The sequence below is a fragment of the Rhizobium sullae genome (assembly GCF_025200715.1).
GTDB classification, from domain to species: Bacteria; Pseudomonadota; Alphaproteobacteria; order Rhizobiales; family Rhizobiaceae; genus Rhizobium; species Rhizobium sullae.
The window spans coordinates 1651081-1766423 of record NZ_CP104144.1; the positions used below are offsets into that span (position 1 = coordinate 1651081).

Consider the following 115343-nt stretch of genomic DNA (forward strand, 5'->3'; position numbering starts at 1 on the left):
AATGTGTGAAATCCAGAAATTACGCGACAAAAGGCCTGTTCTGTCCTTCAGGCAGGAACGGACTGCGTGCGGCCCTGTTGCCGCTGCGCCGGCTCGGTCTGCTGAATTGACGCTATAGGCGAAAGCCCATTCTCAACTGCCTTGCAGCTTGTCAGTTTTCGCCTTCGCCGCCGCGAAAAACTCGTCTTTGGACCTATTGCCCACGCCGCTTTTCAGGCCTTCATCAACAAAACGCGGCATCGCGTCAATCTTGCCATTCCGTTCCTGATCTTTGCGAATGAGGTCGCGCACGTAATCGCTCGCATTGGCGTAGCGGCCCGTCGTGGTTTGTGCCTCGACCCAGTCTTTCATCGGATCGGGTAAGGATACATTCATTGTCGCGATTACCGACCTCCATGTAACTATGATGACATGGATTGGCAAAGTTTGGCAAAAAAGCAGATCGTTCAGACGCTAGGCCCGCCGAACCAGAGCGTGTCGCTGCACCTCAGTCAGATTCAGTAGAGCCGGGCATAAAGCGGCAGCGTTGGCGATTTCGAAAGACGACGGTGTTGCTTGACGCACTAGCCGTGTCTGCGGCTCATTTTCCATGGGCTGACTGAGCGCTTGCTGCTCAAATCACCTCTGCGCGCGCCTGCTTCCAGGCCCTATAGCGCTCCAGTGTCTCGGCGTTGGGCGGGTAGACACCGAGCGTCGATTTGCCGGATTCAATCTCCGACTTCAGGAACTCTTCCTGTTCTTCCATCGCGACGGCTTCATCAGCGATTTCTTCCACATATTTTCTCGGAATGACGATGACAGCCTCACCGTCGCCGAAGATAATATCGTCCGGATAGACGGCGACACCACCGCAGGCGATCGGCTGGTTCATATCTGAAGCATGATGTGCCACTAGATTGGCCGGTGCCGCAGGCCCCATACAATAGGTCGGAAGACCAAGCTTGGCGATATCCGCCGTATCGCGAACGCCGCCGTCGAGAACCACGCCTGCAGCGTTCCGGTAGATAAGGCGCCGAGCCAGCATTGCACCGATACCAGCGACTTCGGCCATCGAGCGGCAGTCGAACACCAGAATGTGGCCGTCCGCAATCGTATCGATTGCCTTGCGCTGGTAATTCGACGGGTCTGAGCTATAGGTCGATCCATCAATATCTTCTCGGGCAGGAATGTAGCGCACCGTGACAGCCGGGCCGATCATTGGTTTGTTGACATTGGAAAGTGGCCGGACGCCGCGAACAGCCGTATTCCTCAGACCCCGCTTCAAAAGCAGCGTGCTGAGACTCGCTGAATTCGTCCGCAACAACTTTGCATAAACCAATGGTTCCAGCGCTGTCATCAATTCCTCCATTGTCTAGTGATCCAGAACTACCATACGGGATAAAAAGTTCAATAGGGACATCTCTTCTTCTTATTTGGAAATAGGATGAACACCGTTAATCGCCCTTGTCAGCATCGCAGCGCTGTCCAGGACCTCTCGCTTGATTGCCCGAGCGCGGTCTGGGGTCGCCTCCCCGATGAACGGCACGCTGATCGAAGCGACGAGGCGGCTTTCTGAATCGAATACCGGGGCTGAGAAAGCGCGCAGCCCCAGATTGGACTCCTGATTATCCTCCGCATATCCGTTGCGGCGAATCTCGACGAGCGCTTCCTTTAGCGCATCGGGATTCGTGATTGTATAGGGCGTCTTAGCTTCTAGCCCGGCTGCGCAATATGCCTCGATTTCACTATAATCTGAGTAGGCGAGCGCGAGCTTGCCGGCAGCGCCAACATGCTTGCGCGAGCGGCCACCGACTTTGATGAAAATCGAGTAGTCGCCGGGGCTTGGAGCGGCAAAAATCGTCATCATTTCACCCCCCTCCGGCGTGGCCAGCTTAAAGGATTCAAGGATCCGGTCTGCTGCCGCGGTCAGGATCGGCTTGGCCGCTTCGACAAGCATTGCTTTGTCGGCGCCGGGTGAAATACGCCGTGCGAGTTCGATGAACTTGGGGCCAAGCTCGTACGATGCCCCGCCGTTGACGCGGGCGACAAGACCGTGGGCCGCCAGTGAATTCAGGATGCGATAAACGGTCGAGCGCGGCACGCCTAGCCGGTCGACTAGATCTGCAAGAGAAATTCCCGTCTTGGCATCGGCGACGGCCTCGAGAAGATGCGCCGTCTTTTCCACGACTGGAGAGCCATGTTTAAGTTCATTCATGAACTATGCATTCCTTATATGAATTATTCTCTGTTGACATCGTGACCGCACCTAAGCATCCTCATGGAACAGGTGTCACATTTGACACTACGCAGTTGTTGGAGGAAGTAAAGCCACTTGCATGATGCTGCGACGGCAGCCTTGAAACGGGGGGCATTTACGAATGCGGCATTGCTCCGGATGCGATGTCAATGGCTGGAACGAGGAGGCACCCATGAACATGATATCCATCACCAAGGCCGCAAAGGTCGGTCTGGCGGCATTTTCACTCGCAGCGAACGTTTCAATCCCGGCGCACGCCACGTCGGACACGTTGACTGTCGTGGTAACCGATGAGCCAAAATCACTTGATCCCTGCGATACGGATCTCTCAGGCAATTCGCGCATCCTGCGCAACAATATCACGGAGACGCTCGTCAACCTGAGCCCGATTGACGGGACCGTGACGCCAAGTCTCGCCACCGACTGGCGGCAGGTCGATGATCTGACTTGGGAATTCAAGCTCCGTGAGAAAGTGACTTTCCATGACGGCAAGCCTTTTGACGCCAATGCTGTTGCAGCGGCGCTAAAGCGTGCGCAGGACCCTGCACTCGCCTGCGAAGTCGGACTCGCAACGCTCAAGGGCGTCAAATTGTCGCCCGAAGTGGTCAATCCAACAACGATCATCATCCGGACCGATGTCATAGAACCGATCCTTCCGAACAAGATGGCCGCGCTGGATATCGGTTCACCGGATATGCCGAACGATGCCAAAACGCGGGCGCCGGTCGGGACCGGGCCCTTCAAGCTTCTCGAATGGCTGCCAGGCCAATCAGTCGCTCTGCAGGCTTATGACGGATACTGGTCCGACAAGCCGTCGATCAAAAACGCAACCGTCATCTGGCGCGCCGAGTCAGCCGTCCGAGCCGCGATGGTCGAGACGGGAGAAGCCCAAATAGCCTATGAGATTGCTCCGCAGGACGGCACCAGCGATCACGATCATGCTTTCCCGAATGCGGAAACATCATTGCTGAGGATCGATCAGGACGTGGCGCCGCTGAATGACAGGCGCGTACGCGAGGCGCTCAACCTTGCAATAGACCGCGACGGCCTCATCGGCACGATCTTCCATGAGAATGCTGAAAAAGCGATGCAGGTCGTGACGCCGTCGGTGTTCGGATACAATCCCGACATTCCTGCCTGGACCTACGATCCGGAAAAGGCCAAGTCTCTCCTTGAGGCCGCGCGGGCGGATGGCGTCCCGGTCGACAAGGAAATCGTCATCTACGGGCGTATCGGCATCTATCCGAACTCATCCGAAAGTCTTGAAGCCATTCAAGCCATGCTGGCGGATGCAGGCTTCAACGCCCGCCTCGAGATGCTCGAAACAAGCCCCTGGCTGAAGAAGCTGCTCAAGCCTTGGGCCAAGGACCGTCAGCCTTCGATCCTGCAGACGCAGATCGACAATACCGAGGGCGATGCGGTGTTCACGCTGCCGAACCGTTTCACGAGCGATGGCAACACGTCGTCGATCGTCGATCCGAAGCTCGACACAATCATCTCAGACGCTTCCAAGGCCACAGGTGACGAACGCAAGCGCCTGTTCCAGGAGGCGTTCAAGTACATCGCTGTCGATGCGGTCAACATCGTACCTCTCTTTCATATGGTTACGATCGCCCGTGTCGCATCGGACGTGAATTACACGCCTGATGTCCAGGCCGGCAATGAGATCAAGCTGAAGTCGGTCAGCTATCGCTGAACGGCATTGACAGGTCCCCGGTTGAACCATCGCTTGAGGAGAGCCGATGTCCTTCACCTATCTCCTTCGACGCACTTTCTCCGCCGCGTTCGCACTTGCAGCGTTGATGATATCCGCGTTCTTCCTCGTCAGATTGACCGGCGATCCGGTCAATCTTTACCTGCCGTTCGATGCCTCGGACGCCACGCGCGAGGCGATGCGCGTCCGGCTTGGCCTCGACCGTTCCCTTGCAGCCCAGTTTATCGACTGGGCTGCAGACATCCTTCGTCTCGATTTCGGCGTGTCCCTCTGGCATAACCGTCCGGCGATGGAGGTAGTGCTGGAGGCCTTGCCGAACACGCTTGCGCTTGGCGCGATTGCCCTGACATTGGCCTTCCTGGCAGCGGTCATCATCGGATCGATCGCCGCCGTGAACCCCGGTGGCTGGATCGATCGCGGCTTCAATTTGCTTTCTCAGGCGGCGGCGAGCGTTCCCGACTTTTGGCTGGGTCTCATGGGTGTGCTGCTGTTTGCGGTGACATTCAAAATTCTGCCGACGTCCGGTTTCGGCGGACCGATTTATTGGATTTTGCCCGTTGCGTGTCTGTTTGCCAGACCGTTCGGAACGCTGGTACAGATTATCCGCGGGTCGATGATCGAGGCGCTCAATGCGACCTTCGTCCGCACCGCCCGGGCCAAGGGCGCTCATGCCGGCCGCGTCACCTTTGTCCATGCACTGCGTAACGCTCTGCTTCCTGCCATTACGGTCACCGGCGATCTCGCCGCCCAGTTTGCGGGTGGTGGTGGCGTCGTTGAAGTGGTCTTCGGCTTCCCCGGAATTGGCAAACTGTTGATCGACGGCATTTTGAAGCGGGATTTCGCCATCGTGCAGGCCTCCATCTTTGCCGTCTCCGTCGTGATCTTCATCATCAACATCTTGGTCGACATGCTTTACGCCTCTATCGATCCCCGAGTGAGGGTCGAATGACCGGCATGACGACGGAATTCACCCCCGCTCCCGAGCGCCGCCGGCGCATCCTATGGCTGTCGCGTGCGCTTGCGGGTGATCCGATGGCGGTTGCGGCGGCAATTTGGTTGTTGATCGTGATCCTGGCAATCGTAGCCGACGCGAGCTCCCTTCTCGGGAACAGCCGGATTTCGTTGAAAGCGCGCAATCTTCCGCCTTTCGATTTCAACCAGTCGTGGACGTTGTGGCTGGGGGCCGATGCGCTCGGCCGACCCCTCATGATGCGGCTTATCCAGGCGGCATCGACAACGGTCGGAATCGCGCTCGTAACGGTCGTGACAAGTCTCGTTGGGGGAACCCTGCTCGGCGTGATCGCCGGCTACTTCGGCGGTCTCGTTGGTAACATTATCATGCGGATCTCCGATATCATTTTAGGCTTTCCGACCCTGCTTGTTGCCCTGTTTGGTCTTTATCTGTTCGGTCCGAGCGTCACCAATCTCGTTCTTGTCCTCGCGATCACCCGGATGCCGGCCTATATCCGCGTCGCCAGAGCCGAAACGCTGGAGGTTCGCGAGCGCCTGTTCGTCGACGCTGCCCGCGTGTTCGGAGGCAGCTCGATATGGATCCTGCGCACACATATCCTGCCGAGCGTTGCGCCAACCATGCTGACGCTGGCGTCCGTCAATCTCGCCATGGTCATGCTGTTTGAATCCGGACTGAGCTATCTCGGTCTCGGCATCCAGCCGCCGGCGGTCAGCTGGGGACTTATGGTCGCCCAAGGGCAGGGATATCTTTCCTCCGCCTGGTGGCTCGGCTTCTTTCCCGGGTTGGCGGTGATGCTGACCACCATGTCTTTCAACCTGCTCGCCAACTGGTTCCGGATTGTCAACGACCCGTCGCAGCATTGGCGTCTCATCAGGCGGAGGCGATGATGGCTCTTCTGGAAGTCAAAGACCTGCAGGTTAGTTTCGATACCGCAGCCGGAAATATCTTGGCGCTTAACGGCGTGTCCTTTTCGCTGGAACGCGGCGAGGTTTTAGCGCTTCTCGGCGAAAGCGGATCCGGCAAGTCGGTGACGGCATCGGCGATCATGGATCTGGTTCCAGATCCGCCTGGCGCCATCAACGAAGGATCGATCTGCTTTGACGGCTTGGACCTGCTTCAGCTTTCCCGGACTGCCCGGCGCGATCTTTGCGGCGATCGAATTGCGCTCATTTTCCAAGACGCTCTTGCCGCACTCAATCCCGTTTATCCGGTCGGATGGCAGATCGCGGAGATGTTCCGAATTCACGGCCGCATGCCTGAGGGAGGCATTGAGCAAGCCGTCCTCGATCTTCTAACTGCTGTCGGCATTCCAGACCCTGCCGGCCGCAAAACGCAGTATCCGCACGAATTCTCCGGCGGCATGCGCCAGCGGATCATGATCGCCATGGCGGTGGCTCTCGAACCCGACATCATCATCGCCGACGAGCCGACGACGGCACTCGACGTCACCATTCAGGCTCAGATTGTCGATCTCCTCGAAAGAGTGCGCAAGCGAAGCGATGCTGCGATGATCTTTATTACGCATGATCTCGGCGTCGTTGCCGAAATCGCCGACCGGGTCGCTGTCATGTATGCCGGCAGGATCGTCGAGACTGCGAGCGTCTTCGAGTTATTCGAGGACGCTAGACATCCTTATAGCGTTGGACTTTTGGCCTCGCAGCCACGCATGAATAGCGACGAGAGCGAACTCGTCCCTATCCCCGGCTCTGGGCCGAACCCGGTCGCACTGCCCTCCGGCTGTACTTTCCGCACACGCTGTTCGCGCGCCCAGGATCTTTGCGCGAGAGTTGTCCCTGCCCTTCAACCCGTAGGGCCCGGCCGTCAGGTCGCCTGCCATTTCCCGGTAACGCCATGAACGAGCCTCTTCTTAAGGTCGAGAATCTCTCCCGGCATTTCGGCAATGCGACAGCCCCTGTACGCGCGGTCGAGGACGTCAGTTTCGAAATCGCCCGAGGCGAAACGCTCGGCCTGGTCGGGGAAAGCGGCTGTGGAAAGACGTCCCTCGTGCGAACATTGCTCAAGCTTGCGCCGGCGACCAGCGGCAGAGCGCTGCTGGACGGTGTGGATATTGCAAAAGCAAGCGGAAGGCAGTTGCACGAACTACGCCGGAAGATGCAGGTCGTCTTCCAGGACCCCTATCAATCGCTCAATCCGCGCATGCGGGTGGATCGCCTGATCTCGGAACCCTGGGCACTTCATCCCGGCGCGTTGCCCCGTCATCAATGGGCAGAGGAGACGGCAAACCTCCTGGAGGCGGTGGGCCTGAGGCGTGAGCACGCGATGCGTTATCCCTCCGAATTTTCAGGAGGGCAGCGGCAGCGACTCGGCATTGCGCGGGCGCTCGCGCTCAATCCAGCGCTCCTCATCTGCGATGAGCCGGTCTCTGCACTCGACGTGTCAATCCAGGCACAGGTCATCAATCTGCTTGCCAAACTGCGGCGCGAAAGGAACCTCGCCATGCTCTTCGTGGCACATGATCTTGCGGTCGTACGGCATGTGTCGGATCGCATCATGGTTATGTATCTCGGAAAGATCATCGAGACCGGCCCGAAAGCGTCGATCTTTACGGCACCAGCCCACCCTTATACGCAGGCCTTACTCTCTGCGGTCCCCACACCAGATCCGAGACTTCGTGGCGGGCGCAAGCGCATTGTCCTGCAGGGAGATCTGCCGAGCCCAGCAAATCCTCCAAGTGGGTGTCGCTTCCGAACCCGCTGCTGGAAGGCAACCTCCATATGCGCGGAACAGGAGCCGGCGCTTCTGGCAAGAACCACGTCCCCCGGCCTTCTGACCGCATGCCATCATGCGAAGGCCGACTAAACACCGGCGACCCCTAACTTCCGTGCTGCCAGCCTATTCCTCAAGGGCCCTGCTGACCTAGATATGATATTTTTTCTCGCCGAAGCAGCGGACGGGGAAGACGACTGCCGCGAGAGGAATAGTCTTGGTAGCCCGTCTCGAGCCGAGATATAATCAGACAAGGAACGCCGCCATGGATTCCGTGACCGCCAATCTTTTGAGCCTTTTTGCCATCGGCCTCGTCCAGTTGCTGGCGGTGATATCGCCCGGTCCAAGCTTCCTGATCACAGCCCAAACCGCGGCAGCGCGGTCGCGTTCCGATGGCCTCAAGGTCGCGATCGGTCTCGGCTCCGGTTCCGTCCTCTGGGCCGTGGCAGCGCTTCTTGGGTTGAACATGCTGTTCCAAGCCCTTCCGACACTCTTCTTCGTCATGAGGGTGCTCGGTGCACTCTTTATCCTCTGGGTCGCCTTCCAGGTATTCCGCCATGCCAAAGATCCTCTCGTCCTTGAGGGGCATGACGGCGCTGCCGGGCCATTCCTCAAGGGCTTGCTGACCCAGATATCAAACCCGAAGGTCGCCGTATTCTTCGGTTCGATCTTCGTCTCGATGCTCCCGGTGCAGGCACCGCTCTGGATGACGATCACACTGCTCGTCATCGTCTTCCTCAACGAGTTCTCCTGGTATTCGATCGTCGCCATGCTCTTCGGGTCGGGCCGGGTCCGGGAATTCTACATCGGCATGAAGGCCTGGATCGACCGCATCACCGGCCTCTTCCTCGGAGCGCTCGGCATCAGACTGTTGTGGAGCGCGAGAGAAACCGCATAGAACTCCATCGGTGCGGGCGTTCGGATGTGGCGCTGAGCGGACGGTGCGTCCAGCTCGATCTCAGAGTTTGAGTTTGCATGCACGCGACTTCATCGCCATTGTCCCCGTGCCAAAGCTAAGAAGAGTCCCATGCCGAAGGTCGTTGGAATTGGTGGTGTGTTTTTCAGGGCGGCGGACCCGGCCGGGCTCGCCGAATGGTACGAGACGCACCTTGGAATTGACGACCTGCACAAGTCCATATGGCGGCAAGAGGCAGGAACAACAATTTTTGGGCCGTTCTCTGAGAGTACCGACTATTTTGGACGTGCCGAACAGCAGTGGATGATCAACTTCCGGGTCGATGATCTCGATGGGCTCATGGCGAAACTAAGGGCAAGCGGGATCGCGGTGGAAACTAGAGCCGAGTGGAACTCGGAAGTGGGCCGTTTTGCCCGCATTCACGATCCCGAAGGCAATCCGGTCGAGCTCTGGGAACCTACGAAGGAGTGATGGCGAAGGGCTCTCCATTAGTGCCCGGATCGCGGAGCTGAGGTCCGATCTCGACCGTGGCCGTATCCCAAGCACAGATATGACAGTGGGTGCGCGTCCCGGACATGACGCGGAGACTCGACATACCTCAGACTTCGATGACAAGCGAATTGGGACTGGCTGGCTCGGGCGTGGCCTATAAATTCGGTCAGGGCTTTACTAGGATGGCCCCATGGATGTACAAACCAGCCGGGGGGGGAAATATTATGGGGCATCAGTATATTTCGCTCGGCGCAGCGTGCAATGCTGCGATGATGATCAAAAAGCTGGGCCTGAGAAAGACGTCCTATCCGTTTGATTGGCTACTTAATCTTGATAGCGGTCTCGCATCCGTCACCGAGATGATTCAGGATGACTTTCAGAAGGTATGCGCACCCGATTGCTACATGCCCGCAAGCCATTCGACCATCGCAACTGAGGTAGTCGCCTATCGGGATTATCCGACCGTACTGCACATCCACACCAATCCGATGTCGAAGACCGGCGAACATGATGAACTGGTCCGGCGGTTTGACCGCTTTCGCCGTACTCTGAGATCGAGAGATAAGCTGCACTTCGTGTACTATCGCAATCTCGCCGCCGCACGGCTGACCGATCCGTCCGCCACGGCGCAACAGGTACTAAGGCAGCTAATCGACGAGGCGAGTGTCTTTCTCGACACCATATCTGCGTGGCGCGGCGGCGACACCTCTCTGCTTCTTGTCTTGGAATCCGGCATTGACGACATCGAGCCGGCCTCGATCGCACTGGCGTCAGTGACAGTACCGGATCGCCGCATCCAATTCGGGCACGCTATCTCACGCTATGATGAGAACCCTGTGTTCAATGATGTCTGGAAACGGCAATGGACCGATCTGCTGCTGAACCGGACGGAGATGCCATTACACCTGACAGCCCGCGCTCTTGCCAATGTCTATTTCAGACGGCTGAAGAGCTTCATCAACGGCGACCGCCTGCCCCCCATTTCCTTGCCCTCGCCGCTCACTCATTGAGGAGCGATTGCGTTATAATTCACTCACCTTAAAGGCTGTTTACGCGGCGACAATCGCTCAAGGTGAGACTCGCGCTTGACGATGATGTTCGCGCAGAAGCTCAGGCCGGGGGGCCTCCAACCATAGCGCAGGTCCCGATCCGGCCGTGCCGGTGAACCGTCGCCTGCACGGCCCGCGTCCCGCCATTCCGCCCCGCTGACAAGACAAGAACCTCATATGTTTTCGGGCATGGCGCCGATCGGCGCATCTCGGCGCAGCCGCTATTCGCTCTGCCGGAAATTGCGGATCCGGTCGAACAGCACGGCAAGCACGATGGCGCCGCCGATGAAAGTGCCCTGCCAGAAGGCATTAATGCCGAGCAAGCCGAGACTGTTGCGGATCACCTCGATCAGAGCGGCTCCGACCAGAGCGCCGAAAGCCGTGCCGACGCCGCCTGCCAGATTGGCGCCGCCGATGACGGCGGCCGCGATGACCTGGAGTTCCATTCCCGCGCCGATATTGGTGGTGACGGCACCGAGCCAGCCGGTCTGAACGATGCCGGCGATCCCAGCCGACAAAGCGGAGATCATATAGACCGCAATCTTGATCCGGCGCACAGGAACGCCGGTCAGCGTTGCGGCGTGCTCATTGCCGCCGATTGCGAAAACATAACGGCCGAACCTGGTCCAGCGCAGTACAAAACCGGTCAGCAGCGCCAGGACGATCATGTAAAGAACGGGGTTGGCTATACCGAGAAACCATGCGCCGCCGCCCAGCGACAGAAGCGCCTCGTGGTCAGGACCGAATTGGAAGACGACGGTGTTGTTTGACGCGACCATCGCCAGGCTGCGCGCGATCGACAGCATGCCGAGCGTCACCACGAACGGCGGGAAGTTAAGATAGGCGATCAGCACGCCATTGAACGCTCCGATCACAAGCGCCGTGCCGATCGAGGCGGCAATGCCGATCTCGATGCTGTAGCCGGCATGCATGACCACCGCCAACACCATGCTGCACAGGCAAAGTACCGAGCCGACGGACAGGTCGATGCCGCCGGTGATGATCACCAGCGTCATGCCGAGCGCGATGATCGCAACGAACGTGACGTTGCGGGTGATGTTGTAGAGGTTTTTCGCCGTTGCGAACGAGTCAGTAGCGAAGGATAGAAAAAGGCAGGCGAGAATGACGGCGATCAGGACCCAGAACGTCTGGCCGCCCAGTATCCCCGCAAGCCAGTTCCGCTGCTTCTGTGCAATTGTCTGGTCAAGGGTAATTGCCATCGTCGACCTTCATTTCTGCCGATACCGGTAAGCAGCGCCATCACACCTGTTCGATGGCGCCGGTGATAAGACCTGTGACTTCCTCGGGCGAACTCGCCGCAATCGGCTTGTCGGCGACCTTCCTTCCCCGCCGCATCACGATGACACGATCGGCAACCGTAAAGACGTCAGGCATGCGATGACTGATCAAGACAACCGCAATACCGCGGTCGCGCAGCTCGCGGATCAGATTCAAAACCTCGGCCACCTGACGGACGGAAATCGCCGCAGTCGGCTCGTCCATCAGCACGATCTTCGCTTCCGACAGCATCGTGCGCGCGATCGCCACCGCCTGCCGCTGGCCGCCCGACATCTTCCTTACGAGATCTCGCGGGCGTGTCTCCGACTTCAGTTCCTTGAAAATCTCTCCGGCCCGTCCGTACATTGACTTGTGGTCCAGGACCTTCAGTGGGCCGATGCCGCGCCGCAGCTCGCGTCCGAGAAACACGTTCGCCGCAGCCGTCAGATTGTTGCAAAGTGCCAAGTCCTGGTGAACGATCTCGATGCCGTGCTGACGCGCCTCCACCGGACGGTGCATGACGATTTCCGCGCCATCGAGACGCATCGTCCCCTCGCTCGGACGGAAGTTGCCCGCGATCATCTTGACCAGCGTCGACTTGCCAGCACCGTTATCGCCCATCAGGCCGACGACCTGCCCCGCCTCCAGCGAAAGCGAAACGTCGTTGACTGCCCGGATGGCACCGAAATGTTTGGAGATGTTGGTGAGTTCGAGAACCGCCACCAGCCTGCTAACCTCCCCGATTCCGCGGACTGCCCGTCGCCGTCACTTATTCTTCCTGGGGCAGGCGCACCCTATCTCGCCTGTCCCATGTCCTCCCGGAACAAGCGATTAAATGCATTTACGCAAAACCTTGCAGGACCGTCAATCAATTGTCCGGAAAATCGGGGCGTCATCACAAAAATCTGTTTTGTATGACAAATTCCATTGACGCCGAAAGCGCGCGCATATTAGCTGTTTCTGGGAGAGAGAGCATGCTGATCCTTGTCACTGGCGCAACGGGCAAGGTCGGGCAGCGCTTCATTGCTGGGCTGCTTGACGATCCGAGATTTTCCAAAGCACGCATCCGCGCGCTGTGTCACAATCGTTTGCTCGAAGAGACCGACCGCGTCGAGGTGGCAAGGGGCTCCATTGCTGACCGCGATTGCGTTGTGGCCGCATTGGAAGGCGTTACCCACGTCCTGCATCTTGCGACCTGCAAGGAAACGCCTGCCGACATTATGGATGTAACGGTCAGGGGGCTCTTCTGGCTGCTTGAAGAATTTCGCGCGAGCGCCACCTCGCAACAATTCATCCTCATCGGAGGCGATGCCGGTGTCGGCCATTTCTACCATCGCCACGACGGACCGATCACCGAGCATGCGCCCCATCGTGCCTATCCGGGAGGCTACGCGCTTTCCAAGGTTCTCGAGGAGGTGATGCTGGAGCAATTCGGTATTCAGTACGGCACCAACGGCTGCTGCCTTCGCGCGCCGTGGATCATGGCAAAGGACGATTTCAAGTACACGCTGTCCTTCGGCAGCGACGTCTTCGGCGGTCCCGACTGGAAGACGCTGGTTCCGGAAGGCGACGCGAGGCGGTATGCGCAAACCGGTGCTGTGCCGCTGCTGCGCGACGCCGACGGGCGTCCGCTGAAGCGCAATTTCGTGCATGTCGACGATCTGGTCTCGGCAATATTGGCGGCAATCGACAATCCCCGCGCCAAGCGCCAGCTCTTCAACATCTGCATGGATAGCCCGGTCGACTATGGCGAGGTCGCCACCTACCTGGCGCGCACGCGGGGCCTTGCGGCTGTCGATATACCAAGCCAGTACCACTCGAACTGGATGGACAACAGCAAGGCCAAATACCTGCTGGGCTGGCAGCCCAGTTACGATCTGGAAAGGCTTATCGACTCGGCCTGGCAATACGAGCGTTCGGAGGATGACCCTCGCATTGTCTGGTACCCGGGTTGATCACGTATGGCGGTCGCGCCGCGCCCGTCTGTTTCAAGGGAGGAAACCATGAGGAAGGCATTATTACTTGCATTCACCGCTCTGGCGCTCACCGCCGGCCCGGCGCTTGCCAAGAAGCAGCTCGTCATCGTCGTGAAGGGCCTCGACAACCCGTTCTTCGAGGCGATCAACCAGGGTTGCCAGAAATGGAACAAGGAAAACCCAGACTCGGAATATGAGTGCTTCTACACAGGTCCGGCATCGACGTCCGATGAGGCCGGCGAGGCACAGATCGTCCAGGACATGCTGGGCAAGGCAGACACGGCTGCGATCGCCATCTCGCCGTCGAACGCCAAACTCATCGCCCAGACGCTCAAGACCGCCAATCCGAGCGTTCCGGTGATGACGCTCGACGCCGATCTCGCGGCAGAAGATGCAGCGCTCCGCAAGACATACCTCGGCACCGACAACTACCTGATGGGAGCGCGCATCGGCGAGTACATCAAGAAGGCCAAGCCAAACGGCGGCAAGATCTGCACGATCGAAGGCAATCCGGGAGCCGACAACATCCTGCGCCGCGCGCAAGGCATGCGCGATACGCTCACCGGCCAGAAGGACCTTGCCGCGCTGAAGGGCGAAGGCGGCTGGACGGAAGTCGCCGGCTGCCCGGTCTTCACCAATGACGATGGCGCCAAGGGCGTTCAGGCGATGACCGACATCCTTGCCGCCAACCCGGACCTCGACGCATTCGGCATCATGGGAGGCTGGCCGCTTTTCGGCGCGCCGCAACCCTATCGCGACCTCTTCAAGCCTATGGCCGAGAAGATCGCCAGCAACGAATTCGTCATCGGCGCCGCCGACACGATCGGCGACGAAGTGGCGATAGCCAAGGAAGGGCTTGTCACCGCGCTGGTCGGCCAGCGTCCATTCGAAATGGGCTACAAGGCACCGACCGTGATGATGGACCTGATCGCCGGAAAGCCGGTCGAGGATCCCGTGTTCACCGGGCTCGACGAGTGCACCAAGGAGACCGTCGACACCTGCATCCAGAAATAACGCGCGTCTCGGAGCGCCCAAAACAGTGGGCGCTCCGGTTCCCGATCATCTCAGCGGACACCGCGTCTCCCGGAATCTTTATAGGTGACGAAGGCTCGCCGGCGCTTCCTGTCATCGCAGCAACTTTTGACCTGGTCCGTGCTGCGGCATGCGCAGAAACGTCATGAGAACATCGAAAAAACTTCGATTGCAACAGCGACACACTGCCCGCAGTGCGGTTCGCAAGGCATTGGCAACACCGGCCAGATCATAGCCGGGCGTTCACGATGGGTGCCCGCTCCGTAGTTGTCCAAGTCATTCGGCGCACGCCGATCCGTCAAGACCGGCGTGACCGTGATGGCTGGGAAAAGCGGCGGGATGTCCAACAGCCGCCTTCACTTTCATTTACCGGCGGCCTGTGTGGCGTACATGTAGCTGTCGTAGCTGTATTCGGCCACGCGGAACCACTCGAAGGATTCGTCGCGGAATTTCTTCCAGGACGGATAGATCTTCGCCCAGGCCGGATATTTGGCGCTGTATTCACCATAGAGCTCGAATGTCGCCTTATAGGCACCATCCATGACGTCGCGCGGGAGCGGACGAAGTTTCACGCCCTTGCCGACCAGCGAACGGATCGCCTTGGTGTTCTTGACGTCGTAGAGCGCCTGCATGTTGACGTTGGCCGCCTTACAGGCGGTGTCGAGCGCCGCCTTGTAGGCGTCCGGAAGCCCTTCATACTGCGCCTTGTTGACGAAGAAGTGGATGGTCAGGCCGCCTTCCCAATAGGCGGGATAATAGTAATAGGGGGCGATCTGGTAGAAGCCGAGGCGCTCGTCATCATAAGGTCCCACCCATTCGGCCGCATCGATCGTGCCGCGTTCGAGCGCCGGATAGATGTCGCCGCCGGGAAGCTGTTGCGGAACGACACCGAGACGCGACATGACTTGGCCGGCGACGCCGGCAATGCGCATCTTAACACCATTCAAGTCTGCAAGGCTGTTGATCTCCTTGCGGAACCAGCCCCCCATTTGGGCGCCCGTGCCGCCGCCGGGTTTGCCGACGATGCCGTATTCGGAAAGAAACTCGTCATAAAGCTCGTTGCCGCCGCCGTGATAGAGCCAGGCGTTTTGCTGGCGGGCATTGAGGCCGAATGGGATCGTTGACCCGATCGCAAAGGTCGGGTTCTTGCCAGTGAAGTAATATCCGCAGGTATGGGCGATTTCGACAGTGTTCGCCTGAACGGCGTCGATTGCCTGGGGGCCCGGAACGATCTCGCCGGCTTGAAAGACCTGGATCTGAAACTTGCCCTCGGTGATCTTGGAAAGGGCGTCGGCCATGACGACCGCTCCGCCGTAGATCGTATCAAGATTGTTCGGAAAGCCCGATGTCAGGCGCCACTTGATCGTCGGCAGTTCCTGGGCGACGGCAGGAGCAGCCAGCGCTGCACCGGCAACGGTGGCAGCGCCTCCGAGCGCTCCCTTGGTCAGAAAATTACGGCGGCTCAGTTTATCGGTCATTATTTCCTCCTCGGTTGATGGCATGCAGCACTTGGCAAAGCGCAATTCGGTAAACGGTTGTGTTACTTGGCGGGTTCGGACGGCGGCGCGCCGAAGCTTGGGGTCGGCGATCCGAAATCCGGCGCGGGTGCCCCAAAACCCGGCGCTGCCGGCGCACCGTTTGACGGCTCGGGAGCGCCAAATGGCTGTGCGGGGGTTCCAAACGGGTTCTCTCCGCCAGCACCCGGCATCGGGACATTCAGCTGGATGGTCGACGGATCGACTGTGACCTGGCCGGACTTGTAGTGGGTGACGAGCTGCGGGAACGCGATCACAACGATGACCGTCGCAAGCTGGATCCCCAGGAAAGGCAAGGCGCCCATGTAGATCTGGCCTGATGTAACCGGCTGGATCGTCGCGCCTGAAATACGGTCCTTATAGGCCCGGCTCGGCGCGACCGACCGCAGGTAGAACAGCGAAAAGCCGAATGGCGGATGCATGAACGAGGTTTGCATGTTGATCGCCAGCATCACGCCGAACCAGATCAGGTCGATGCCGAGGCTGTCGGCAACGGGTGCGAGCAGCGGAATGATGATGAAGGCGAGCTCGAAATAATCGAGGAAGAAGGCAAGAAAGAAGACCAGCAGGTTGGCGACGATCAGGAAGCCGACTTCGCCGCCCGGTATCGACGTCATCAGATGCTCGACCCAAACGTGACCGTTCACTCCATAAAACGTCAGCGAAAAGACGCGCGCGCCCAACAGGATGAAGATCACGAACGACGAGAGCTTCGCCGTCGAATAAAGGGCGGCCGTGATCATCTTGAGATCGAGGCGGCGATTGAATGCCGCCAGGACCAGGGCACCGACGGCACCCATCGCACCGCCTTCGGTCGGGGTTGCAAGACCGATGAAAATGGTTCCGAGCACCAGGAAGATCAGTACGAGCGGCGGCACGAGCGATGTGACGACTCTGCCGGCGAGCTTCCACCCGCGCAGCAAACGCGCTTCTGCCGGTAGCGCCGGAACGCTCGCGGGCCGCAGAAAGGACATCAGGATGATGTAGCCGGAATAGACCGCCACCAACAGCAGGCCGGGCACCAGGGCACCCTTGTACATGTCGCCGACAGACCGGCCGAGCTGGTCTGCGAGGATAATCAGGACGAGGCTTGGCGGAATGATCTGCGCCAGCGTCCCCGATGCCGCGATGGTGCCGGCGGCAACGCGGCGATCATAGCCGTAACGAAGCATGATGGGCAGCGAGATCAAACCCATCGAGATAACGGAGGCTGCGACCACGCCGGTCGTTGCGGCAAGGATGGCGCCGACGAAGATGACGGCAAACGCCAGGCCGCCGCGCACTGGTCCGAAGAGCTGGCCGATCGTGTCCAGCAGATCCTCGGCCATGCCGCTTCGCTCGAGGATCAATCCCATGAACGTGAAGAAGGGGATGGCAAGCAGCGTCTCGTTGGACATCTGCCCGAAGATTCGGTCCGGAATCGCTCCGAAAAGATTGATCGGCAGCAGGCCCATCTCGATACCGATGAAACCGAACACGAAGCCGACGAAAGCCAGCGCAAACGCCACCGGATAGCCGAGCAGAAGCACCACGATCAACGACAGGAACATGATGGGCGCGAGATTTTCCGCGAAGAAAGCAAACATGAATTTTTTCCTGCCTAGAGAATTTGTGCTTCAGCGTCGGCAAGCGCGATCGCGTCCGGAAGATCGCCCTTCAGGATCGCGATGCGTTTGATCAGTTCCGAAAGGCCCTGAAGGGCAAGCAGGCCGAAGCCGGCAGGAATGAGCGCCCATACGGGCCATAAGAGTAGGCCGCCGGTATTGTTCGACACTTCACCGCTGACGAACTTCGAAACGACGATCGGCCAGGACAGGTAGGTCGTGATGAGACAGAACGGGAAGAGGAAGAAGATCGTGCCCAGGATTTCGATCCAAAGCTGCGCTCGCCGCGGTAGCTGACCGTAGACAAGGTCCACCTTGACATGCTCGCTCCCCAGGAGCGTCCAAGCCGCAGCGATGAGGAATGCGGCAGAAAACAGATACCACTGGGCCTCGAGCCAGGCATTCGAACTGAGGTTGAACAGCTTCCGGGTCGTTGCATTGATCGCGCTGATCAGGACGGCTGCCAACAGCAGCCAGGAAACGGATTTACCCAAAAACGTATTGATCGCGTCGATGACGCGCGACAGCGACAGCAAGCCAGACATGATGTAATCCTCCCAGCGGTCACCGGCTTTGAGAAAGCATGACCACCGGGCAACTGGTATGGTGCGCAGTTTTTTGGAACAAGACTGAAAATGGGCAAAATACGCGGGCCTACCCAGTACTGGGTAGGCCACTTAACTGTCGGCCCAGGTTAATCCGTTCTCGATCGCATAGCGGGTCAATCCGGCCGTCGTCGCGATGCCGAGCTTCTTCTTTATGTTCTTGCGATGCGTTTCGACTGTTGCAGCCGAAATGCCCAGTGTCTGGGCAATATCGCGATTGCTTTTTCCTGCCGCCAGCAACAATAAAACATCATGCTCGCGCGTCGTCAGAGGAGGCGCATCCGGCGCCTCCTTTCGCTCGAGCAGAACATCCGAGACACCCGAAGAGAAGTAGGTCTTGCCATCTGCCACGGCTTCGATCGCCGCGATGATCTCGTCGGTTGAGACATCCTTGAGAATGTAGCCGGAGGCCCCGTGCAATACCGACGTGGAAATGTACTCGCGACTGTCGTGCATCGACAGCATAAGGATCCGCGTCTCAGGCAATTGTTCCTTGAAGAGCTCTATCGCATCGATGCCGCTCAGCTGCGGCATGTTGATATCCATCAACACGACGGCAGGCCTTTCCCTCTGCGCAATCTCAAGTCCGGTGCGTGCCAATCCGGCGGTGCCGACAATTTCGATGTGTTCATAGGTTTCCAGCACAGCCCCTAGCCCGTCGAGAACCAAGGGGTGATTATCGATCAAAAGAACCTTGATACTTTTCCTGCCGCTCATGCTGCTTCCTTGCGTTGCGCGCGGTTCACCGTGGCCGACCTTGGAAGCATCGCTGTCAGGATCGTGCCAGCCGACGTTGTCTTGATCAGCAGCAAGCCGCCGAAATGGGCCAGGCGCTCCTGCATGTTGCGCAGCCCGAGCCCACCGCCGAATGCTTTCTTTCCCTCTGCGATGTTTTCATCGAAGCCGTTGCCGTTGTCAGAGATCGTCATGCGGACACGGCCGCCAACGCTCCAAATCTTAATAGCGACACGCGTTGCTCCAGAATGCCGCTCCACATTGTTCAACGCTTCCTGCGCAACACGATAAAGCGCCGTGCTCGCCTCGGGCTTCAGCATGTTCTTGAAGGTCAGCGCCTCAAGACGCGTGTCGATGGCAGTGCGCTCCGAGAAGTTGTCGCAAAGCGCCTTGAGCGCCGGGGTCAGGCCAAGATCATCAAGCGCCCGCGGACGCAGGTCATGCGATAGGCGCCGCACTTCCTTGATCGCGCCGTTCAGCGCCTCCGCACCCCGATCGATTGCACGAGCCGCATCCTCGGACTGGCTCTTGACCTTGCGGCTCGCCAGATCGATTGCGTAGCGCACGCCGATCAGGTTTTGCGAAATCCCATCATGCAGTTCGCGGGCAAGGCGCGCCCTTTCCTCTTCCTGCGTGTCAATGATGCGCTGCGCAAGCTGTTTGAGCTTGCTGTCGGCGAGCCGCCGTTCTCTCAAGGTCAGCAGCATGCCGGTGGCAAAGACGGTGAGAACCGCCGGCACGGCGATCAGCGCGATGATCAGAAACGTTTTGCGGATATTGGCGCGGAAATCGGCATTTGCAGCGGCGGTCTGCGCAAAGACGTCATCGAGATAGACGCCCGTGCCGAGCATCCATTTCCATTTGTCGAGACCGACGGCGAAGGAGAGTTTGTCGGCCACCTCGCCGGAAGACGGCTTCTGCCACTTGTATTGGTGGAGTCCCCCGCCCTCCTTGGCCTTCTGGATCAGGTTGGCGATCACCTTGTCGCCATCGGGATCCGTCAGGTCGAGCCAATTATGGCCCGGGCGAAACGCCTGGCGCGGATGCACGATATTGTTGCCATCGTAATCATAGACGAAGAAATAGCCATCCTGGCCATAGTCGAGAGCAGTCAGGATCGCGCGAACCTTCTCCTTAGCCACTTCGTCATCCGGACCGGCAGCAGTGTAGATGTCGTGGATCGCAGAGAGCGCAAGATTTGTGAGGTTGAGGAGTTCCGTCTCCTTGGCCTTCAGCATGTTTCGCTCGAAGGTGTCGATACTGCTGCGCACGAGGGTCGCCGATTGCCACGTGATGAACGCCGTGACAATCAGGATGGCCAGGATCAACGGGATGATGGCCAGCGCCACAATCTGATGCCTAAGGTTCATATCCTCACCTCCCCACCGCCTTCGCCAGGCGGACGAGCATATATACGAAATAGCATCGACGGATAGCGCAAGCATCGCCACATCCGCAAACTTCGTTTTTCTCTACAGATGAGATCGTGAGCTCGGCGAGGGTGTCTATTCGAGTAGACGCCTTAGTGGGCCACTTGGCGGCCCTCTTAGCATTTTGAGAGAATATCATTGACAACGCTGGCGAGCGGCGCAGTGGCGTCGATGCTCATCGCGTTCTTCGGAGTGTCCTCTTGCGTTGTGTGCAGCCGCACAATGGCTTCTCGTTCGCCTGGCTTTCCGCCAAACCCTCTGCTGGAAAGCCGGCTGTTCAGCGTGTCCAGATCGACGTTGAGAACGAAAACGCCGTCAAACAGATCAATAAAGCAATGGAAATTCCTGGAGCCGCCGCAGAAGAAGGTGATCGGGTGGCTTCGATCGGCGACCAGCGATTTGACTTTGTCGACGTTCCAAAGGTGGTGCTTGTGCCCAAAGGGCACATCCAGAATGTACTCGTGCGCAGAGCCGTCCAGCGGTTCACCCGTTTCTGGATCGCCTTTATAAGCCAACTCGCGGTCGCCATGGATAAGGTGGTGGCCGCGCCGCTGCAGCTCGGTGGCGACTGAGGTCTTGCCCGTCCCAGAAACGCCTTCGATCAAATAGTTCTTAACGCCCATTTCCAACCCGATTTGGAAAGCTTGTTCACGCCGCCGAAAGCGACAACTGCGGTCATGGGAAGCTAATGTGAGAACGGCAAGACATTAATCACGGGGCGTCTCGGTGATAGCTTCCGGGCGCGAAGGTGCTGCTTGGCGTTGTTGCTCGAGTGTTCGCATTTAGGATGCAACGTCGAGGCGCTAAGCGACCGAGACGGGGCGAAACGCTGATACCCCGGCACCGCATCTGCGGGCCATCGGCGGTGGGAGCGCGGCGTCCTGATCGGAGGATCCGCCCCCGCAAGGATGGGATGGCGTTGGGCTACTAGCTCTGCGCCATAGGAATCGTCAAAGCATGAACGTCTTGCCGACCGCGCATGGAACGATCCTATCGCCATAGGCAGCCGCAAGTGCGCTCACGGCGCGCCAACCCGTGCAGTGCCCGGGTGATATCAATTGCAGGTCAAACTGCGCCAGCGCTTCGACCGTCTCCGGGATTATTGGCTCGGTGACACCAGAGAGGTGGAAGCCGCCAAACACGCCATAGAGCGGGATATTCGGAAACCGTGCCTGGGCGTGCGTCAGAACGTTGATCAGGCCGGCGTGCGAGCAGGCGGTGAAGACGACTTGCCCCTTGCCGGCCACGTTGATCGCCACGAAACGCTCGTCCGGCATTACCTCGTCCGGCTCCCAACTGCCTGCCGCGGTTTGGCGATATTGGCCGGGAAAACCGCGTTCGAACCGGGTCACGCGAGGGATTTCGCCGCTCACATAGAACGTCTCGTCAAAAAGTAGCTGCTCGTCTCGGGTAACGATGACATCGGCGCCGTTTCCGGACAGGACATCCACGCTTGGCACCAGCTCCATCGGTCGAAATTGCCCATCGCTGGATTTGGTCGCGCGCAAAGCGAACATATCGGGATGCATGTAGGTCGGGACGGGCTGCCCACCATTGCCCATCGTGATCATCTGGAGGGCGCGCGGCATTGCTCCCCCATGATCCCAGTGACCATGCGACAGCATCACCGCGCCAACTTCCCCGAGATCGACGCCGAGCCTGACCACGTTGCGCTCAAACACCCATTCCTCGGGCCCGGTGTCGAACAGGAGCGTGCGGCTGGCGGATCCGGTCCGGGCGGCGATCAAGCAGGAAAGCCCATGCGCGGCGCAGCACAGGCATTTCCCGGACAGCCATCGCATCCCACGACGGCGATGGCGGGCGAACTCGGTCTCGACGAAACCAGGATTCGACGAGAGACTGTCGGTCGCGTTGTCGACCAGAAACATGACTTCTGCCGTGTCAACGACTCTCATGGAAGCGGCCCGCCTGAAAACGCGTGGAGCCACTGTACCCATTTCGGGTACGCTCCGATAGGCATCCGAGGCATATGCTTTTTCTTGTGTCGATCTTGCGCGGTGTCCAAAGGGTCAGCCTTCAGTGGAGACCTGAAAGGGCTGCTTCATTTTTGCCAGGTCGGCGGCGCCCACGGGAGCGGCGCGATACTATCTGCTTTTAGCGCGAAGCCGCCGAAGGGTTCGTTGCAGTCGGCCCGAAGACGAAGCCGACATCCATAGGTGGCCACCTGTCAGGCGACGAAAGGACATTGCCGATAGTCGCCTTCTTCCTCAATCAGACGACGTGGTGATCACATCGATGTTGCCGCGGGTAACTTTCGAATACGGACATGTCCTGATGTGCCGCATCGACCAAGCCCGCGTGACATCGGGCTCCAGTCCCGGCAAGCTGATATTCAGGCGAGCCTGCAAGAAGTAGGAACCAGCGACCTAACAAAGGTCCACCTCCGCGTCGACGTTCGGGGGCATTGTTGTTTTGAGCTTGCGGGCGGCGAGCGCCATTGCGCCTCGAAGCACGCTGACCAGCCAGCGGCGAGCAACTGCTCCGGATTGGTACCACCACCGGGCCGGCTAGGTGTCGAAAGCTTGATGTCAAGGCGGCCGTCGGAACTACGTGACGCGCCGTCCCGGCCTCCTGTCGTGTGGGTCTTTGCAGTATAATATGGGTTGTCGATCTGGGGCACGGTCGGCTCCTCGCGTTGTGCGTTAATCTGTTCGCACTCGCCAATCGAATGCCGTGAGCAAGTGTGGGCAAATGGCATCGCGAAGATATCGAACGATGATATCGCCGATACTTTAGGATCGCTCCCGAGACCTCTGGCCGACACGGGAGGAACTTTCCGTGGAAAGCGGTATGGAGAATGAGCAGGTGGCACCAGGTATTTCGGCATCTAAACACAACTTGCTCGGCTCCCCATTTGATCATAGACATTTTGAGAGATAGAGATTAATGTTGCTTTATCAGTTGGTTATCCTTGACTTGTGTCCGAAACATGCATATTGATTCGGACAGGAGAACATCCATGGAAGAAGTGAAGAGCATTATCAGCCAACGGCTTCGCCGGGCACCTGCAGGCAAGATTGTGACCCCGAAGGAGTTCCTTTCCTTCGGGTCTCGAACTGCTGTTGACAAGACATTCAGTCGGCTTGCGGCAGCCGGGAAGATTATCCGTGTAGCGCGAGGAATGTATGTAGCCCCTCAGGAAAGCGAGTTCGGCACTTACCCGCCGTCTGCCGAAAAAGTCGTCAGCTCGTACGGGAAAATCACTGGCGAGAGGATCGTCCCCAGCGGAGCGAGGGCGGCCAATAATCTAGGCCTGACCACACAAGTACCTGTGGAAGAGCTTTTCCTCACAACCGGAAAGGCAAGGACTCTGATGCTCGGACGCAGGAAGGTCTTCCTGAAACATGCCCCTTCCTGGCAGACGGCAATGCCGAACTCTAAGGCAGGTGAAGCTATCAGGGCGATTGCACACATGGGCCCGCAGCGCGCAGCGTCCTTCGCAAAAGCGGTACGCAGCAAGCTGACCACCAGGGAGTGGGAGCAGGTTTCCAAGATGAAGCCAAGCGTTCCTGCCTGGATGGTAAATGCAATCAACGAGGCGGAACTTGCCAACTAATTTTCTTGAATTGGACTGGAATGCCCAGGAACGGGCGCTCAGTTTCGCCTCGAATGAACTCAATCAGGCTCCGCACATCCTGGAGAAGGACGTGATGGTCGTATGGGTTCTCAACGCCGTTTTCAGGTCGAACTTCGGTGAGGCGCTGTCATTCAAGGGCGGCACGTCGCTGTCAAAGGCATACGGTTTGATTGACAGATTTTCGGAAGATGTGGATTTAACCTATGACATCCGGCGCTTCCTTCCGGGGATGAATTTCGACGAGGATGGGATTCCGCCGAGCAGGAGTCAGCAGAGCAAGCTGACAAAGGCGGTGCGCGAGAAGCTCCCGGAGTGGATTCGCAATGACCTGTCGCCTGTCCTTGAAGAAGCTATAGCGAAGGACGGGCTTCGCGCCAAGCTTGTGCAGACGACCGAGGAGACTCTCAATGTGGATTTCGAAAGCCATTTCTCGGGCCACAGCTACGTCCGTTCATCGGTGCTTCTGGAATTTGGCGCTCGCTCTACCGGCGAGCCAACAATTTCGAAGAATATCGAGTGTTATGCTCAGCACACAATTCCCAAAGTGGCCTTTCCGACCGCCACTGTGCGGACCATGAGGGTCGAGCGGACGTTCTGGGAGAAGGCAACAGCAGCGCACGTCTACAGTTTGCAGGAGAACCTAAAGAAGGACAGGTTCTCGCGCCATTGGCACGACCTCCACTACATCTTCAAGTCTCCCCACTGGGAGGTTGTTCGAAACGACAAGGAGATCGCAAAGAAGGTTGCGGTACATAAATCGTTCTTCTTCGCCGAAAAGGACAAGGGCGGGGCCTTTATTAATTATAAGGCGGCCGTGGAGGGCAATATTAGGATCATTCCCGACGGTTCAGCTCTCAAAGAGCTTCGCGACGACTACAGAATGATGCAGGTGAGCCAGATCGTTCGCGAAGGTGCGCCGTCTTTTGACGAAATTCTCGAAAGCTGTGCCGTGATGGAGCGCGAGCTAAACATTTAAGCGGCAGCGGATCGCTGCGATACCGAGGATCAAGCCCCAGTGCGGGTAACCGATTGGTGGCAGTTGCTACCCAACGGGTGAGGAACGGCAGTCCGCCTGTGGCAGGAGAAACAGCGGAGCGCTATGATCGGCGGCGGAGGGAGTGGCCGTCCGGTATTTGGTGGCTCTACCCCGTTACCTAACGTGGCCCATGGGCTCTTGCGGACTTGAAAGTGGTGACGTCACGCGGCGATCCCGATTAGGAAATTGATGTGTTGCGCAGCCCCGCCCTCCAGCTTCGTAAAGGAGGAGCATACCATGACGCGCAAATGCCAACCCCGCCGGAGGCAAAAGCTCGCCCCGGTCCATGCCCATGCAGCCGCCATTGACATCGGCGCCACCATACACGTAGCGGCGGTCTCGCCCCAATGCGATCCGGAGCCGGTGCGCACGTTCGGAACCTTCACGGCCGACCTGCATCGCCTCGCCGACTGGTTCGCGCAGTGTGGGATCGAGACGGTGGCGATGGAGTCGACCGGAGTGTACTGGATTCCGATCTTCGAAATTCTCGAGCAGCGCGGGTTTGAAGTGATCCTGGTCAATGCCCGCGAGGCCAAGCAGGTTCCGGGCCGCAAGAGCGATGTCTCCGATGCCGAATGGCTTCAGCGCCTGCACGAATACGGATTGCTGCGGGCCAGCTTCCGGCCCGCCGGCGAGATCGCGACGCTGCGGAGCTATCTGCGCCAGCGCGAGCGGTTGCTCGATGCGGCGGCCGTCCACATCCAGCACATGCAAAAAGCGTTGACCGAGATGAACCTCCAACTCCATCACGTCGTTGCTGACGTGACGGGCGCCACCGGACTGCGCATTATCGGGGCCTTGGTGGCAGGCGAGCGCGACCCGGACAAGTTGGCCACCCTCCGTGATCCGCATTGCAAAGCTTCGGCCGAGGTCATTCGGGCGGCGCTGGTCGGCAACGACCGGGAGGAGCATATCTTCGCCTTGGCGCAGGCGCTGGAGCTGTACGAGGTCTACCAGGCCAAGGTGGCCGTGTGCGATGAGCGGATCGCAGTGGTTCTGGAGCGCATGAAGGACGCCCGTTGACGCCGTTGGCGGCGCTGCCGCAATCCCGCTACAAGCGACCAAAGGCCAATGAGCCGGGGTTCCCGGTGCGCGAGGCACTGCATGCGATCCTCGGCATCGACCTGACGCAAATCCACGGTGTCGGGCCGTACTTGGCGCTAAAGGTGGTCAGCGAGTGCGGCACCGACCTCTCCGCCTGGCCGAGCGCCAAGCACTTCACCTCCTGGTTGAGCCTGGCTCCGCACAACAAGATCTCCGGGGGCAAGGTGCTGTCGTCGCGCACGCGCCGCTCCGGCTGTCGGGTGGCGGCGCTGCTGCGGCTGGCCGCAACCGCGGTGGGGCGCACTCCGACGGCGCTTGGAGCCTTTTATCGCCGCTTGGCGTCCCGTATCGGCAAGGCCAAAGCCGTCACCGCGACGGCGCGCAAGATCGCCGTCCTCTTATACAACGCCCTGCGTCACCACATCGACTATGCCGATCCGGGTGCCTCCTCCTATGAGGAGCGCTATCGTCAACGGGTTCTCAGCAATGTCCGACGTCGGGCCAAATCGCTTGGGTATGTGCTACAGCCCGCCCCAACCGAGGTGGCTGTTTCTTAGGAATTCCGGACGATTGCGGTGCCGACGATCACCATGGAAGGCGATGCGAACAGGGCACTCGAATGCGGCGATAATCCTGCCACGATGCAAGTGTCATGGCCTCCAAACTGAGCGCCGGCTTCGGCCTCGCACTTGACCTCGCGACTGTCAAAATTCGGTCCTATCGGGTGGTTAGCCTCGGATGCTCCAAACCGGAGGTATCGAGTTGCCAATCGACCCCCTGATAGGCAGCGGAAGCGTGAGGAGCCGGCGCGAGCATATCAGCACCCGCGAGGCATTACGCTGGCACGACAGTAGTTTCGTCTTCGAGACCGCCGATTGGCGGAGCGAGGAAACCGAACTCGAATGGGCTGCGGACTACCATCTGTTTATTCTTACGAATTACGGGTCGACGAGGGTCACGCAGGTGCGTGGTGCAGGACAGCTTGCGTTCGAAGGCCGGGACAAGCCCGGCGCCCTATCCTTCGTTCCAGCAGGCGTCGATCGCCGATGCAGCTATAAGTCAGCCGATCTCAATTATTCCGCTCTGTGGCTGAAGCCCGATCTCTTGAAAGAATGGTACCTGCCTCTACCGCCCGACAGGCTGACCATCAATGGTCACGATCCGGTGATCGCTGCGATCATGGTGGCCTTGCGCGATGAAACGCTGAGCGGCGAAATACCTGATTTAGCCTATGTCGAACAGGCCGCGCGGATGATGATGCACCGGCTGTCGCATCTCGACCGACAAAGCCGTCCCGATGCCGGGAGGCTTTCACGGCGGGTGCTTTCCGCCGTCGATGATTATATCCGCTCCCATATCGGCCGGAACATCTCCTTGTCCGACCTGTCCCTAGTGACTGGCATTCCGGTTGATACCTTCGCCCGGCGGTTCAAGGCGACAACCGGTTACACACCCTATGCCTGGATCCTGGAAATGCGCGTGAGATGCCTGACAGACCGGCTGCGCGAAAAGGACGTCGATCTCGGCTCCCTTTCGGCGGAGCTTGGCTTCTCGAGCCAGAGCCATATGACCAATACCTTCCGCCGGATGCGGGGAATCACCCCATCCCGCTATCGCCGTCAATTTCTGTCGGATTCGTGATAATCGCCCGGAAACCTGCAAGAAAGAGGACGATCCGCATCCCAACTTCGCTTTCGTCGCACTTGATCGAAGGAGTTTTGGATGACGCCGAAGTGCCCAGCAGATCACCCTGCTGTTTTGGAGACGACCCGCCGGGATCTGCTTCTGGCGAGCGGTGCGGCTGCCGTTGCCACTGCCTTTCCACCTGGAGTGAACCAGCTTCATGCGCAGGAGGCATCGCAGGCGTTTGAACCCATACCGCTCAGGCTGTCGGTCAACGCCAATCCCGTTGAACTGACTGTCGATCCGCGCATGAGCCTTCTCGACATGCTGCGGGAAGAGCTCGGCCTGACCGGGACCAAGAAAGGCTGCGACCATGGCCAATGCGGCGCCTGTACGATTCTTCTCAACGGCCGCCGCGTTAACGCATGCCTGACGCTTGCCGTCATGCATGAAGGCGACGAGGTTCGAACGATCGAGGGGGTCGGCGAACCGGGCAAGCTGCATCCTCTGCAGATGGCTTTCGTGGCGCGCGACGGCTACCAATGCGGCTATTGCACGCCCGGCCAGATCTGCTCGGCGCTCGGCATGATCGAGGAGGCAAAGCAGGGCTGGCCGAGCCACGTCAGCGCCGATGTCGCACAGCGCGATATTGCACTCACTGAAGCCGAGATCCGCGAACGCATGAGCGGCAATATCTGTCGCTGCGCCGCCTACCCCAACATCGTCGCGGCCATTCGCGACGTGGCAGTGGAGGCTTGAGATGCGAGCCTTTACCTACGAACGCGCGGCTGACGTCGCCGCCGCCTGCGCGTCGGTGGCTGGCGATCCCGACGCCAGGTTCATCAGCGGTGGAACCAACCTGCTGGATCTTATGAAACTCGGCGTCGAGCGGCCCGCTCATATCGTCGATATCAGCCGTCTGGACCTGAAGGATATTACGCAGACGCCGGACGGCGGTCTGAAGATCGGTGCGCAGGCGTTAAACAGCGATGTTGCCGCCAACCGGCGCGTGCGGGAGCGCTATCCACTGCTTGCCCAGGCATTGCTTACGGGTGCCTCCGGCCAGATCCGCAACAAAGCGACGACCGGCGGCAATCTTCTCCAGCGCACCCGCTGCCCCTATTTCTATGACACGCGGATGTCCTGCAATAAAAGGTCCCCCGGGGCAGGCTGCGCTGCGCTTGAAGGCCTGAACCGCAACCATGCCATACTGGGCGCCAGCCAGTCCTGCATCGCCACGCATCCCTCCGACATGGCCGTTGCCCTGACAGCGCTCGGAGCCAGCATCGAAATCGCCGGCAACCGAACGGAGCGGCGGACCTTGCCTGTCGGCGATCTTCATCGCCTCCCCGGCCAGACCCCTGATGTTGAGAACAACCTTGAGCACGGCGAAATGATCACCGCCGTGATGCTTCCGCCGCCGCCTGCGGGCCGTCAGCTCTACCGGAAAGTGCGCGACCGTGCGTCCTATGCCTTCGCTTTGGTTTCTGTCGCGGCCATTGTGGCCACCCAGGACAATCGGATTGCCTCCGGACGCATCGCACTGGGCGGCGTTGCACCAAAACCCTGGCGGACAGAAGAGGCGGAAAAAACCATGGGCGGCCAGCCGCTTACGAAGGAAACTTACGATTCCGCAGCAGGTGTCCTGCTTCAGGGCGCACAGGGCTACGGACACAATGATTTCAAGATCGAACTGGCCAGGCGAACGCTGCGCCAGACCCTGGCGGCTTCAGTCGGTCAAGCTTGAGGACCATTCATGACACAGACAAGCCAATCGCAAAATAGGTCGTTCATCGGACAACCGATGAACCGGATCGATGGTCCTCTCAAGGTGAGCGGCCGCGCGACCTATGCCTACGAGCAGCCGCACGGCGAGCCACTTTACGGCGTGCTTCTCGGTGCCAGTATCGGCAAGGGCCGGATCGCCAGGCTTTCCGTTGCGGCAGCCGAGGCCACGCCCGGCGTGCATCTCGTCATGACCCACCGCAACGCGCCTGCCCAGGCGCCGTTCGGTGAGCCGACCGTCCGGCCGGGCGTTCAGCGTCCCCGGCCGGTCGTCTTCCAACCGGAGGTCCGCTATTTCGATGAGCCGGTAGCGCTCGTCGTTGCAGAAAGCTTTGAGATCGCCCGGGCGGCGACAGAGCAGATCGAGATCGAATATCGCGAAGCGGGCGGAACTTTCAGCCTCGACGACGCGCGCGAGGCCATCTACGCGCCGGCGATGGCCAATGCCGGTCTTGCCACCGACAGCGTGCTCGGCGATCCCGACGGCGCATTTGCCGCGGCACCTGTCAAATTCGATCAGACCTACACGAACGCCTTCGAGCACCATGCGCCGATGGAGCCGCATGCCGCGCATGCAATCTGGGACGGCGATCAAGTGACGATCTACACCTCCGCGCAAACCCCGGCGCAGATCAAGGATGGCGTTTCCAACACGCTGCAGATTCCGCCCGAAAACGTTCGCGTCATCTCGCCGTTCATCGGCGGCGGCTTCGGTTCTAAGCTGATCGCGCATGCCGAAATTATCTCGGCCGTGCTCGCCGCCCGGATGCTGAACCGCCCGGTGAAGGTGGCGCTGACGCGCCAGCAGATGTTTGCCAATGCCGGTCACCGGCCGATGTTCGAACAGCGCTTCCGCATCGCTGCCGACACCGGCGGACGGCTCATCTCCTTCAGCCATGATTCACTATGCACAACGTCGCGTTTCGAAGAATTCGCCGAACAGGCGGCCACCGCCTACCGGAGCATGTATGAGGCTCCCAATCGGGCGACACGCCACCGTCTAGCTCCGCTTGATATCAATCGCGGGGAATGGATGCGCGCACCGGGTGAAGCACCCGGACTGTTGGCGGGCGAATGCGCCATCGACGAATTGGCAGAGCAACTCGGTATCGACCCGATCGAATTCAGGATCCGCAACGAACCGGAGCGCGACCCCGAACGCGACGTCCCCTTTTCGACCCGGGGTCTGGTGCAGTGCATGCGGGAAGGTGCTCAACGTTTCGGCTGGAACAGGCGCGTCGCCAAACCGGCAAGCGTGATGGAAGGCCGCAAGCTAATCGGCATCGGCATGTCGGCCGCCATCCGCCCGAACCTGATCGGGCCGGGCGCCTGCCGCGTCATGATCCATGCCGACGGGCGCCTGACCGTCGAACTCGACATGACGGATATCGGTACCGGCACCTACACGATCCTCGCGCAGATCGCCGCCGACAGCATGGGCCTTCCCATCGACCGCGTCGGGGTCGCGCTCGGTGATACCCGATTTCCGAAAACCTCCGGTTCCGGCGGCTCGTGGGGATCAGGCAGCACGGGGGCGGCGCTTCATGATGCATGCCGTCTTCTCAAGGAACAAATCACCACTGCCGCACGCGCGATGTCCAATTCGCCTCTCTTCGGTGCGAATGCCGAAAACGCCCTCTTTTCGGGGAGCCGCGTCACGATCGGCGATCGGAGTGCTGCTCTGACCGAAATCCTCACCGTGGTCGCACCGAAGGGTCTGTCGGCGGAAGGCAAGGTCGAACGTGGGCAGGCGCTTAAAGACTTTTCCCAGCATACCTACGGCGCGCATTTCGCCGAGGTTTCCGTTGATGCGGATACTGGCGAAATCCGGTTGCGCAGGATGCTCGGCGTTTTTGCCGCAGGGCGGATCCTCAACCCGAAAACCGCACGCTCCCAGATTATCGGCGGCATGATCTGGGGCGTCGGTGCGGCCTTGATGGAAGAAGGCGGGCTCGATCCGCGTTACGGCAACTTCCTCTACAGCGATCTCGCCAACTACCACGTGCCGGTCCAAGCGGACATTCAAGACATCGACGCCGTCTTCCTCGACGAATATGACGACAAATCCAACGTCTTCGGATCCAAGGGCATCGGAGAGCTCGGCATCTGCGGAGCCGGTGCGGCTTTGGCAAACGCTGTTTACAACGCGACCGGATCGCGTATCCGCTCGTTTCCGATCACCGTCGAGAAGGTGCTGCCCGGATTGCCGGATGCTTAACGTTGGGCCAGGCGTTTTCAGCAGAAATCGTAAATCAATCCTGGGAAGGTTGTTTTAGTAACAGATAAACTTTTTGAGTGCATGGTCCCATGAGAGGGCGGGCCATGAAGAGAACTCAAATTACGTCACACATTACGATCGTCTTGACGCTCGTAACGGCCATCACCGCGGTTTTGATCGCGGGCTTTGCGTGGCTTGCATCGACGAAGGTCGACGACCTCTCTCTCATAAGACAGGCGGACTTCGTCACGCAGGGTCTTCAACAGCAGATCAACGCGGTCCCGCGTGAGCAGGAAAGCGTTACCAAATGGGACGACGCGGTCCTCTACGGCAAGATGCGCAACCACGACTGGCTGCTGGAAAACATCGGCAAATGGACGCATGACTACTTCGGCCATGACCGCACCTATGTTTTCGATGACACCGATCATCTCATGTTCGCGATGCGCGACGGTATCGATGTTCTTTCGCCATCACTCGGCGACGACCATGATCCGGTAGCACGCCTCGCCGCCGAGATGCGGTACGCACTCAAGGAACGGCTGCAGGCCAGCGATCCTGCGCCGATTGCCGATGTCGCCAGCACCAAGGTCGTCGATATAGTGGGCAGGCCTGCCGTCATCAGCGCCCGGCCGATCATTCCAAGTTCAGAGCGAATGACGGTCGAAGCCGGGTCGGAGTTCATCGCCATCGCCGTGAAATTTCTCGACGCCTCTCCAATCGAGCACATCGCCCACTATGCGCGTCTCGACGGCTTGCACTATGCGCCTGCCGGCAAAGAGGCGGGCGAGGCCAGAATTCCCGTCATCTCTGCGAGTGGAGCAACGCTGGGTCATCTTACCTGGGAGCCGATCAAGCCCGGCCTGATGCTTCTGGAGCAAATTGCGCCGGCAAGCATAATCGGCATGTTTATCGCAATGGGAGTCGTCCTGTTCCTTGGCCAGGGATTGCGAAGGACATCGTTGAATCTCATCGAAAGCAAGGCGCAACTCCTTGTGCACCGCGACCACCTCGAAGAAACCGTAAGACTGCGCACCGGCGAGATCGAGAGGCAGCGGCAGGAGCTTGATCGCTTGCTCGCCCAGGAACGGCAGGTCAACGCGCTGCAAAGGCAGTTCGTGACGATGGCGTCGCACGAGTTCCGCACGCCGCTTGCCATCATTGATGCGGCTGCCCAGCGCCTGACGCGGACGAAGGGGGAGCTGAGCCCCCAATACATCTCGGAGAAGTCGGGCCAGATCAGAAGCGCCGTATTGCGCATGGTTGATTTGATGGAAAGCATCCTTGCGGCCGGCCGCCTTGAGACCGGGCGCATCTCGCTTTCGCTTGCGGACTGCAATCTCATCGACGTGATCGCCTCGTGCTGTGCAAGACAAAAGGAAATCAGCAAGGAACATGTGTTCCGTACAAACCTTGGTGAATTGCCTGCGACCATGAAAGCCGATCGTGCAGCGCTCGAACAGGTATTCACCAATCTGCTCTCCAATGCGGCAAAGTACGCACCCCACGCGCCTGACATTCACATTCGCGGCTGGGCCGACGAACGATTTTCTTACGTATCGGTTTCAGATCAGGGGATTGGAATCGATACCGACGACTTGCCAAAATTATTCCAACCCTATTATCGGGCTCGAAGCGCCACAGGGATTGCAGGCACCGGTATCGGGCTGAACATCGTCAAACAAATCGTCGAGTTGCATGGTGGCACTGTTACCGTCAGCAGCGCCCTCGGCCATGGAACGACTTTCACTGTAGCCCTCCCGCAGGAAGGCGCCGCGTCTTTGACGACGCCGCAGGCAGCATAGAATAAGGAGAAGAAAGATGATCACCATATTGTGCGTCGAGGATGAAGCTGACATCCGCAAGCTAGTTGTCGAAGAACTGAACGAAGCTGGATTTGCCACCCTCGAAGCAGCCAATGGTCAGGAAGCGCTGGAGACCATCCTGTCGAAATGGCCCGATATCGTGATTACCGATATTTCTATGCCAATCATGGACGGCCATCAGCTGCTCGCCGAGATCCAGGTCAATCATCCGCAGTTTTCCAACATCCCGTTCATCCTGCTGACGGCACTCACCGACCGGGAGAACATGTTGACCGGTCTTCGGGCGGGAGCGGCGGATTACCTGACGAAGCCCATCGACTTCGACATATTGCTTGCAAAAGTTTCAGGCTGCGTCACCCGGATTGAAAACGATAAGGCGGCCGGCCGGGCGTTCTGATTGCGTCCACCGCTTTCCTCTACACTGCGAATGCTGGCTGCCTCGTCAGGCTATGGTCTTTCAAAAGCCATAAAGCTGGGGAGGCTGGTGGCCGCGCAGAGAGATCAGACATGATCGTCGCCGGCCGCTTGGCGTCAGCGTCTCTGTAACGGCAGCTTTTCTACCTTTTGAAAAGCTGCTCTTGCCCGAACGGGCATGCCATAAGAACCTGAATGAGAAGGTTCGCCGTGACCAAAGCAGACGTGCGAGGTTCAATGCGATGCATTCCATGCAAGATCATGTTCCGGTTTCCATTATCATCGCGAACTACAACTATGCGCGCTTCTTAAAGCGCTGCATCGATAGCGCACTGGAACAAAGCCACGATAACATAGAGGTCATAGTTGTCGATGACGCATCAGCTGACGACAGTGCCGGTGTCATTGCCGCATATGGGTCCCGGATTAAAGGTCTTCTAAAAGAGCGCAACGGCGGTCACGCGGCAGCGTTCAACACGGGATTTTCGGTCAGTCGCGGCCAGATCGTCCTGTTTCTCGACGCCGACGACTATCTTTATCCGAACGCGGTATCGGAAATCGTCGAAGCTTGGGACGGCGATACCGCCCAGGCGCAATTCAGGTTGCACATCGTCGACGAGCGCCAACGCGTCAAGGATGTGTTTCCGGCTGAGGAATTCCCGTTCGATTCAGGCGATGTCACCCCACAGCTATTGCAGAAAGGCCGGTATCAGACCACGGTTACAAGCGGCCTGGCCTTCCGGCGTTCGGCTTTGGAGGCGGTCATGCCTATCCCCGAGACGGACTTTCGCCAAGGGGCGGACGGATATCTCGTCACCGTGGCGCCTCTCCATGGAACGGTGACGTCGATCGATTCCTGCCTCGGTGCTTACCGCATGCATGGCGCCAATCATTCCGTCTTTGCAGAAAAACTCGGCCAGCGGGCGCGCTGGCGGGTAGAGCACGACTTTCGCCGGCTGGAAGCCTTGTCCGGTCAGGCCGCTGAAGTCGGCCTGACCGTGCCGCCCGACGTCAGCCTTCATGACACGGTCCATCTGGAAGAGCGCCTGGCATCGCTTTGCATAGACCGTGACCGGCACCCGGTACCCAATGACTCCAGGCACACTCTCGGCGCTGCGGGCGCAGTTGCCAGCCTGGAAATGAATGTATCCTTAAGACGCCGTGCCGTGCTGGCGGCCTGGTTCCTCTCCGTCGGCTTCCTTCCCCGGCGCATGGCAAAAGCGCTCTTGTCGTGGAAGCTCGTCGCCTCCTCCAGACCTGCCTTCCTGCTGCGCCTGTCGAAGACCATCCGCCATGCCATGGGATAGGTGTCGGGAGAGAAGAGAACGGGCAACACCTCGCGCTCTTGCCGCTGTGGCGCAGCGTTGCAGACATCCCGCGTTTAGGGCGTCATGGTCCGAGCGACGACGGTGCATTGGATTGACAGCGCAGGTCGATGCTGCCTTCTCACGCTTTCCGATTTCCAATTCAATTGTGCAAAGTATTGAATCTCGCCTCCATGCCCGTGATTACATTTCTCGCCTCCGCACTGATACAAGGCACCCGCCCCTGTGAAGCGCGGCCAAGGAACGGAAGCTTCTCCGGGCCATTTCAGCCGTCACCACTGAGCTTCTCGTCGCCGCGTTAGTCACCGCGATTGATCTGGAGCATGCGCAGGAGACTGACCTGCCGGTTCTCTCATCGGCTGGCAAGTGAGGCAAGCTGGGCGAACATGTTCTCTGCAGCCACTCTTGCCTTTAGTACATAAGATCGGCCGCAATCGAAGTCGGCCTGCTCCCAAGTTGAGATCCGCTCGAACGCCTCTTTTGGCGTCTGCACGTAGAATTTTTCAAGCCCGGCTGCTCGCAGCATTCCCTGCGTTTTGGCGGTGTTGGATGGCATGGCCACAAAGGGCGTCCCGGCGACCAAAGATAGACATGCTGCATGGAAGCGACCCGCTACCACAGCGCGAGCTCCACTAATCGCCTGCAACAGATCTTCCGCGCTCAGTGGATGGTCTAACTGCTTTTTCATGCGCATTCGAGCGAACATATGGGGCCGAAAAGCCGATCTCGCTACAAGCGTCATTACTGAGACGCGCTGTGTGGTCCGTCGCTCTCCTTCCGGCAGAACCGCGACCAAAGGCTCTAAATCCGACGGGACAAAGCGATTCTTTGTGTCCGATACGTCCATTCTCATGAACTGTATGCCCCTCTGCCCGATCGCGTGGGCAAGTGTCGGGCGGCCGAACTCGCGATTGGCGTTATCGGTAACGATGATATTTCCAATCCGGAGCGCCCCCTTGTAGGGTTCCAAGAAGTCCGACGACAGCGTCAGGTCAGGAACGACCGCACACTCTAACCCGGCGGCTTGTGCGTTCATCGCACTATTTGGTTCTCTAAAAAATCGCATCGCGAAGTGGCTGCAATGCTCCGCGATTTGCTCATTATTCTGCTCATAGACCGAATTGATAAGAACGGACGGGATGCCCAACGAGCGGCAATATGAGGCAACCTCGGCCAAGGCGAGGGCCTGAGGCGTGGCATGATGTAGGGTACCTTCACCATTGACGATGACAAGGTCGGCTCCTTTCATCGCATCAAGGATCGCGCCTTGACCGCGCCAATCCACGTGAACGGAACAAGTTGCCACCACCTTTATCCCAGCCTTCGCAGCCAATCGCAGAATCTGGGCGACCACAATCCGGCACCCGATGTGCGATTTTGTTGAGGTGTCGTTTATAAGGACTGCCGTTTTCATCGGATATCCCAGCGTGAACTCGTTGGCAGCGAGTTCGAAACTTGACCCCGGACGCGGATGCCGGAAAGGACCGGGTCAAAGACAAAGGAAATCGATCTAGCGCCAGTTGCCGACAGATGATCTCCGTCTTTATAACGAACGATGCCACCTGAAGTCGCGCTGCACGACAATTCAGTACAAAGGACTGGCAACGGATCGACAACGCCGACTTTCATATCCAGTGCCACATCGCCCACAACGCGACGCCCTGCTGCCTGGCGCGCATCCACGTCGTTTCTCGGCATCTCAAGCTTGGCGGAGTTCCCCTGCATCGATAAGCGCGCAAGGGTTTGCGGCACAGCATATCTCATCTCGGGCACATCCATAACAAGCCAGACACGCGCGCCATTTGCCTGCATCCTTCTGATGCTTTCGACTAACCGCTTCGTGACAACAGCTGCATGATCGCCGGACGCCGAAGCCGCCGCATCGAAGAAATCACGCTGGTTTGTCAGATCGGTTTTATAAATGTATTTGCGCCAATATGCGGCAAGCAGGACATCGCCTATCTGATTCTGGCCGATAAGCGATTGCACGGCGTCATTGAAGCTATCGCAGCGGCCTACACGATCAGCTCTTATCAGATCGTCCGAGGCGAAAGGCGGACATCCGGCGCTCGCTACGAAGACGCCACCGATACCTGCCCGTCCCGCGGCAAGGTCCAGGCCCGGGGCTATCGCGGCAGCGTGAGAATCTCCCCATAGAATGAACTTCGCCTTCGTCACCGCCGCTCCCATTGGGCAAACTTTGCCGTCTTGCACATCTGCAATCGAGAGGCCGTTTCCATCCGGATCCGCAAAACAGTCTGGCTCCATAAACTGGCTGCCGTCGTCCTTTGCAGCGTAGAGACGGGCGGCTTCGTCCTTGAGGCGTTGAGGTAGTCCATTCAGCCTTATGACTAAGACGTTGACCGAGACCAATGATGCGACACCGATCGCCAAAGCGACAAACGCAGGTTGTGGTCTTCGGATTGCAAGCGCGCCAAACCGGAACGGCTCCTCAACAAAGCGCCACGAGATCCAGCCGAGAAAAAGCGATAAAGTAAAAATCAGTGCGACGGCTGCTCCGGGCGAGGCCGCACTCGTAAAGTAAGGGAGAAAAACAACGATCGGCCAGTGCCAAAGGTAGATTGAATAGGAAATCTTCCCCACAAATTTCATGGGCGCATTGCCAAGCAGCACTTTTGTGATCTTTGATTGATCACCGAAGGCGATGATGGCGGCCACCGAGAGACACGGCAATAGCGCAGCAAGTCCCGGAAACGCGGTGGCGTCGGAATAGAGAAACGCGCAAGCCAGAAGGCCAGCCGTGCCGAGACAAGGGATTATTTCGGCAAGGGCGGGTCGTACCAACGGCCTATGAGCACCAATCAGCGCGCCGAGCAATAGTTCCCACAAACGGAACGGCAAAAGGTAGAATGCTTTTGTCTGATCTTGTTGCACCATCAGTTGGCTTGCCGCCAAAGATGCCACAGCGATAATCGCCAAAATTGGAACGATCGCGTTTTTCTTCATCCGATAGGTGATCATCAGGCCAATGGGAAAAATCAGGTAAAACTGCTCCTCGACGGAGAGCGACCAGGTGTGAAGCAAAGGTTTCGTATTGGCGGCCAGATCAAAGTAGCCACTTTCGCGCGCGAACTGGATATTGGAGTAGAAAAGTGCGGTCGCCCGCGCGCTGCGGGCGAAATAAACGAGATCGTCTGGCATAAAAAGCCAGATTGCGAGGGCGGAGACTACGGCCATCATCACAAACAGTGCCGGCAGGATCCGGCGGATCCTTCGGACATAGAAGTCGATGATTGAAAATCTCTCGTTGGCGAGGTCGCGCAGGATCATAATTGCCATGAAATAGCCCGACAGCACGAAAAAAGCGTCCACGCCGACATAGCCGCCAGCGACGGCTTGAATACCAGCGTGGTAGAAAACGACCAGCAGGACGCTAAGGGCTCGAAGGCCGTCCAAATCGCTCCTGTAGGGAACACCAGCGATCAATAAGATCCTCCCTTGGACTTCGGGACAGGACTTTGATAACACGTGAAAATCAAAAGACAATGCGAGCGTCTGCCAAGACCGGCCAATGCGCAGGAATCCGGGATCGATTTGATGGGCAATGGAGGTTCCGATCACGCGGATATCGATCTTCTGACGTGGTGCGTGAGCGAGGAAAAAATCGGCACGATGTCGCAGTGCGTCGGGGTCGCGCGAAACCTCAGCCGGAAGGAGCCGGTTGTGAAGCCATTTGTGCCGGTCCATGGGATAAGGAAGGCCTTTGCTCCCGCGCTGTTTTCCCGCAAAGAAAGCCGTCCAGACATCATCATTTCCTGTGGCTACCGGCCAGAGAAGATGGTTCTGAAGATGAAAAGGACATTTAGCGGCGAGCCCTTCACAGTTCATCTGCAACGGCCAGAGATTGAGGGCTATGATCTTGTCTTTGTTTCCAATCACGACTGGACGAGGGAGCTAGAGGCACGGCCGAACTACGAGAGGATGATCGGCGTGCCTCACAGGCTCAGATTGAACGAGGTATCAAAACGCCGCCGTGCGGCAAGAAGTCTTTTTAGTCCCGACGACCGTCAGTTGGCTTCTGTCTTCGTCGGCGGCGACAACGGCGCCTATATCTATGACCAGAAGTCGGTCGATAACATCAAAAACGCAATCGACAGCCTGACGAGCAAGGATTGGCGCGTTCTAGTCTCGACGTCCAGGCGATCCGATAGACGGACCTTTGATGCGCTCATGGCTCTGTCGTCTCCGTTGGTTACCGTCTGGGATAGGCGGGAGCCTAACCCGTATCTTGATTATGTCGCTGCTGCAGACGCGTTTCTAATCGCCAAAGATTCCATCACAATGCCTTGTGAAGCCTTGCTCACAGGCCGGCCTGTCTATTCCCTGGAGTTGACAGAGGTGCCAGGCGAACGCCTGATAAAATTCGACCGCTTCCACCGGGATCTACAAGAAACACGCAAGCTCACCCGCAGGTTCGATGGCGGTCTCGAATCATACTCTTACCAGCCGATAAACGAAGCGTTGCGCATCGCGGAAGTCATACGGTCAAGGGTTGCTAAGCACTCTTGAAAGGCCCTCATGGTTCATCCTGGCAATTGCCAAAAAATCGGTTTGTGTCGGCCATTAAGAGGGCCGCAAACTAGAGCGCGTCCGTTGAACACGGCATCGGAATTGAGATGACGGTCGCTGTTTGCCGTGATTCCCTGCCTTCCAACCAGGGAGTTAGGAATGTCGCGTGCATTAAGCGGAGGAACCGACCTTCAAAGTTTATGACGGCGACCGCCAGCTTGGTGAGGATTTCCCTTACTCCGGCGAAGCGGCCGCTCATGCGAAGTCTCTTCCAACGCTGAATCCTCCGCGGCGTTGAGTAGGACTTCCGAACGGTTTTCGGGCATTTCCTCTTCGGCGGTCTCGGTGGAAATCGGACTCAAGGACACTTAGCTGAATATCACCTTTGTTGGGACCATGGATTGATCACCTTCGACCCGGCGGCCTCGAAGGGGCCTGTGTCGCCCGTTGCGACCGCGAGGCCATTCGCCGCTGCTGTGGCTGCAATATATCCATCCGCCTTGCCGACCGCCTTCCTGGACACGCGAGCGCGCCATGAGTTCCGAGTAGAATTGGGAGGTAGCTAAATCAAAGGGTAGGACGCGTTCTGCGAAGTGAGGAAGCACTTCGCCCTCCAGGCGATCGAAGGACAGTTTGCCGTTTGCCTGAAGGCTGGGCGGCGATCCCGAAGCGAAGTTCGGCAATTGTTATCGCGGAAAGGAACAACGTCTCGATGGCTTGGCCATCCAGCCATGCTACCGCTGCCCCCGTTGGGAGCCGGTTTCCATGGCTCCGATATCACGTTGGTATCCAACAAGATCATTCGAACGTCATCGGCTCTCGGCCGGCGCCTTATCGCGATTTTGCTGCAGGGCTTCGACATCGTCATTGGATAGCTCCGCGTCCCGACCTATGGCCGCGAGTAAAGAGCCAAGTTTCACACGTTCAGATGGACGAACGGCGGCCTCAATAATGTCTCGGATTTCGGCCTCGGTACTGCGGCCGTGATGAGCCGCTCGCACGCGCAGGGCGCGATGCGTTTCATCCGAAAGATTACGAATAGTGACAGCCGGCATTGATATCATCCCGCTAGAAACGATGACTTTGATATCAAAATATTACGGCATTTTTCAAGAAGGCTACATATCATCCGGTTCAGACTGTTGCGGCTAGAGGAAACTGGTGGAGCAATCCGCATTGATTGCCCGACCTGCGAGATAGGTGACTATTTGTACCGGAGATGGGGTATTCGGCTTTCGCCCCATCTTCTACGGTGATGCAGGGAGGTGCTGCGCTTCGAGCTGATGATAGAACGTGGTCTGTTCAAACAGCCACAAGCATCAGGAAAGGAAGCGCAGCATGAAGCACTTTATTGGCCTCGATGTCTCGGTAAAAGAGACTGCCGTTTGCATTATCGACGAATCCGGCAAGATCTGTCGTGAGGTGAAGGTTGTCAGCCACCCTGACGATCTCATTGCGGTGCTGAAGGACCCGACCTGGAACGTCGAGCGGGTCGGGCTTGAAGCCGGACCTTTGTCGCAGTGGTTATTCGAAGGGCTGGCCAGGGCGGGATTGCCGGTCATCTGTATCGAGACGCGCCATGTGAAGGCCTTCCTGAAGGCGCAGCCCAACAAGACGGATCGCAACGATGCGCGCGGCATCGCGCAAATGATGCGCGTCAATCTGTATCGCCCAGTGCATGTGAAGACGCTGACGAGCCAGAAGCGGCGGGCGCTCTTAGCGGCCCGCAAGCTGCTGCAGGAAAAGGCGATCGCCATCGAGAACGACATCCGCGGCCTTCTGCGCAATTTCGGGCTGAAGGTTGGCGCCGTGGGAACGGCAAAGTTCGAAGAGCGCATTCGGGAGCTCACCGAAGGCATGCCCGACCTCGCGGCGATCATGGAGCCATTGCTTGCCGCCCGAGGGAAGCTGCGTACCGAATTTGCGCGCCTGCACAGACAAGCCCTTGCGGTGGTGAAGGATGATGCCACCTGCCGGCGCCTGATGACGATCCCGGGTGTCGGCCCCGTGGTGGCGCTCGCCTATACCGCGACAATAGACATTCCGCAGCGCTTCAGAAACTCCAAGGCGGTGGGATCGATCCTGGGACTAACGCCGAAGCTCCACGAGTCCGGGGAAAGCAAGCGCGTCGGCTGCATATCGCTATGCGGGGACGGCACGATGCGCACTTTGCTCTATGAGGCTGCCCAGCTGCTGCTGACGCGCGTGGGGAAATGGTCGTGGCTGAAGGCTTGGGCGATGAAGATCGCCAAGCGGCGCGGCATGGCGAAAGCGAAAGTCGCACTCGCTCGTCGCCTAGCGGTCGTCATGCATCGCATGTGGCTCGACGGCACTGAATTCCGCTGGACGCGGGAAGCCATGACATCAGCGAGCTGACAAGAGGTCAGAAGGAGAAAGACACATAGTTCCGCCAGTTGGCGGAAGGACGTCCTTCGCAGGACGATGGATGAGGCAAGTTCGAACCTATGTCTGTGCCGATCGCATCACGCGGTAATCACGTCCCGGAGATTGAACCGCCCCATTCTCCTAACCCCATGCTGGGAGGGCGAAACGCCGATCCCGAAGAGAAGCGAGGACCTGCGGAAGATGTCATGCCCCAAAGAGGTGGAGACGCTCGTAAGTGCTTGACGCCAACACGCCGAATAGAGAAGACATGGGTAACACTTTTCGGTTTTTGGACTGGGAGGTGTACATGCCGTGGAGAGAGACTTCGGTGATGGAGGAACGTCTTCGATTTGTCGCCCGCCTTCTGGAGGGTGAAGGCATGAGCGAGGTGTGCCGTGCATTCGGCATCTCGCGCAAGGCCGACTACAAGATCTTCAATCGCTATAAGGATGACGGCGTGGAGGCGTTGACGGACCGGTCGCGCCGGCCGGTGCGTTATGCCAACCAGTTGCCTGAGCCGGTCGAGGCGATGATCGTGCGGTGCAAGAAGGAGAAGCCGCATTGGGGTGCCAGGAAGATCCGAGAACTACTGGTGAAGCGCTTGGCCGGCGATGTGCGCGTACCCGCCAAAAGCACGGTGCATGCCATTCTCGATCGGCACGGCCTGGTCGCCCATGCGCAAACGACAACGCCATCGAGCCGAAGGGACAGCCTTGTCGCCGGCCTTGCTGCCGAACGATCTGTGGTGTGCCGACTTCAAGGGCGAGTTCAAGCTTGGCAATGGTCAATACTGTTACCCATTGACGGTCACCGACCAGCCCTGAAGCCATTGCGCTCGATATTGCGGCGCGTCTTCTGTCAGGATCTCGCCTGGACGACGAGGAGGTGCGCGAGGCAGGCAGGATCCGAGAACTTTTTTTCTCGCGCAAGAGTACGGCGGGGGGCGAATTGCGGCTGACCCAGCCTCTTGTCAACCCGCAATATCAATATTTACATGACTACAGAGACGCGCCCAAAGTGACGCCAAATCCAGCAATCTCGCCCCCTGCAGCTAAATCAATCGGGTAAAGTTCGGATTAAGCGATGATCTTCGCAGCCCTGTGCCGACGGCTTCTGCAGACGGAATGCCTGCACGCTCGGCGGCGGCGTGGGCACAACGGATTGTCCTCACTGAGATGATCACTCTCGTGCGTCAGGCAGGAACTTGAAGTTGTGCATTCGCAACATCGTGTGGAGAGCGGCCGAAATCGGTGCGGTCATGGGCAATTCCTTTGCCGCCGCCCCTACCCCGCCGATGCTCGTTCGACGTAGCGTAAAATTCTGGTCACGGTCGGTCGACTAACGCCTGCCTCTCGGGCGATACAATCTGTTGACTTACCTTCGGCCTTTAGCCGTAACACTTCCTCGGATTTGTGTCTCATGGCGTATGCTGACGAATCGTGTGCCGCCATCATGCCGAAGGATATGGCATTTTTGACCGCTGAGGCTTCGCAATATTCGGTATTGATAAGCGCCATAACACGCTCCCTTGCAATCACTGGAACATCAGAATCAATGACGTCAATATTGCTGCGAGTAAATTCAGACCTTAGCGGTATCTGATTCAAGCTTTATTCGGTACAGGCGATCAGGTGCGCATACCGCTCTCGTTCGAGCAAGGGGTTGATTTTGGCGCGTTGGCGCGTATGCCGACTCTCAGTACATGAAGGCCGTTCGGCATCGTTATCTGAATCGCGAGTAGAATAATTTCCAACGAGATCGGCATGTTCACTCGCGCCGCGCGCTCCGTCGAAGCCTTGTGGAGATAATGTCGGCAAATCATTACGCTCTTCAAACCACAGGAATGTGCCGGCTACTTCGTAGAAGCTACATATGACCCCGATTAAGATGGGCGCGCCCTAGCGTGGCGCTGAAAGTTCGGTCGCGTTCTGAATGAGCGTCATCCCTGTAATCTCCGAAAGCTCCGCCTCCGTCGTAAAAAGGTTCGGATACGCGCTGAGTTTCGTCAGCGCGTAAATATCCTCGTCAATCTGCTTGCGCGTTTTTCCGACCTCATTGTACGAATGCCCCATTTTTGTAACGGACATTCCTGACACGACAATGCTGGGAGCGCCCAGAAAAAGGCCATAACAGATGGCCGCCACACCATTTGTAGCCTTCCCTATTTTGCCGATGCCTTCAGGGATCGGCCCGACAATCTCGTTCATAATCGCGTTGCGTTCGTCCTTTGTAAGTTTCTGCAGGGTGCCGACACGGACATGCGGCTTTAACAACAGTTGAAGCCGCATGATCGCCGTCGGTGCGGTGTGAAACCAGACTAAACCGCGGGTATTAAGCCTTGGGTGCTCCAGCCAGGACTTCCGTCGCTTGCGAATTGTCAGGTCGGCCCGGCCGAAACCAAACATTTCAGCTGTGCGGCCGGAATTGTTGACGTCCACACGTGCACAGAGTTCTATGAAATCGTTGGTAATCGTTGGATTCGGGGCGGACCCAAAAATCAGCCACGGCCTGTGCCGAATTCCGAGCTTGTCGAGCCAGGCGGTGTGCCGCCGCTTTAGTTCTAGAAGGCGCTGTTCCGTTACAAAATGGTGCCGCGTCATTTCTGTTCAGATTCGCAGAGTTACGGTTTCAGTTAAAGAGACTCGCGATTGTGAGTGATCATGTCAATCGCCGCTCAGCCTGGCGCCAGATTCATCGACCTTGAGCGCAGCCGGCAGCTCTGCCAGTCCAGAAAATGCGGCCATTGGTTGAAAAACTCCTATCGGAATTTTTATTTTGCCGTCTCTCGAAAAAACCAGATTGCTTTTTGGTATTGTTCGAGGCGGTTGCATTAGACTATGCTGCATCTTCGCAAACGTGCGCGCTCGCTCTGATCAACGACGCAAACTTTGAGATTTGAACCGGCAATGAGACGTGTGAATGGGTAGGACCGCCGTTTATACATTCACGGACAAGTACATGCTGCCTGCTGCTTGTTGCGCGCTTCTGTCAGTCGCACGGCACTCGCGCGATCGCGATATGGGGCAGGTGATTGTGGGGATCGATCTTTCGCCAGAACATAAAGCCTCAGTTGCGGCATTCAACGCAAGACATGGCAGCAGCATCACAATCGTCGATTTCACCTTGCCGACGGACCTTCCTGAGGCAAGCGGGCGTTGGACGAAAGCGACCCTTGCACGTCTCTATATCGATGAAATCATTGATGAATCCATCGATCGCGTCCTGTACATCGACGCGGACGTATTAGTGGTCGATCCTATCGACGCAATATTTCAGTCGGATCTTCACGGCAATGTAATTGGCGCCGTCGACGATTACGTCACTGCTTTTCCTGACAAGGCCAAAAAAAGAGAGTTGAAGCTTGGTCTCAGACATGGACCACGATACTTCAACGCCGGGGTTATTCTCCTTGACAGTAAGGCCGTTCGTACCACGGGGCTCTTCAAGATGGCACGCGAACTACTGCAGTCCGGAGCACGTTACGACGCGAACGATCAGGATGTACTTAACATTGCTTTTCAGGGAGCATGGGAACCATTAAACCCTCGGTGGAACGTGCAGACAGGCATCATGCCATTCGTGCGCGACCCGGTGATCGTTCATTTCACCGGACGCCGAAAGCCTTGGCAATCCTCGATCCGATGGATGCACACTCCCTACGCCCACGAATATCGTCAGATGCTACTCCAAACATCTTGGGCAGAATTTGTGAAGGAACGCCGCGTGCAACGGAAAATCGCCGATCTGCTTCTTTCCTTGGGTGGATACCTCGGCGGCGTTTACCGCGCAGGAAAAGTTAAGGCATATTTTGGCGATCAACGACGTTTGCCCGATGCCTGACAGCTTTCCAGACCTGTATAACACCCAAAGCAACGAAGCCTGGCGGGACTTCTTCGAGAAGCATCAGCACATCGTTTTGGTCGCAAATAGTGACGTCCTCGACCCCCGTTCGATCCGCTCGCATGTGCCGGACGACACCTTGTTTATCTTCTTCAACAAAGCCTACAAAGTCCTGCACGAGAGTTTCGCCGGACGTTCGATGCTCGTGGCCCGCAGTGGATCGATGGGAGCAAACATCGTGCACCGACATGAGGTCGACGATGTCTTGCGATATTTCTCGAAATGTGAATTCGCAGGAATACTCAACATCCGGACGGCAGCCGACGAGCGCTTCAGTCCCGCCTCAAAATTCAACGGCGCCAAGGTGTTACACGCCGATCTTGAACCCCTGATGTCGACCAAGTACCCGCCGAACAAAATACCGACGAGCGGGTTTGCGTTGATCGTCTGGATGAGAGAACTCCAGATAAAATCCCAAATTGTCTTGGCCGGTTTCTCAGGGCGACGAAGCCCGCGATGGAAGGTCTTCGACGTGCACGACTGGACGTTCGAGAGAGCCTATCTACGGCTTCTGGCCGACCGTGAGGTCATTACGAATTTCGGCCAATTGACATCGACGCGGTTCGAAATTCTGAGCCAACAATTTCAAGATGCGAGCGCAGCGGAAATTCAGTCGGCGATAAATGAAACACTTGCAGCGCGGCTTGATGACGCTCTCGGGCATATCGATAGTTTGATGTCGATTACCAAATGGCAAAGAGCATTGAATTCTGCGTTTCGACGAATTCGACCAAAAACCCGAAAGCAGCGCAGCCTGGATCGCAACAAATAAGCCGCTCACTTTCCGTGACTTGCCAAACAACCACGAGTCCCGAACGAGAGGAAAACACATGACGGAAGTCGTCAACATATATGTCGGTTTCGATTCGAAAGAAGTCGTCGCTCACCACGTGCTGTCGCAGAGCATTCTGGAGAGATCGAGTGTGCCGGTTCGTATAACGGCGATCTATCTTCCAAACCTCGGAAAGGTCTTTACGAGAGAGCGCAACGCACTGCAGTCGACTGAGTTCTCGTTCTCTCGCTTCCTAACGCCATACTTGAGCTCCTTTCAGGGGTGGAGCCTCTTTATGGATTGCGACATGCTCGCGAGAGCAGATATCGCTGAATTGTGGGCACTCAGAGATGACCGCTTCTCAGCCATGTGCGTCAAGCACGACTACCAGCCAAAAATAGAGACGAAGTTCCTGGGCCAAACACAAACGAAATACGAAAAGAAAAACTGGTCCAGCTTAATCCTCTTCAACAATGCTCGGTGCAAAGCGTTAAGTCCCGAGTACGTGAATACCGCGACCGGCCTACAGTTACATCAGTTCAAATGGCTTGAAAGCGATGATCTGATCGGTGAACTGCCGGTCACATGGAATTATCTCGTGAATGAATATGACAAGAGAGATGATGCCAAAATTGTGCATTTCACGGACGGCGGCCCGTATTTCGACGAGTATAAGGATAATGATTACGCCGACGAGTGGTTTGCGACAAGAGATCGAATGCTCCATGTTCAGCAGCGAACATGAGCGATTGCGCTGACGGCTCCACCCGGAAGGGCCGTCTTCAAGAGACCTGCGTAGCCGTCGGCACCGGTTGCCACAGGGGTAGACCGGTGGCCTCAGATACATTCGGATCAGCCGTGAAAATCGGCATCCCCAACTTAATCAATCGCCGGATCATGTTCATATCCGGCTCTGAATGTTTTCGTGCCAGTCCAACATGATTATACGCGTGTCCCGCTGATGATGGATCAATGCCCGACAAAATCACGGCAGACGCATTGCTATTGAGAGCGAGTAAAGCCGCGATAATGCCGTTCGAGTATTTCGTCGAGGCGTCGAGCTCGAAATTAAGAACTCCACTCACCTTCCGAACTAGTGAAACTCGCCTATAACGGTCGATAATCTCAAGATTGTCGCACCGGTAATCAAATGCTCGCAGACCCTGCTCGAGTTGGCGCCGGCCATGGCGCCAAAGCATAAGATAAAGAGTTCCAGTCTCCCTTCCCCTCAAAATCCGGCGGACTTCGCGAGCATTTGTATTAAGCCCTTCAATCTGGTTGTACTGCATGATCGTTATGTGTGGCTTGGCGACGCCCCATGATTCCACCGTATGTTGAGAACCATTGATCGTCACGATTCGATACGTGTCATCCATGTTGGCGGGCATGTTCGCCTGTGGCGCCGATCCGACGACCGCGACAATCTTGCCGGTCAGTGTGGGATCAAATACAGGCTCAGGCCGCACTAACAGATATTTTATAAGCCGATAAATCCATTGCTTGGCACGGAACACGTGGCCGTGCTGGATGTTTTCCAAATCATCATTCTGCAAGCTCAATCACCCTAGATTGCCAAACCAGAAGTAGCGCGTTCATGCGCCGATCCCGAAAATGCCGTCGTCATCGGTCATTATGCATGACCAGACCCCTTGCCCATACTGATTGAACGCGAAATTCTTTGCCTCATCAACGGTCGAAAAATAAGCCCATTGCATAGGATCTTCTCTCCGGAAACGCCGAGGAACGCTTCGACGTCCGTATCCTCGCCGGCGTGAAGAGGTCCTCCTGCCAAACGATGCCATAGGCCTGGCGGAGATCGTCGCCGAAACTCGCGTCCTTGGCAAGCATGCGGATCTTGGTGAGCGCTCTCGCGACCTCCCACCACGAGGCCTGTTACTGCTTCTTCGGCTTGTACTTTTTCCAGACTTCGGCCTGCTCGTTGTAGCTCGCCGCCGCAATGGTGCGAAGCTGCTGCTCGGACGGCAAGTCGCCGCGTGCCATATCTTCGAGCATGGCGGGAAAGACGTTGGCGAGCAAACGCAGCCGACGGATCTGGCGAACCGAAAGAGCCAAGGCGGCTGCGACCGATTCCTCTGTCCAGCCGAGCGCCACCAGGCGCTCGATGGCACGCCATTGGTCGACGGGGTTTAGTGGTTAGGTTATGCGTCAAGTGTCCTGTTTGGTCGATCGTGTTGATTATAGCGTCTTCGTCACGAGAACCTCTCGACGTGTATCTTTTGGTCCCGCTGCTCTTTGGCATCAGGTGTCAAATTCGAAAGAGAACTGGAGTGGGCTTCGTCAAGAATGTCGCAGAAGGTGGATTGCCGTCGACGGTGAGTTTCTAACCGAAGACCGGATTGCACTATCTTCCGGAGCTATCGTGATAGCGCCGGAGCAAACCGAGGCTTTCGACAGCCACCTCGGTGATCCTCCAATTTGGGGAAGTGTTGCGCTCGCTCCGTTCTGCTAAGCTGTCCGCAGACAGTCGAGGAAAATGCCATGCCCAGCCCCTTGCAACAGATCATGAGGTTAGGATTCGGGTTCGCCGTGTCACAGGCGCTGCGCGTCATTATCGAACTCCGCGTCCCCGATCTCCTGGCCGCCCGCGAGCAGTCGGTGGATGAGTTAGCGGCTGCCACTCAGGCAGATGCTGACGCGCTTTATCGTGTAATGCGACTTCTCGCGCCTGAAGGGGTCTTCACGGAAGTATTGCCTCGTCATTTCGAGTTGACGGAGCTTGGCGCCGCGCTGCGCTCTGATCGCCCGGGTCCCGGTGACTTCGTCCGTATGATCAACAGCGAGGCTTATCTTGCCTTCGAGCAACTGCTGTATTCTGTTCGCACAGGAGAGCCAGCTTTCGACAAGGTGTTCGGGAGCCCAAGGTTTGACTGGCTGTCAGAGCACCCAGAGCAGGCTGCCTTGTTTCAGCGTGCCATGGTCGCCTTGAGCCAAGGCAGCAACGAGGCCGTGGCCGAAGCTTATGATTTCAGCCCGTTCACGCGGATCGTCGACGTTGGCGGCGGACATGGCCAGCTTCTCTCGGCGATCCTGGCCCGTAACCCCCATCTGAGCGGCGTGCTTTTCGATCTGCCTTCGGGCGTCGCGGCAGCACAGCAGGGTGCCGGAGGCAATCTGCCGCGCACCGAATTTATCGCAGGTGACTTCTTTGAGAGCGTCCCCAGTGGTGACGTCTACGTCATCAAGAAGGTCGTTCACGATTGGCACAATGAGCGTGCCGCGGCCATCCTGCGAAATTGCCGCAAGGCTATGCTACCGGACGCAAAGGTGCTTGTGGCCGAGACGCTCGTGCCACCGGGTGACGAACCGAACCAGATCAAAGGAATCGACGTGGTCATGCTCGCCATCACCGGCGGCCTGGAGAGGACGGAGGCACAGTATGCAAGCCTGTTCGACGCCGCGGGGCTACGGCTTGAACGGGTGATTCAGACCCGGGGACCCATTTCCATCCTTGAGACATCTCCAGCCTAAGATAAATACGATCAATGCTACCGGAATGTGCGGGCAAGCGAGGCGCATCGCCTTGCGAGGGTCGCAGGCCTGATGTCGCGACGGTCGCGATTGAGTGCCAGCGTCAGCCGGAGTCTCGGAATGCGAACAACTTCTCTTCTTTCCCTCCTCATCCCTCCTGGTTTACAACCCCAGCCATATCGATCGGGCGTTGATCTACGACAAACGCAGGAACTGAAACCGCAGCACACACCTTAGAACCTTGACAGCATATAACTTCGAGATCATATATGACTGAGGATTGGAGAGTTCAGCTCCACGACGAATTCGACCCGGAGTTTGCCGCGTTGCCAGAAGAGGTGCAGGACCAGATCTTCGTGGCATTGCCGCTCTTGAAGGCCTACGGTCCACAGCTCGGACGACCCTATGCCGACACGCTCAAGGGCTCTGCCCATGCGAATATGAAGGAGTTGCGGTTCAAGGCGGCGGATGGGGTGTGGCGCCTTGCCTACGCTTTCGACCCCAAGCGTCGCGCCATACTTCTAGTCGCCGGCGACAAGTCCGGCGTCAGCCAGGCGCGGTTCTACAAAGTGATCATTGCGAAAGCCGACAAGAGATTTACGCAGCATCTCGAGGCAATGAAGGAGAAAAAGAATGGCTAGAACATTGGATGAGGTTCTTCAGAACCTCCCCGCGGAGCGCCGCGAGCGTCTCGAACGCCTCGGCAACGAGCGCCTAGAGGAATACCGCACACTTCAGGACCTCCGGAAAGCTCGAGACTTGACCCAGGTTCGCATGGCTGAAACGCTTGGCGTAAAACAGGAGAATATCTCGCGGCTGGAGAAGCGAAGCGATCTGCTGTTGTCGACCTTGCGCGGCTATGTAGGAGCCATGGGCGGCACGTTGGAACTCGTCGCCCGGTTTCCGGACCGGGAACCGGTGATCTTGTCGTCCTTATTTGACGATGACGCCGAACCAGCATCGAAACAAAGAACGCCGAGAGCTCGCGTTAAAAAACACCGCTCGGCGGCCTGAGTCGATCGCCGTCTCGGGCTCCTTTTTTAATACGTCAGCACAATCGAGACAAAAAGGGCGCTCGACCCTTTCGGGGAGCGCCCTTTCAACCCGGACAGCATCGAACGCTCCAACCGGAGGTCAAGCAAGAGGCTGTCAAAACGGGAAGTGAGCTCTAAATGAGACCTGCATTGGGCCGATTTCAAGTGGCACGAATCTTCACCGATTGCTATCGCGCGAGCCATGCTCGTAATTCGAAATCGGAGCCGGACAGAATGACATCACGCAGATCCATAGCCGAGCGGGTGATCGCGCGGGCGATTATTAAGGTCCTGCGGGCTCTCGGAATTAAACTAACGCCTAAAGTCGACACGTTAGCCCACGGTTAGCAGCTGTGCATCAAGAGTGAGGGGGTGCGTCGAAAGCGCAACATGTTGGAAGATCGGTTTCTCAAGCGCCTGAGTAAGAAAGCCCGGAAGGGATTGCGGGGATGGCCAATTGCGACGATCGCCTTCTACGGTCCGAACCTGAGCCAAGCGACAAAGGTCGCTGTTGGCATCGTCCCATCCGAGAATGCAGCGGTGGAAGAGTTGCGCGACTGGAAAGTGGAACGTGGCGATGTCCGCGCCGACCCCGGCATTGCCCGTGAGATACTCGAATTTATCGAGGAACATCAGGCGCGATCCGTCGTGATGACCGATGGCATCATTGGGTGCCCTCACCAACAGGGGATCGATTACGAAGGCGAATGGTGTCCAGTTTGCGAGTTTTGGCACGGACGAGATCGCTTTACGGGGCAGAGGGTCCAATAGTTCTGTTGCAAGTGGAGGCTTATCGTAGTCTATCAGAGACGACGGATTGAGACGGCCGTGAGCACCGATAACGCCGGCCCAGCTAACGCGGCTTTTGAGTTGCCTTTAACTCGGCCCTGTCGGCCCGAAGCCGCGAAAAGGGCCAACTTGACGAACGAAGACAGTATATCGTGACAACGAGATTGGTCGTTGCAAAAATCGGTCGCAGAAAAGCGATTTTAATCCGGGATTTTCGCGACGACGGAGAAGACGCACCTATTCCTGCAGAACCATTTCTTGCACTCGCGGCGAGTCGTTTGACGGATTGACGTGTCCGGCATGTTTCCGAAATCGGCGAAAGTGTAACAAAGCGCAGCCGCGGACGGACGGACTTTTTTCCAAAAACGTCCGAAATTCCTGGAGTTAGCCGATGCTGACCTCGGCCGCCAGTCCACCTCCGGCGCGATTGTAGAGCCTGACCGAGCCGCCGATCGTCGCGGCAAGCTGCTGGGCGATGGCAAGGCCCAGACCAGTTCCGCCGGTCTCGCGGTTGCGGGATTGCTCAAGGCGGAAAAAAGGCTGCATCGCAGCTTCGAGCATCTCTTCCGGAATGCCGGGTCCGCGATCCAGCACCGTGATGATGATATTGCGCTCGCCTTTTCGCTCCACGCTGATTTCGGCGGCACCGGCGAATTTCAGCGCATTGTCTATGAAGTTCGACAGGATGCGGCGTAACGCATGAGGCTTCGTCGTGGCCGTGCCTTGGACGGGGCCGGTGACGGTCACGGACTTTCCGGTATCCTGATAGTCGTACGCAATGCTGTCGATGAACGACGCAAGCTCAATACGGGAGGTCTTCTCACCATTGCCATGCGAACTGCGCGCATAGGCTATGCCGTCCTCCACGAGCCGTTCTATCTCGCCAAGATCATGGAGGAGCTTATCCTTTTCGGGCGAGTCGTCCGCCATGTCGGCGCGCAGCCGCATGCGAGTGATCGGTGTCTGCAGATCGTGGGAGATCGCCGCGAGGATCTGTACCCGCTCTTCGAGGTAATGGGCAATGCGGTCGCGCATGGCATTGAATGCCCGCGCGGCATGGGCGACTTCGCGCGGCCCCGTTTCACTGAGCGGCGAGGCTTTCTTGTTCGGGTCGAGGGCATCAGCAGCGGCAGCGAGGTCGCCCAGCGGCCGGATCGCCTGGCGAACCGCAAGCCAGGTGCAGAGCACCAGAAGCGCCATCTGGACGGCGAGCACATAGGGCAGCCATTCGGCGATCGGCATGACGCCGGTCGGCGTGACGTCGATGGTGAGTGGCGAGCCGTCGGAAAGCGTTAGATGGCCCTGCAGCCTTTTGGCGTCGCCGGGAATGGATTCGATGCGCAGCGGAAGCCGGTGCCCGACTGCCTCCTCGATCCTGCCGGCGATCTCGGCTGCCCGCCCGGACATGTCCGGCACTCCGGGAAGGCCCGGCCCGAGCACGACACGGTAATTGCCGCGGCTCAGGCGATCCAGCCAGTCAGCCCTTTCATTTGCCGGCAGACGGTCGAGGATCGCGATCGAGGTCGCAATGTCACTTTCGAGCGTACCGAGCATGACGGCCTTCGCCGACATGTAACGCTCGAGGAAGAGCACGCTAAAGGAAAGGCCGTAGGCGATCGTAAGACCGGTAAACAGGATGAGAAAAAGCCGGGCGCGGAGCGTGCTTGGCCACCCGCCGGGACGAGACATGCCGTCCGCCTTCATAGCTTGGGCTCCGCGATCTCGATCGGAACCGCAAAGACATACCCTTCGCTGCGCACCGTCTTAATATAGACCGGCTCACGCGCGGCGTCGCCGAGCCGCTGGCGCAAGCGGCTCACCAGGAGGTCGATCGAGCGGTCAAACAGGTCGGCATCACGGCCCTGGGTGAGGTTCAGGAGTTGGTCCCGGCTGAGGACGCGCTGCGGGTGGTCGATAAAGACGCGCAGCAGCCGGTATTCGGCGCCGCTCAGCGCAATCTCCGTTCCCTCCCTGTCAAGGAGATGCCGGCCGACCGTGTCGAGCCGCCATTCGCCGAACGCCAATAATTGGCCTGCCTCGCTGATCTGCAGGTTCGGCGGCAGCATGCGGGTGCGCCGCAGCACCGCCTTGATGCGGGCCAGAAGTTCGCGTGCGGCAAACGGCTTAGGCAAATAGTCGTCGGCGCCCATTTCAAGCCCGATGATCCGGTCCATTTCGTCGCTGCGGGCCGTCAGCATCAGGATCGGCGTCGCCTTGTGCTTGCCGACCCGCAACTCCCTGCACAATACGAGCCCGTCATCGCCCGGCATCATCACGTCCAGCACAATCAAGTCGACCGCATTGGCATCGAGGAAACTGCGCATCTGGCGACCGTCCGCGGCGGCCGTCGCGCGAAGGCCGTTCTTCTTAAGATAGCTCGACACCAGTTCACGGATCTCGCGGTCGTCATCGACGATCAGGATATGGTCGACATGCTCCATCTTCGGACCCTCAAATCCTTTATCAGCTCCGGGCGAGATCGTAGCCCACTGCTTTTCTTAAACACTGATCGGGCTGCCGCGAAGTGTGGAAATGCTCTGACGGCAGCCAAGCGGGCTTCAGAAGCGATCGACATCCAGGATGGCCTGCGCGAAAGCCTGCGGCGCCTCCTGCGGCAGGTTGTGACCGATGCCGCCGGTAATGGTACGATGTTCATACTTGCCGGAGAACTTCTTCGCGTAAGCGGCCGGTTCGGGATGCGGCGCTCCATTGGCATCGCTTTCCAGGGTGATCGTCGGCACGGTGATGACCGGAAAGGCGGCGAGCTTCTTTTCCAGTTCGTCATATTTGGCCTCACCCTCGGCAAGTCCCAACCTCCAGCGATAATTGTGGATCGTGATCGCAACATGGTCCGGATTTTCGAAGGCCTGAGCCGAGCGGTCGAACGTCGCGTCGTCGAAACGCCACTGCGGCGAGGCGAGCTTCCAGATCAGTTTTGCAAAGTCATGCCTGTTGGCCTCGTAGCCGGCGCGGCCGCGTTCAGTGGCGAAATAGAACTGATACCACCAGGAAAGTTCGGCCTGCGGGGACAACGGCTTTTTGTTCGCTTCCTGGCTGCCGATCAGATAACCGCTGACGGAGACCATTGCCTTGCAGCGTTCCGGCCAGAGGGCCGCCATGATATTTGCCGTGCGGGCGCCCCAGTCGTAGCCGGCGATGACGGCGCGTTCGATCTTGAGCGCATCCATGAAGGCGATCATGTCGGCGGCGATTGCAGCCTGCTGGCCGTTGCGCGGCGTATCCTTGGAGAGGAACTGTGTGCTTCCGTAACCGCGCAGGTATGGCATAAGTACGCGATAGCCGGCCGATGCCAGTAGTGGCGCAACATCCACGAAACTAAAGATGTCATAAGGCCAGCCATGCAGCAGCAGGGCGACAGGGCCATCTGCCGGGCCAGCCTCGGCATAGCCGATATCAAGCATTCCGGTCCTGACCTGCTTCAATGTCTCGAAAGAGATATGCGTGCCGGCCTTGACGGCAGGCAGTGCCGCCACGGGAACCTGGCGCGACTGAGCGCCAGCGGTCCTGCTGAGGCCAAATTCGACCGCTGCCACCGTCAGGGCGGCCATGCCAAAGAAACGACGGCGATGGTGATTGATCTCACTGGACATTGGCTTTCTCCGATTTGAGTTTGATGGCGGCAGAAAACGGCCGGCATGTATCCCCGATGTTTCGCGCATCGCGTCCTATTGCATGCGGATGTAGCATCAAGCCCTCCGGATACATTCCGATACAATTCACCTGCAGCCGGCACACCAGGACGGCAAGCTCCGCCGGCAATTTGTGTCGCACTGTAGCACCGGGCCGATTTCTACACTTCGGTACAATTCCCCTTAAACCGGACACATCCTGGATACGTCGCACCCGCCAGATTAGCCCCGTTGCTGGTCGAGCCGCATCGCCGTCCAGAGCCCGACATTTCGGTTTCAAAGGAAACGATGATGACGCTTCTTATCATTGCCTATCTCGGGGGAGCGCTGACCATTCTCAGCCCGTGCATCCTCCCTGTCCTTCCATTCGTCTTCGCCCGCGCTGGGCAACCTTTCGTCCGCAGCACGGTGCCGATGCTGATCGGCATGGCCGCCACCTTCTCGCTTGTTGCGACACTTGCCGCGGTCGGCGGCAGTTGGGCAATCCACGCCAATGAATACGGCCGCCTCGCCGCAATCGTGGTGCTTGCCATCTTTGGCGTCAGCCTTCTTTCGCCGCATGTGGCGAGCATCGTCACCCAGCCGGTGGTCGACTTCGGCAACAGGCTGCTGAACGCCTCGGGTAAGTCGGGTTCCGCACGGACTGCGGCAAGCTCGCTCGTGCTCGGTGTTGCGACCGGCCTGCTTTGGGCGCCTTGTGCAGGGCCGATCCTCGGCATCGTGCTCACGGGCGCTGCGCTGCAAGGCGCCAATCTTGAGACGACGTTCCTGCTGCTCGCCTATGCTGCTGGCGCGGCGACCTCGCTTGCAATCGCCCTTACTGCCGGCGGAAAGATCTTTGCCGGCATGAAACGGTCGCTCGGCGTCGGCGAGCGGATCCGCCAGGTTCTGGGCGCGGCCGTGCTGGCCGGCGTCGCCGCCATTGCGCTCGGCTTGGATACCGGCCTGCTGGCTCAGCTTTCCTATGCCAGCACCACCTCCTTCGAACAGGCCGTGCTCGACCGCCTGCATGCAAAGTCCACCGCCGATGCGCCATCCAAGGCCGCCAGCAATGACCGGACGATCGCAGCCGCCGATACGAAGCGGCCGTTCCGGAGCGACCTGCCCGTCGAGGGCCCAGCGCCTTCCCTGGACGGCGCCGTCGAATGGCTGAACTCGCCGCCGCTTACGACAGAACAATTGCGCGGCAAGATCGTGCTTGTCGATTTTTGGACCTACTCCTGCATCAACTGCATCCGCACCACGCCATTTGTCCGTGCCTGGGCCGAGAAATATAAGGAGCAGGGCCTGGTGGTGATCGGCGTGCATGCCCCGGAATTTGCTTTTGAGAAGAAGATCGACAACGTCAGAAAGGCGGTCGACGACTTCAAGATCGCCTATCCCGTCGCGATAGACAACGACTACCGCATCTGGCGTGCCTTCGAAAACAGCTACTGGCCGGCCCATTACCTGATCGATGCCAAGGGCCAGATCCGCTACCACCACTTCGGCGAAGGCAACTACCGCCAGACCGAGCAGGCCATCCAGGATTTGCTGCGCGAAGCTGGAAGCGAGATGGCGGCCAGCGCACCGGTCAGCCCCAACGCGAAGGGCGCAGAAGCAAGCCCCGACCTTCGCAATGCCCGCTCCGGCGAGACCTATCTCGGCTACAAGCGCGCCACCAACTTTGCCTCCCCCGAAAACCTGCAAGCCGACGCCGCCCGCGACTACTCGGTCGCCGAGCCGAGCCTCAACGAATGGGGCCTCTCCGGCAGTTGGACGGTCGGTGCGGAACAGGCGACCCTCAACCAGCCGGACGGCCGCATCGCCTACCGGTTCAGCGCCCGCGACCTCCATCTCGTCCTCGGTCCGGGTCCGTCCGGCAAGCCGGTCCGCTTCAAGGTGACAATTGACGGCAAGGCTCCGGGAGCCGACCGCGGAGCCGATATCGATGCCAACGGCGACGGCACAGTGACTGCGACCAGACTCTACCAACTCGTCCGCCAGTCCGGCGACGTGGAGGCGCGGAACTTCGAGATCCGTTTCCTCGATTCCGGGGTCGAAGCCTACGCTTTCACCTTCGGCTGACCATCCCATCCCTCATCCATAACCTCAAACAACAGGAATAATCCCATGAATCACCTCTATCTTTCCACTCTCGCCATCGCATTCGTCTCCAGCGTGATCCCATTCGTAGCCCAGGCCGCGGACGTGAAGAACATCGTCATCGTCCGCGGCGCATTGGCCGACGGCTCCAGTTGGCGCAAGGCGACCGAAATCCTCGAACGGCGCGGCTTCCATGTTACCATTGTCCAGGAGCCGATCACCTCGCTCGCCGACGATATCGCCGCGACCAAACGGGTCCTCGACCTACAGGACGGCCCGGCCCTGCTCGTCGGCCACAGCTATGGCGGCATGGTGATCACCGAAGCCGGCCATAACCCGAATGTCGCCGGTCTCGTCTATGTCGCGGCGTTCCAGCCGGACAAGGGCGAAAGCCTGCTCAGCCTCGCAAGCTCCAAGCCGGCCGGCGGCATGAACATCCGCGAGACGACGGACGGAAAGTATCTCTATCTCGATCCCGCCGCCTTCGCGAACGACTTTGCCGCCGACCTTCCGAAAGACGAAGCCGCGTTCCTGGCGAGATCACAGGTCTTCGCCTCCAAGGAAGCCTTCTCGGCCAAAGCCGGTGATCCCGCCTGGAAGACGAAGAAAAGCTGGTCGGTGGTCGCCACCGAGGACCGCGCCATCAATCCGGACCTCGAGCGTCAGATGGCGGAACGCGCTGGCAGCGAGGCGACCGAGATCAAGGCCAGCCATGCGGTCTTCGCCTCGCAGCCGGAAAAGGTTGCCGACGTCATCGAAAAAGCGGCGAATGAGGCTGGCAACTAACTGGCAGGCGGTCTCGTGCACCAAGCCTGCACGGGCCGCCGCCCCCTCTCGAGTGCCCCGACCAGTCAGCCACGAATCCGGCTCTTGTGCCCAGTTGAGGTGTCACCGGCGCATGCTGGATTGAGATTATTCCATCTCCCAAATTGAAAATGCCCGCACAAGGCGGGCAAATCCTTCCGTGCAGCAAGCTGCTATCGCAGCACTTCCAGTCCTTTTCGTTCGACGAGATCAAGTATCTTGATGGCCGTGCTGCTGGGCTTCTTCGTTCCCTGTTCCCACGCGGCAACGGTGATCTTCTTGACGTTGATGAACTGGGCAAACACAGCCTGGCTGACCTTGTTTGCGTTTCGGATCTTCTTGATCTCCTCGGGCGTGTAGTCACGAAGAGGAGGGAGGCAAAGAGCGTCGAACTCCCTCATCGTCACATCGTCCACAAAGCCGGCTTCGTGCAGTCGCGCAGCAGACTTATGAACGTTCTTAAGGATCCTGCTCATCGCACTGAATCTCCAGTATCTGTTTCTTTTCAATCATTTCCGCGAGCTTTTTGTCGTCTGCAAGCATGTAGACATCACATAGCTTTCGAAGGGCTTCCTTCTCCTTCTTGGTGATATTTTCAGCCTCGTTCTTTGCGAAGCCGTGTACGAAAATGAGCCTGTCTGCTTAACGATGGCCGACGATAGTCCGATAGCTTCCACGCTTGCCGCGCCCCGGAGCTGCCACTCGCTTCTTGAGAAGAAAGCCACCCAATCTGGCATCGACCAATCCAGCTTCGATCTCCTTGGCGGCCGCACACAGCATGGCGTCTGTCACGTCGTACTCATCGGCCCAGTCATCGAACTCCAAATCCTTAAAAACTCTCACTGACAATATATATATTACTCCGTGATACAGATATCAAGTGAGATTTTCGGAAATCCCGAACCCGGGACGGCATCGCAGACGCAGCCGCTGGTTGATATTTGTCGGCAAACATAAATACTCCTTGAGCATTTTCAATCCCACGCAGTCTCTCACTTTCTGGATGCACCCTTTCCATTTTCGTCGTACCGTTGCGCAGGGACTTGGGGGCAAAATCCAATGCGTCATCGCACGAAAATTCGCAGGGCGCTGGGCGCCGCGATCGTCCTGCTATGCATATATTGGCTGCTTGCTTATTTTGTCGTTCCCGAGATCTGGATTTTTCGCGATGCCGACCGCGTTGCGAAGCTCGGCGACATGGTCACGACCACCGCGCAAGACATACCGGGCGATCCGATCAATGTCGGTCTCGTCGGTTCGAAGGAGGATGTGGTCCGTGCCTTTGCGGCCGCCGGGTGGGATCCTGCCGATAAAATCACCTTGCGCACATCGATCGATATTGGATTGAGCGTCGTGCTTGACCGGCCCGACCTCGACGCACCGGTCAGTCCGTTGTTTTTCGAGGGAAGAAAGCAGGACCTGGCCTTCGAGAAGCCTGTGGGCAAAAGCGCCGACGAGCGCAACCATGTTCGTTTCTGGCTGACGACGCAAACCGGGGAGGACAACCGTCCCTTATGGTTTGGCTCGGCAAGCTTTGATCGTGGCGTCGGTCTCAGTCACGACACCGGGCAGATTACGCATCACATCGGCCCGGATATCGACGCCGAGCGGAACCTGGTTATCGGCGATCTCCTCAAGACGAGCCAACTTCTGTCGAGCTATGAGATCGATGGCATCGGGGCGACAAGGACCGGTCGCAACGGAGGCGGCGATCCCTATTTCACCGACGGGAAGGCCCTCATCGGCGTGCTTCGGACGAAAAAAAGCGATTAATCATCGATGTCGTGACCATCCGTTTCTTGTCCGTCAGCTTGCATTCCGGAGATTTGCCATGCTTACACACCGAGCGCCTTATTGATTGCCGCGATAAGATCGGATCCGGCAAACGGCTTTCGCAAGTACGCGATGCACCCTGCCCACTCGGCCTCTGCCTGCAGGCGTCGCTCTTCGAGTGCTGTGATAAAGATGACCGGCAGGTTCGAGCGCGCCTCTTTCAGCCTGCGCTGCAATTGCATGCCGGACATGCCACCGTCCAAATCGATATCCAGCACAAGGCAGGCAACGTCGATGCTTTCATATTGAGCGAGAAAGGCTTCAGCGGATGCATATTCTGTGGCTGCAAAACCATAGGCGTTGAGGAGCCGTCCGACGCTCCGCCGTATGCTTGCGTCATCGTCTACAACGGCGACCGTGCGGCGCAGCTTTCCCATCTCAAGCCCCCACTCGTGACTATGTGAGAGATACACGATAGCCCTAATAGTAGGCGTGTTGGCGTTCGATTGATATTGCCCTAAAGGGAGCTCGCCGGGACGTTCCGCCCAGAAGGGATTCGTTCTACAGGACTGATACTGGCTGCAATCGACACGACTTCGGCAACGGACCGCACGCCGAGCTTTTCCATCACGCGATGGCGGTGCACCTTGACCGTACGCTCCGAAACGCCAAGGGCATGAGCGATCTGCTTATTGAGACGGCCACGGATGATCAACTCAAAGACTTGGGCTTCGCGCGCGTTCAGGCTCGCCACCAACGCCCGCTCTTCCTGACGCCGCTCGTGCTCGCTGCGCTGCCTCTCATATTGGGCCAACGCTCGCTCGATCGTTTCTATCAGCACCGCCGTCGATGTGTGTTTTTCCAGAAAGTCCTGTGCGCCCGCCTTCATCGCGTCTACGCTGGCCTTTATATCTCCTTCGCCTGTGAGGAAGACTATCGGCAACAGAGGTGCCCGCTCCCGCAGTTGCCGCTGTACTTGCAAGCCGCTCTGGCCCGGCATCTGCAGGTCAAGAAGAACGCAGCCCGGCTCGCAGTCTGAAAGGCAAGAGAGAAACTGATCGCCGGATTCGTAGGCCTCGACTTTGAGGCCATACGCGGAAAGCAGCCTCGCAGTCGCCGTTCGGTAGGACTCGTCGTCGTCTACAATATGGATGACCGGCTTCATCAAACGTTCTCCTCCCGCCGAGCCAGGGGCAGGACAACGCGAAAGATTGCGCCGCCTTCGGACCGGTTGGAAGCCGAGATCGTGCCTCCGTAGGTCTCGACAATAGCGCGCGCTATGGAAAGACCCAATCCGGTCCCGGCTTGCTTGGTCGTATAGAATGGGTCGAAGATTCTGGGAAGGCGCTCCTCTGGAATACCGTTGCCTGTGTCGGTTACACAGAGCGCGGCCTTCTCGTTGGCCAGTCCTGTCGCGAACGTCAGGGTTCTCCTGGGAGAACCGACATCCAACATGGCGTCCATCGCGTTGGTTGCCAGATTGAGGACGACCTGTTGCACGTGAACCTTGTCGGCACGTACGCGTAACTCTGCTGTAGGCTCAGCTGCTTTCAACGTAATGCCCCGGCGTTCGGCCTCACCGTGAATGATGCGAATGGCGCTCGACATGACGTCGTTGAGGTCGAACTCTTGCCAGTCGATCTCGCTTCTCTTCTTGAGCAACCCCCTCATCCTGCCAATGATATCGCCTGCCCGCTGGTCGTCTTCCTGGATGTCTTGAAGAATCTGCCGGATCAATTCCAGATTGGGGGTTTCGCTTCGCAGCAGCTCGAAGGCGGCTTCGGCATTGTTTCGGATGGCCGACAGGGGCTGGTTCAGTTCGTGGGCGATAGACGACGACAAAGCGCCAGCCGTTGCGGACTGGTTGAGATGAACAACCTCGAGTAGGTGAAGGCGACACCGGCGCTCCGCGTCACGGCGTCTGCGTCGCTCGAGTAGAAGGGTTGCTATAACGCCTGCCTGCATAAAAACGACGGCAAGGACCCCTGTCGCCGCCAGCCAATGTTCCTCCCAAAAGCCTTTCTGCTTGTACATCTGGACGGTACCCGGCGGCAGATCCTTCTCCGGCAGCCCCCAGCGCCGAAGTTGCCGGGCATCGACGATGAATGTCTGCGACGCGTTGACGTCCGCCACCGGCTTGCCGGCGATCGCATCGATGACGAGGTTTCCGACGGTGCGCCCCAACGTCTCGAACATGACGGTATTGCCGCCGACGACGCCGTGGTCGATGTATGTCTGATAGGGGCCGTAGACGGGCGCGCTGGCGGTTGCTGCAATCTGCCTCACCGCTTCGCGCGGGATGAAGTTCCTTCCTGCCCGATCTTTAAAAACCGTCAAGGCAAGGATGATGCTGTCGTAAGGCACATGTGATGCACGTTCGATGAACTCCTCGATCGTCAGATCTTCCAAATATGTCGTCTTGTATGATTGCGAGAATTCGCCGAGATCGGCACGGGCCGTCGCCAACCATCCCCGATCGAAGTCGGACGATCCGCCGATGATGTAGAGGTGTCGGGCATTGGGTTGCAGGTTGCGGGCCATTTCAGCGGTCTTCAGGATGTCGAATGTCGTGAAGGCGCCGATGACGTCATGCGGGAGATTGATCTTCTCGGCAGAGGAGTTGCCGAAACCGGCTGCGACTATTTTTGCGGTCGGTGCGATCGCGCTCCGGTTGGCCGATATGAAACTGGCAGACTCCCTGCCAAGCGCGACGACCACATCGGGGCGACGAGCGGCATACTTCTCGGCGAGGTATTGCCCCATGCGTGCGACATGGTCGCCTTCCGGAAATCTCGACAAATCCAGGAACTCTGAAAACAAATCAACCTTGCCATCTGTCGCTTCCAGCAAATGGCTACGCAACGCTTCTCCGGCAACCGTCGTCGCCACGAGCCTCTCGTCGTAGGGATAGAGGATGAGGATGCGCGGGACCCGGTCGATGATAGGGAACGATGTGCCGGAATTTGCCGCGTGGCAGTTTGAAACAATCAATGAGGCGGCCGCCAGCAAGAGGCCAGCACACTGCAATCGACCTGACCGCTTGCCCCACCTCATCCGGCTTCCCCCAAAGCCGCACGACGTTAACACCTTAGCAGTGTAATGTCATCTCACAAAATACTACCGTTGATTGGGACGTCGCATACCAGATTCCCTAAAGGGCAATATCGGCCACCACCTTCATCCACTAAGATGCGCGTCGGCCGACTGGGTAGTGCTCCGTCGGTTTATCGCAGTGTAAAGCCCGTTTCGCCTGATGCATGCAACCGCGCGGCGACGCCCGGTATCTGCTGCCATCACTTAGGTGAACGTCCAATCGAGGATTTGATATGAACAGCAGAATCCTTATCCGCTGCGTGGGAGCATTGGCTTCCTCCACCATTGCCTGGTGCGCAGCCTCATCCGTGCAAGCCCAGGACGCGCCCGCAAAACCCAACATCCTGTTCATCGTCTCCGACGACACAGGCTACGGCGATCTCGGCCCATATGGCGGCGGCGAGGGTCGCGGCATGCCGACGCCGAACATCGACAAGCTGGCAGACGAAGGGATGACCTTCTTTTCCTTCTATGCCCAGCCGAGTTGCACGCCCGGCCGCGCCGCGATGCAGACCGGCCGTATTCCAAACCGCAGCGGCATGACGACGGTCGCCTTCCAGGGCCAGGGCGGCGGACTGCCTGCAGCCGAATGGACGTTGGCGTCGGTGTTGAAGCGAGGCGGCTACCAGACCTATTTCACGGGCAAGTGGCACCTTGGCGAGGCAGACTACGCGCTGCCGATCGCGCAGGGCTATGACGAAATGAAATATGTCGGCCTCTATCATCTCAACGCCTACACTTATGCCGACCCGACCTGGTTCCCGGACATGGATCCGGCACTCAGAGCGATGTTCCAGAAGGTTACCAAAGGCTCGCTGTCCGGCAAGGCTGGCGGCGAGGTTAAGGAAGACTTCAAGATCAACGGCCAATACGTCGACACGCCGGTGATCGACGGCAAGGAAGGTGTCGTCGGCATCCCATACTTCGATGGCTATGTTGAGAAGGCGGCGATCGAGTTCCTGGATGCCGCCGCAAAGAAGCCGGATCAACCGTTCTTCATCAACGTCAACTTCATGAAGGTACACCAGCCGAACCTTCCGGCCCCCGAGTTCCAGCACAAGTCCCTGTCGAAGTCGAAGTATGCAGACTCGATCGTAGAACTCGACACTCACATCGGCCGGATCTTGGACAAGCTGCGTGAAACCGGCATGGACAAGAACACGCTGGTTTTCTACACAACCGACAACGGCGCCTGGCAGGACGTCTATCCGGACGCCGGATACACCCCCTTCCGCGGCACCAAGGGCACGCTGCGCGAAGGCGGCAACCGCGTTCCCGCGATCGCCGTGTGGCCCGGAAAGATCAAGCCTGACGTCAAGAACCACGACATCGTCGGCGGTCTTGATCTGATGGCGACCTTCGCCGCCGTCGGCGGGGTGCCGCTGCCCGACAAGGACCGCGAAGACAAGCCCATCATCTTCGACAGCTACGACATGTCGCCGATCCTGCTCGGCAACGGAAAGTCGGACCGCAAATCATGGTTCTACTTTACGGAAAACGAGCTCTCGCCCGGCGCGATACGCGTCAACAATTACAAGTTCGCGTTCAATATCCGCGGCGATGACGGAGCCTCAACGGGCGGGCTGGCCGTCGATTCGAACCTCGGTTGGAAGGGCGCGGAGAAATATGTAGCCACAGTGCCCCAGGTATTCGACCTGTGGCAGGACCCGCAGGAACGCTACGACATCTTCATGAACAACTTTACGGAGCGGACTTGGATGGGCGTGGTCATGGGCGAGGAATTGAAGAAGATCATGGCCACCTACGTGCAATACCCTCCGCGCAAGCTGCAAAGCATGGGCTACACAGGTCCGATTACGCTTTCGAACTATGAGCGCTTCCAGTGGGTGCGGGAGCAGCTTGCGAAGGAAGGCTTCAATATCGCACTGCCGAACGGCAACTAACGTTACACGGCGGCCTAGGATCACGCCTGGGCCGCCGGACTCTGACCGCCTCAGTGCGAAATTGGGCACGTGTCAGTTGGGCAGTTTTCAACGAGGTCGCAGGCCACCGGCCCCGCCTCGGGCAGTTGGGAGGAATTGAACAATGCATCGATTTAAAAACGTCTGGCTCGGTCTTTTGGGTTCCGCATTTGCCGCGATTGCGGCGATCGACCCCGCGGCGGCACAGGAAAAACCCAACATCGTCGTCATTATGGCAGATGACGTCGGCATCTGGAACATCGGCGCCTATCACCGCGGCATGATGGCCGGGCGCACGCCGAATCTCGACAAGATCGCCAATGAGGGCATGCTGTTTACCGACTACTACGCCGAGGCGAGCTGCACGGCTGGTCGCGCGGCCTTCGTTATGGGCCAACTTCCAATTCGCACCGGCCTGACCACCGTTGGCCAAGCCGGCGCCACTGTCGGCATGCCGGCGGAAGCAATGACCATCGCGACGGCGCTCAAGGACTTGGGCTACGCCACGGGGCAGTTCGGCAAGAACCATCTCGGCGACCGCAACGAGTACTTGCCCACGGTCCACGGCTTCGACGAGTTCTTCGGTTATCTCTATCACCTCGACGCCATGGAGGACCCGTCGCACCCCGGCTACCCGCAAGAATTGTTGGACAAGGTCGGCCCCCGCAACATGGTTCACAGCTTTGCGACCGAAACCGACGATGCAACGGTAGACCCGCGCTGGGGCAAGGTCGGAAAGCAGAGGATCGAAGATGCCGGTACTCTTTATCCGGATCGGATGGAGACGGTGGATGAAGAAATACGCGATATCGCGTTCAAATGGCTCGACAAAGTGAAGGCGGACAACAAGCCGTTCTTTCTGTGGCTCAATCCCACACGTATGCATATCGTAACCCATCTGTCCCCCAAATATGAGGCTTTGCGCAATTCAGAGAACGGATGGTCGCTTCAGGAAGCAGGCATGGCCCAGCTCGACGACATAGTGGGCGCAACCATGCAGAAGTTGACGGACATGGGCGTGGACGACAACACGATCGTCGTGTTCACGACGGACAACGGCACCGAGACCTTCACCTGGCCGGACGGCGGCAACACCCCGTTCAAGGGGCAAAAAGGCACCGTCTATGAAGGCGGCTTCCGTGCCCCCGCGATGATACGCTGGCCCGGCAAAGTGCCTGCGGGCAAGGTCGAAAATGGCATCGTCTCCGGCCTCGACTGGTTCCCCACTTTTGTTGCCGCTGCCGGCAATCCGAACATCAAGGAGGAACTGCTGAAGGGCAAAACCGTCGGCGACAAAACCTACAAGAACCATCTCGATAGTTACAATCAGCTGGACTTGGTCACCGGCAAGGGACCCTCGGCCCGGCAGGAGGTATTCTATTTTGGCGAAAGCACTCTCGGAGCGGTGCGCATAGGCGACTACAAGTATCGCTTCATTGACCAACCCCACGGTTGGATCGGCGTCAAGAACCAGCTCAACGCGCCCACCCTGACAAACCTGCGCCTGGACCCGTTCGAGCGCTTAGGCGATCCGGAAAACGGGACTTTGGATGGCGCGCAGGGAAATTTCATGGGCTGGTTTGTCTACGAGTTCTGGCGCTTCGTGTTCGTCCAACAGCAGGTAGCCGCCCTCGCCCAAACGGCAATCGAGTATCCGCCGCTGCAGAAGGGCGCAAGCTTCAACCTCGACGCTGTGAAGGCGCAAATCGAGGCCGCAGTTAAGCTGCGCGCGGGGCAGTGAAGCTAGTGTCAATCTGGCCGCCGATCGCAATTTGCGATCGGTCGCCAACATAACAATACGGAGTGTCACATGCTTGCGAAGTATGATCTCCCTGAACTGACCCGTCGCGTCATATTGGCTGCCGCCGCGGCTCTGCTCGTCGCACCGCTGGCTTTCGCCCAGACCGATCCTCTTCCCTCCTGGAACGACACCGCTCCGAAGGCGGCGATCGTCGCCTTCGTCGAGAAGGTGACAAAGGAGGGTTCGCCGGAGTTTGTCCCGGAACTGGAGCGCATCGCCGTGTTTGACAATGACGGCACGCTTTGGACCGAGCATCCGATGTACACGCAACTCGCCTTCGCGCTCGACCGCGTGAAGGCGCTTGCTCCGGAACACCCGGAATGGAAGGACACGCAGCCGTTCAAGGCCGTGCTCGAAGGCGACATGAAGACGCTGGCCGCATCCGGCGAAAAGGGTCTCCTGGAACTCATCATGGCGACCCATTCCGGACTGACTAGCGACGACTTCCAGAAGATCGTTACCGATTGGCTTGCCACTGCGCGTGACCCGAAGTTCAAGCGCCCCTACACCGAACTCGTTTATCAGCCGATGGTCGAGCTGCTCGCCTATCTGCGCGCCAACGGCTTCAAGACCTTCATCGTCTCGGGCGGCGGTGTTGAGTTCATGCGGCCATGGACGGAGCAGGTCTACGGCGTCCCGCCAGAGCAGGTTGTCGGGTCGTCGATCAAGACTGAGTTCAGGATGCGTGACGACACGCCGACCTTGTATCGCCTGCCGCAAGTCAACTTCATCGACGACAAGGCAGGCAAGCCGGTTGGGATCAACGAGCATATCGGCCGCCGGCCGATTGCGGCCTTCGGCAATTCCGACGGTGACCTTGAAATGCTGCAATGGACGACGATGGGCGGTGCGCCCGCGCGTCTCGGCGTCCTCGTCCACCACACCGATGCGGAGCGCGAATATGCCTACGACCGTGACACTGCATTCGGCCGCCTCGACAAGGCGCTCGACGCGGCAGCGATCATAGGTTGGACCGTTGTCGACATGAAGGCCGACTGGAAGCAGATCTTCAAAGATTAAGGCCTTGCGCGGCTCTGCGGTGACATTGGACTCCAACCGCGTTTACCGGGACAGGTATGCCGCCTGGCGGCGGCAGTTTTGCTGGCGGCGGTTTTCATGAGGGAGCTTTTGGCGGAGGCAGCTTCAGGGGCAATGACGTGCAGATCGGCGACACCAATATCAACCGTGCGGGAGGCAGCTACTGGCATGCGCCCGTCTATCACGGGGCTTGGTATCGCGGCGTCCCGGTCGCCGCTGGCGTGGTCGCCGGTGCGGCCATCGGAGCGGCAGCGGCGCGTCCCTACTATCCCTACTATACCAACGGCCCGCAATGCGGCTACTATCCCTACCCGCCTTGCTACTGACCCCATTCCCGTCACGCCGCCGCGGCGGCGTGACGTTTCCTAAACTGGTATGATGGAGCGATTGAGTGGCAGCATCTGTTCGGTCAGCGGCGGTTGGAAGGATAATCCTCCTGTTGTTGGTGTTGCTCGCGTCCACCGGGGGGAGCCTTGCGACCGATGATGTCGCGATGCCTGTCCCGGATCCTCGGATATCTATTCATGAGGGCTTCGTCGACGAGAAGACCTGCGCGTCCTGCCATCGCGATCAGGCGGCCGCTTTCGCGAAATCCGACCATGCAAGGGCCATGGCGCTAGCCGACGAAAACGCCGTTCGGGCAGATTTCAACAATTCCCGGTTTGAACATGACGGCACTGTCACGACGTTCTCCCGCCGCGACGGACTATTCCTCGTCAGAACGGACGGACCGGACGGCAAGGAAGCCGAGTTCGAGGTGAAATATACATTCGGCTATGAGCCCCTTCAACAATACTTGGTCGACACGGGAGGCGGCCGGCTGCAGGCGCTTGACGTCGCCTGGGACACAACCAGACAGCAGTGGTTCTGGCTCGGCAACAACACCCCAGCCAAACCAGGCTCGACCTATCACTGGACGGGTCCGTTCTACCGCTGGAACCGCACCTGCATCGACTGTCACTCGACCGATCCACAAGCGGGCTTTCAACCGGCGACGAACGAATACAAGTCGACCTACGTCGCCACGAGCATCGGTTGTCAATCCTGTCACGGTCCTGGCGCGAAGCACGTCGCCTGGGCGGCGTCCGGCAAGACCTCCTCCATCAGCAATCCAGAGTTCGGATTGCCGAAAGCCGACGCAAGCGCTTGTTTTGCCTGCCATGCAAGACGGACCAGGCTCCTAAGCGGCCACGTGGCCGGGAAGCCTTTCCTCGATTACTTCTCCCCGGCAATGCTGCGAGAAGATCTCTATTTTCCCGATGGGCAGATACTCGACGAGGTCTTCGAGTACGGCTCGTTTCAGCAAAGCAAAATGGCAAGGGCGGGCGTGACCTGTCTCGATTGCCATCGTCCGCATGAGGCCGGCCTCAAGGCTGCGGGCAACGCGCTCTGCACGCAATGCCACTCGGAAATCAAGCCCGAGCGCTTTGCGAAGCAGGATCCGACCGGACTGTTCGACGATCCGAGCCATACCCACCATCCAGTCGGCTCGGCCGGCGCGCAATGCGCCAACTGTCACATGCCGCAGCGCACGTATATGAAAGTCGATCCGAGACGCGATCACTCGTTCGTCATTCCTCGACCGGATCTGTCGGCGACCTTCGGAACGCCAAATGCATGCATGACCTGTCACGCGGGCAAGAGCAACGCGTGGGCAGCGGAAACCATGGACAAATGGTACGGAGCGGAATGGCGCAAGCGTCCGACGATCGCCCATGCGTTCGCGGGCGCCGAGAATGGCGAGCAGGCTGCTTTGGACGCACTCCGCAAGCTCGTCAACGATCAGGACGAGGCCGGGATCGTCAGGGGCAGCGCCGTTGCCAGAATGAGCCGAATTGACGGAGCGGACGTCACCGCTGACGTTCGATCCGCATCCGTGGACGCAGATCCACTCGTCAGGCTTGGAGCAGCGGAAGCCGCAGTCAACCTTCCGCCGGAGCGCCGGCTGGAGGCGATCGGCCGCCTGCTCAGCGATGAAACGCGCGCCGTGCGCGTAGCAGCGGCAACGGCCCTCGGAAGCACACCTCCCGACCTCTTCGGCAACCAGCGAGGCAACTTCGAAGCCGCAGTCAACGACCTTCGTGCCTACGTCGATACGAACGCAGACGTTGCGGAAACGCAGAGCAACTATGGCTTCTTCCTGTTCGGCCAGCAGCGGATGGCAGAGGCGGAGGCCGCCTTTCAGCGAGCAATCTCGCTGGACCCGACATTGGAAGGATCACGGGTTAATCTTGCGGAGTTCTATCGTGCCACCGGCCAGACCGACAGATCCGAGCAAACCTATGCCGAAGCAATCTCGGTCGCGCCCAATCGCGCCGATCTGCGTTACGGGCATGCTCTGTCCCTGGTTCGCAAGAAGGCGATTGATAACGCCATTTTGGAACTGGAGGATGCAATCCGGCTCGATCCTCAGAACTCCCGCTACAAGATGACGCTTGCGGTTGCCCTCGACTCCGTCGGAAGGACGGGAGACGCGCTGAACAGGCTCGATGCCTGGGCGGCCGCCGGCTCGGATCCCGATTTGACGGGCCTCGCGCTCCAATACAGTCTCAAGCTTCAGCGGTTGCCGGACGCGTTGAAGTTCGCAGAGCGCATGACCGAACTGAGACCACAAGACCAGCAGATCTCGGATCTGCTGAGGCAGTTGCGACAGGCTGTCAACCAGCAATAGAGGTTCCTGCCTGCTGAAATCCACTTTCTATTGCACAGTTCCGAGCAAACGATGTCGGGGGCCTTCTCATAAACGCCATTCATTTGCATGCGATCCTACTGCTGACGGGGCCCATCCGCGGCGTCGATCGGTAACGCCGCCGATCGACGCCCTCGGGGCGAAGACGGTTGAGGCCCGCAGCCAGCAGGGGCCGATTGTCGGCGTGTCCCTTCATTTCTGGGGATTGCAGTCGCCAGATGGGGAACGCCTTGGCGATGCTTCGGGAGTATCTTTAACGGCAACTCTGCGCTGACCGTGGTCGTGCGATTCAGCGTTCGGTCGTTCATCTGTGGACGCAACTACCAGAATTATCGATCTCGATGCTTACGAAACATCTCACCACAGCAATCTTCCCAGGCGATCTATTCGCCAGATCGTCCACATGCCGTCTCGGCTCTTTGCCAGCGACTAGCCATGAGCCGATCCCGATGTCATCCGCTTGCATGACAGAGCACGGCCCGAATACGTGCGAGGATGCGCCAGATGTAGCCCGAACCGGGAGGCAGCAAATGGACTTTCACATTCTCGTCGCCGCGCATATGGGCTGCCGTCGCCATCCCCAACGGATGAGCGCCGCTGCCGAGGACCAATACTACGGCGATAAGTCCAACCTGTTACGTCCGAGCGTCCGGCTGCTCGCGCCGATCGCCGTAACCGCCGGCATGATCCTGCTTCTGGTCGGCTTATCCGGACAAGAGGCGCTACCATGCCCTGGTGAGCCAGCCATGCTATATTGCGATCCGTTGCCATAGGAGGCCGCGAGATGGAAGACAGCGAGGCTGACCCGGCGGCGATCCTGGGAGTGATCCGCGCCGAGACCGATGCCTGGTTGCAGCGGGACTTCGAAGCATGGGCGGACCATTGGGTGCAATCGCCCCACACCCGACGCATGGAAGCTTGGGTTTCGCTCGGCGTGCGGGTGGACGAAGGCTGGGATGCGATCGCTGCACGGATTAAGAAAATCGTGGAGAGATTTCCGGAGAAACATACCTTTGCGGGCCGCGTCCGCTGGGAAAAGGTCAACGTCGTCATCGACCGGGACATGGCTTGGGTGACTTTCGACCAGATCGGCAGCGACACTGGCGAGGATCGCAAGCGCCAGCTTCGGATTCTTCACCGGATTGACGGCGTCTGGAAGATCGGCTGTGCAGTGGTGATGGAGTGCACGGTCGAGGAGGCGAGCTGTCCGCTGATAGAAGTTGACGCAGACGTGCGGATTCTCTGGACGAACCGGCTTGCGCGGGAGCGCATACTCGGCCATCCGGGCCTGGCCGCCGCCGCCGGAAGGCTGCGCGCCCGGCGGCGTGAACGCGACGTTGGGTTGCGTGACGCAGTGCGCTCGGCTTTCTGCGAGTTGCAGAGCCAGCGCCCATTGAACGTCGTGCCGAAACAGGCCTGGGCCGTGAAGCTCGGCGAGGATGCTGCGGGAGTGTCGCTCTACTGCTGGGTCCTGCTCGAGGATGGCAGGGTGCTGATCTCCTTCGACGACGCTGAGACGATCGAACGCCGGATCGCTTGTGCGCGGGAGGTCTTCAGCCTCTCACCAGCACAGACCCGACTTGCGCGTCTGATCATCGATGGCCTGGAACTCGCAGCGGCCTCCGATGTGCTCCAGGTCAGCGTCAACACGCTGCGTACCCAGTTACAGCGAATCTTCGACAAGACCGGCGTGCGAAGCCAGGCCGCGCTAGTCCGTACGCTGTTGAGCACCGAGGCTCCGACCAAATAAATTCAGCCGGCCTTGGCTGCCACGGTGTTGCTTTGCTTTTTCCGCGGTCTTTCGTTTGCGGCCGACGCCGGAACGGCGTCCGGCGGTTTCCCTACTGCCGACCAGCACGGCCGTGAATCATCGGCGCGCGACCGCCTTCCATGCGGGAGAGATCGTCGCCGCTTCCCTGGTCGACGCTGCCATTAATGGAGCCAGGATTATATTTGACGATCGCATCGCCGCTGCCGAGCTCGACCGCTTGATGGATGCTACCGCAGTTGGAAATGTTCGTATGGCTGGCGCCGTTGACGAGCACGCCCACCGTGATGAAGGCCCCGCTGAGTTGGTGCCGGCCAGAATATCGACGGCCAGTTCTTCGAGCCGGTGGTTGAAGAACCCTCGGGTTGCCATCGTCGGCGATGGTGTCGCCGGAGGCGGGAGCTGTGGGATTGCAGTCGTGAACGCAAAACCGGCTTGAGGAAGAAAGAAGACGCTGGCAAGCGCGGCCCTTCGGAACGAAACCGGCCCCTTTTTGCTGTGCGACTAACGGTGGACGCCGTCCGGCGGAAATACAACTCTACATATTAGAGGTACCGGTTTAGAGACACCGGCTACAGGCTGAACTACGGGCTTTTGGTAACATGTTCGTACATGTTCGCACCTACCGCAGTTTTATTTGAGAGCGATAGTGGGGCGGCTGAGTGCCCGCGATCTCATTGCGCCTGGCAATTGGCTTTCGGGCACTGAGCGATGTGAGTGAATCTGCAATGCGGCTCTGAACTCTGCAACGTCGCAACCCATCGAAGGAGACCAGCCATGCAAATACGAGGACTGCTGGGGGCAATCGTGCTCTCGGCCACGACCGCGCTGACAGTCGCTGGGGTGTCGCAGGCGCAGGAACAGGCCAAGCCGAACATTCTTGTCATTTTCGGCGACGACATCGGTCAGACCAACCTGTCGACCTACAGCTTCGGCCTCATGGGGTATCGGACCCCGAACATCGACCGGATCGCCAACGAAGGCATGAAGTTCACCGACTACTACGCCGAGCAGAGCTGCACGGCCGGTCGCTCGACGTTTCTGACCGGCCAATCGACGCTGCGCACCGGCCTATCCAAGGTAGGCCTGCCCGGCGCGGATGTCGGGATCCAGGCGAGCGACGTCACCATCGCCTCGGCGCTCAAGGACCAGGGCTATGCCACCGGCCAGTTCGGCAAGAATCATCTGGGCGACCGCGACGAGTTCCTGCCGACCGCCCATGGTTTCGACGAATTCTTCGGCAATCTCTACCATCTCAATGCCGAAGAGGAGCCTGAAGACTTCAACTATCCGCGGGACCCTGCCTTCCGCAAGCAATTCGGCCCGCGCGGCGTCATCAAGGCGTCGGCCGACGGCAAGATCGAGGATACCGGGCCGCTAACGCGCAAGAGGATGGAGACCGTCGACGACGAGACCTCCGCCGCAGCGATAGACTTTATCAACCGGCAGGCTCAAGCGAAGAAGCCGTTCTTCGTGTGGATGAATACGACGCGGATGCACTTTCGCACCCATGTCCGGCCCGAGAATCGCAGCCAGCCAGGCTTGACCGCGCTCACCGAATATGCGGACGGCATGATCGAAACCGACAAGGTGGTCGGCACCATCCTCGACAAGCTCGACGAACTCAACATCGACGAAAACACCATCGTCATCTACACGACAGACAACGGACCGCACCAGAACTCCTGGCCCGATGCCGGCACGACGCCGTTCCGCAGCGAGAAGAACACCAACTGGGAAGGCGCATTCCGCGTTCCTGCGATGATCCGCTGGCCGGGACACATCGAGCCAGGTTCGGTCGCCAATGGCATCTTTTCAGGCCTCGACTGGTTCCCGACGTTGCTCGCCGCCGCCGGCGATGCCAATATCAAGGATCGGCTGCTGGCCGGCGCGACCGTCAACGGCAAACAATACAAAAATCACCTCGACGGCTACAACCAGCTCCCCCACCTAACCGGCGAGACCGACGAGGGCGCCCGCAAGGAGTTCTTCTACTTCAACGACGACGGCGAGCTCGTGGCCATGCGCTACGAGAACTGGAAGCTGGTGTTCTCGGAGCAGCGGGCAACCGGCACCCTCCGGATCTGGGCCGAGCCCTTCACGCCCCTGCGTGTGCCGAAGATGTTCGACCTGCGCGCCGACCCATACGAACGTGCCGACATCACTTCGAATACTTATTATGATTGGGTGCTTACGCGTGCATATCTGGTTGTTCCAGCGCAAGCCTTCGTTGCAAAGTTCCTCGGCACGTTCGCCGAGTTTCCTCCGGCGCAACGTCCCGCGAGCTTCTCGATCGACCAGATCCAGGAGCGCGTAACCGAGCAGTTCAACAGCGTCGGCGGCGGCCAATAGCGACCCGCGTCGCAACGACAACGTTTCCGACCCGGCACCGCAAGCGATGCCGGGTTCTCACCAGTGCATCCGACAGCGACGGAGCGTGCAGCCAAGACAAGCATGAGCGCGCACGATGACGTCATTGCTCTCTGCAAGCGTATCCTTTCTATGTCCCGTGGAAAATGAAGCGTGGAAGTTCGCAAAAACGCGGACGCATTGCCAAGAGCAAAGCACTTTCGTCTTGCCGTACACTGCCGACAAACGGGCGTCGCTGCGGCGCTGCCTCATGCTGCTTCGCATCCGCCGCGGCGGGCTGTCCGCTTTTCAAAACGCGGCTGATTGAGACGACGCGAGCAAGACAAGCAACGATCCCACGGCATCGCGTTCGTCAGTGCAATGGCGTGATCGGCAGAGTTATCCACCGTCCCAGCTGGGATTGAGTTGCGGCAGGATCCTGCCGCGCCAAAGGCTGGGTTTGGGATCAGCCCCGATCAGCCATGCGCTACGCGCTTTGCGAATGCCGGAGCCCAGCCGGTCGCCCGATAGATGTGGCGGACCAGCGTTTCCGTAGAGCGCCTGTTGTTGAGCATCGAAGGCTTTCACAGTTTCTTCGTCGCCGAAACGAACGAGCCACGGCCGCAGGGGCACGACACCCGCCTTGCGCGACCAGCGATCGAAGGTTTTGGCGATCTCCAGCGGCGATCCGTTGTGGCAGGCCTGTTCGACATGGCGGAAAAGGGCAGCTTCGGAGTCGCGCGATTCCGATCGGCGCGACTCCAAGGCTTCCTCCAGCCTCGTAAGCCCCTGGGCGAGAAGCCAGATGGCAACCCCCGTGACCAATGCAACAGCAGCGGTCACGCCGGCGAGAAGCCAGTTGAACGGCGAGGCATCCGGCTCAGGCCCCGGCGGCGCCAGAGAGCTCACGGGAGCGGGCGTCGCTGCAACGGAAACAGTGAGCGAAGGGGCCGAAGCCGATTCGGTTGCCGCCGTCGCCGGATCGAACCAGCTGAGTTCGATCGCCGGGAGTTCGTATTGCCCGGTGTCCTGGAAAAGATATTGAACCACATCCTTCCTGACACCAGCGACAGGCTGCCCTGTCCGATCTGTTTCCTCAGACAAAACCGGGTCTTGCCGGTAGGTGCGGATGCCTTGGGGTACCGGAAATTCCGGGACCGGAATCATCATCGCGCGAAGGCCTTCTGCGCGAACGGTAATCGTCCGGAGCAGCGTATCGCCGGCCTTCAACGTTTTGGGATCGCGGTCGAGATCCTGCGTGATGGTTAGCTTTGCGGCCACGACGCCGGAACCACCGGTCGCACCGCCGGGGGCTGCCTTGACGGTGAACCGCAGCGGCGGCAGGCTTGCCTTGCCCTGTGTCGTCTGGCCCGGAACGGCGGCATAGCCGAAGGTGATCTCCGCCGGCGGCAGGGTGAATTCGCCGTCTCTTTGCGTGGTAATGACATAGGTGCGGCGGATGCCGGAATAGCTTGTCCCCTCGATCGTCTCGTTGAGGTTCAATGCCCGCCCATCCTGCAGCGTCACAATCGCGCCGGGCAGATCGATCGCCGGAAACTGGGGCGGCTGCAGGAAATAGTTGGGCACGAGCATATCAACATCGACAAGCACCTGCTGGCCCACATAGAGCGTTCTTTTGGATTGCAGCGTCGCCCGGGCAAGCGGGTCGGCGGTAAGTGCCGGCGTGGCGACCGAGACGCACCAGAGCAGCAGGGCGAGGTGAACGCAGCGCGACCAGATGCTCATTTCGGCTTTTCTCCCGAAGCTTCGATCGCGAACTTGCGCGCCAGGAGATCGGCCGGCGACACCTGGATGTTGCGCATCCACATCTCGGCGGTTTGCGCCGCGACGTTGACCTGGCCCTCCTTGCCCTTCTTCCCCTTGTCGTCGAACTGGATCTGGTCGGGGTCGAGGCCCGCCTGCTCCTGTTGCTGTTCCTTCTCCTGGTCGTCCTTTTCCTTTTTGCGCCGTTCGGCCAGCTTCAGGTTGGCCTCAGCCTCGGGCCAGGCCGGCCTCTGCTTTAGTGCCTGCTGGTAGGCGGTGATGGCCTCTTCGGCCTTGTCGAGATGCATCAAGGCATTGCCCTGATTGTAATAGCTTCCGGCATCGGTCGATTGCGCGAAGGCATCGATGGCGTCCTGATGTTGGCCGGCGCGATAGAGCGCCGCACCGCGCCAGGCAACGTCTTCGAAATGATCGGCGGCTGCGCCATAATCGCCGCTCCGGAAGGAGCGCTGCCCTTGCTGATCTTGCGTCAACCAGGCGTCAACAAAGTCGGCGGCCTCTGCCTTCGTCGCAACACCGAGGGGAAGCAGCAGGACGACAAGCATTCCCAACCAGTGGATCTTGTGGCCGCGGCGGAACGTCAGAATGACGAGCAGGGCGATCGGTATCGTCAGATACCAGCCGAAATCGCGCCAACGTTGCAGCCCCTCGTCTGTCTTCTGAGTAAAGGCGCTCTGGATTCGACGCACAATCCAGTCGACATCCCCGTCATCGAGGGTAACCGTCGCGACTTGCACGCCGGAAACGGACTGTAGCCCCTTCAGCGCATCGACATCCAGCCTAGCCTGGACGCGCGCGCCGCTGGCATCGGTCAAATACTCGCCGTTGCCGATCCTGACGGGGCCGCCTTCCGGCGTGCCGACGCCGAGCACCATCAGGTCGTTGCGGCCCTTGTAGTCGGCAAAGGCCGGGAACGAGGCGCGCTCAACGCCATCCGTCATGAACAGAATGGTGCCGGGCGCTGTTTCGTCTGCCAGTGCTGTCTCGATGACTTCCAGCACCTTGGCCGTGTCCTTGCCCTGCACCGGCATCAGCGCCGGTGAGAGAGCGGCGACGTAGGTTGCGACGAGAGAGGCGTCGTCGGTAAGGGGTAGCACCATATGGGCCGAGCCCGCATAGGCAAACAGCGCCGTGCGTGCGCCCTTCCGTCGCTCCATGATGTCCTGCACCTTGAGCTTGACGCGTTCGAGCCGGGTCGGCGAGATGTCGGTCGCATCCATCGTCGGGCCGAGATCGATGGCGATGGCGAGCGGAGCCCGGTCCTCGACGAAGGGCGGACGCTCCTTCTCCCAGGTCGGCCCCGCCGCAGCGATAGCCGAGAGGGCAAGCAGCCCGGCGATGAGGTGGACCGGGCGCAGACCACGGGTGCGGACGTGGTCGATCAGAAGATGTTCGAGCAGGTTCGGGGCGATGAGATTTCGCCAGCGCGCCCGCATATCCGTCTGCCGGTCGATGAGCCAGACGAGCAGCGCCGCCGAAACCACGGCCAGGAGCCACCAGGGACGCAGGAAATGAAAGTCGGTGATCATGCCTCGGCCTCCTCATCTCCTCGGCGCGCGGCATGGGCCGAGACCATCCACATCAGGAGGTGATAGACCAAGACGAGCAGGATCGCGGCGCCGAGGGGGTAATGGAAAAGCTCGATGCGCGGCTGCCAGCTCAGCGTCTTCTGGTTGGCGGGCGTAATCTGGTCGAGCAGGACGTAAATATCGGCGAGCGCCTTTTCGTCGCCCCCGAAGAAATAGCGGCCGCCGGTCGTGGCGGCGATTTTTTGCAGCGTCGCGGCGTCGAGCTTGTCCTCGCCTTGCGCATTCGGATCGCCGATACCGACGGCGTGGATCAGGATACGGTTCTCCTTGGCGATGTCGGCCGCCTTGTCCGGCGCCATCTTGCTCGCCGTGTCGTTGCCGTCGGTCAGGACGATCAGCACCTTGTCCGGCGCCTGGCTTTGCTGGAAGAGCTTGATCGACAGGCCGATGGCGTCGCCCAGCGCGGTCCTTGGGCCGGCCATGCCCGGCAGCGTATCGGCGAGCATCATGCGCACCGTGCCGTGGTCCATAGTGAAAGGCACGAGTGGATAGGGCGCATTACCGAAGGCGATCAAGCCGAGACGGTCATTTGACCGTTTTTCGACGAAATCGGCCACGACCTCTTTCACGGCATCGACACGGGCCCGCACATTCCCCTGCGGATCGCTAAAATCGCGGGTATCCATGGATTGCGAGAGGTCGAGCGCCAGCATCAGGTCACGCTGCGGTTCGGTCTTTTCGATCGGCGGTTCGACGAATTGCGGCCGCGCTAATGCGAGCAACACAAGCAGCCAGCAGATGGGTGCAATGATCTTCTGAAGCAGATTGGCCCGTGGCACGACGGAGCCTTCCGTCGCGCCGATGCCAGCCGCCTTGGTGATATCGTCGAAGAAAGGAATGCGGACCGCCGGCGTCTGCTCGCGATAGGGCGGCAGCAGCCACCAGACGATCAGCGGCGCCGGAAGGAGAAGCAACAACCAAGGGTGATCAAGGGCGTACATCGTGTGCCTCGATCCACTGGCGGGCTGCGGCAAATACGCGCCGGGCCGCGGCGTCATTCAGCAAGGGACGACCCGACAGCCGATATTCAGTTTCGGCAAAGAAGTGGTAGCTCCCCGCGTCGATCTGCGCCTTGCCGGCGTGGTCTCGCAGGAACTCTCCCCATTCCCGACCGCTGAGCGATGCGACCTGTTCGCGGGGCCAGACGGCAAGCGCCGTGCGCTTGACGATCGCGGGCAGCATCGCCAACGCCTGCAGACGTTCGGCATCTCCCCCGATCCGGGCTTCCAGCGCGGCGAGATCGGCAAGCGCATCCCGCCGGTAACGGTTTTGTGCGTGGCGGCGAAGCCAGCGCCAGAGTGCATAGGCGAGGACAAGCACGACAACGCCTGTCAGTGCGGCCCAGCCCCAGGTCGCAGGCATCATCGAGACCGGCTGGGGCAGGACAATATCGGCCATCTGTCGCAAGGTGGCCTCGAGCATCGGATCTTTCGGCGGCGTAGTCGGATCCATCACCGCCTCCTTTGCCGCCAGGCAAGCTGGCCGAGCAGCGAGCGCAATTGGGGGGCAACTTCCTCAGCTGCGGAAACCGCCAGCATCGGCAGCCCCATGTCCCGCTGCCAGGAGAGCAACTCGCGGCCTCGGTTGCGCGCGAAACTGTCGACCGCATCGCGCACGGTGTTTCGTGAAAACTGCAGCTCGGCCTGCAACGCGCCGCCGCTCACCACCATCTCGCCCTGGTGCGGCAGCTCTAGAAGGAAGGGATCGTAGACAAGGATGCAGATGACGTCGTTTGCCACCGACATCTTCAAGAGAAGATCGCGAGTGGCCGGGCTGTGGCCGTCGAAGTCGGAGACCACGATAATCAGGTGATCGTGTTGCGCGACAGCCGCGACCTTCGACAACACGGCATCGAGCCGAGCCGGCGTCCTCGGCATGTCGGACGTCGCGCTGAGTGCCTTGTTCTCTTTGGAGATCGCCTCAGAGAAGCGAATGACGGCTTCGCGGCTGCGGTGGGGGCGCAGCGCTTCCTCCGCGACGTCGTTGAATACAAGGCCTCCGACGCGATCGCCGAGCGCCGTCACGCGCCAGGCGCACAGTGCTGCAGCCTCAGCCGCTGCGACCGACTTCAGCGATCGCCGACTGCCGAAGAACATGTTGATGCGTTGGTCGACGATGACCAGCGCCGGCCGATCCTTCTCCTCGTCATACACGCGCACGAAGGGCTTTCCGGTGCGAGCCGTAACACGCCAGTCGATGGTACGGATATCGTCGCCCGGCAAGTAGTTGCGCAGCTCTTCGAAGCTCAAGCCCCGGCCGCGTATGCGTGACTCATGGCGGCCGGCAAGCAGGCGATGTACGGGCGTCTTGCGCAGGAAAGTCAGATCGCGGGCGATCGGCTCGAGCGCAGCGAGGTCATCGACGCTGACATAGACGCCTTTCGTGCCGGTCTCCGTCGATCGCTTGATCCCCGTCGTCCTGGCAAAGGCGGACACAGAAATTGCCATTGCAGTCCCTCCCGGTCAGGCAGTCGCCACCTTTTCCACGATCCGGTCGATCGCCTGGTCCGCCGTAATGCCGCCGGCATGGGCTTCGTAGGACAGTATGAGCCTGTGGCGGAAGACGTCGTTAACCGTCTGCTGTACGTCGTCGGGCGTGACAAAATCGCGACCATTCATCCAGGCGTGGGTACGAGAAACCTTGTCAAGGCCGATAACACCGCGCGGGCTGACGCCGACCTGCACCCATTTGGCAAGATCGGCATCGATCTTGTCGGGATAGCGGGTCGCCATCACCAGCGCCACTATATAGTCCTCGATCGCTTTCGAGACCGTGATGTCGGAGATTTCCCGGCGGGCAGAGAGTACCACTTCAGCTGCGAGTTTCTCCGGGCCGCCGCTGTGACCATGGGCTTGTTTCTCTTCGGAACGCACCAGCTCCATGATCGCTGCTTCCGACTTGGCATCCGGATAGTCGACACGCACGTGCATGAGGAAGCGGTCGAGCTGAGCTTCCGGCAGCGGGTAAGTGCCTTCCTGCTCGATCGGGTTCTGGGTAGCCATCACCAGGAACAACTCTGGCAGTGGATGGGTCTGGCCGCCGACCGTTATCTGCCGTTCCTCCATCGCTTCAAGTAGGGCTGATTGCACCTTGGCCGGCGCGCGGTTGATTTCGTCGGCAAGGATGAGGTTGGCGAAGATCGGTCCTTCCTGGAATTTGAACTCGCCCTTGCCCCCGGCGCTGAAATAAACTTCGGAGCCGGTAATGTCAGAAGGAAGCAGGTCTGGCGTGAACTGGATGCGAGAGAGGTCGGCCTCCAGGTTCTTGGCGAGGCTCTTGATCGCGCGGGTCTTGGCAAGACCCGGCAGCCCTTCCACCAGAAGATGTCCGTTGGCAAGCAGGCCGATCAGCAGCCGCTCGATCATTGCCTCCTGACCGATGATCGATTGTCCGATGCGGTTGCCAAGAGTCTGAATGTCTTCCCGATGTGCCATCATGTTTCCCCGAATGGGCCTGGACGGAACGTGCGCCGGGCCAATGGAATGGGCGAACAGTCTACGGGATTTTCACAAAATCTCCCGGCTTCCACGTTTTGCCTACGACGGCCTTCCTCGGTCATTACAGCAGGAGGATTGCAAAGAAACCTTGGTCGGGATCGTCTTTTTCCAGCTCTTGCCTTCGCCTGGTGTCGCCCGTTGCTAGACCTACTTTTCAAGCAGTGCCGTAATCACACGCTCGGAGAGGAGGCCTTTCTCAACCGGCGCGTTGGCCAAGGCTTCCGGCGTCATCGCCGTGGGGGCCGGTTTGAGCGAGAGCTGAACTGGCCGGTACAGGAGCGAGCGCGAACATTGCCAAATGACGTTTCATCTTTTACCTCGATATCGGTCATGCTTCGCCTCCGCAGGAGAACAATTCTCCTGCTTTCGCGCTAGGTACGAACAGGTGCGAACGTGTATCATTTTGCTGACGCAAGGATGTGCGATCACTTTTTTGGCAACCGAATTGGTTCGCAAGTTGAAATTGAGGTGGAGTTTCTATCTTCTTTGAAGTTGAATGATCCGGCAGTTTATTAGCAATCGATCACGGGGAGTGAAGTCGCATGCTGACGAACGGCTTGACGGAGCGGGTTAAGACGCCCGCATACGCCTATCCGGGTGAGGCAGGCGTAAGGGAGGAGTTGCAACGGGTTCTAGCCAGCACCGCTTTCAAGGCGACGCCGCGCCGCAAGAAACTTCTTCAGTACCTCGTCGAGGAGTTGCTTTCCGGCCGTGCGCGCGAGCTGAAAGGCTACACGATCGCCACCCTCGTTTTTGGCCGCGACGAGAACTTCGACCCCCAGACCGATCCGGTCGTCCGGCTGGAAGCACGCCGCCTGCGACACGACCTGGACAGCTATTACGTTTCGGCTGGGCGGGGCAATCCGTTGCGCATCTGCATTCCGAAGGGGCAATATGCTCCAGCGATCGAAGCGGCGGAGACCAGTACCGCTGTCTCTTCCGCCGTGCCGACCGAAAGCGACGAGGGTTCCCGCGAGCCCGGCGCCCGAAACGACAGCATCCTGCCAACGTCCAAGGTCCTTCGCCATGCGGTGCTGGCTGCGCCAATCGCCGTCGTGTTGATTTTGGCGGTTGTCGCCTACGCAGTGTTGCTTCCAAAGCCAAGCTCTTCGATGCGCGATGTCGGCGCCAATGGAACGGCCCTTGCCGTGCTGCCATTCGACGCGGATGGCGACTATCCCGCTAAAGTGCTTTTAGCCAACGGCATGGCTGATGAGATCATGAGCGGCATCAACCGTTTCGGGGTATTCCGCCTCTACATGCCGTCAGCGGGCGACAAGAGCCTTTCGGGCTCTGATCCCATCGAAATCGGCAACCGTCTCAATCTTGCTTATGTGGTGAATGGCATGGTTGATGCCGACGCCGCCGCGGGAACGCTCAACGTGAACGCGCGATTGATCGATGTCCAGAGTCAGCGGATTCTCTGGATCGGTAGCTATGACCGCAATTACACCGTTGATTCACTGCGCGCCGTGCAACGCGAGATTGCCGCTGCGGTTGCCACGGCCTTGGGACAGCCCTATGGGGTGCTGCGTACGGACGAGAGTACCCGGATGGCGGGACCTGCGTCCGACATGTCGAGCTATCAATGCGTGTTGCGCGCTTATGCCTACCGCCGCTCCTTCAAAAGGGTAGAGCACGAATCCGCCCTGTCTTGCCTGGAGCAGGCCGTGCAGCGAGACCCGAAATATGCCGAGGCATGGGCGATGCTGGCCTGGCTCTATATGGACGAAGGGCGCTTCGGCTGGACAGCCGACGGGAAGGAAGAGAGCGCCTATCATCGCGCGCTTGCGACGGCGCGCCATGCCATTGCGCTCGAGCGCGACAATATCTCCGGCCTGAAGGCGCTTGCGTCGACACAGCACTACATGGGCAATTATGCCGCGAGTGTGCGCATCCAGCGCCAAGCCCTGGCGATCAATCCCAACGACCCGGACACGCTCGCCCAACTCGGCTGGCGGCTGGCGGTGCGCGGCAACGCCGCGGAAGGAATTCCCTTCCTGCGGCGAGCGATCGAACGCTCAGTCAATCCGCCCGGCTGGTATTACCATTTGATTGCGATCGACCAGTATCAGAATGGACAGTATGAGGAGATGCTGGCGACCGCGCAGCGCGCGACCATTGACGGTTCGGGCATCAGTTGGTCTTTCGTGGCCATAGCCGAAGGAGCGCTTGGCGAGGAGAACGCGGCGCGCAAGGCGCTCGCTAAAATGGCGGAAATTTCTCCGCAGCTTGCCCGCGATCCGGCTGCTGGCTATCGCCGCCATCAGGCGATCGACAGCATCGTGGACGCACTGGTTTCCGGGCTTCGCAAGGCAGGCTGGAGTGAGCTCGCCGGAAATAAGGACCCCGCCTAGGGAGGCCTGCGTCACATCCTGCCTGCCGACGGGCTTATTTCCGAACGACACAGCGGAAGCCCACATGGCTTGTGGACGTGTCGGTCTCCTGCGCATGGCGTGCGGCAGGACGGTAGCGCCGGCAGTAGTTCGGCGCGCACAAATGCGATCCGCCCTTAAGCACCTTGCGGGGGATGGCGAGCTCGGCCTGGGCCGGGTTGATGCTCGCGTCAGCATCGAGGTTGCGCGGATTGAAGGGGATGCAGCAGGGCTTCGCGGCCGCTTCCGGATGGCGTGTCGTCCAGAAATCCGTCGTCCATTCCCAGGTATTGCCGATCATGTCGTAGAGGCCGTATCCGTTCGGCGGATAGGAACGGATCGGCGACGTACGGTCGTAGCCGTCCTCCAGCAGGTTCTGGGTCGGAAAGCCGCCCTGCCAGGTGTTGGCCATGTGCTTACCGCCAGGAGTCAGTTCGTCGCCCCATGCGAATTCCGCCTGGTCAAGCCCGCCGCGGCCGGCAAACTCCCACTCGGCTTCCGTCGGCAGCTCTTTGCCGGCCCAGGCGGCATAGGCTTCGGCGTCGCAGAAGGCAATGTGCACGACGGGATGATCGAGGATCGTGCCGATGCTGCTCTTGCGGCCAAGCGGCCGGCGCCAGTTCGCGCCGTGGGTGAATATCCACCATTGCGCGATATCGCGTCCCTGTAGCGGCTTCGTCGGCGGCGTGAAGACGAGCGAGCCAGCCCGCAAATTCTGCTGCGGCGCGCCGGGATAGTTGTGCGCCTCGGGTCGCTTTTCGGCAAAGGTGACATAGCCGGTCGCATTGACGAAGGCGAGAAAATCGCGATTGGTGACGGGCACTTCGTCCATCCAGAACCCATCGACCTTGACGGGATGGGCAGGTGCCTCCTCCGGGTAGTGATCGTTGGATCCCATCATGAAGGTTCCGCCGCCGATCCAGACCATGCCCGGCTGTAGGCCTTCCTGTTCGACGCGCAATTCGGATATCTGCATGTGTCGTCTTCCTGTGCTTTTCGCTGAGGGCCAGTCTCCAGAAGCGCCGAACCCGCGATCGTTGCTCTCTCAGCTATTTCTTGTCGTCCACCGCGACCGCTGTCTGGCCCTCTCCCTTTTTCGCGTGCTCGGCTAGCATGTCGTAGGCGACGTAGTATTCATAGATGTTGCTGACGTACTGGACGGTTTCGCGTCCGACGATGGCAGCCGCGCCGTTTTCGACATTTCCGAACCAGCGGTTCTCGTCGAGCCCCATTTCCCTTGTCTGGCGCGGAATTTGCGCAGATTTCCCGGCCCGGCATTGTAGGCGGCGAAAGCAAAGAGGAGCTGTTCGCGCGGCGTCAGCTGCGGGTCGGCGATATAAGTGTCGATCAGATGGCGCAGATACTTGTTGCCGGCCTGGATGTTGCTGTCAGCGCTCGACGAAATATCCTTGATGCCGAGGCGGCGCTTTTCCATCGCGCCGAAATCGCCGGTATATTTACCCAGCGACATCGCCGTTTCCTGCCCCGTGGCAGCGCCAGGAATGAACGCGACGCCGACCAGCCCGCACAGCATCCGGAGTACGGCGAAAAACCGGTTTTCCATTAGGGCCACCTTGTCATTCTTCGACGGCTTGCCAGTCGTCGTTCGGATTGAATGTCTCGATCTTCGCAGCTATGTTCGACGTGTCGTCGCCCAGGTCAACTTCGTAGATGATGCCGTTCTTGTTGACGACGAAGGTCTTCACCCCGCTTATGCCATAATGGACGGGCCATGCCACCAGCCCGAAGTTGGCGACCATGTTGCCGTTGATGACATAGTCGTAGGCTCCGCCGGCAATCGCATCTCCCTGATGCGTGAGGATGCGATAGCGATAACCATGGAATCCGTTGCCGGCCTTGGCCGCCTTCAAATCTTCGCCGTCGGCAAGCGCCGGGCCGGCAGGGCTTTCCTCGCCACCGAAAGCCTCGGCCGGCCAGTAGAGACCATCCTGCGTGCCTTCGCTGCTGATGAGATTCTGCGCATATTCCAGTACACCATCGTCGTCGTGATCGGCGAGGGCATACTGTTCCTGCGCGGCGACATAGTCATGAATGGTGTCGATGGTTGAAAGTTCGTTGGCCCCGACCCGGCGATTTGCCACCTCCTCAAGCCCGACAAAGGTATCGAACGCCCATTTCCCGTCGTCGCCCTTAGAGATCGGGAAGGGGAACGGCCACCGCTCGCCGCCGATTTCCAGAACCTTGCGCCCGTTCACATCCTGAACGTCCAGCTTCTCCTTCAGACGCGCCTTTATGTCTGCGTAAGCCTCCGTCACGCCGTCGCTTGACTTGGTTTTGGCGGCGTCCAGGCCGAGCAGGGTTGTGAGCTTGCTCACGTCGCCGCCTTCGACCGTCGATTTGAACGCATCGACGGCTTCTTCGGGCGTGGCGAAGGTCGGTGGCTCCTGCGCGGAAGCGAAGTCCGAAATCGACATGTTTTCGTCAGCGGTTTGTGCGTGGACGACCGACGCCAGCGCTGTGCCCGAGACAACTGCGGCGCAGGCCAGCGAGCGAAGAATGTTCTTGTAATCTGTGTTCATTGTCAGCTCTCCCTTACGCCCGGATTATCGGCGGCGTCCGCCACCGTGCCTGACCATCTTGTGACCGCCGCCGCCGCGATGCCCGCCTCCCATGGAATGCCGGCCACGGTTGGAGGACAGGTTGGTGTGGTGGCGGTTTCCGGGATTGCCGAGCACCGAATTGTGTCTTGATGGGCGGTTCTGGACTCGCGCGCCCGCCTTCGGCTGCTTGATCTGTCGCGTTACATTCTTTTGGCCCGATCCTGCACGTACATTCGACGCCTTCTGCCGGTTGACTGAAGCATTTTGCGCTGCGTTGCGCGGGCGCTGGTTGGCGGCATTGGTGTTTCGGTTGCGAACCCGGTCTGCTTCCACCTTGCTCTTGCGGATGTCGTTTGCGGTAATCTTCGGTCGGTTGTTGACGATCTTATTGCCGCCTTCGCGGCGAATATCCTTCGCCTTGATGCCGATGTTGTTCTTGCGGTTTGCCTTGAAGTCGTTGCGCATCGCATTGTGGTCGATGCGATTGAACTGGTTCTTGTCGAACTTGATCTTGGACCGGTCGACGTTCTTCCAGTCGACATCGCCCATCTTGAACTTGTCGCGGTCTATGTCGATGTTGTTGAAGCACTTGTCGCAATCGATGTCGACGTCACCACCGTGCCAGTCGCCACCCCAGACGCCCCAATCGTCCCAGTCGACCACCGAGGCCCAAATTGCCCCCGTGACGGCGCCCGCAAAGAACGTTGCCGTCGGGTAGTAGTAGTTGGGGTATGGATCGGGATAGTAGCTGATCGGAGCCGTCGGATAGTCCGGTTCATAGAGCATTTGCGGCTCGTATTGCGGCACATAAACTTTCTCGGGATCCTTGGCCTGTATGACGACGGTATCGCCCTGGTTGACGACGGTGATCTTGTCGTCGCTTTTGATGACGTTATCCGCAACCGCCTTGTCGCGTAGCGTCTGTATGGAGATCAGCACATCCTTCTGCTGATAGGTGAGAGCGCTGCCGAGCGCCTGCGTCCATTCGAGATCGTCGCTCATCATCTTGACGACCTGCGGGTAGTTCAGAAGGGAAATGACACTGCCATCCCAGCTATCCTTGGGCTTCAAGTCCTTGTTGGTCTTCGATTGATCGAGAAACCGTTGCGCTTCCACGATCTGCAGCGGAAAGATCGACGCCGAGGTAATCACAGCGACGAGCTCGTCGGGATAAAGGGCGATGCGAGCGACGAGCACCTCCAGTTCGTCTTCCGTAAGAAGATCATCCGCACCCGCATCCGCATTGGCCGCAGCTGCAGCCGTTTGGGAAGTATCCTGCGCCGTTGCTTCGGACATTAAGACAGGCGTCGCGGCGACCGACAACCAAAGCGCTGCCGATCCGAGCGAGCGCCCGATAAGGCTTAAAAGGTCTGACATGCCATCAACTCCCAATCCGTGGTCCTGAATGCGTCTGCACGTCATTGCGCTTCGTGGGCACTTTGCGGCTCTTGACAGTGTTACCGCGCGCCGTCGATGCCTATTGCGGATAAACCTGTTTCCAGTCGCTCTTCATGCTGGCGATTGTCCAACCGCGTTTCGGCCCTTCGTCCAGGCCCTTGTCCAGGCGCCCGATATGGGACTGGCGATCATAGGCATATTCCCGTTCGGCATCGTCGTGGTGAACGATCAGCCCGAAGCTGCGCCCCGGGCGGGACGTCGTCCATTCCAGCATTTGAAAGTCGCCGTCCGAGTTGCCAAAAGCGGCAATGGGGTGACGGCCGATATGGGTATAGATGCCAACCGGCTTGCCCGGTCCGTCATCGACGAAGTCGATTTCTGGCAAGCGGACGATCGCTGGTTTGCCGTTCGTCATCTCATATCTCGATTTGATCGACGAACCGACGACATTTTCCGGCTCAATGCCATAGACGCGCTGTGTCCAAGGTCGCATGAACTCGATGCCCCCACCCGAGACGATGAACACCTTGAAATCATTGGCCTTCAGATAAGAGACCAATTCGAGCATGGGTTGATAGACCATTTCGGTGTAGGACTTGCCCGTCTTCGGATGTTTCGCGGCGCCGATCCAGTCGCTTGCGATTTTCGTGAAGTCGTCGCTGGTCATGCCGGCATGGCTGGCACCGATGAGCTGGACCAGCCCCTTCTCGCCGGACGCAGCAACGCCAGCAACATCGCCTGCCAGGACGGATTTGAACGGTTCGGTGTCCTTCCATTCAGGATGGTCAGGCGCAAGGGCCTTGATCCGGTCGAACGCAAAAGCAAGCTGGACATACATGGGCTGTTCGCCCCAGAGGGTCCCATCGTTGTCGAAGACTGCGACGCGCTCGTCAGGCCCCACGTAGTCGGTGCCACCTGCGCTCGTGACTGCCGCGACGAAATCGAGGATGCTCTGCTTCGTTGCACCGTCGTTCCAGGACGGGAGGTCATCCGCCCAAGCCACAAGCGGCGACAGCATCAGCATGAGTGCGGCGACAGGCGCTACGATCCTATGTAATCGAGACATAAGGGAACCTCCGAATTCGGCCCGAGCTTAGAGAAAGAGCGAGGACAGTATTGGCATGGTTGGCATTGGTCATCGTCGAGAAATTCGCGACCGGGCATTCCCCCTGTATCGTCAACTGGCCCCTAGCTCTCGTTTTCCGGGTTGGCGTGGCGGACTGCTTTCAGCGCGCCATGGATGAATTCTTCAATCTCCGCTTCGATTTCCTCAGTCAGCTGCTGGAAATCGCGCGCCCTGCCCTCATCCGCCCGCCAACGTTCGAGTGCACCTCGCGCGGTGGCGTAATCTTCACAAAGGCTCCGGAATTCCGGCATTCGTGCATAAAGTCTTCGGACGATCAGTTCGTGCGTTGGGAATTTCCTAACAACCGTGGCCAACTCCGACATGATGGCAACCTCGGACTAGTCCCCGATACGAGTAGTGTTGCTTGATTTCGCCAAGGGGGGAGGTGCGAACATGTACGAACATGTTCCCCAGAAGCGCGCCGATGTACATTATGCAAGATGAATCGCAAGCTCGCTGCTGAGGGAGGCTTTTCCCGCCCGTGATCTTGCGTCATTGGCCGGCCTGGAGTTGGCGAGCGTCAAAGCGGGGTGCGCACGATGACCGATACGCATTCGTCTTCGTCCGTCGGAGCCACGGCTTCGCCACAGCATCGCGACGAGCGGAGGATCGGCGAGTTCCTGGCATCGCATGGCGGGCCTTTTTATCAGCTGCAGGTGCAGCTGAAGCTCCTTAAGGAAAATAGCCTGCGTGCTGCACCGCGCGCGGCCCTCTTCGTCGCCCTCGCCTGGGGGAAGCATGCGCAGAGCTGAATTCCATTTCCGACAAGCGGCATCGATGGCATATCTGGGTGCGGCGCTGATCGCTGGCCTCTGCGGGGTAGCCGGCGACGCATTTGCCGCGAACTGCAGTTCCCGCGGCGGCCTGGCCTATCTCGGCAACACGAAAGGGGCCACCGGCTCCGTCTGGCTTTCGGGAACGAGCGCCGGGTCTTTCGGTCTCGAAGCCGCGCAAGGCAATCAGACGGTTGACACCTGGAGCAAGAGCCAGCGCGGCCTCCATCTCTCGCTTTCGCCGGTCGTTTCAAACGGCAACGGTGGCACGCACAAACTCTATGATATATCGAGCGGAAAACCGTGTCTGCTCGACACGCAGAACCAGATGCGTAGTGGTATCCTTCCGAACATCGACTGGCCGGACGGACGGCCGGATGTTGGCCCACAGCCAGTCTTCCCGGGTTTCGACTGGCCCGATGGTCGGCCGGACGTCGGCCCGCAGCCGGTGTTTCCGGGTTTCGACCGGCCCGATGGCCGCCCGGACGTCGGCCCCCAGCCGGTCTTCCCGGGCATCGCCTGGCCTGATGGCCGCCCCGACGTCGGCCCGCAGCCTATCCCGCCGGATTTCAATTGGCCCGACGGGCGGCCGGATGTCGGCCCGCAACCGGTGTTTCCGGGGGTCACGCCGCGCACCCCGACCGCCATCAGAGGCGGCCGCGTGGTTGCGGCCCGGACGCCGGACACCTGTATCGACCCGCGGTCGATAAATTCCAACAAGCAGCAACGCGACCTGCCGATCTGCCGGGACCTCGCTGCCGAAGAAGCCGCCGCCCAAAGCGCCGACCGATCACCCCAGGTGCCGTTGACGCCGGGCCGCGATCTGCCGGCGCCCTCGCTCTGGAACTTCTGGGCGGATATCCAGTTCGCAGACATATCCGACGAACGTTATGACCGCGACAGCGGCACGCTCGCCCGCTCGTTGACGATGGGTCTCGATCGCCGCATCACCAACGACCTCGTCGTCGGCATGACCGTTTCCCTTGAGAACAGTTCGACCGATGCGTTCGACGGCACATTGGGCATCGACACGGAGGGCTTTAGCTTCGGCCCCTATGCGGCCTACCGCCTGTCGAAACACTGGGCGATCGAGGGATCGCTGACATACGGGCGCTACAACAACGATATCGACCTGAGCGTGCTGAGTGGCCGACAGGATTCGGAGCGTCTTGCCGGTGAAATCTCGCTCCACGGCCAATATAAAGTCGATGCCTATTTCATCCGCCCCAAGGCATCCGTTAGTTGGTCCCATATCGACAGCGACGCTTACGACCTCTCGGGCAGCATCCTCAACATACCGGTCAGCGTTTCCCTTCCCGGCGACAGCTTCAATTATGGCGTCCTCGATCTCTCGACCGAGGTCAGCCGTTACTTCCGTCTGCCGGACGGGCAGCCGTTCCTTGTCTTCGCAGAGCTTGGCGCGCAGTACGAATTCGAGCGACCGAACGACGGCAAGATACTGACCGGCGACCTGTCGGAAGTGACGCCTTCGCCCTGGGCGTTTTCGCTTCGCTCCGGATTCAGAATGCTGCTCAACGACAATTTGCAGATCGAAGCGACGGGCGGCTATCTGAGCTTCGGCCAGAAGGACCTCGACGCCTGGGAGGGCAAGCTCCACGTGTCATGGAGCTTCTGAGAGTGCTATGCTTCAATTGACTGACTGGCTGCCAACAACGTCGACGTTAACTCTTCGGCTCCGGTTGCGACAGCAAAAGCGCCGGAAGTGGCAAGCAAGGCCTTCCTTGCCGGCCTTGGGTCGGCAGGATCGACGAAACCTATGGCGATCATGCCAGCGGAAACCGCCGCCGCAACGCCATGCGGGCTATCATCGACCATGACGCAGCGTCCCGGTCGCGCCGAGAATTTCTCGGCGCAATGCAACAAGAGGTCGGGGGCCGGCTTTGGCCGGGCCACGATCTCAGCGCTGAAAACCCCCGGGTGAAAACTCTGCCAAAGATCGAGTTTGCCGAGACTGGCGCGAAGCCGGTGCATCGTACTGTTCGACGCAACACATTTCGGCCGGCTCAAGCTGGCGACGATCTCCCCGATGCCGGGCATTGGCATCAATGATCGCTCGAATTCGGCATAAAGCCGCCGATGCCAGGCCTGGAAGATGCTTGCGACGTCGCCCAAGCCATAGTCGCGCACGCACATGTCGCGGATCACGGCTTCCGAATTGCCAGTGAATTTTACGTGGGCTTCCGAAGGCGTGATTGCGACACCCGCCTCCTGCAGGGTTTCTGCAAGTGTGCGGCTCGCGATCGGCTCACTGTCGATGAGGACACCGTCGCAGTCGAAAATAACCAGATCAATGTTCTGAAGGAGATCGGGGTTGGAGCAATCGGAGGCGCCGGTGCAGTCTGTCGCCGATAAGGACACGTTCACGAACCCCGCACGCTAAGGGCAAGATCCGGCCTGTCCGTCGTGATCTGCCGGACGGGTTTGGCCAGCCAATAGGCAAGGTCGGCACTGTGATTTGGCACCCATGCTCCGAGGCGGTCGAGGGGAATCAAGGATGTGATCTCGTCCCAGTGTGTGGCAAGGAGAGACTTCTCGATGGCAATTATATCAGATAGTTCTTCAATTTTCTTAAGGCCAGATCTGAGGCCAAGGCGCTCGGCGGCTGCGCGGTCAAATGACGACAGCGTCCGGATATGCGGCGCAACCTCACGGACAGTTTGAAGAACGTCAGAGTGGAAACTCGTCAGGAGCGAACGGCCGGCAAGCCCGAAGCTATCGACGAGGCTTGCCGCCCTCCTCTCAAGGCCGGAGTAAGCAACGCCATTCGCGTCGACCTTCAGCTCGATATGCAGCTCAAGGGAGCTGTCCTTGAATATCTCGAGGACCTCTTCAAGCGCCGGTATCGCGTCGCCGTCGCTGTCTTTCAGCGTGACGTTTTTGTGTTCGCCTGGAGCAAGGTCACAGACCGGCCCCGTATGATCGGTCGTGCGATCAAGCGTCGCGTCGTGGATGACGAGCAGTTCGCCCGAACGGGTCAGGTGCACGTCAAACTCGACGCCGTCGACGGGCATTTCAGAGAGCTTGCGGAAACCCGAAACACTGTTTTCGGGCCAGAGATTGCGGCCGCCACGATGGCCGATGATGTAAACCATGTTCGGAATTGTCCTTGTGTCTGGGCAAAGGCTTACTTGCCGGAATCCACCAGTCCCTTGGTAAACCAGCGTTGCATGAGGAGAATGACGGCTGCCGGCGGCAGCATGACGAAGAGAGCAGCGCTCATGGCGATGTTCCACGCAGGCACCGAATCCGACACCGGGACCAGCTCCTTGAGACCCAGAATTGCAGTCGCCATGTTCTTGTCGGTGGTAAAGAGCAGCGGCCAGAGATACTGGTTCCAGCCATAGAGAAAGAGGATGATTGCAAGTGCCGCAATGTTGGCGGTGGAAAGCGGCAGCAGCACATCCTTGAAGAATTTAAGGGGGCCCGCGCCATCGAGTTTCGCCGCCTCGCAGAGCTCCTCAGGCACGGTCAGGAAGAACTGGCGAAAGAGAAATGTCGCCGACGCGGAGGCAATCAGCGGCAGGATCAGGCCGCCATACGTGTTCACCATGTTCCACTTCAGGGATGTTTCAATACTGTAGCCGGTCAGAGCCTGTACCAGGCCGGAAAGACCGGTGATCCCCGAAAGCCAGCGGATGGGACCGGCGGCGTCAGCGACGGCCTCGTAAGTCGGGATGATGCGGACTTCCACCGGCAGCATCAAAGAAACGAAAATCAGCCAGAATGCGGTCATGCGGAATGGAAAACGGAAATAGGTCACGGCAAAAGCCGCAATCAGCGAAATTGCCAGCTTGCCGATGACGATCCCGCCCGTAACGATGATCGAGTTGACGAAAAGCCGCGCAAAGTCGCCCTGCTTCCAGGCGATTGCGACATTCTCGATAAAATGCGAGCCCGGTACGAGCGGGAAAGGAGCCTGCTGGACCTCTTCCAGCGTGAGCGATCCTGCCACGAAGGCAAAGTAGAGCGGCAAGCATACGAAAGCGGCGCCAACCAGCAAGACGGCGTGACAGAAGATCGAAAGGCCGAGATTGCGTTCATCCATGGCTACACCTGATAATTGACCTTGCGCTCGAGCGCGCGGAACTGAAGGACGGTGAAAAGAACCGCGACGATCATCAAGATCACCGACTGGGCAGCTGACGAACCCAGATCGAGCTGCACAAACCCGTCCTGATAAACCTTATAGACGAGGCTGTTCGTGGCGCCCGCCGGCCCGCCGCGCGTAACGGCATCGATGATGCCGAAGGTTTCGAAGAGGCCGTAGACGAAGTTCATGACGGCCAGGAAGAATACCGTCGGCGAGGCAAGCGGCAGGGAAATGGTGAAGAACCGCCGAACGGGTCCTGCGCCATCAAGCTTGGCAGCCTCCAGCAGCGAGGCTGGAACGGCGAGCAATGCGGCGACCAGGAAAATATAATCATAGCAGACGTTCTTCCAGATCGACGCAATCGTCACCAGAAGCTGTGCATCGAACGGTCGCCTGTTCGGATCCCAGGCGATGCCCAGAGCATGCAAGAACTGTGCGACCGGACCGACAGCCGGATTGAAGAGAAAGGCCCAAAGCACGCCGGATATGACAGGCGCGATCGCATAGGGCAGCAGGATGATGCTCTTGTAGATGCCGCGACCGCGGATGACAAAATCGGTCGCGAATGCAAAGAGCCCCGCAAGGCTAAGCGTCGCGATATTCTGGAGGAGCGTGAACCAGAGGGTAAAGACGGCGCTGCTTCTATATTCCGGGCTTGCAAGCAGCATCCGAAAATTCTTCAGCCCGACGAAGATCTGCAGCCCGCCGAACGGGTCGACCTGCACGAAGGCGAGCGACAGTGCCTTGTAGGAGGGAATGAAGAAAAAGAAGAGCAGGATCAACAACTGCGGCGCAACGAGCAGGCCCGCAAGCCAGGGCTTGTTGAAATGCGCGGCCTTGAGACCCGCTTCCGGCGCGCGCGCTGTTGCCAGGCCGGAAAATGGCCTTCCCAGGATGCGGAGGCGCCGTGCAGCGCCTCCGATTACCTGCACGGGATTACTTTCCCGCATGGAGCTGCTCGTATTGGCGAAGGATCTGATTTCCGCGGGAAGCCGCTGAATCAAGCGCCTGCTGGGCCGTCTTTTGGCCAGTCCAGACCCCTTGAATCTCTTCGACAAGAAGCGCCATCGACTGGTTGTGATTGCCGAAACGGAAGCCGCGGGAATTATCGTCCGGCGTGCCCCTGGAAAGCTGCAGAATGGCGATCTCGCGCGTCGGATGCTCCTTGTAATAGCCTTCCGCCTTGGCCTGCTCGTAGGCTGCGTTGGTGACCGGCACATACCCCGTCTGCTTGCTCCACCAGACCTGTGTCTTCGGTGAAGCGACGAAATTCAGGAACGCTGCTGCACCTTTATATTCGTCCTCGGATTTCCCCTTGAGCACCCAGAGCGCGCCGCCGCCGATCGTGCTGTTCTTCGGTTCGATACCCTTCTCGTGCGGAAGGAAGGTCGCGCTCCATTTGAATTTTGCGCCCGCCTCCACCGCGGCATGCGCGGCCGTCGACGCGACATAGGTCGAGCAGGTGCCCGAGATGAAGAGCTGGTCTGGAGACAGTCCCTGGCCGGCGATCTGCAACACGCCATCGTCCATCCACTTTTTCAAGCGTTCCACCTGACCGACGATCAGCGGGCTCTTATTGAAGACGAACTCGGTATCCAGCCCGCCAAAACCGTTGGCTTTGGTGCCGTACGGTTGGTCCTGGATGGCCGCATAATTCTCGATCAGGCTCCAGTAGAAGTCATTGGCGAGCGCCATCTGGCATTTCGAGATGCCTTTTTCCTTGATCGTATAAAGCTGCTTTTCAACTTCCTGCCACGTTTCGCCCGGTTTTTCGAAGCCGGCCGCCTTGAACTGCTCGGCATTGTACCAGAAGATTGGAGTCGAACTGTTGAACGGCATCGCGGCCGGCTTGCCATTGATGAGATAGAAGCCCGCAACGGGTGCAACAAAATCGTTCCAATTGATCTTGAAGCCTTCCCGTTCCATGAGTTCAGGGACCGGAACAACCGCGCCGGACCGGTACATGGTCTGGAAGCCGCGTTCGGCAGCCTGGATCAAAACAGGCTGCTGGCCAACGCGATAGGCCGCAACCATCGCAGCCATGGTTTCCTCATAGTTGCCCTTGCTGACGCCGACGACCTCATACTTGTCCTGAGAGGCGTTGAAATCGGAGATCAGCTGTTTGGTGATCTCGGCAAGCCGGCCGTTGGCCGCATTCCACCATTCGACCTTGACCCGATCTGCGGCGAGCGCATCTCCAGCAATCTGCAAGCCTAAGACCAGCGCTGCGGCACCAGCCGCAACGGTTTTGAAGGCCCTCCCGAGCGGGCCGTTTTCTAAAGACTTATCTGTCATCTCGTTTTCCTCTCCATCGCCTGCTGTTTGTGAACCGGTTTTGTCGGCCGCGGCTGACCCCTCCCAAGGTGGCGATGAAAACAGGTTAGGGGCGACTTGTTACAAATGTCAATAGCGTGTTACAAATGTATGACAGGCGCACGGGAGGAACGAATGGCAGCCATAGAACTGATCGATCTGAAGAAGAATTACGGGCAGGTTCCAGCGGTCAAGGGCGTCAACCTGACAGTCGCCGACGGCGAAATGATCGTGCTTGTCGGACCTTCGGGCTGCGGGAAGTCGACGCTTTTAAGGATGATTGCCGGCCTTGAGAGCATCAGTTCCGGGCATTTGCGCATCGCCGGAACCGACGTCAGCAATGTCGAGCCAGCAAAGCGCGATATCGCGATGGTTTTCCAGAACTACGCGCTTTACCCGCACATGACGGTTCGTCAGAACCTCGAGTATGGATTGAAAAATCGTCGCGTCGCGCGCGTCGAAATCGACCGGCGCATTGCCGAAACCGCAGCGATCCTGGAAATCGGCGCTTTGCTCGATCGCCGTCCACGGCAACTGTCAGGCGGGCAGCGCCAGCGCGTTGCAATGGGCCGGGCAATCGTGCGCAATCCGACCGCTTTCCTCTTTGACGAGCCGCTTTCGAACCTCGACGCGAAGCTGCGCGTGCAGATGCGGGTGGAAATCCGGCGCCTGCAGCGGCGGCTGAAGACGACAAGCCTCTACGTGACGCACGACCAGCTGGAAGCAATGACGCTCGCTGACCGTCTGGTCGTCATGAATGGCGGACGGATCGAACAGATCGGGACACCGATCGAAGTCTATCAGCGCCCGGAAACGCTCTTCGTCGCAGGCTTCATCGGATCGCCGCCGATGAACTTCATCGACGTTGGAACGAACGGCACCATTGCGACGGACGAGCTCGCTATGACCGCCGACGCCGATATGATCGGCATTCGTCCAAGTGCCATCAGGCTCGGCGAAACCACCTCGCCTGCCCTTCGTTTCAAGGGCACGGTCGAACTCGTCGAAACGGTGGGCGACGAGAACCATGTCCATCTGCGCCTCAACGATGCGAAGGACGAACTGATTGTCGCAAGCATTCCGGGCGACCAGAGAATTTCCGACGGTGAGACGGTTTTGTGCTTCGCGCTGGAAGACAGTCTGCACCTTTTCAACAGCGCGACAGGCCGGCGGGTCAACTAACTGAGATGCGCGCAAAAATCACCGAGCCACGGCAATTGACAAGAGCGGCCAATCTGGTGCCCATAGCGGCGAAAGCAGAAGTTGTAAGAGCGGTCCGATGACACAGGCAAAAGCGGCCGGCGCGCCAGCTGCACTTCCCGACGAACAGATGCAGGTTCGTGTGGTGTGGCTCTACTTCATGGAGGGGCGCACTCAAGGCGAGATTGCCGACGCGCTTTCCACCAACCGGCTTCGTGTCAACAAGATCATCGCCGAAGCCCGCCGCTCCGGCCTTGTGACGATCACCTTGAATTCGCGGCTCACAACCTGTGTCGAACTTGAGCAGAAGCTGATTTCGGAGTTTTCGCTGAGCCGGGCCATCATCGTGCCAACGCCGGCAGATCCCGATCTGATACCGGTGCTGCTCGGTCAGGCAACGGCGGACTATATCGCCCAGCTGCTCAACAATAGCAAACTGTCGGGGATTGGCGTCGGCTGGGGAGCCACACTGCGCGAAATGGTGCGTCACATGCCGTCCATGCGCCGGCCCGATGTCTGCGTGAATTCGGTGATGGGCGGACTGACGCACGGGATCGAGATCAACACGTTCGACATCGCAAGCGACCTTGCCCGTCAATTGAACGCGCAATGCGCCTATCTTGCGGCTCCCATTTACGCCGGCAGCCCGGAATCCAGAACGGCAATCGTAACGCAGGACGTATTCCAGGCCGCTTTCCGGCAGATTGCAGCAAACGATCTTGTCGTGCTCAGCATCGGAGATATGAGCGAGCGCTCACTTCTGATGCGCTACGGCCTGCCGCAGGACGTTACAATCGACGAGCTTGTCGCCGCCGGCGCTTGTGGCGATGTTCTGGCGCAATTCATCGACAGGAACGGAACCCCGATCGATCACCCGCTCAATCGAAGAGCGATCGCGCCGCCGCTGGAAGCGCTGCGCAAGATTCCGAACGTTGTTTTCGCCTCGGGCGGTATCAACAAAGTCGAGGCCATTGCCGCTGTCCTCTTGTCTGGACTTGGAACCGTCCTCGTCTGCGACGAAGATACGGCGCGCGCAGCTCTTTCGCTGGCAGCTCGCGCGGGATCGCCCGCGGAGTTGTCATGAGATGCATCGGCCCCTAGCGCCCGCGGAACCGAAAAGGGCATTGTGACCTTCACCTAACGTGCGAACCGCGCGCACCGTTGGTCTTCGCCACAGATCCCTAACGCGTTTTGGTTACCGCGGCTTTGACATGTTGGAGCTGTGACGATCGACAAGAACCGTATCTAAGCAAGTTGGTCAACCCTTGACCAACCCAGTGTATCACCCTTATCCTTTCCTAAAATGAAGCGCGTCGTTGGCAGATCCGCTGGGCGCAATCGTCAGGGAGAGCCCGCATGGCCGTCAACGTCAAAGTCGCCGAAGCAAAGACACATCTGTCGGAGCTGCTTTCCAAGGTGGAAGCCGGCGAAGAGGTCATCATCTCGCGCGGCAACACGCCTGTGGCCCGCCTCTCCCGCATTCGCCGCGAAAACGACGTTGATGCACTGATCGCCGAGATCAAGGCCCAACGCGCCGGCCGGCCGCACACAACGCAGGATGAAATTCGTCAGTGGCGGGACGAAGGCCGCCGCTACTGATGTCGTTTATTCTCGACGCCTCCATTGCCGCAGCCTGGTTTCTCCCCGACGAACAGCACGAAGCCACCGATCAGCTGATGTCCAATCTGCGCTCGACAGTCGGCTTCGTGCCCAGTCTTTTTTGGTTCGAGACTCGCAATCTCTTTCTCATGGCCGAACGACGCGGCCGACTGCGGCGAGGAGAAGCGCTGCTGGTAATGACCCAACTGCGAGCCCTATCGATCGAAGACGCCGGCTCGGGCGGTGACGGGCGGGTGCTCGAGCTGGCCAACCGGCACAGCCTGAGCGGCTATGATGCCAGCTATCTCGCATTGGCGCTGGCGCAGGGGATATCTTTGGCAACTGCAGACCGCAAGATGGCAGCCGCAGCTCGGATCGAAGGAGTGACTGTCCTTGGCCCGCTCGAGAACGAACATTAAGACTCGATCTGATCTGAACGCGCGCCGAAGCGTCAAGGTTGACGGTCATGCTGCTGCCCCTACACGTCAGGACGAACGGGCGCCTGCCACAGTGCATCGCTTGCGTCGATCCTCGCGGACGTCATCGTTGTGCACCCGATGTGTCGATCTTTTCCGCAAGCCAGATCTTGATGAGCGACTGATAAGGAACGTCGCGCTTGCTGGCTGCGACCTTGATCCGCTCAAGCAGCGCATTCGGTAGTCGTAGCGAGATCGATGTGGAGGATGGTTTCAGGTTCGGCAGACGAACACGCTCTGCCTTGCTCCAGTCGGTATGATCGTCGGAATCCTGGCTTTCCCAGAAGGCGCGTTCTTCTGCTTCCGTCTTGAACCCGAATTCCTCTGGCACATTCCCAATGACGTGAACGCCGGCACATAACCGAAATAGAGGACTGATGATTTAAGTGGCGCAAGGCGCCCAAAGGATGTGCAAGTGCATGCACTTTCTGCGGCGGAGGAACTCCTGCCTCGATTAATTCACGCAAAATCAATTACTTAAAGTTTGGCACGGCTTTTGCTTCTCAATCTGTAGAGTTGGTGGCTAGGGTTCCGGCGCTTCGACAAGCGTGCTGGTCCGAGAGCTGCCACCGGTTGGGGAGACATCCCGCCGGGCACGGCGGGACAAAAGCCCGGGAGACCTCGTTAGCCAAGGGATTGGCGGCGCGATGGTCCATGCCGATCCCTTTTTGAAGAAAAGCAAAAAAGGGAATGTCAATGCAGACTTTTTCGACGATGCTCTCCATCACCGCGCTGGCGGCTTCGCTGGCCTTCGGTACGACATCAAACGCCTTCGCAGCACCGAAGACCGACTTCAAGGTCGCCTGGTCGATCTATGTCGGCTGGATGCCGTGGGGCTACGCGAACGATCATGGCATCGTCAAGAAATGGGCCGACAAATACGGCATCAAGATCGAAGTGATCCAGTTCAACGACTACGTTGAATCGATGAACCAGTACACGGCCGGCGCCTTCGACGCGGTCACGCTCACCAACATGGACGGCCTCTCCATTCCAGCAGCTGGCGGCGTCGATACGACCGCCGTCATCGTCGGTGACTTCTCCAATGGCAATGACGCGGTGATTCTCAAGGACAAGGCCAGCCTTGCCGACGTGAAGGGCCAGAACGTCAACCTCGTCGAATTTTCCGTGTCACACTATCTGTTCGCCCGGGCACTCGAGAGCCTCAAGCTGACCGAACAGGACGTGAAGATCGTCAACACATCGGATGCCGACATGGTCGCCGCCTACAAGACGGCGGATGTCACGGCGATCGTCACCTGGAACCCGCTCGTCGCGACCATTCTCGAAGATCCGACGGCCAAGAAGGTTTTCGACAGTGCGCAGATCCCCGGAGAGATCATTGACCTGATGGTCGCCAATTCCGGCGTGCTGAAGGACAATCCGAATTTCGGCAAGGCCCTCGCCGGGATCTGGTACGAAACCGCGGCGCTGATGACGGCAGACAATGATGAAGGCAAAGCAGCGCGCGAAGCAATGGGCTCCGCATCCGGCACCGATCTGAAGGGCTTCGAAGCCCAGATCGCCGCCACCAAGCTGTTCGACAAGCCGGCCGATGCGGTCGCCTTTACGGCATCGCCGAGCCTGCCAAAGACGATGGATCTGGTGCGCAAATTCCTATTCGAAAAAGGCCTGCTCGGCAGCGGTGCCGCGTCCGCAGACGTCATCGGCATCGAAATGCCGGACGGCAAGGTTCTCGGCGACAGCGGCAACGTCAAGCTACGCTTCACGGAGACCTACATGAAGGCCGCCGCTGACGGTTCGCTCTGAACGATCTCCAACGGCGGTGCGGGTTCCCTGTACCGCCGTTTTCCTTTCATCACCGGAGCCATGTCATGCGCTGGATCAACACCAGGCCGAGCCGGGGTGCACAACTCACCTTGACGCTTCTGCCATTCGTGCTGCTGATTGCCGCCTATGGGGCGGGATCGATCGCGCGGCTGGCGGAAAATCCCAACGATAAGCTACTGCCCGGTCTCTCGGTGTTTGCCGATGCGATCAACCGGCTGGCCTTCCTACCGGATACGCGCACCGGCGACTACCTGCTGTGGTCTGATACCGTCGCTAGCCTGAGCCGGCTTTTCGCAGGCCTCGGGATTTCGACGGCAACGGCGCTGCTGATCGGCATGGCGATCGGCATGCTGCCCTATCTGCGTTCGCTGCTCGCGCCCTTCGCGGTCGTGATCTCCATGGTCCCGCCGCTGGCGCTGCTGCCCGTTCTTTTCATCGTCATGGGTCTTGGCGAAGCCTCGAAAATCGCACTGATCGTCATCGGCGTCGCGCCGACGATGATCCGTGACCTTGCCCTCAAGACGCTGGAACTGCCGCGCGAGCAGATCGTCAAGGCGGAAACGCTCGGAGGCTCGTCCTGGCAGATTGCCCTACGCGTCGTGCTGCCGCAAATTCTGCCGCGCCTGATCACATGCCTCAGGTTGCAGTTGGGACCTGCCTGGCTGTTCCTCATTGCAGCGGAAGCGATTTCGTCAGACTCCGGGCTCGGCTATCGCATCTTCCTCGTCCGCCGTTATCTGTCGATGGATATCATCTTTCCCTATGTCGTCTGGATCACCCTGCTTGCCGTTCTGACCAACTTCGTCCTCGATCGGATCCGCATCGTCGTCTTCCCGTGGTCCGAGCTGGAGAAGCAGGGATGAGCGAACTGATCATCGACAACGTCTGGAAGGAATATGGCGACCAGATCGTGCTGGAGAACGTGTCGTTGACAGTCGCGTCCGGCGCCTTCGTCGCGCTCGTTGGCCCCTCCGGTTGCGGCAAGTCGACCTTCCTTCGCATGCTTCTTGGCCAGGAACGGGCGACCAGAGGCACGATCCTGTTGGACGGCGAGCCGCTGCCGCCCGAACCGGGTCCGGATCGCGGCGTCGTCTTCCAGCGCTATTCGGTGTTCCCGCACCTGACTGTGCTCGGCAATGTTCTGCTCGGCAAGGAACTGATATCCTCGCGATACAAGGCGAAGCTTTTCGGCGCAGCCCGGCGATCAGCCCTCGAGGAATCCCGGCAATTTATCGCGGAAGTCGGCCTTTCCGGCGCAGAAACCAAATATCCGGCGCAGCTTTCCGGCGGCATGCAGCAACGGCTGGCGCTGGCCCAGGCACTAATCATGAAACCGAAGGTTCTACTGCTCGACGAACCCTTCGGTGCGCTCGATCCCGGGATCCGCGCCGAAATCCACACGCTGATGAAGCGGCTCTGGAATGAAACGCAGATGACTGTTGTCATGGTCACGCACGACATGCGCGAGGCCTTCACACTCGCCACCCGCGTCGTCGCCTTCGAGCGGCCACGCGACCGAGCGGAGGAAAAACAGCGCTACGGCGCGACCATCACCAAGGACATTGCCATTTGGCCGCCGCGCCGTGCGGGCGAGCCTTCACACTTTAGCCCTGACCGGGACGGCCCGGTTGTTTTGCAGGGCCCTCGCCGGGACGACCCGTCTTCCAGCCCGTCAGGAGAAAGATAGCCATGCACGTCCGACGTTCCGCAGAGGAAATCGCCGCCAACCGGCAACGCTACGAAGAACACCAGAGGAAGGGCTTGGAGTTCGCCCCCAAGGCGCTGCCCGTACCGAGCCCACTACCTGCGCCCGCAATCGAGGCTGGCCGCGTCATCCATCAGGAAACGATTCCGGGCGGCTGGTATTGGTCGACCCTGTTGAAGCGCGGCGAGGCGCTGCGGATCGATCAGCAGGAGGGCCTATCGACCGTCGCGCTGATCGCCTGGAACGCGGCCGACACCAGCGAAAGGCTCAATCTGGTCGATACCGTCAAGGTTCAGTGGACGACCGCGCTCGGCAAGGGTCGGGTGATCTTCTCGGACATGGGCCGCGCAATGTTCTCGATGATCGAGGATAGCTCCGGCGCCCATGATTGCCTGATGGGCGGATCGACGGCCGCATCGAACGCCGCCAGATATCCGGGCGCAAATACCCGCAACACGCGCGACAACTTCATCCTCGCAGCCGGAAAGCTCGGTCTAGATCGACGCGATATTCCCGGCGTGCTCAATCTTTTCGCGCCTGTCCAAATCGATGATGCCGGCGGTTTCCACTGGCAAGGCAAGGCATCCAACGGCGGCGACTACGCCGAGTTGCGAGCCGAGATGGACCTGCTCGTCGGTCTCTCCAACTGCCCGCATCCGCTGGATCCCAATCCTGTGCATGCGCCGGCACCGGTGACGGTCACCCGTTTCCGCGCCGCTGCGCCGGCAGCAGACGATCTTGCCCGCACCGCCACCGCCGAAGCCGTCCGCGGCTTCGAGAACAACGCCATGATGCAGGCTTGAGGAGGCCGACCATGATCGATTTCATTCAGACCGACGCCTCGCGTACCGCCGAAAACGCAGCCCAGGATCATTTCATCCCGGCCGAAGCGCCGTGGTCCGGCGTCGTGCGCAGGGGGCAAACGATCCGTATCGAGGACAGCTACGGCCAGCAGGCGATCGACACGCTGTTCTACAAGGCCGACGATTTCGCCGAACGCTATTCCAACCAGGACACGATGCGGGAACAGGGGGCAGCCTATGTCGGAACCGGAACTCGAATCATCTCCAACGAAGGCAATGTCATGCTGAGGATGACGGCTGACAGTTGCGGCCGCCACGACACGTCGGCCGGCGCCTGCTCCTGCGAGAGCAACACCGTGCGCTTCGGCCACGGCACCAAATATCTTCATGCCTGCCGCGACAATTTTTTGCTGGAGGTGATGAAGCATGGCATGAGCAAGCGCGACATCGTGCCCAACATCAACTTCTTCATGAACGTGCCGATCAGCCCCGATGGCAAGATGACCATCGTCGATGGCATCTCCGCGCCTGGCGACTATGTGGAGCTGGTGGCCGAGATGGACGTGCTCTGCGTCATTTCCAACTGCCCGCAAATCAACAATCCCTGCAACGGCTTTGATCCGACGCCGATCCGCGTGCTGATCTGGGACGCTACACCAGGTACCGTGGCCTGAGCATGTTCAAGAAGGTCCTCATCGCCAACAGGGGCGAAATCGCCGTCCGGGTCATCCGGACATTGAAGACAATGGGCATCGCCTCCGTCGCCGTCTATTCCGACGCCGACCGGTTCACCATGGCAACACGGCTCGCGGACGAAGCGGCGCGCCTGGGTCCGGCAGCGGCCACGGAAAGCTATCTGAACGTCGACGCCGTCATCGCCGCCTGTAAGGCAACGGGCGCAGAGGCCGTGCATCCGGGCTATGGCTTCCTCTCGGAAAATATCGACTTTGCCGAGCGGCTCGCCGCCGAGGGCATCGTGTTCATCGGCCCGCGCCCGGAGCATCTTTCGGCTTTTGGCTTGAAACATACCGCACGCGAACTTGCACAGCGAAGCGGCGTGCCGCTTCTGCCGGGCAGCGGTCTGCTGGAAAGCTTGGAGATCGCGTTGACGACGGCCGAGACGATCGGCTATCCGGTCATGCTGAAATCGACTGCCGGCGGCGGCGGCATCGGCATGCAGCTTTGCGCAGATCCGGCTTCACTCAAGACCTCCTTCGAAAGCGTACAGCGCACGGCGCGCGCCAGCTTCGGCGATGCCCGGGTGTATCTCGAGCGTTTCGTCGCCGACGCCCGCCATGTCGAAGTGCAGATCTTCGGCGACGGCAAGGGTAAGGTCGTGGCGCTCGGCGAACGGGATTGCTCGCTGCAGCGGCGCAACCAGAAGGTCGTTGAAGAAACTCCGGCACCGGGCCTTTCGCCTGCAACACGCGCGCGGCTGCACAAGTCGGCAGTCGATCTGGGAAGCTCGGTGTCTTATGCATCGGCCGGCACGGTCGAATTCATCTATGATCCGGCGCGAGGGGAATTCTACTTCCTCGAGGTCAATACGCGGCTACAGGTGGAGCATCCGGTAACCGAGGCCGTTTTCGGTATCGACCTCGTTGAATGGATGATCCGCCAGGCCGCGGGCGAGGATGTGCTTTCGGGTGCCGAAGCTCTGGCACCGAAAGGGGCGTCGATCGAAGTGCGCGTCTATGCCGAGATGCCGCACGCCGACTTCCGCCCGAGTGCCGGCTTGCTGACGGAGGTCGTGTTTCCCGCAAACCCTCGCATCGACGGCTGGATCGAAACCGGCACGGAGGTGACGCCGTTCTACGATCCGATGCTTGCAAAAATCATCGTCGCGGCCGACGACCGTCCGGCGGCGATCGCAAAACTTCAGGCAGCGCTTGCCGCGACGTCGATCACCGGGATCGAGACGAATCTCGACTACCTTCGCGCAATCGCCGCTTCCGATCTTCTCGCAAGCGGCAACGTCGCGACGACGGCTCTGCCCGATTTTGCCTTCGTGCCGGATGTCATCGAGGTTCTGTCCCCGGGCGCCCAGTCCAGTCTCCAGGAACTGCCCGGCCGCCTTGGCCTCTGGCATGTCGGCGTGCCGCCGAGCGGCCCGATGGACGAGCGATCCTTCCGCCATGCCAACCGTCTCGTCGGCAACGATGACACGACGGCTGCCTTGGAGCTGACCGTGTCCGGCCCGACACTGCGCTTTTACACCGATGTGGTGATTGCACTCGGCGGAGCGCACATGCCGATGACCTGTGATGGCCTTCGTCTGCCGCACGGCACGGGGGTGACCATTCGCGCCGGACAAGTGCTCTCCATCGGCGCCATCGACGGTCCCGGCCAGCGCGCCTATCTTGCGGTCGCGGGTGGCTTCGCGGCGGCGGTCGTGCTCGGCTCGCGGGCTACCTTCGATCTCGGCCAGTTCGGCGGCAACACGACCGGCACGCTGAAGACCGGTCATGTGCTGCATCTTGCGCGGCAGACACCCGTCAAACCACCGCAGGCTGCTAACGAGCCCGCCGACCTCACGCGCGAATGGGACGTCGCCGTCCTCTACGGCCCTCATGGCGCACCGGATTTCTTTCGGCAGGACGATATCGACACCCTGTTTTCCACCGCCTACGAGGTGCATTTCAACAGCGCCCGCACCGGCGTCCGCCTCATCGGACCGGCACCAGAATGGGCACGCAGCGATGGCGGCGAGGCTGGGCTTCACCCCTCCAATCTGCACGACAACGCCTATGCTGTCGGCGCGATCGATTTCACAGGCGATATGCCGATCATTCTCGGTCCGGACGGCCCGAGCCTCGGCGGATTTGTCTGCCCGGCGGTGATTGCACGCGACGAGCAGTGGAAGATGGGTCAGTTCAAACCCGGTGATCGCATCCGCTTTCATGCGCTCGCTCGCCCGGACGATCCCGTCGCGGGCCCCGTTGTCCATCGGGTTTCGGATGTTGGCTCGGCAATCGTCGGAGCGCGGGACGAAGGCCCTGTCTGCGTGGTCTACCGCCGCCAGGGTGACGACAACCTGCTCGTCGAATATGGCCCGATGGCACTCGATATCGCGCTCAGGCTACGCGTGCACCTGCTGATGAAGGCCGTTGTGGAAGCGCGCCTTCCCGGCCTGATTGATCTCACCCCCGGCATCCGCTCGCTGCAGATCCACTACGACGGGACAATGCTGACGCGAAAGCGTCTGCTTGGACTGTTACACGAGATCGAGACGACACTGCCGCCCGCGCAGGACGTGACGGTGCCGAGCCGCATCGTCCATCTGCCGCTGTCATGGAACGATCCGGATGCCGAGCTTGCCATGCGCAAGTATCAGGAACTGGTGCGCCCGAACGCGCCTTGGTGCCCGTCGAACATCGAGTTCATTCGCCGCATCAACGGATTGCCGGACGAACAAGCGGTCAAGGACATCGTCTTTGATGCCAGCTATCTCGTGCTGGGTCTTGGCGACGTCTATCTCGGCGCGCCGGTGGCAACACCAATCGATCCGCGCCACCGCCTTGTCACCACCAAGTACAACCCGGCCCGCACCTGGACCCCGGAAAATGCCGTAGGCATCGGCGGCGCCTATATGTGCATCTACGGCATGGAAGGCCCAGGCGGCTATCAACTGTTCGGCCGCACCATCCAAGTCTGGAACACCTGGCGGCAGACGCCAGAATTCGCCAAGGGCAAGCCCTGGCTGCTCAACTTCTTCGACCAGATCCGCTTCTTCCCGGTCAGCCATGAGGAACTGACGGAGGCCCGCGCCATCTTCCCACATGGCGGTTATCCGGTGCGGATCGAGGAGACGGAATTCTCCTACGGAGCCTATGAGAAAGAACTGCACTCAAACGCTCAATCGATCGGCCGCTTCAAGGCGACGCAGCAGGCGGCTTTCGACGCCGAGCGGCAAAGCTGGATAGACGCTGGCCTCGACAGTTTCGTCAGCGACGAAGGCACGGGAGAAGGCCTTGACGGCGATATTCCGGCTGACTGCTTCGGCGTTGCCAGCAGCGTTCCGGGCAATATCTGGAAACTGCTGGTCGAACCGGGTGCTTCCGTCACCGCCGGCGATACGGTTGCCATCATCGAATCCATGAAAATGGAAATCAACGTCACTGCCCACGCGAACGGACGCGTCCGCGATCTGCGCGCCGGACCCGGGCGCAATGTTAAAGCCGGTGATATCATCGTCGTTCTGGAGAACTGCTGACATGCTGCCGACAATTCTCGACCTCTCAACCGTTCGTGCTGCCTATCAATCCGGCCTGACGCCGCTCGATCTCGTTGAAGAGGTGATCAAGCGCCGCGCCGCCTCCAGGGATCCGGCGATCTTCATCACCGCCACGCCGGAGGAGGATTTGCGCTCTGCTGCCCGCGACCTGATGGCGCGCGCGCCCGAGCCAAACAGCTTGGCCCTCTGGGGTATCCCCTTCGCAGTAAAGGACAATATCGACGCCGCTGGCCTGCCAACCACAGCCGCCTGCCCGGCCTTTGCCTATGAGCCGGCTGCGGATTCAACCGTGGTCCAGCGCCTCAAGGCGGCAGGCGCTATAGTCATCGGCAAGACCAACCTCGACCAATTCGCGACCGGGCTCAATGGCACGCGCTCTCCCCATGGCGCACCGCGCTCCGTCTTCGACCCGGCTTATGTGTCGGGCGGTTCGAGCTCAGGTTCGGCGGTCGCGGTCGCCTCCGGCCTTGCGACCTTCGCGCTCGGCACGGACACGGCCGGGTCCGGTCGCGTACCCGCCGCCTTCAACAATCTTGTCGGCATCAAGCCGACCCCTGGGCTTGTGCCGAACGTCGGCGTCGTTCCAGCCTGCCGCAGCGTGGACGTGGTCACCGTGTTTGCCGCCACGGTTGGCGATGGTGTCGCGATCCGCAAAGTGATGGAAGGCTACGACGCAACCGATCCCTTCTCGCGTCACGCCGTGCCCGCAGTCCTCCCCGCCACCGGCTTGCGGATTGGGGTGTTGGAGTGCACCGAGCGAGAATTCTTCGGAAACGGGGATATCGAGGCGCTTTATGGTACGGCGATCGAGTGCGCGAAATCACTTGGCGCGACCATTGTGCCCTTCGATTATGCGCCGTTCCGGCAGGCGGCGGAACTTCTTTACAATGGCCCGTGGGTCGCCGAACGATTGGCAGCGGTCAAGGACTTCCTGACCAGCAACGCGGATGATTTCGACCCGACGGTTCGCACCATCATCGAAGGCGCGAAGGCCTATGATGCCGTCGCTGCCTTCGAGGGTAAATACAAACTCGAAGCGCTGCGGCAAAAGACGAAGGCCGAGTGGACGAAGGTGGACATCCTGTTGCTGCCGACCGCGCCCACAACTTACACGGTCGAGGAGATGCTGGCCGATCCGATCGTGAAGAATGGCCATTTCGGGCGCTACACGAATTTCGTCAATCTCTACGACTATGCCGCAATCGCCATTCCGGCGGGCTTCGGGCACAATGGTCTGCCTGGCGGCGTGACGCTGATCGGCCCGACATTCACGGATGATGCACTCGCCCCGTTTGCCGACGCCATGCACCGGGCGCTTGGGGCCGGCATGGGCAAGGACAAGAAGGCATCGCTCCCAGAAGAAAGCCGGGTTGCACCGCTTGACGACGGCTTTGTTCCGATCGCTGTCGTCGGCGCCCATTTGACCGGCATGCCACTCAACCACGAACTCACCGGACCGGGTGGATATCGCCTGAAAACCTGCCGCACAGCCGGTGACTACAGGCTCTTCGTGCTGCCGAACACTGTACCGCCAAAACCTGGCCTCATCCGCGAACCCGGTTTCGCCGGCAACGGGCTCGAGGTCGAAGTCTGGGCGCTTCCACCCGCAGCCTTCGGCAACTTCGTCCAGAAAATTCCGGGGCCGCTCGGCATTGGAAAGGTAACTCTCGAAGATGGCAGCAGCATCTCAGGTTTTCTCTGTGAGGCTTATGCCGTCGCAGACGCCGAGGAAGTGACCGCGCTCGGCGGATGGCGGGCTTACGTCGGGACGCAAATGGCAAGCTAAAGCCAGAGGGATGACAATGGCGATTGCAAATATGATTATTCGTCTTCTCCGCGACGGATTCATTGCTCGAACCCAAACCATCGGCCTGAAATAACGCCGAGGGCAGCGGGATTCGTACCTCAGGAAGCGGGGCTGTGCCAGATTTGGTCGTGGAATCGAACCGACGCGGCTCAGGCGGTTTGTCGCATTGAGGCGGCGGAATGAATGATCAAGCTAAATCCGATCGGTGGGTGATCCACCCGCCCCCGCTCCTCCCTCGCAACCCGGACCAGCCGGTCGGATCGAGGGCTGACCGTCGGAGTGAGTGACAAGCCCCTGACTGTCGCATTTCTCTTATGTTCGTTTGCAAGCTCTTTGGTCATGATTTTTCCTTTCCGGTTTTGACGACGAAAGCACATGCGCGAAGCTGTTGAACAAAGCAGGAGGCAGGGCATTTAGACGACGGTTGGCATACTCTTATGCGCGGGTTGGGTACCGCATTTCCGTGTGTTCGTCTGGGGCTGCCTCTGTCTAACATCGGGCATGGATTTTATCCGCCACATAGAAATGACGAGGGTTCCCCACCGGAGCCTGCCTCCATCTTTGTTCAACAGCAGATGTTTTGCTTCTCGACTGTTTGTCGCGTTTTGAACCGACGATAGTCTTTAGATTTTTGCTGTGGGAGCGACCTCCTGCCCGATCGCCCACAGGAACGCTGCCATTTCTCTCGCAATGGCGGTGACCGCGACGACCTTCGGCTTGCCGGCCGCCATCAGCCTGCGATAGCGCGCGCAAAGCCTCACCTGACCTTTCCAAGCAATCTCGCGAACCGTCTTTGGCAATCCCTCCAGCCGCGCCTGGATCCTCGAGCTTACGCGAGCCGGGAAGCGATATGTCCAGGCGCCTTCGATGAGGACCCGACGCGCCCTTGTGTTGCCTGCCTTGGTGATCCCACCACGTTTGACCCGTTCGCCGGTTGAGCTTTCCGATGGCACGAGACCGAGATACGCCATCAGCTGGCGAGGATTATCAAAGCGCCGGACATCGCCGATTTCGACGACAAAGGTGACCGCGGTCATGAACGCAACGCCGCGCATCGCCTGGTAGGCGGCCACAACCGGGGCCATCGACCAGGATGCCGCGGTCTCGACCACCAGCTTGGTCAACCTGTCCAGACGCACGCCGGCATCCTCGATGGCTTGGCAATATTCCGCCAACAGGATGTGGTGGGCGGGATGATCGAAGGCTTGGCACGCCAGCCATCTTTTATGGGCGCGCGTCCATGGTTTGCGGCCGGTATAGATCCTGCCATGACGCAACAAGAAAGACTGAAGTTGCTGACGCGCCTGCTTCAGCGCGTCGTTGGCAGCTTCCCGGGCCCGCACCAGGTCGCGGATCGCCTCATGGCCTTCATCCGGAACCCAGACCGCGGTCAGTTCACCCGCCCGGTGCAGGCGCGCCAGGCTTACGGCATCGCGGCGGTTGGTCTTCACCCGGTCGCCTGCACGCCTGGGCACCAGCGACGGCGCCACCACCACGCAGTCATGCCCCAGTTCAACAATCTGGCGGTAAAGACCGTAACCGGTCGGGCCGGCCTCATAACAAAAACGAAGCTTGGCTCCACGCTTGGAAAGCTTGGCGACCATCGACGCCGGCTCCGACGAGATATCGCCGAAAAACCGCACCTCGCCGTTACGACCGCCATCGGCAACCGCCACTGAAATCTTCAGCTTCGACGTATCCAAGCCGATGAAAAGTACGCTATTCTCTTTCATGGTTCGCCCTCGCTAAGCTTGGGGCTCGGCTCCGGCCAATCCAGAGCAACCCCCGATTTCAGCTTAACGCGGGGGCGGGCCACCTTCACCCCACGAACATACGGTCTAAATGGCTGAGGTCCGTCTGACGGCTGAAGACGCCCAGAATGACATTTCTACTTTGCGCCACAGCGGACATTCGTACCTTGCTGCCATAATCTGATCCGAACACGCGCCGAAGAGATCGGCGCACTCGATGCCGTCCTTCCTTTTGATCGACTCGAGCAGCTGGCGCTGTCCTCTTGTCCGGACTTGAAACCGTCCTCGTCAGCAACGAAGATAGGGCGCGCGCAGCGTTTTCGGTGGCAGCTCGCGCGGGATCGCCCGCAGATTTGCGGCATTGGGCAGCAACGCGCATCAAAAGCGGCTTAGAATTTGAGTCGAAGAGTAATTCCGGCCGAAATTCCGCCATACCTCCAGACGTTGACCGCCCGTTCTTGTTGATCGAAAGAAGCAAGTCGCGATCTTCTACAAAGCCAATAAAGAGTTCTTCGAGGTTAGTGTGCATGGTTCCAAGGATTGAAGATACTAACGCCGGTCGACTCAAAATCAGCGGCGTTGCGCGTTACGACCGTCATCCCGTGGACCAGTGCTGTTGCGGCAATATACGCATCGTTGATCGGTTGGGGATCTGGAACATGTAGTCTGGCTGCCATCCTTGCGACGGCGCCATCCACGGCCAGGATCCGATCCCCGAAGGCAGGCAAAACTTGTGTTTCAAGCCAAGCTCTAAAAATAGAGCCCTGCTCTGCATCGCGGCGCTCCTTTTGCAAAACGCCGATTTCAAGTTCATGAAGTGTAATTGCCGATATGAAAAGGGTGGCCGTCTCCAACGATTCAACCCACCGCGCAACGTTAGGATCAGCTTTGCCAAGCCGAACCTTGCGCAGCTCGGAAATGACGTTCGTATCCAGTAGCAGCATCAATCAAGATCCACCGGCGCTGCACGCTCAAGACGCGGCGGAATTTCCAGCTCAATATCCTCAAGTCCAGGCATGGCAAGCAGGTCCGCGATATTCTGCCTTTTCCCAGTAAGACGATGATAGTCCTCGATGCTCAGCAAAACCTGCGCTGTTCTTCCCCGGTTCGTGATGAACACCGGCCCCTGGCGCGTTGCCTTCTGCGCCCGGTTGGCGTTTTGCTGAAATTCGCGGCTCGAGATCGTTGTGATCGACATGGCAATACTCCTCGCGAATACCTAATGTTGACACATTAGAACATAGAGAGCCTATTGCAAGCTTTAAAGGCCAAAACTGGTCCGACCCGCACTTCTCGTCGCGGCCCGTATTCCCAGTTGTTGCTCGTTCAGATCAGCGCAGGTTGCTGAACCAGCGGCTTGCCCTTGAAGGGCGCGACGTTGATCTCCCCTTCCCGCTTGCGAGTCTGGGCAATGTCGTAGCTATTCTGCATCCGCATTAGCGTGTCCATCGACACGCCGAACGCCTTTTCGATCCGCAGCGCCATTTCCGGCGAGAGATGCGCACGCTCGTTCAGCACGGCCGACAACGCCGCCCGTGTAACACCGAGAATTTGCGCGGCACTCGTCACCGAAAGCCCAAGCGGTTCGATGATTTCACTTTTGATGAAGCCGCCGGGGTGGGCGGGACTCTTCATACGGATGCCCTGCGTCGCACTCATGGCCACCTCCTAGTGGTAATCTTCATAATCGAGGTCGATGATCTCGATTTCGGCTTGGTTAATCCGGAACGTGATCCGCCAGTTCTTGGTCACGAATAGGCTCCATGCGCCTTTTCGGTCGCCGGTGAGCTGATGGGCCTTCCAGCTCGGAACCGTCCGCAATTCGTCTTCTCGCTCCATGTCCTGCACGCTCTACGAGGCCTCTGAACATTAAAAGGGGCATGGATATACGGTAGGCAGATCATGAAAAATATGGCAAGTGCGACTTCCTGCACTTCGCATCGAAGCCTACCGAGCGTGCTGTTTCCTGTCGGCGGCGACCGGGAGCAAAATCAGCCCGCCTGCCCCCGGCACGCCTTCTTCTGGGGCGTCGACAAGAGAGCAGCATTCCGCTTGACTTGTCTAAGGATGGTGTCGTCGCTGATCGACATCCCGAGCCGTTGCATCAAGCGTTCGCCGGGCCGCCCGCCCGTATTATGGCCAAGCAGTCCGACTATTTCGGCGACCCTACTTGTGCGGCGGGCATATGGGGAGGCAATTGCTGGGATCCGGTCATTAAACGTTTGCCGTTTGCACTGCCGATGTGTGCAACGCTAGCGGCTCAACTGGAGCTTCACCGTCACGGCATTACCTTGGATCGGCAGGTCTTGAAGCCTGCGGTACGACCAGCCGTGCCGATTTCTACTCCGGCATCGACGATCGGGCATATGCCTGACATTGGCCCGTAGGCAGACACAACCCAGTTGCCTTTGTCGGCAATTACTACGCTCTGCACTTTAATACCCGGACCGAGCGACCATTTCGATTTCGTTCGCATGCCAGCTCATACCGGTATCATCGCTACGGATCTGTTAACCACACAAATTGAGGAAGACCCGATTTAAGTGCCCAGACATCGACGGAACGTCCGCATTCTCAAAATTAGCTGCCACGCGACACTATAGTACCCGGAACACCTCTTCTTACTTTAACTACAGCAGCGCAACATGGATGTATTTTAGTTCTTATAGAAGGCAAACTATCGCTATATGATTACTATAACTTCACTTTTTAGCTCTAAGTGGCTACGTGCATTTCAAATGTGTTCGTACTATAAACAAAAGTGCAGGCGAAATACAATAGCCCGCATTGGGGAGATGTCTGGCCATGTCTTCATGGATTGCTGTTGCATTTTCTAGCTTACTCTTGCACATGAGGAATTAACCTTCGACGTTGTTATTATGGCAACCTCTAGGTACGGCCATTCACCTATTACCTTCTAACCGAAAATGAACCAGCGGTCCCAATCGGCGAGACGATCATAGTCTATCGCGAGCCGCAAATTCAATGCGCAAGGGTAGACCGGGCGGCGCGTTTGGCATCTGGCGCCTGGATCCCTCCCCTTGTCGCGATTTAAACCGAGGGAGAACCTCCATGGCACTCGACATCACGACCCAAGACATCATCATCGACGAGACCACCGGTCTTACCGACGACGATATTGACCCGTCCGGTTCGCCGCACAATAGCAATACCACGCTGCAATATCTGTTAAGTCTTGACGCTACCGGCGGCCTAACCTCACCGGAGGTCGCCTTCCAGACCAACTTCGTGGTGGCCTCGGCGAGTGCAGGGGAAAACATCACCTCGGTCGTTCTCTCCCAGAACCTCAATGGAACCCCGTTTTCCACCACCGTCGGCGTGAACAGCGGCATTCAGACGGTCGATGGCAACTGGGTCTGGCTGTTCAAAAGCGCAGACCCGCTCCA

The 115343-nt window shown here is 59.2% G+C and carries 100 protein-coding genes, 10 pseudogenes and 1 riboswitch (1 of these 111 running past the window's edge); of the genes and pseudogenes, 56 read left to right on the forward strand and 54 right to left on the reverse strand.

All coding sequences use genetic code 11. The annotated features are described in order from the left end of the window. Positions 1-132 precede the first annotated feature (132 nt). The 3 genes from N2599_RS28585 to N2599_RS28595 all read right to left on the reverse strand — a co-directional run bounded on the left by N2599_RS28585 (position 133) and on the right by N2599_RS28595 (position 2194). Positions 133-384, reverse strand: a complete 252-nt coding sequence (locus N2599_RS28585; RefSeq protein WP_027510423.1) for a type II toxin-antitoxin system ParD family antitoxin — start codon at positions 382-384, stop codon at positions 133-135. Between the two features lie 229 nt (positions 385-613). Next, on the reverse strand, positions 614-1336 hold the full coding sequence (locus N2599_RS28590) for a ribonuclease activity regulator RraA (RefSeq protein WP_027510424.1): 723 nt from the start codon (positions 1334-1336) through the stop codon (positions 614-616). 72 nt (positions 1337-1408) lie between these two features. Next, complete coding sequence (locus tag N2599_RS28595) at positions 1409-2194, reverse strand: IclR family transcriptional regulator (protein ID WP_027510425.1); 786 nt, start codon at positions 2192-2194, stop codon at positions 1409-1411. A 214-nt stretch (positions 2195-2408) separates the two neighbouring features. On the opposite strand from N2599_RS28595, the gene N2599_RS28600 reads away from it, so the two are divergent. The 8 genes from N2599_RS28600 (at position 2409) to N2599_RS28635 (ending at position 10068) form a co-directional block, all read left to right on the forward strand. Beyond that, positions 2409-3932 carry an ABC transporter substrate-binding protein gene (locus N2599_RS28600; protein ID WP_027510426.1) on the forward strand — a complete coding sequence of 508 codons (1524 nt, stop codon included), beginning with the start codon at positions 2409-2411 and terminating at the stop codon, positions 3930-3932. Between the two features lie 46 nt (positions 3933-3978). Next, the gene (locus N2599_RS28605) at positions 3979-4899 is read left to right on the forward strand and encodes an ABC transporter permease (RefSeq protein WP_027510427.1); all 921 of its coding nucleotides are present in this window, start codon (positions 3979-3981) and stop codon (positions 4897-4899) included. Next, complete coding sequence (locus N2599_RS28610; RefSeq protein WP_027510428.1) at positions 4896-5810, forward strand: ABC transporter permease; 915 nt, start codon at positions 4896-4898, stop codon at positions 5808-5810. Before N2599_RS28605 ends, N2599_RS28610 begins: the two co-directional genes overlap by 4 nt. Next, complete coding sequence (locus N2599_RS28615) at positions 5810-6778, forward strand: ABC transporter ATP-binding protein (protein WP_051336582.1); 969 nt, start codon at positions 5810-5812, stop codon at positions 6776-6778. The genes N2599_RS28610 and N2599_RS28615 overlap by 1 nt, the downstream gene beginning before the upstream one ends. Beyond that, positions 6775-7743, forward strand: coding sequence for an ABC transporter ATP-binding protein (locus N2599_RS28620; RefSeq protein ID WP_027510430.1), 969 nt, complete (start codon positions 6775-6777; stop codon positions 7741-7743). The genes N2599_RS28615 and N2599_RS28620 overlap by 4 nt, the downstream gene beginning before the upstream one ends. A gap of 172 nt (positions 7744-7915) precedes the next feature. Beyond that, on the forward strand, positions 7916-8548 hold the full coding sequence (locus N2599_RS28625; RefSeq protein ID WP_027510431.1) for a LysE family translocator: 633 nt from the start codon (positions 7916-7918) through the stop codon (positions 8546-8548). Between the two features lie 129 nt (positions 8549-8677). After that, complete coding sequence (locus N2599_RS28630; protein WP_027510432.1) at positions 8678-9037, forward strand: VOC family protein; 360 nt, start codon at positions 8678-8680, stop codon at positions 9035-9037. A gap of 215 nt (positions 9038-9252) precedes the next feature. Next, positions 9253-10068, forward strand: a complete 816-nt coding sequence (locus N2599_RS28635; protein ID WP_167333905.1) for a DUF1796 family putative cysteine peptidase — start codon at positions 9253-9255, stop codon at positions 10066-10068. A gap of 260 nt (positions 10069-10328) precedes the next feature. Here N2599_RS28635 and N2599_RS28640 read toward each other — a convergent pair whose 3' ends face one another. Together N2599_RS28640 and N2599_RS28645 are read right to left on the reverse strand one after the other, a co-directional pair. Further along, complete coding sequence (locus tag N2599_RS28640; RefSeq protein ID WP_027510434.1) at positions 10329-11327, reverse strand: ABC transporter permease; 999 nt, start codon at positions 11325-11327, stop codon at positions 10329-10331. Between the two features lie 40 nt (positions 11328-11367). Then, entirely contained in the window at positions 11368-12129 is a 762-nt protein-coding gene (locus N2599_RS28645) for an ATP-binding cassette domain-containing protein (RefSeq protein ID WP_084606474.1), read from the reverse strand. Between the two features lie 230 nt (positions 12130-12359). On the opposite strand from N2599_RS28645, the gene N2599_RS28650 reads away from it, so the two are divergent. Both N2599_RS28650 and N2599_RS28655 read left to right on the forward strand, forming a co-directional pair. Then, positions 12360-13340 (forward strand): NAD-dependent epimerase/dehydratase family protein, encoded by a 981-nt coding sequence (locus tag N2599_RS28650; RefSeq protein WP_027510436.1) that lies wholly within the window; start codon positions 12360-12362, stop codon positions 13338-13340. Between the two features lie 48 nt (positions 13341-13388). Beyond that, positions 13389-14375, forward strand: coding sequence for a substrate-binding domain-containing protein (locus N2599_RS28655; protein ID WP_027510437.1), 987 nt, complete (start codon positions 13389-13391; stop codon positions 14373-14375). Between the two features lie 380 nt (positions 14376-14755). Here N2599_RS28655 and N2599_RS28660 read toward each other — a convergent pair whose 3' ends face one another. From N2599_RS28660 to N2599_RS28695, 8 genes and pseudogenes are all read right to left on the reverse strand, one after another. Beyond that, positions 14756-15871, reverse strand: a complete 1116-nt coding sequence (locus N2599_RS28660; RefSeq protein ID WP_027510438.1) for a TRAP transporter substrate-binding protein — start codon at positions 15869-15871, stop codon at positions 14756-14758. A 62-nt stretch (positions 15872-15933) separates the two neighbouring features. After that, positions 15934-17514 (reverse strand): TRAP transporter large permease, encoded by a 1581-nt coding sequence (locus N2599_RS28665; RefSeq protein ID WP_027510439.1) that lies wholly within the window; start codon positions 17512-17514, stop codon positions 15934-15936. A 14-nt stretch (positions 17515-17528) separates the two neighbouring features. Next, positions 17529-18077 carry a TRAP transporter small permease subunit gene (locus N2599_RS28670; protein ID WP_027510440.1) on the reverse strand — a complete coding sequence of 183 codons (549 nt, stop codon included), beginning with the start codon at positions 18075-18077 and terminating at the stop codon, positions 17529-17531. Between the two features lie 132 nt (positions 18078-18209). Then, a complete protein-coding gene (mctR, locus tag N2599_RS28675; protein ID WP_027510441.1) occupies positions 18210-18854 on the reverse strand; it encodes a two-component system response regulator MctR in 645 nt (214 codons plus the stop codon). Next, positions 18851-20242 (reverse strand): two-component system sensor histidine kinase MctS, encoded by a 1392-nt coding sequence (mctS, locus tag N2599_RS28680; RefSeq protein WP_027510442.1) that lies wholly within the window; start codon positions 20240-20242, stop codon positions 18851-18853. Before mctS ends, mctR begins: the two co-directional genes overlap by 4 nt. 176 nt (positions 20243-20418) lie before the next feature. Continuing rightward, positions 20419-20925 (reverse strand): ATP-binding protein, encoded by a 507-nt coding sequence (locus N2599_RS28685; protein WP_027510443.1) that lies wholly within the window; start codon positions 20923-20925, stop codon positions 20419-20421. 327 nt (positions 20926-21252) lie between these two features. Beyond that, entirely contained in the window at positions 21253-22218 is a 966-nt protein-coding gene (locus N2599_RS28690; protein WP_027510444.1) for an MBL fold metallo-hydrolase, read from the reverse strand. A 312-nt stretch (positions 22219-22530) separates the two neighbouring features. Further along, positions 22531-22943, reverse strand: a pseudogene (locus N2599_RS28695) (Ohr family peroxiredoxin). A gap of 339 nt (positions 22944-23282) precedes the next feature. On the opposite strand from N2599_RS28695, the gene N2599_RS28700 reads away from it, so the two are divergent. The 10 genes and pseudogenes from N2599_RS28700 to N2599_RS28745 all read left to right on the forward strand — a co-directional run bounded on the left by N2599_RS28700 (position 23283) and on the right by N2599_RS28745 (position 35153). Continuing rightward, complete coding sequence (locus N2599_RS28700) at positions 23283-23879, forward strand: DUF6088 family protein (protein ID WP_027510445.1); 597 nt, start codon at positions 23283-23285, stop codon at positions 23877-23879. 94 nt (positions 23880-23973) lie between these two features. Next, entirely contained in the window at positions 23974-24876 is a 903-nt protein-coding gene (locus tag N2599_RS28705; protein ID WP_245209252.1) for a nucleotidyl transferase AbiEii/AbiGii toxin family protein, read from the forward strand. A 297-nt stretch (positions 24877-25173) separates the two neighbouring features. Beyond that, positions 25174-26537 (forward strand): annotated as a pseudogene (locus N2599_RS28710) (IS110 family RNA-guided transposase). Between the two features lie 205 nt (positions 26538-26742). After that, positions 26743-27621, forward strand: coding sequence for a helix-turn-helix domain-containing protein (locus N2599_RS28715; RefSeq protein ID WP_037142082.1), 879 nt, complete (start codon positions 26743-26745; stop codon positions 27619-27621). 81 nt (positions 27622-27702) lie between these two features. Continuing rightward, complete coding sequence (locus tag N2599_RS28720) at positions 27703-28362, forward strand: 2Fe-2S iron-sulfur cluster-binding protein (RefSeq protein WP_051336583.1); 660 nt, start codon at positions 27703-27705, stop codon at positions 28360-28362. A 1-nt stretch (position 28363) separates the two neighbouring features. Continuing rightward, positions 28364-29350: an FAD binding domain-containing protein gene (locus N2599_RS28725; RefSeq protein ID WP_027510449.1), complete on the forward strand. Its 987-nt coding sequence runs from the start codon at positions 28364-28366 to the stop codon at positions 29348-29350. Positions 29351-29407: 57 nt separating this feature from the next. Further along, positions 29408-31606 carry a xanthine dehydrogenase family protein molybdopterin-binding subunit gene (locus N2599_RS28730; protein WP_375714138.1) on the forward strand — a complete coding sequence of 733 codons (2199 nt, stop codon included), beginning with the start codon at positions 29408-29410 and terminating at the stop codon, positions 31604-31606. 104 nt (positions 31607-31710) lie between these two features. After that, positions 31711-33411: a sensor histidine kinase gene (locus N2599_RS28735; protein WP_245209249.1), complete on the forward strand. Its 1701-nt coding sequence runs from the start codon at positions 31711-31713 to the stop codon at positions 33409-33411. A 16-nt stretch (positions 33412-33427) separates the two neighbouring features. Further along, on the forward strand, positions 33428-33829 hold the full coding sequence (locus tag N2599_RS28740; RefSeq protein ID WP_027510452.1) for a response regulator: 402 nt from the start codon (positions 33428-33430) through the stop codon (positions 33827-33829). Positions 33830-34088: 259 nt separating this feature from the next. After that, the gene (locus N2599_RS28745) at positions 34089-35153 is read left to right on the forward strand and encodes a glycosyltransferase family 2 protein (protein ID WP_027510453.1); all 1065 of its coding nucleotides are present in this window, start codon (positions 34089-34091) and stop codon (positions 35151-35153) included. 370 nt (positions 35154-35523) lie between these two features. On the opposite strand, the gene N2599_RS28750 is transcribed toward N2599_RS28745, so the two are convergent. Further along, positions 35524-36585 (reverse strand): polysaccharide pyruvyl transferase family protein, encoded by a 1062-nt coding sequence (locus N2599_RS28750; protein ID WP_027510454.1) that lies wholly within the window; start codon positions 36583-36585, stop codon positions 35524-35526. Beyond that, complete coding sequence (locus N2599_RS28755; protein ID WP_051336584.1) at positions 36582-38618, reverse strand: acyltransferase family protein; 2037 nt, start codon at positions 38616-38618, stop codon at positions 36582-36584. Before N2599_RS28755 ends, N2599_RS28750 begins: the two co-directional genes overlap by 4 nt. 111 nt (positions 38619-38729) lie before the next feature. On the opposite strand from N2599_RS28755, the gene N2599_RS28760 reads away from it, so the two are divergent. Beyond that, on the forward strand, positions 38730-39701 hold the full coding sequence (locus N2599_RS28760) for a mitochondrial fission ELM1 family protein (RefSeq protein ID WP_051336585.1): 972 nt from the start codon (positions 38730-38732) through the stop codon (positions 39699-39701). Positions 39702-40080: 379 nt separating this feature from the next. On the opposite strand, the pseudogene N2599_RS28765 reads toward N2599_RS28760, so the two are convergent. Beyond that, positions 40081-40503: pseudogene (locus N2599_RS28765) on the reverse strand (type II toxin-antitoxin system VapC family toxin). Continuing rightward, positions 40500-40756 (reverse strand): annotated as a pseudogene (locus tag N2599_RS28770) (FitA-like ribbon-helix-helix domain-containing protein). The pseudogenes N2599_RS28765 and N2599_RS28770 overlap by 4 nt, the downstream one beginning before the upstream one ends. A 283-nt stretch (positions 40757-41039) precedes the next feature. Here N2599_RS28770 and N2599_RS28775 point away from each other — a divergent pair. Beyond that, positions 41040-42077, forward strand: a complete 1038-nt coding sequence (locus N2599_RS28775) for an IS110 family RNA-guided transposase (protein WP_027513959.1) — start codon at positions 41040-41042, stop codon at positions 42075-42077. Positions 42078-42393: 316 nt separating this feature from the next. Further along, a pseudogene (locus tag N2599_RS28780) lies at positions 42394-42904 on the forward strand (helix-turn-helix domain-containing protein); the annotation flags it as partial. 465 nt (positions 42905-43369) lie between these two features. On the opposite strand, the gene N2599_RS37675 reads toward N2599_RS28780, so the two are convergent. Further along, positions 43370-43603, reverse strand: a complete 234-nt coding sequence (locus N2599_RS37675; RefSeq protein ID WP_156915360.1) for a helix-turn-helix domain-containing protein — start codon at positions 43601-43603, stop codon at positions 43370-43372. Positions 43604-43984: 381 nt separating this feature from the next. Next, entirely contained in the window at positions 43985-44686 is a 702-nt protein-coding gene (locus N2599_RS28795) for a hypothetical protein (RefSeq protein ID WP_051336799.1), read from the reverse strand. A gap of 319 nt (positions 44687-45005) precedes the next feature. Here N2599_RS28795 and N2599_RS28800 point away from each other — a divergent pair, with 319 nt between their 5' ends. The 3 genes from N2599_RS28800 to N2599_RS28810 are packed head-to-tail and all read left to right on the forward strand — an operon-like array spanning position 45006 to position 47503. Then, a complete protein-coding gene (locus N2599_RS28800; protein WP_027513033.1) occupies positions 45006-45926 on the forward strand; it encodes a glycosyltransferase family 8 protein in 921 nt (306 codons plus the stop codon). After that, positions 45895-46758 carry a hypothetical protein gene (locus N2599_RS28805; RefSeq protein WP_051336798.1) on the forward strand — a complete coding sequence of 288 codons (864 nt, stop codon included), beginning with the start codon at positions 45895-45897 and terminating at the stop codon, positions 46756-46758. The genes N2599_RS28800 and N2599_RS28805 overlap by 32 nt, the downstream gene beginning before the upstream one ends. Before the next feature lie 58 nt (positions 46759-46816). After that, the gene (locus N2599_RS28810; RefSeq protein ID WP_027513031.1) at positions 46817-47503 is read left to right on the forward strand and encodes a glycosyl transferase; all 687 of its coding nucleotides are present in this window, start codon (positions 46817-46819) and stop codon (positions 47501-47503) included. A gap of 37 nt (positions 47504-47540) precedes the next feature. Here N2599_RS28810 and N2599_RS28815 read toward each other — a convergent pair whose 3' ends face one another. Both N2599_RS28815 and N2599_RS28820 read right to left on the reverse strand, forming a co-directional pair. Then, positions 47541-48311 carry a membrane-anchored protein gene (locus N2599_RS28815; protein ID WP_245209314.1) on the reverse strand — a complete coding sequence of 257 codons (771 nt, stop codon included), beginning with the start codon at positions 48309-48311 and terminating at the stop codon, positions 47541-47543. A 155-nt stretch (positions 48312-48466) separates the two neighbouring features. Further along, positions 48467-48912: pseudogene (locus N2599_RS28820) on the reverse strand (plasmid partitioning protein); the annotation flags it as partial. Positions 48913-49257: 345 nt separating this feature from the next. On the opposite strand from N2599_RS28820, the gene N2599_RS28825 reads away from it, so the two are divergent. From N2599_RS28825 to N2599_RS28840, 4 genes are all read left to right on the forward strand, one after another. Next, the gene (locus N2599_RS28825; RefSeq protein WP_027513028.1) at positions 49258-50247 is read left to right on the forward strand and encodes a methyltransferase; all 990 of its coding nucleotides are present in this window, start codon (positions 49258-49260) and stop codon (positions 50245-50247) included. Positions 50248-50516: 269 nt separating this feature from the next. Next, positions 50517-50888, forward strand: a complete 372-nt coding sequence (locus N2599_RS28830; RefSeq protein ID WP_037143548.1) for a type II toxin-antitoxin system RelE/ParE family toxin — start codon at positions 50517-50519, stop codon at positions 50886-50888. Further along, positions 50881-51261, forward strand: coding sequence for an XRE family transcriptional regulator (locus N2599_RS28835; protein WP_051336797.1), 381 nt, complete (start codon positions 50881-50883; stop codon positions 51259-51261). Before N2599_RS28830 ends, N2599_RS28835 begins: the two co-directional genes overlap by 8 nt. Before the next feature lie 410 nt (positions 51262-51671). After that, on the forward strand, positions 51672-52052 hold the full coding sequence (locus N2599_RS28840) for a hypothetical protein (RefSeq protein ID WP_027513026.1): 381 nt from the start codon (positions 51672-51674) through the stop codon (positions 52050-52052). A 402-nt stretch (positions 52053-52454) separates the two neighbouring features. On the opposite strand, the gene N2599_RS28845 is transcribed toward N2599_RS28840, so the two are convergent. From N2599_RS28845 to N2599_RS28855, 3 genes are all read right to left on the reverse strand, one after another. Then, positions 52455-53759: an ATP-binding protein gene (locus N2599_RS28845; protein ID WP_245209313.1), complete on the reverse strand. Its 1305-nt coding sequence runs from the start codon at positions 53757-53759 to the stop codon at positions 52455-52457. Positions 53760-53770: 11 nt separating this feature from the next. Further along, positions 53771-54511: a response regulator gene (locus tag N2599_RS28850; protein ID WP_027513024.1), complete on the reverse strand. Its 741-nt coding sequence runs from the start codon at positions 54509-54511 to the stop codon at positions 53771-53773. A gap of 117 nt (positions 54512-54628) precedes the next feature. Beyond that, positions 54629-55681, reverse strand: a complete 1053-nt coding sequence (locus N2599_RS28855) for an alpha/beta fold hydrolase (RefSeq protein ID WP_027513023.1) — start codon at positions 55679-55681, stop codon at positions 54629-54631. A gap of 330 nt (positions 55682-56011) precedes the next feature. Here N2599_RS28855 and N2599_RS28860 point away from each other — a divergent pair, with 330 nt between their 5' ends. Beyond that, a complete protein-coding gene (locus N2599_RS28860) occupies positions 56012-57787 on the forward strand; it encodes a cytochrome c biogenesis protein DipZ (RefSeq protein WP_037143567.1) in 1776 nt (591 codons plus the stop codon). 45 nt (positions 57788-57832) lie between these two features. Further along, the gene (locus N2599_RS28865; RefSeq protein WP_027513021.1) at positions 57833-58591 is read left to right on the forward strand and encodes an alpha/beta fold hydrolase; all 759 of its coding nucleotides are present in this window, start codon (positions 57833-57835) and stop codon (positions 58589-58591) included. A gap of 191 nt (positions 58592-58782) precedes the next feature. Here the strand turns inward: N2599_RS28865 and N2599_RS28870 are convergent, their stop codons facing one another. Both N2599_RS28870 and N2599_RS28875 read right to left on the reverse strand, forming a co-directional pair. Then, a complete protein-coding gene (locus tag N2599_RS28870) occupies positions 58783-59085 on the reverse strand; it encodes a helix-turn-helix domain-containing protein (RefSeq protein ID WP_027513020.1) in 303 nt (100 codons plus the stop codon). Next, positions 59069-59452 (reverse strand): annotated as a pseudogene (locus N2599_RS28875) (type II toxin-antitoxin system RelE/ParE family toxin). Before N2599_RS28875 ends, N2599_RS28870 begins: the two are co-directional and overlap by 17 nt. Before the next feature lie 216 nt (positions 59453-59668). On the opposite strand from N2599_RS28875, the gene N2599_RS28880 reads away from it, so the two are divergent. Further along, positions 59669-60382, forward strand: a complete 714-nt coding sequence (locus N2599_RS28880) for an LssY C-terminal domain-containing protein (protein WP_051336796.1) — start codon at positions 59669-59671, stop codon at positions 60380-60382. Between the two features lie 62 nt (positions 60383-60444). Here N2599_RS28880 and N2599_RS28885 read toward each other — a convergent pair whose 3' ends face one another. The 3 genes from N2599_RS28885 to N2599_RS28895 form a co-directional block, all read right to left on the reverse strand. Then, positions 60445-60819, reverse strand: a complete 375-nt coding sequence (locus tag N2599_RS28885; RefSeq protein WP_027513018.1) for a response regulator — start codon at positions 60817-60819, stop codon at positions 60445-60447. 80 nt (positions 60820-60899) lie between these two features. Beyond that, positions 60900-61547, reverse strand: a complete 648-nt coding sequence (locus N2599_RS28890) for a response regulator transcription factor (RefSeq protein ID WP_027513017.1) — start codon at positions 61545-61547, stop codon at positions 60900-60902. After that, entirely contained in the window at positions 61547-63436 is a 1890-nt protein-coding gene (locus N2599_RS28895) for a sensor histidine kinase (protein WP_027513016.1), read from the reverse strand. Before N2599_RS28895 ends, N2599_RS28890 begins: the two co-directional genes overlap by 1 nt. A gap of 272 nt (positions 63437-63708) precedes the next feature. Between N2599_RS28895 and N2599_RS28900 the strand changes: the two genes are divergently transcribed. The 7 genes and pseudogenes from N2599_RS28900 to N2599_RS28930 all read left to right on the forward strand — a co-directional run bounded on the left by N2599_RS28900 (position 63709) and on the right by N2599_RS28930 (position 72675). Next, a complete protein-coding gene (locus tag N2599_RS28900; protein WP_027513015.1) occupies positions 63709-65379 on the forward strand; it encodes an arylsulfatase in 1671 nt (556 codons plus the stop codon). 142 nt (positions 65380-65521) lie between these two features. Beyond that, complete coding sequence (locus N2599_RS28905) at positions 65522-67138, forward strand: arylsulfatase (RefSeq protein WP_027513014.1); 1617 nt, start codon at positions 65522-65524, stop codon at positions 67136-67138. Between the two features lie 69 nt (positions 67139-67207). Continuing rightward, positions 67208-68218, forward strand: a complete 1011-nt coding sequence (locus N2599_RS28910) for an HAD family hydrolase (RefSeq protein ID WP_027513013.1) — start codon at positions 67208-67210, stop codon at positions 68216-68218. A 65-nt stretch (positions 68219-68283) separates the two neighbouring features. Next, positions 68284-68562: pseudogene (locus tag N2599_RS28915) on the forward strand (hypothetical protein); the annotation flags it as partial. Positions 68563-68627: 65 nt separating this feature from the next. Further along, positions 68628-70907, forward strand: a complete 2280-nt coding sequence (locus N2599_RS28920; RefSeq protein ID WP_037143543.1) for a tetratricopeptide repeat protein — start codon at positions 68628-68630, stop codon at positions 70905-70907. A gap of 548 nt (positions 70908-71455) precedes the next feature. Then, positions 71456-71698 (forward strand): hypothetical protein, encoded by a 243-nt coding sequence (locus N2599_RS28925; RefSeq protein ID WP_037143540.1) that lies wholly within the window; start codon positions 71456-71458, stop codon positions 71696-71698. An 11-nt stretch (positions 71699-71709) separates the two neighbouring features. Continuing rightward, positions 71710-72675 (forward strand): helix-turn-helix domain-containing protein, encoded by a 966-nt coding sequence (locus tag N2599_RS28930; RefSeq protein WP_051336795.1) that lies wholly within the window; start codon positions 71710-71712, stop codon positions 72673-72675. 91 nt (positions 72676-72766) lie between these two features. On the opposite strand, the gene N2599_RS28935 is transcribed toward N2599_RS28930, so the two are convergent. After that, entirely contained in the window at positions 72767-72976 is a 210-nt protein-coding gene (locus tag N2599_RS28935) for a hypothetical protein (protein ID WP_027513010.1), read from the reverse strand. A gap of 494 nt (positions 72977-73470) precedes the next feature. Here N2599_RS28935 and N2599_RS28940 point away from each other — a divergent pair, with 494 nt between their 5' ends. Further along, complete coding sequence (locus N2599_RS28940; RefSeq protein ID WP_027513009.1) at positions 73471-75045, forward strand: arylsulfatase; 1575 nt, start codon at positions 73471-73473, stop codon at positions 75043-75045. Positions 75046-75441: 396 nt separating this feature from the next. Here N2599_RS28940 and N2599_RS28945 read toward each other — a convergent pair whose 3' ends face one another. The 6 genes from N2599_RS28945 to N2599_RS28970 are packed head-to-tail and all read right to left on the reverse strand — an operon-like array spanning position 75442 to position 81850. Continuing rightward, the gene (locus tag N2599_RS28945; protein ID WP_051336794.1) at positions 75442-76788 is read right to left on the reverse strand and encodes a BatD family protein; all 1347 of its coding nucleotides are present in this window, start codon (positions 76786-76788) and stop codon (positions 75442-75444) included. Continuing rightward, positions 76785-78356 carry a VWA domain-containing protein gene (locus tag N2599_RS28950; RefSeq protein WP_027513008.1) on the reverse strand — a complete coding sequence of 524 codons (1572 nt, stop codon included), beginning with the start codon at positions 78354-78356 and terminating at the stop codon, positions 76785-76787. Before N2599_RS28950 ends, N2599_RS28945 begins: the two co-directional genes overlap by 4 nt. Then, a complete protein-coding gene (locus N2599_RS28955) occupies positions 78353-79357 on the reverse strand; it encodes a vWA domain-containing protein (protein ID WP_027513007.1) in 1005 nt (334 codons plus the stop codon). The genes N2599_RS28950 and N2599_RS28955 overlap by 4 nt, the downstream gene beginning before the upstream one ends. Further along, positions 79344-79868, reverse strand: a complete 525-nt coding sequence (locus N2599_RS28960; protein ID WP_027513006.1) for a DUF4381 domain-containing protein — start codon at positions 79866-79868, stop codon at positions 79344-79346. The genes N2599_RS28955 and N2599_RS28960 overlap by 14 nt, the downstream gene beginning before the upstream one ends. Further along, positions 79868-80863, reverse strand: coding sequence for a DUF58 domain-containing protein (locus N2599_RS28965; RefSeq protein ID WP_027513005.1), 996 nt, complete (start codon positions 80861-80863; stop codon positions 79868-79870). The genes N2599_RS28960 and N2599_RS28965 overlap by 1 nt, the downstream gene beginning before the upstream one ends. 15 nt (positions 80864-80878) lie before the next feature. Next, complete coding sequence (locus tag N2599_RS28970) at positions 80879-81850, reverse strand: AAA family ATPase (RefSeq protein ID WP_027513004.1); 972 nt, start codon at positions 81848-81850, stop codon at positions 80879-80881. A 605-nt stretch (positions 81851-82455) separates the two neighbouring features. On the opposite strand from N2599_RS28970, the gene N2599_RS28975 reads away from it, so the two are divergent. Further along, entirely contained in the window at positions 82456-84270 is a 1815-nt protein-coding gene (locus N2599_RS28975; RefSeq protein ID WP_051336793.1) for a hypothetical protein, read from the forward strand. Positions 84271-84304: 34 nt separating this feature from the next. Here the strand turns inward: N2599_RS28975 and N2599_RS28980 are convergent, their stop codons facing one another. From N2599_RS28980 to N2599_RS29005, 6 genes are all read right to left on the reverse strand, one after another. Then, the gene (locus tag N2599_RS28980; RefSeq protein WP_027513003.1) at positions 84305-85264 is read right to left on the reverse strand and encodes a formylglycine-generating enzyme family protein; all 960 of its coding nucleotides are present in this window, start codon (positions 85262-85264) and stop codon (positions 84305-84307) included. 132 nt (positions 85265-85396) lie between these two features. After that, entirely contained in the window at positions 85397-85852 is a 456-nt protein-coding gene (locus N2599_RS28985) for a transglycosylase SLT domain-containing protein (protein ID WP_245209312.1), read from the reverse strand. 13 nt (positions 85853-85865) lie between these two features. After that, positions 85866-86828 (reverse strand): DUF2950 family protein, encoded by a 963-nt coding sequence (locus N2599_RS28990; RefSeq protein WP_027513000.1) that lies wholly within the window; start codon positions 86826-86828, stop codon positions 85866-85868. 24 nt (positions 86829-86852) lie between these two features. Beyond that, positions 86853-88226: a DUF3300 domain-containing protein gene (locus N2599_RS28995; protein ID WP_027512999.1), complete on the reverse strand. Its 1374-nt coding sequence runs from the start codon at positions 88224-88226 to the stop codon at positions 86853-86855. Between the two features lie 100 nt (positions 88227-88326). Then, a complete protein-coding gene (locus N2599_RS29000) occupies positions 88327-89313 on the reverse strand; it encodes an HAD family hydrolase (protein ID WP_037143535.1) in 987 nt (328 codons plus the stop codon). A gap of 122 nt (positions 89314-89435) precedes the next feature. Further along, a complete protein-coding gene (locus N2599_RS29005; protein ID WP_087000666.1) occupies positions 89436-89696 on the reverse strand; it encodes a hypothetical protein in 261 nt (86 codons plus the stop codon). Positions 89697-89912: 216 nt separating this feature from the next. On the opposite strand from N2599_RS29005, the gene N2599_RS29010 reads away from it, so the two are divergent. Continuing rightward, a complete protein-coding gene (locus N2599_RS29010; protein WP_027512996.1) occupies positions 89913-90125 on the forward strand; it encodes a hypothetical protein in 213 nt (70 codons plus the stop codon). A gap of 25 nt (positions 90126-90150) precedes the next feature. After that, positions 90151-91782 carry an autotransporter outer membrane beta-barrel domain-containing protein gene (locus tag N2599_RS29015; protein WP_027512995.1) on the forward strand — a complete coding sequence of 544 codons (1632 nt, stop codon included), beginning with the start codon at positions 90151-90153 and terminating at the stop codon, positions 91780-91782. A gap of 5 nt (positions 91783-91787) precedes the next feature. Here N2599_RS29015 and N2599_RS29020 read toward each other — a convergent pair whose 3' ends face one another. The 5 genes from N2599_RS29020 to N2599_RS29040 are packed head-to-tail and all read right to left on the reverse strand — an operon-like array spanning position 91788 to position 96552. Continuing rightward, on the reverse strand, positions 91788-92525 hold the full coding sequence (locus N2599_RS29020; protein WP_084606662.1) for an HAD family hydrolase: 738 nt from the start codon (positions 92523-92525) through the stop codon (positions 91788-91790). A gap of 2 nt (positions 92526-92527) precedes the next feature. Then, the gene (locus N2599_RS29025; RefSeq protein WP_027512993.1) at positions 92528-93259 is read right to left on the reverse strand and encodes a glycerophosphodiester phosphodiesterase family protein; all 732 of its coding nucleotides are present in this window, start codon (positions 93257-93259) and stop codon (positions 92528-92530) included. Positions 93260-93291: 32 nt separating this feature from the next. Further along, positions 93292-94212: an ABC transporter permease subunit gene (locus N2599_RS29030; RefSeq protein ID WP_027512992.1), complete on the reverse strand. Its 921-nt coding sequence runs from the start codon at positions 94210-94212 to the stop codon at positions 93292-93294. Positions 94213-94214: 2 nt separating this feature from the next. After that, positions 94215-95180, reverse strand: coding sequence for an ABC transporter permease subunit (locus N2599_RS29035; RefSeq protein ID WP_027512991.1), 966 nt, complete (start codon positions 95178-95180; stop codon positions 94215-94217). 13 nt (positions 95181-95193) lie between these two features. Continuing rightward, the gene (locus N2599_RS29040) at positions 95194-96552 is read right to left on the reverse strand and encodes an extracellular solute-binding protein (RefSeq protein WP_027512990.1); all 1359 of its coding nucleotides are present in this window, start codon (positions 96550-96552) and stop codon (positions 95194-95196) included. A 153-nt stretch (positions 96553-96705) separates the two neighbouring features. On the opposite strand from N2599_RS29040, the gene N2599_RS29045 reads away from it, so the two are divergent. The 4 genes from N2599_RS29045 (at position 96706) to N2599_RS29060 (ending at position 99788) form a co-directional block, all read left to right on the forward strand. Next, positions 96706-97752, forward strand: a complete 1047-nt coding sequence (locus tag N2599_RS29045; RefSeq protein WP_027512989.1) for a sn-glycerol-3-phosphate import ATP-binding protein UgpC — start codon at positions 96706-96708, stop codon at positions 97750-97752. A 97-nt stretch (positions 97753-97849) separates the two neighbouring features. Further along, on the forward strand, positions 97850-98854 hold the full coding sequence (locus tag N2599_RS29050; protein WP_027512988.1) for a sugar-binding transcriptional regulator: 1005 nt from the start codon (positions 97850-97852) through the stop codon (positions 98852-98854). Between the two features lie 272 nt (positions 98855-99126). Further along, positions 99127-99369, forward strand: coding sequence for a type II toxin-antitoxin system Phd/YefM family antitoxin (locus N2599_RS29055; protein ID WP_027512987.1), 243 nt, complete (start codon positions 99127-99129; stop codon positions 99367-99369). After that, positions 99369-99788 carry a type II toxin-antitoxin system VapC family toxin gene (locus N2599_RS29060; protein WP_027512986.1) on the forward strand — a complete coding sequence of 140 codons (420 nt, stop codon included), beginning with the start codon at positions 99369-99371 and terminating at the stop codon, positions 99786-99788. The genes N2599_RS29055 and N2599_RS29060 overlap by 1 nt, the downstream gene beginning before the upstream one ends. A 121-nt stretch (positions 99789-99909) precedes the next feature. On the opposite strand, the gene N2599_RS29065 is transcribed toward N2599_RS29060, so the two are convergent. After that, positions 99910-100176 (reverse strand): BrnA antitoxin family protein, encoded by a 267-nt coding sequence (locus N2599_RS29065; RefSeq protein WP_244915135.1) that lies wholly within the window; start codon positions 100174-100176, stop codon positions 99910-99912. A 181-nt stretch (positions 100177-100357) separates the two neighbouring features. Continuing rightward, positions 100358-100465, forward strand: a riboswitch (guanidine-I (ykkC/yxkD leader). Between the two features lie 76 nt (positions 100466-100541). On the opposite strand from N2599_RS29065, the gene N2599_RS29070 reads away from it, so the two are divergent. The 7 genes from N2599_RS29070 to atzF all read left to right on the forward strand — a co-directional run bounded on the left by N2599_RS29070 (position 100542) and on the right by atzF (position 110164). Continuing rightward, complete coding sequence (locus N2599_RS29070) at positions 100542-101615, forward strand: putative urea ABC transporter substrate-binding protein (RefSeq protein ID WP_027512984.1); 1074 nt, start codon at positions 100542-100544, stop codon at positions 101613-101615. Positions 101616-101680: 65 nt separating this feature from the next. Further along, a complete protein-coding gene (locus N2599_RS29075; protein WP_027512983.1) occupies positions 101681-102499 on the forward strand; it encodes an ABC transporter permease in 819 nt (272 codons plus the stop codon). Beyond that, entirely contained in the window at positions 102496-103323 is an 828-nt protein-coding gene (locus N2599_RS29080) for an ABC transporter ATP-binding protein (protein WP_027512982.1), read from the forward strand. The genes N2599_RS29075 and N2599_RS29080 overlap by 4 nt, the downstream gene beginning before the upstream one ends. 2 nt (positions 103324-103325) lie before the next feature. Next, positions 103326-104144, forward strand: a complete 819-nt coding sequence (locus N2599_RS29085) for an urea amidolyase associated protein UAAP1 (protein WP_027512981.1) — start codon at positions 103326-103328, stop codon at positions 104142-104144. An 11-nt stretch (positions 104145-104155) separates the two neighbouring features. Beyond that, the gene (locus tag N2599_RS29090; RefSeq protein ID WP_027512980.1) at positions 104156-104818 is read left to right on the forward strand and encodes an urea amidolyase associated protein UAAP2; all 663 of its coding nucleotides are present in this window, start codon (positions 104156-104158) and stop codon (positions 104816-104818) included. 2 nt (positions 104819-104820) lie between these two features. Next, on the forward strand, positions 104821-108357 hold the full coding sequence (gene uca, locus N2599_RS29095; RefSeq protein WP_027512979.1) for an urea carboxylase: 3537 nt from the start codon (positions 104821-104823) through the stop codon (positions 108355-108357). Between the two features lies 1 nt (position 108358). Then, positions 108359-110164 carry an allophanate hydrolase gene (gene atzF / locus N2599_RS29100; RefSeq protein ID WP_027512978.1) on the forward strand — a complete coding sequence of 602 codons (1806 nt, stop codon included), beginning with the start codon at positions 108359-108361 and terminating at the stop codon, positions 110162-110164. 644 nt (positions 110165-110808) lie between these two features. On the opposite strand, the gene N2599_RS29105 is transcribed toward atzF, so the two are convergent. The 6 genes and pseudogenes from N2599_RS29105 to N2599_RS29130 form a co-directional block, all read right to left on the reverse strand. Next, positions 110809-111918, reverse strand: coding sequence for an IS110 family RNA-guided transposase (locus tag N2599_RS29105; RefSeq protein ID WP_260308490.1), 1110 nt, complete (start codon positions 111916-111918; stop codon positions 110809-110811). A 536-nt stretch (positions 111919-112454) separates the two neighbouring features. After that, the gene (locus tag N2599_RS29110) at positions 112455-112880 is read right to left on the reverse strand and encodes a type II toxin-antitoxin system VapC family toxin (RefSeq protein WP_027513892.1); all 426 of its coding nucleotides are present in this window, start codon (positions 112878-112880) and stop codon (positions 112455-112457) included. Continuing rightward, the gene (locus tag N2599_RS29115) at positions 112880-113134 is read right to left on the reverse strand and encodes a type II toxin-antitoxin system prevent-host-death family antitoxin (RefSeq protein ID WP_027513891.1); all 255 of its coding nucleotides are present in this window, start codon (positions 113132-113134) and stop codon (positions 112880-112882) included. Before N2599_RS29115 ends, N2599_RS29110 begins: the two co-directional genes overlap by 1 nt. 128 nt (positions 113135-113262) lie before the next feature. Further along, positions 113263-113595: a HigA family addiction module antitoxin gene (locus tag N2599_RS29120; RefSeq protein ID WP_027513890.1), complete on the reverse strand. Its 333-nt coding sequence runs from the start codon at positions 113593-113595 to the stop codon at positions 113263-113265. Positions 113596-113604: 9 nt separating this feature from the next. Beyond that, a pseudogene (locus N2599_RS29125) lies at positions 113605-113784 on the reverse strand (type II toxin-antitoxin system RelE/ParE family toxin); the annotation flags it as partial. 170 nt (positions 113785-113954) lie between these two features. Beyond that, a pseudogene (locus tag N2599_RS29130) lies at positions 113955-114412 on the reverse strand (ISL3 family transposase); the annotation flags it as partial. A gap of 596 nt (positions 114413-115008) precedes the next feature. On the opposite strand from N2599_RS29130, the gene N2599_RS29135 reads away from it, so the two are divergent. Beyond that, positions 115009-115343: the beginning of a beta strand repeat-containing protein gene (locus N2599_RS29135; RefSeq protein WP_260308491.1), read on the forward strand. Its footprint extends 4042 nt past the window's final position; only the first 335 of its 4377 coding nucleotides appear in the window; its start codon is at positions 115009-115011; its stop codon lies off the right edge, out of view.

What these genes read in the sequence shown, in the direction of transcription:
- N2599_RS28800 (WP_027513033.1), top strand. Translation starts at nt 45,006, where the DNA reads ATGGGTAGGACCGCCGTTTATACATTCACGGACAAGTACATGCTGCCT.
- N2599_RS28635 (WP_167333905.1), top strand. Translation starts at nt 9,253, where the DNA reads ATGTACAAACCAGCCGGGGGGGGAAATATTATGGGGCATCAGTATATT.
- N2599_RS28655 (WP_027510437.1), top strand. Translation starts at nt 13,389, where the DNA reads ATGAGGAAGGCATTATTACTTGCATTCACCGCTCTGGCGCTCACCGCC.
- N2599_RS28940 (WP_027513009.1), top strand. Translation starts at nt 73,471, where the DNA reads ATGCAAATACGAGGACTGCTGGGGGCAATCGTGCTCTCGGCCACGACC.
- N2599_RS28640 (WP_027510434.1), bottom strand. Translation starts at nt 11,327, where the DNA reads ATGGCAATTACCCTTGACCAGACAATTGCACAGAAGCAGCGGAACTGG.
- N2599_RS29025 (WP_027512993.1), bottom strand. Translation starts at nt 93,259, where the DNA reads ATGGTTTACATCATCGGCCATCGTGGCGGCCGCAATCTCTGGCCCGAA.
- N2599_RS28625 (WP_027510431.1), top strand. Translation starts at nt 7,916, where the DNA reads ATGGATTCCGTGACCGCCAATCTTTTGAGCCTTTTTGCCATCGGCCTC.
- N2599_RS28690 (WP_027510444.1), bottom strand. Translation starts at nt 22,218, where the DNA reads ATGAGAGTCGTTGACACGGCAGAAGTCATGTTTCTGGTCGACAACGCG.
- N2599_RS28980 (WP_027513003.1), bottom strand. Translation starts at nt 85,264, where the DNA reads ATGCAGATATCCGAATTGCGCGTCGAACAGGAAGGCCTACAGCCGGGC.
- N2599_RS29005 (WP_087000666.1), bottom strand. Translation starts at nt 89,696, where the DNA reads ATGTCGGAGTTGGCCACGGTTGTTAGGAAATTCCCAACGCACGAACTG.
- N2599_RS28825 (WP_027513028.1), top strand. Translation starts at nt 49,258, where the DNA reads ATGCCCAGCCCCTTGCAACAGATCATGAGGTTAGGATTCGGGTTCGCC.
- N2599_RS28700 (WP_027510445.1), top strand. Translation starts at nt 23,283, where the DNA reads ATGGAAGAAGTGAAGAGCATTATCAGCCAACGGCTTCGCCGGGCACCT.
- N2599_RS28610 (WP_027510428.1), top strand. Translation starts at nt 4,896, where the DNA reads ATGACCGGCATGACGACGGAATTCACCCCCGCTCCCGAGCGCCGCCGG.
- N2599_RS28620 (WP_027510430.1), top strand. Translation starts at nt 6,775, where the DNA reads ATGAACGAGCCTCTTCTTAAGGTCGAGAATCTCTCCCGGCATTTCGGC.
- N2599_RS28665 (WP_027510439.1), bottom strand. Translation starts at nt 17,514, where the DNA reads ATGTTTGCTTTCTTCGCGGAAAATCTCGCGCCCATCATGTTCCTGTCG.
- N2599_RS28840 (WP_027513026.1), top strand. Translation starts at nt 51,672, where the DNA reads ATGTTGGAAGATCGGTTTCTCAAGCGCCTGAGTAAGAAAGCCCGGAAG.
- mctR (WP_027510441.1), bottom strand. Translation starts at nt 18,854, where the DNA reads ATGAGCGGCAGGAAAAGTATCAAGGTTCTTTTGATCGATAATCACCCC.
- N2599_RS28830 (WP_037143548.1), top strand. Translation starts at nt 50,517, where the DNA reads ATGACTGAGGATTGGAGAGTTCAGCTCCACGACGAATTCGACCCGGAG.
- N2599_RS28925 (WP_037143540.1), top strand. Translation starts at nt 71,456, where the DNA reads ATGGACTTTCACATTCTCGTCGCCGCGCATATGGGCTGCCGTCGCCAT.
- N2599_RS28685 (WP_027510443.1), bottom strand. Translation starts at nt 20,925, where the DNA reads ATGGGCGTTAAGAACTATTTGATCGAAGGCGTTTCTGGGACGGGCAAG.
- N2599_RS29055 (WP_027512987.1), top strand. Translation starts at nt 99,127, where the DNA reads ATGGCCGTCAACGTCAAAGTCGCCGAAGCAAAGACACATCTGTCGGAG.
- N2599_RS28955 (WP_027513007.1), bottom strand. Translation starts at nt 79,357, where the DNA reads ATGTACGCCCTTGATCACCCTTGGTTGTTGCTTCTCCTTCCGGCGCCG.
- N2599_RS37675 (WP_156915360.1), bottom strand. Translation starts at nt 43,603, where the DNA reads ATGGCGCTTATCAATACCGAATATTGCGAAGCCTCAGCGGTCAAAAAT.
- atzF (WP_027512978.1), top strand. Translation starts at nt 108,359, where the DNA reads ATGCTGCCGACAATTCTCGACCTCTCAACCGTTCGTGCTGCCTATCAA.
- N2599_RS28745 (WP_027510453.1), top strand. Translation starts at nt 34,089, where the DNA reads ATGCATTCCATGCAAGATCATGTTCCGGTTTCCATTATCATCGCGAAC.
- N2599_RS28850 (WP_027513024.1), bottom strand. Translation starts at nt 54,511, where the DNA reads ATGGAGCATGTCGACCATATCCTGATCGTCGATGACGACCGCGAGATC.
- N2599_RS28855 (WP_027513023.1), bottom strand. Translation starts at nt 55,681, where the DNA reads ATGTCCAGTGAGATCAATCACCATCGCCGTCGTTTCTTTGGCATGGCC.
- N2599_RS28970 (WP_027513004.1), bottom strand. Translation starts at nt 81,850, where the DNA reads ATGGCACATCGGGAAGACATTCAGACTCTTGGCAACCGCATCGGACAA.
- N2599_RS28975 (WP_051336793.1), top strand. Translation starts at nt 82,456, where the DNA reads ATGCTGACGAACGGCTTGACGGAGCGGGTTAAGACGCCCGCATACGCC.
- N2599_RS28950 (WP_027513008.1), bottom strand. Translation starts at nt 78,356, where the DNA reads ATGATCACCGACTTTCATTTCCTGCGTCCCTGGTGGCTCCTGGCCGTG.
- N2599_RS28835 (WP_051336797.1), top strand. Translation starts at nt 50,881, where the DNA reads ATGGCTAGAACATTGGATGAGGTTCTTCAGAACCTCCCCGCGGAGCGC.
- N2599_RS28795 (WP_051336799.1), bottom strand. Translation starts at nt 44,686, where the DNA reads ATGACGCGGCACCATTTTGTAACGGAACAGCGCCTTCTAGAACTAAAG.
- N2599_RS28845 (WP_245209313.1), bottom strand. Translation starts at nt 53,759, where the DNA reads ATGTCTCGTCCCGGCGGGTGGCCAAGCACGCTCCGCGCCCGGCTTTTT.
- N2599_RS29030 (WP_027512992.1), bottom strand. Translation starts at nt 94,212, where the DNA reads ATGGATGAACGCAATCTCGGCCTTTCGATCTTCTGTCACGCCGTCTTG.
- N2599_RS28890 (WP_027513017.1), bottom strand. Translation starts at nt 61,547, where the DNA reads ATGAAGCCGGTCATCCATATTGTAGACGACGACGAGTCCTACCGAACG.
- N2599_RS28900 (WP_027513015.1), top strand. Translation starts at nt 63,709, where the DNA reads ATGAACAGCAGAATCCTTATCCGCTGCGTGGGAGCATTGGCTTCCTCC.
- N2599_RS28760 (WP_051336585.1), top strand. Translation starts at nt 38,730, where the DNA reads ATGGGCAATGGAGGTTCCGATCACGCGGATATCGATCTTCTGACGTGG.
- N2599_RS28860 (WP_037143567.1), top strand. Translation starts at nt 56,012, where the DNA reads ATGACGCTTCTTATCATTGCCTATCTCGGGGGAGCGCTGACCATTCTC.
- N2599_RS28960 (WP_027513006.1), bottom strand. Translation starts at nt 79,868, where the DNA reads ATGGATCCGACTACGCCGCCGAAAGATCCGATGCTCGAGGCCACCTTG.
- N2599_RS28865 (WP_027513021.1), top strand. Translation starts at nt 57,833, where the DNA reads ATGAATCACCTCTATCTTTCCACTCTCGCCATCGCATTCGTCTCCAGC.
- N2599_RS29060 (WP_027512986.1), top strand. Translation starts at nt 99,369, where the DNA reads ATGTCGTTTATTCTCGACGCCTCCATTGCCGCAGCCTGGTTTCTCCCC.
- N2599_RS28590 (WP_027510424.1), bottom strand. Translation starts at nt 1,336, where the DNA reads ATGACAGCGCTGGAACCATTGGTTTATGCAAAGTTGTTGCGGACGAAT.
- N2599_RS29000 (WP_037143535.1), bottom strand. Translation starts at nt 89,313, where the DNA reads ATGTCTCGATTACATAGGATCGTAGCGCCTGTCGCCGCACTCATGCTG.
- N2599_RS28965 (WP_027513005.1), bottom strand. Translation starts at nt 80,863, where the DNA reads ATGGCAATTTCTGTGTCCGCCTTTGCCAGGACGACGGGGATCAAGCGA.
- N2599_RS28910 (WP_027513013.1), top strand. Translation starts at nt 67,208, where the DNA reads ATGCTTGCGAAGTATGATCTCCCTGAACTGACCCGTCGCGTCATATTG.
- N2599_RS28595 (WP_027510425.1), bottom strand. Translation starts at nt 2,194, where the DNA reads ATGAATGAACTTAAACATGGCTCTCCAGTCGTGGAAAAGACGGCGCAT.
- N2599_RS28740 (WP_027510452.1), top strand. Translation starts at nt 33,428, where the DNA reads ATGATCACCATATTGTGCGTCGAGGATGAAGCTGACATCCGCAAGCTA.
- mctS (WP_027510442.1), bottom strand. Translation starts at nt 20,242, where the DNA reads ATGAACCTTAGGCATCAGATTGTGGCGCTGGCCATCATCCCGTTGATC.
- N2599_RS28630 (WP_027510432.1), top strand. Translation starts at nt 8,678, where the DNA reads ATGCCGAAGGTCGTTGGAATTGGTGGTGTGTTTTTCAGGGCGGCGGAC.
- N2599_RS28735 (WP_245209249.1), top strand. Translation starts at nt 31,711, where the DNA reads ATGAAGAGAACTCAAATTACGTCACACATTACGATCGTCTTGACGCTC.
- N2599_RS28930 (WP_051336795.1), top strand. Translation starts at nt 71,710, where the DNA reads ATGGAAGACAGCGAGGCTGACCCGGCGGCGATCCTGGGAGTGATCCGC.
- N2599_RS28810 (WP_027513031.1), top strand. Translation starts at nt 46,817, where the DNA reads ATGACGGAAGTCGTCAACATATATGTCGGTTTCGATTCGAAAGAAGTC.
- N2599_RS28670 (WP_027510440.1), bottom strand. Translation starts at nt 18,077, where the DNA reads ATGTCTGGCTTGCTGTCGCTGTCGCGCGTCATCGACGCGATCAATACG.
- N2599_RS29040 (WP_027512990.1), bottom strand. Translation starts at nt 96,552, where the DNA reads ATGACAGATAAGTCTTTAGAAAACGGCCCGCTCGGGAGGGCCTTCAAA.
- N2599_RS29105 (WP_260308490.1), bottom strand. Translation starts at nt 111,918, where the DNA reads ATGAAAGAGAATAGCGTACTTTTCATCGGCTTGGATACGTCGAAGCTG.
- N2599_RS29045 (WP_027512989.1), top strand. Translation starts at nt 96,706, where the DNA reads ATGGCAGCCATAGAACTGATCGATCTGAAGAAGAATTACGGGCAGGTT.
- N2599_RS28730 (WP_375714138.1), top strand. Translation starts at nt 29,408, where the DNA reads ATGAACCGGATCGATGGTCCTCTCAAGGTGAGCGGCCGCGCGACCTAT.
- N2599_RS28985 (WP_245209312.1), bottom strand. Translation starts at nt 85,852, where the DNA reads ATGGAAAACCGGTTTTTCGCCGTACTCCGGATGCTGTGCGGGCTGGTC.
- N2599_RS29110 (WP_027513892.1), bottom strand. Translation starts at nt 112,880, where the DNA reads ATGCTGCTACTGGATACGAACGTCATTTCCGAGCTGCGCAAGGTTCGG.
- N2599_RS28705 (WP_245209252.1), top strand. Translation starts at nt 23,974, where the DNA reads ATGGTCGTATGGGTTCTCAACGCCGTTTTCAGGTCGAACTTCGGTGAG.
- N2599_RS28660 (WP_027510438.1), bottom strand. Translation starts at nt 15,871, where the DNA reads ATGACCGATAAACTGAGCCGCCGTAATTTTCTGACCAAGGGAGCGCTC.
- N2599_RS29115 (WP_027513891.1), bottom strand. Translation starts at nt 113,134, where the DNA reads ATGTCGATCACAACGATCTCGAGCCGCGAATTTCAGCAAAACGCCAAC.
- N2599_RS29050 (WP_027512988.1), top strand. Translation starts at nt 97,850, where the DNA reads ATGACACAGGCAAAAGCGGCCGGCGCGCCAGCTGCACTTCCCGACGAA.
- N2599_RS28600 (WP_027510426.1), top strand. Translation starts at nt 2,409, where the DNA reads ATGAACATGATATCCATCACCAAGGCCGCAAAGGTCGGTCTGGCGGCA.
- N2599_RS28725 (WP_027510449.1), top strand. Translation starts at nt 28,364, where the DNA reads ATGCGAGCCTTTACCTACGAACGCGCGGCTGACGTCGCCGCCGCCTGC.
- N2599_RS29015 (WP_027512995.1), top strand. Translation starts at nt 90,151, where the DNA reads ATGGCATATCTGGGTGCGGCGCTGATCGCTGGCCTCTGCGGGGTAGCC.
- N2599_RS29070 (WP_027512984.1), top strand. Translation starts at nt 100,542, where the DNA reads ATGCAGACTTTTTCGACGATGCTCTCCATCACCGCGCTGGCGGCTTCG.
- N2599_RS28775 (WP_027513959.1), top strand. Translation starts at nt 41,040, where the DNA reads ATGAAGCACTTTATTGGCCTCGATGTCTCGGTAAAAGAGACTGCCGTT.
- N2599_RS28870 (WP_027513020.1), bottom strand. Translation starts at nt 59,085, where the DNA reads ATGAGCAGGATCCTTAAGAACGTTCATAAGTCTGCTGCGCGACTGCAC.
- N2599_RS28885 (WP_027513018.1), bottom strand. Translation starts at nt 60,819, where the DNA reads ATGGGAAAGCTGCGCCGCACGGTCGCCGTTGTAGACGATGACGCAAGC.
- N2599_RS28650 (WP_027510436.1), top strand. Translation starts at nt 12,360, where the DNA reads ATGCTGATCCTTGTCACTGGCGCAACGGGCAAGGTCGGGCAGCGCTTC.
- N2599_RS28605 (WP_027510427.1), top strand. Translation starts at nt 3,979, where the DNA reads ATGTCCTTCACCTATCTCCTTCGACGCACTTTCTCCGCCGCGTTCGCA.
- N2599_RS28895 (WP_027513016.1), bottom strand. Translation starts at nt 63,436, where the DNA reads ATGAGGTGGGGCAAGCGGTCAGGTCGATTGCAGTGTGCTGGCCTCTTG.
- N2599_RS28615 (WP_051336582.1), top strand. Translation starts at nt 5,810, where the DNA reads ATGGCTCTTCTGGAAGTCAAAGACCTGCAGGTTAGTTTCGATACCGCA.
- N2599_RS28945 (WP_051336794.1), bottom strand. Translation starts at nt 76,788, where the DNA reads ATGAGCATCTGGTCGCGCTGCGTTCACCTCGCCCTGCTGCTCTGGTGC.
- N2599_RS29085 (WP_027512981.1), top strand. Translation starts at nt 103,326, where the DNA reads ATGCACGTCCGACGTTCCGCAGAGGAAATCGCCGCCAACCGGCAACGC.
- N2599_RS29075 (WP_027512983.1), top strand. Translation starts at nt 101,681, where the DNA reads ATGCGCTGGATCAACACCAGGCCGAGCCGGGGTGCACAACTCACCTTG.
- N2599_RS29010 (WP_027512996.1), top strand. Translation starts at nt 89,913, where the DNA reads ATGACCGATACGCATTCGTCTTCGTCCGTCGGAGCCACGGCTTCGCCA.
- N2599_RS29090 (WP_027512980.1), top strand. Translation starts at nt 104,156, where the DNA reads ATGATCGATTTCATTCAGACCGACGCCTCGCGTACCGCCGAAAACGCA.
- N2599_RS28720 (WP_051336583.1), top strand. Translation starts at nt 27,703, where the DNA reads ATGACGCCGAAGTGCCCAGCAGATCACCCTGCTGTTTTGGAGACGACC.
- N2599_RS28880 (WP_051336796.1), top strand. Translation starts at nt 59,669, where the DNA reads ATGCGTCATCGCACGAAAATTCGCAGGGCGCTGGGCGCCGCGATCGTC.
- N2599_RS28750 (WP_027510454.1), bottom strand. Translation starts at nt 36,585, where the DNA reads ATGAAAACGGCAGTCCTTATAAACGACACCTCAACAAAATCGCACATC.
- N2599_RS29120 (WP_027513890.1), bottom strand. Translation starts at nt 113,595, where the DNA reads ATGAGTGCGACGCAGGGCATCCGTATGAAGAGTCCCGCCCACCCCGGC.
- N2599_RS28995 (WP_027512999.1), bottom strand. Translation starts at nt 88,226, where the DNA reads ATGTCAGACCTTTTAAGCCTTATCGGGCGCTCGCTCGGATCGGCAGCG.
- N2599_RS28990 (WP_027513000.1), bottom strand. Translation starts at nt 86,828, where the DNA reads ATGAACACAGATTACAAGAACATTCTTCGCTCGCTGGCCTGCGCCGCA.
- N2599_RS29080 (WP_027512982.1), top strand. Translation starts at nt 102,496, where the DNA reads ATGAGCGAACTGATCATCGACAACGTCTGGAAGGAATATGGCGACCAG.
- N2599_RS28905 (WP_027513014.1), top strand. Translation starts at nt 65,522, where the DNA reads ATGCATCGATTTAAAAACGTCTGGCTCGGTCTTTTGGGTTCCGCATTT.
- uca (WP_027512979.1), top strand. Translation starts at nt 104,821, where the DNA reads ATGTTCAAGAAGGTCCTCATCGCCAACAGGGGCGAAATCGCCGTCCGG.